Consider the following 115,343-nt stretch of genomic DNA (forward strand, 5'->3'; position numbering starts at 1 on the left):
GCTCTTACTCCTTCACAGAGCCAATCAGCAGGCCTTTAATAAAATACCGCTGCAGGAACGGATAGAACAGCACCACCGGGCCAATCGTCAGAATGGCGGTGGCCATCTTCACCGATTCCTGAGGGAGCGTCTGGCTGCCGAGGATGGCTCCGCTGCTCTGCATCTGCTGGATCATGCTGATCTCGGAGTTCAGCTTAAACAGCAGGTATTGCAGGGGATACAGCTTCTCGTTGTCCACCAGCATGATGGCGTTAAACCAGTTGTTCCAGTAGGCGATGCCGTAGAACAGCGTGATGGTGGCAAGGACGGGCATGCACAGCGGGAAGAAGATCCGAAACGCGATATAGAAATCGCTGGCTCCATCGATTTTGGCTGCCTCCGTGAGGGACGGCGGAATCTGGGACATGTAGTTGCGCACGAGGAACAGATTGAACGGGTTGAATACCAAGGACGGAATGATCAGGGCCCAGATCGTGTTGTTCATACCGAGATTGAGGTTGATCAGATACCAGGGCACCAAACCCGTATTAAACACCATTGTAATGAAAAAGAACAGTCCAAGTCCGTTGCGGTAACGGATATGCTTGGCGGCCAGCGTATATCCGGCCATGGACGTAATCGTGACGGCAAGGATTGTGCCAATCACCGTCACGAAGATCGAGATCATGTAACTCTGGTACAGCGGCGTGCTGCCGAACAGGAGCAGCTTGTACGCATCCAGTGACAGCTCACTCGGAAACAGCTGGTACCCGAATTGTTTAATGCTGGCTTCATCCGTGAAGGAGACCATAAGCACGAGCAGCATGGGCAGGATGCAGAGGATGGAGATGATACCGATCAGGGCGGCGTTTACGGCGTCGAAAAATTTAGGTCTGGACGTCATCTAAGTTTTGCTCCTTTCCGAATGGTTCCGGCACATCTAGAACAAAGCATGATCCGGATTTACCTTCTTCACGATTTTGTTGCTGCCCCATACGAGAATAAAGCCGACCACGGATTGATACAGTCCGACGGCCATCGCTTGAGCCGGATTTCCGATGGTGCGGAGAGAACGGAACACATACGTGTCAATGACGTCGACGGTGGGATACAGCAGCCCGTTGTCCTTCACGATGGCATAGATCATGTCGAAGCTGCCGTACATGATTTTGCCCAAGGCCAGCAGGGTCAGGATGGTTATGGTCGGCAGCATGAGCGGTATGGTGATATGACGGATAAGCTGCCAGCGGCTCGCCCCGTCGATCCGGCCAGCCTCGTAATAACTGTCGTCAATTCCCGTAATGGCTGCCAGATAGATGACGAGGTTCATTCCGATGTCCTTCCACACCGCCGCGGTCGTAAGAATCCACGTCCAGTATTGCGGAGAGGCGTACCAGTTGACGGGATCGACATGGAAGAACGCCAAGATGCGGTTCAGGATGCCGTAGTCGGTAGACAGCAAGCTGTAGACAATGTAGCTGACGATGACCCAGGACAAAAAATGCGGAAACAATATCGTGGATTGGGTCACCCTTGAGAACCAGCGGCTGCGGAGCTCATTGAACAGAATGGCCAGTGCCATGGCTGCGAGCGTGCCAACCATGATGAATAAAAAATTGAGCTTCAGGGTGTTGAACGTAACCTCAAGCGCCCTGGGAGACGAGAAGAAAAACTTGAAATTGTCAAAGCCGACCCAGGCGGAATTAAAGAGACCTGTCTTGAAGTTGAATTTTTGGAACGCAATGAGCATGTACGGAAGCGTGAAATAACCGAAGACCAGTGTATAGATGGCAGCCGGTACGACGAGCAGGTAGGCGGATCCATTCGAGCGGATTTCGCGCAGGAAGCCGGAGCGGTTTTTTTTCACAGGTAGCACGTCCTTTCGTTTGTGATGGGGGCTGCAAGCTTCAGCGTTTCTGATTCGAGTGTAAAGAGAGTTGCCGTGTGCAGTAAACTATGAAAATGGAGTTTGGGCGGATTGAAGGGAGATAAGGCTGCTTTAAAAAACGGCAAAAACTTCAAATTTGAGTGTTCAGCACAGCGTTGTCCGGATTGAATAATCCCGAAAACCCCTTATACTGTAAGGGTTCTGGCTAATGATGCTCCTAAAGAATAGCCTGGGGATCAAAATAAAGAATGCGTTTTCATATTGATGAATGTCCTAAGCAAATGTAAGATGAGAGTAAACCAATAATCCGGTCCAAGTATTCGAATTGCTAGAAAACATGATTAAATTAACATATAGACTACATATAATGTTAGTAATGTTCATGGATGGTGGGAAATTTTGTAACTCCGAGAATTTCATTTTAACTTATAACAACCAGATGGCAAGGAGGGAGAAAATGATCCGGCAGCGATTATTCCGTTATGCGGTCTACCGAAATATGTTTCTCAGCTTTATTTTGCTTACGGCAGCCATGATTGCCCTCGTAACCGTTGTCCTGTTCATGATGTTCTCCTGGAGCACCGCGAAGGAGGTAGGAAAAATTTCCGAGTCGATGCTGAAGCAGAACAGCGCCGTATCGAGCGTAATCCGTGATCAGGTTTATAACGTAGGCAATCTTCTGCTCAGCGACAAGGAGATCGTGGGCGTCCTGTTGGACAAAGAGGCCGATCCGGTGAAGCAGTACGGGGTGTTTGGCACCCTTAACCGAATTCAGTCCACGTATCCGTTCATCCATTCAATCGGAATTTATAATGGCTCGAATAACACATATCTGAATACAAAAGGGATTACCAAGGATCAGGAGAAGGCATTGCTGGAGGAGATCAACCGCAAGAACACATCCTATTTCCACCTGTTCCCGCGCAGGATCTCTTCCGCTACTTCGGCGAACCGGAGCGAAGATGTCCTTACCTTCGTCCTCCTGCCGAGCTATTATTCGCCGCTAAGCTCCAAAGGCGCAATCGTGATCAACATGAGTACCGACACTATTCAGGATCTTATAGGGGGTTATCGCAACGAAGCGGTGGATTCACTGCACGTCATCGATGACAAGGGGACCATCATTACCCATTCGGATCGATCCCGGTTCATGGAGGATATTTCGCAGGAATCCTACGTCCAGTCGATTCTGGCATCGGACAAGGAGAGCGGTTATTTCACCCGCTCCATTGACGGACGCAAGAGTCTCGTCACTTACGTCAAGTCCAAGGATATGAACTGGACGTTTATCAGCGTAAGCCAGTATCAAAATCTGCTGTTCAACATGCAGGCCCTGCGGACGTCAGCGCTGGTTCTTGCTCTGGCATGCTTCGCCGTCAGCATGTTCCTCTCGATTTGGCTTACGCATCATGCTTACAACCCGATCCGCCACCTGCTGGAGAAGATGAGCGCCATTCCGAAAGTGAAGGATCGGCGGCAGATCAACGAATTCGCCATATTGGACATGACTTACGCCGAGATGACCGAGAAAATGCGATCGATGGAGTCCGAGGCTTCGGTCGCGCGTCAGGCCCATGTGCTGCAGCTGCTAAAGGGCGGCGACGAGACGGCATTCCGCCGTCTGGCCGGAGAAGGCAAGGGGCCTTACTTTCTGGCAGTAGCTCTTCTACTCGATAGCGAGGACGGATCGCCCGGCGGTGAGGACGAGGAGCTGCAATCGTATGCATGCGCAGCTGTAGCCCGGGCAGCCCAGCACATGCTGGAGCCGGAGGGAGCCAGCGTGGCGGCCGTGGGGGATGGGACGGTAGCGATCCTTCTCCCTATGAAGCAGAGCCGTCCCCCGCTTCATGTATTAGGCATGTTGGAGGAGCTCCAGGGTGAGATTCTCCGCACGCTCCGCGTGTCCGTTACCGTCGGTATCGGAACCGCTGCGCAGACGTACGAGGAGCTGCGTGAATCGTTCGATTGTGCGCAGTCCTGCTTCCGGCAGCGCTTCTTCGAAGGCAAGGGCAGGCTGTTCCAGGCCGATCCGGTCATTATCGCCGTGACCGAGCCTTCCGAAGCGCAGTATCCGGACAAGCGTGAGAAGCGTATCATTGATGCTATCAAACTGCAGCAGAGCGATAAACTGGAGAAGGAAATCGATCAGTGGATCAAGGAGATTCGCGATTACAACTACCATGAAGTTATGTTTTTCATCAATCAATTCATTGGGGGCCTGTACAAGCAGCTCAATGTACACACGGTGAAAAATAGGGAAAGCGCAGACCTCTTCCTCGGTTTCACGCGTCGGATTACGCGCTTCCAGACGCTTCAGGAAACCGCGGATGCCTTGAAGGAACTCGCTCTGCAGCTCTGCAGCCTCTCCGAGGAATCGGGTGCGGTTCGGCATGCGGAGGTGGTGGATTTTATCCAGATGTACGTACGCAAGCATTACGCGAGGCCTGATATGTCGCTCGAGCAGGTTGCGGGCGAGGTGAAGCTGTCCCGGAGCTATGTCGGCAAGCTGTTCAAGGCGCATTGCGAGCTGTCGTTCAACGATTACCTGAATGCCGTCCGACTGGAGAAGGCGAGGGAACTGCTCGCCAGCACCGAGGATTCGGTTCAATCGATCAGCGAACAGGTAGGCATTTTGAATACAACCTACTTCTATACGCTGTTTAAGAAGCACTATCAGATCTCGCCGGCACAGTTCCGAAGCCAGCATGCAATCGAGACGAAAAAGGCGCAGTGAGGGGCAGCTAAGATGCGGGTTCAACAATTCGGATCTTGTTCGACGCCGAGATTACTTCCTGATCTGATTCGTGATCAAAGAAGGCTTCCTGACAGCCGTTAAAGCGTTTTAAAATGGCGAAAACCATGATTTTGAAGTATACGCCATCCCTGATGTCTCCTTAAGATAGGAATCGTACAGCATGATAGGAATTACAGCATGACAAACCAAATGAAGTCAGGGGGAGACACGCATGAAAAAAAGGAAAGCGCTAGCACTATGGTTGGCCGCAATATTTATGGTTTCTGTGATCGCGGGCTGTTCCGGTGGAGGCGATTCCGGCGGCGAGAGCGGATCGGCGAGCGGAGAGAACGGCGGCGGGGATAAGCTCCCGGTCCGGTATTTGCTTCCGGGCTCCGCCCCGCAGGGCTTGGAAGCAGCGGTCCAAGCGATTAACGAGAAGCTTGAGGCCGATGGCCTGAACCTTACGTACGAACCGACATACATCGCGTGGGACGTATGGGATCAGAAGACCAATCTTATGATGTCGACGGGCGAGGAATTTGAGCTGATCGCGATCATGCATGATACAAAAGGACCGACGGTTCTTGCCGGCAGCGGCGGGATCATTCCGATCGACGATCTGCTGGATCAATACGGCAGCGAGCTGAAAGCTTCCATGCCGGACTGGATCTGGGAATCGTCCAAAATAAACGGCAAGATTACTTACGTGCCGAACTTCTGGGCGGATACCGCTTATAATGACGGCATGTTCACGATTCGGACCGATCTGCTCGAAGCGAATGGTTTGAAGGCTCCAACATCCCCGGAGGAGCTGCTGGATGCGGCGGAGACGCTGCAGAAGAACTGGCCGCAGGACAACAAGAACGTGTATATCAAAATGCTGGAGGAGCCTGCCTACTTCCTGCATACAACGTACGACACGTATCCTTTTACGGTGGCGGACAACATGATCTACATCGATCAGCAGGGGAATGTGAAGTCCTGGTTTGAGACCGAGGAATTCAAAAAAGACGTGCAGTTCATGAATGAGGCGTACCAGCGTGGACTGATCATGAGCGATCTGCTCACGACACCATCGGAGGTTATTAACCAGGAGGAGCTGGTCGGACGTTATCTGTATCGTCCGGGAGACGTTGGCGTGAGCGACACGATCCGTCAGTCGTTTCCGGAAGCCAAGCTGGATATTTATTATTTGGCTGAACAGCCGAAATTCAGATCCTACGCGATCCGCAATTCCAACGGAATCTCGGCTACGTCTCCGCACCCGGAGGCCGGTGTTCAATTCTTGAATTGGGTGTACAGCAGCCAGGAGAACATGGACCTTGTCCAAAGCGGTGTGAAGGATGTGCATTGGAAGGATACCGGAAAGAATACGAAGGATTATCTTGCGAAGAACGAGAACGGTTCCCCAGCTTATGAGCTTCCGTACTGGCTGCTCGGTCATGTGGAGATGAATCGTTATCCAACAAATACGGATCCTGCACGACTGGAGCGGCGGACATCGATTTCCGACGATGCCGTAAATAGCATCACGATCGGTTTCACCTTCGACCCGACAAACGTCGCTTCCCAGTACGCGAATTGTATTGCCGAGTTGAAGACCAGCGTCTATCCTGTGATGCACGGGGTCGTGAAATACGAGGATGCCTACGATAAAATGCTGGCTGCGATGAAGTCTGCCGGTCTCAATGAGGTCGTGGCGGAATATAAACGGCAATTCGATGAGTGGAGAGCCGGTCAATCGTAAATACAGTCGCAATAGGCGCAGTGTAACATCATATAACCGGCAATCCCTGCCCCGGCCTTAGTGCCGGAGAGGGATTGCTTTTTTTGTGCATAAACCAATCATAAAGCAGGCTGCGAGGGGAGGCTTGGCGGGAGCAGGTGTTCAGACGTTACCCGCAGCCCCGCCCCATAGCTTCAATTTTCCGATATTGGCCAATTTCAAAGTTTTCTCTCAAAAGTAAAGTGTTCAAGACAGGAATTCCCGAGCTAGAGTAAAGGTCAGACGAAGCCTGGAGGCTTCTCGCAGGACAAATAGACGACAATTACGATCGGGGCTGTCCGCATAACAAGAGCTGGGGCAGCATAAGGAGGACGTTGTTCATGACCAAGCAAGCACAAGCCATCCGGAAGGGCTGGCAATGGTTTACGGAAAGCCGGTACGGCATGTTTATTCATTTCGGACCTTATGCCCAATATGGGCGAGGAGAGCAGGTTCTGTTCCGGGAGCATTTGGACCAGGCGGAATACGCAAGGGAAGCCTGCGAGTGGAATCCGGAATTTTTTGACGCCGAGCTGTGGGCGTACACGGCACGCAAGGCGGGTATGAAATATGCCTGCTTGACGACTCGTCACCATGACGGATACTGCTTGTGGGACACGGAGACGACGGATTATTCGAGCGCGAAGCAGGCGCCGGGCAGGGATCTGGTCCGCGAATTCACCGATGCATTCCGTGCCCAGGGACTTCGGGTCGGCTTGTATTATTCCTGGATCGATTGGCGCATCCCGGCTTACTTCGACGGACCTGAGAAGGATCCGGAGGGCTGGGAAACGATGAAGCGGTATTTGCATGCCCAGGTAGAGGAGCTGGTCACGAAATACGGGCGCATCGATCATTTCTTTTTTGACGGGGTCTGGCCGCGAACGGCGGAGGACCTTGAGAGCATCAAGCTGGTCGAGCGGATGAAGTCGATTCAGCCGGATATTCTGGTCAACAACCGCCTCGGTCTGTCCGAGGAGGAGAAGCTGCATGCGGACGGTGGCGGCGGATCGGGTGATTCGGAGGTGCTAGGCGACTTCGGCTCCCCGGAGCATGTCATCGTCCCGGATCAGAAGCGTCTGTGGGAATCCAACCAGGTGACAACGTGGCGGCTGTGGGGTTACACGAACGGCGAACGATGGCGTCCTGCCGATGTCCTGCTCGACATGCTGTGCGAATGCGCGGAGAAAGGCGGAGCTGCTGGAGGGAATTTGCTGCTTAATGTTGGGCCGCAGCCTGACGGGCAGCTTCCTCCGGCATTCGTGGAGCGGGCGCTGAAGATCGGCGAATGGCTGGATGTTCACGGGGAGGCCATCTACGGCTCCGACGGCGGGAACCTTACAGAGTTCATTTCCTACGGGCGGCAGACGCTGAAAGGCAACCAGCTGTTTCTCATTATTCGTTTCTGGGACGGCCGTCCGATGCTGAGGCTGGCGGATTTGGTGACACCGGTATCCCGGGTTACGCTGCTGACGACGGGACAGGAGTTGTCGTTCCGGCAGGAGGACGATGTGCTGTATATCGAAGGGCTGCCGCGGGAACGTCCGACCGAGTTGTTCCCGGTTATCCGTATCGAATGCGAGAGCCGGCCGCAGACCAATCAATGGGGCTTGGAGCGCCTCTGGACCGGCGATCCTTCCCGAATCGCCGACTGGGCCAGGACGCGAGGGACATCCGTTTATGTCGATGGTCAGCCTAGAGCGAGAAAGGAGTAGTCCATGAGAACGCTGGTATTTTACGATGAACATTTTCCTTATGAAGGCGAGCGCCCGTCCGAGAAGGCGCTGGAACCATTGCGAGGATGGGGGGAGGTTGCTGATGCTGCGGCTGTAGGAGAGCGGCTGGCGGAAGGCGGCTGGGACGTGCTCCTGCATCTGCATGGACCGTACTTTCCGAAAGCGGCATGGACGACCATCGAGGCATATCTGAAGACCGGTGGAGGTTTAGTGCATGCGGGTGGTGTGCCTTTCCGCAGACCTGTTCGAGAGCTGGACGGAGCCTGGCATATCGAACGCGAACAGTTGGCTTATCATCAGCGAATGGATATCCACGATGTGCTGAAGGTCGATGTGTCGCGCGTCCAGGGGCTGAAGACCTCCGCCGAGTATCCAATCCTGCAGGGGCGCGGGGATCTGTTCGGCATCGAGCCGACCTGGGGCTTGACGCTGCATCCGACCAAAGCAAGTGATATTCCGTCCGAGATGGGGGCAGGCGGTCCGATGGACGCCGTTATCTCACCGCTGCTGACAGGTGTGGATCGAGATCAGCGCGAGCGGTCTGCTCCGATTGTCATGTTAGAGCAGCATAAAGGTGATTTCGCAGGCGGGCGCTGGATTCTGATCAACCAGCAGCTGCGGGCTTCGTTCTGGGAGACGGAAGGGCTTGACGTTCTGAAAGATTTGGCCGAATACGCTGGAATGGGCGTTACGGAGCTGTGGCTGAAGCCGAATTATGCTTCCTACGAGCCGGGCGAGGAGATGCGATTGACGGTTCAGCTTCAGGCTCTGTCCAGAACGTCCGTCCCGGCATCACGCTGGCATTTTGCGGTTTGCGTCATGAAGAAAGACAACGGAGAGATTGTCTGGACCGGGCACGCGAGGTCGGAAGCCGGTATGGAGCAGCGGGATCTGCAGCAGCTTCACTTGTCTGTGCCGGTAAGGCTGGAAGCGGGCCTGTACCGGATCGTGTGCGAAGCCGAGTCCGAGTCCGGGGAGCGTCGCTGCCTGACCCAAGCGGTCTGGGGTGTTGACCGTCCTCTGCTGCAAGCTGGGGAAAGGCTGGAATGCGGGCGCGATTACTTCCGCCGCGGAGGCCGATCTGTTCCGATCGTTGGGATGACATATATGACCTCCGACGTCGCGCGGAAATTTCTCCATCTGCCAAACGTTCAGCGGTGGGATGCGGATATGGCGGAGATGAAGAGGGCAGGGATCAATCTGATCCGGACAGGCATTTGGACAGGATACCGAATGATCATGTTTGCCGACGGCCATGCGACTGAGGACGTGATGCGGGCGATCGATGCCTTTATTCTGACCGCCAAGCGACATGAGCTGGAAGTGACATTTACCTTCTTCTCCTTCGCTCCAGAGGCTTGGGAAGGCGTGAATCCGTATCTGGATCCGCGATCGGTGGAAGCACAGAAACGCTTCATTGCTTCTATCGTAGGGCGTCACAGGGGAACGACCAACGTGCATTGGGACTTGATCAATGAGCCTTCGCTGTTCGATCCGAAGCGGATCTTCGAGGGGCCGGTATCGATAGGGGACCGGTTCGAACGACAAGCCTGGTCCGAGTGGCTGCGGCAGCGCCATGGGAATGATCTCTCGCTGCTTCAGGAGCGCTGGAACATGACGCCGGGTGAACTACCGTCATTCGACTCCGCACCGACGCCGAGTCCTGACGATAAGCTGTTCAACAGCGTGCTGCAGCCGAAGAAGTGGGGGCCGTGGCTTGACTTCACGCTGTTTACCATGGATATGCACAACCGGTGGGCATCTGAGCTCATCGGCACTATTCGCCGCTCCGATCCCCGTCAGCTGGTGACGGTCGGGCAGGATGAAGGCATCTGCTCCCAGCGCCCGTCGCCGTCGTTCTACGGCCCTGTCGTTGATTACACTACGGTCCACTCCTGGTGGCAGAACGATCACCTGGCGTGGGACGGCATCTTTACCAAGACGCCGGACAAGCCAAATCTGGTCCAGGAGACCGGCATCATGCACGTGCAGCGTCCGGACGGCGTCGCCAAGCGGACGGAGGAGGAGCTGCACAGCATCCTGGAACGCAAGTATGCCTATGCGTTTTCGACCGGAGGCGCGGGGGCCGTGCAGTGGATATGGAATATTAATTACTTCATGGATAACGCCAATGAATCCAATATCGGGGCGCTTCGGGCGGATGGAACGCAGAAGCCCGAGGCCGATGTGTCCTATGACTTCGGCAGCTTCATGAAGGAAGCATCCGTCCTGTTTGACGATGAGCGGCAGCTTGAAGATATCGTCGTCGTTTACCCGTACTCGAATGATTTTTCCAGCAGGAAGCTGGCATACGAAGCGACAACGAGGGCCATGCGCACGCTAACGTTCGGGATGAATGTCCATCCACGCGGTATCGGCGAATACCAGTTGGAAGACCTGAAGCGCTATTCGGCCAAGCTCATCATCGTGCCAAGCGCGCACAACTTCGACGATGAAGCGTTTGCCATGCTCCTTGAGCTGGCAAGGGAGGGCAGTACCGTCCTGTGGACCGGACCGCTGCGCACCGATGCTTATTGGGGGGAGGCACTGCATCGCCTGCAGGCAGAGATCGGCGAGACCGTCCAGGCCAACGTACTTCGGGAAGAAATGCTGGAGCTGGCGGGCGAGCGGTTTGCCGTTTCATATGGTGAGCGGAAGATCAATGTACTGGCAGTGGATCGTCCGCTGGGTCGGTTGGATGGAGCGCTGGAGCTCTTCACGGTAACCTTGGGCAAGGGACGATTAATCTGGTGTCCGCTCCCGGTTGAAATGAATGAGCGCTGGGAACCGATCCAGGCTCTGTATGCGGAAGCCCTTCGCTCCGCGGCCATTTTGCCCGAGCTGGAATGGCTGAAGGGGGGCGAACTCCCGGGGATATATGGCCGCAAGCTGGCATTCGGACAAGGAAGCCTCTATGTCTTTGTCTCCGAGCACGCGGCAAGCGCAGAAATCGAAGTAAGAGACCCGGTTTCCGGGACGGGTTACGCCTTCGTGTTGGAACGGGAGCGAACGGTCATGTTCATGACCGATGCGGAGGGACAGGTGCGAACGGTATACCGGCCGGAGGAGGTTCATATTTGGCAGAGCCCATCGTCCAGACCTTGAGTCGTACGCCCTTCCTCAACAGGCAGGAAGAGGGCTCGATGGAATTCGACTTAGGTACTGCGCGGTGATGCAGCTTTACTGAAGGACACGTTGAGGGAGGTTTTCTCGGCTGATGAATCAGATCGAGAAGCCTCTTTTTTCGTATCGGGGAACATATCATAGGGCAACCCCCACTGTGGTTTTAAGGTGTCGGTGGAAGGGAAATCGGTCAGCTGAAGTGCTGAACGATCACAAAAAGGATTTCCGGAACCCATGGAGAATACGCTTATACGGGCGGTTCCATGCTCATATCGAAGGAAAATTCGGGTTTATTAGACGGAATCGAGTGTTGTTATCTGCATCGTAAATTGCTGAGCGGTCGATATCAAGAATAAGCGAGGAGTGATATGAATGAACGAACAATTCCTTCAATTATACGACTATAACGTTTGGGCGAATGATAGAGTATTGGAACATCTTCAATCATTGCCGGACGACGTGTTCTTTCAAGAAGTGAATGTAGGCTTCAAATCCATTGCGGAAGTTGTCGGCCATCTTGCAGCCGCGGATGAAGTTTGGTTTGCCCGGATCAAGGAAGAAGTTTCTCCTGCCCTAGTCTCGAAATCATTTGCTAGCATTGAGGCAGCTCGTCATTATATGAGCCAGACCCAGACACAGAACCGCGAATACTTGGCATCGGTTCACGATATGGGAAAGCACGTGACGTATAACAAGCATCAGAATTCGATTTCGGAGATTGTTCAACAGGTCGTAAACCATGGAACCTACCATAGAGGCAATATCACCACGATTCTTCGGCATTTGGGACACAAGGGGATATTAACGGATTACATTGCCTTTTTATGGGCGAGGGCGTAATTCCATTATTGCAGTCTAAATAAAGGGACTCCCTGTTACATGACAGACTTTTATGTGGCTGGCGTTCAAGCAGGACCTGAATGTTATGTTAATATAGTTGAAGTATGATGGAATTGAAAGGATGGTTAACATGATTCAATCGATTGTCCATATCGCATTGGTCGTGAAGGATTATGATGAGGCCATAGCCTTTTACACCGGAAAGCTGAACTTTACCTTGGTTGAAGATACCTATCAGCCTGAACAAGACAAACGCTGGGTGGTCGTAGCTCCTCCTGGGTCAGTTGGCACTACGATATTGCTTGCCAAAGCGTCCAAGCCTGAACAAGAGTCTTTTATCGGAAATCAGTCTGGAGGCAGAGTATTCCTGTTCTTGAATACGGATGATTTTTGGAGAGATTATCATGAAATGGTATCGAGAGGTATCGAGTTTGTGAGAGAACCCAAAGAGCAGGATTACGGCATGGTGGCTGTGTTCAAGGATTTATACGGGAATATGTGGGATTTGCTGGAGCTGAGAGAGAATCATCCATTGATGAAACGGATGAAGTAAGCCAAAATACATAGATTGTATGTCTAAGAAACGTACAGGAGGGGACTCACAGCATGTCCAACATTCTGAATGTGATTGTCATTGCAGCTCACCCGGATGAGCCTGAAATTTACGCGGGGGCCATTTCGGCTTTATATGCAGAAATGGGCCACAGGGTGAAGTTTGTTACGTTAACGGATGGATGCTGCGGTCATCATGAGATGTGCGGAGAAGAACTAATCGCTCGCCGCAAACAAGAAGCGGATGAAGCGGCGAAGCATCTTGGCGTCTTGGAATATGTCGTACTGCCCATTCCGGATGGGGAGTTGATGCCGACACCGGAAGTACGCAAGGAAGTGATTCGTCAAATGCGGGGCTGGGAGGCGGATATCGTCATTACCTTCCATCCGGATGGGCCGGGTCATGTGGACAACCGAAACGCAGGGAAAATCGTACGGGATGCGGCAGATTTTGTGGCAAAGGTGCCCAATGCGGTACCGGAAGTGCCGTCCTTGAAGAAATCCCCGATATTCTTGCTGATGCCGGACTATGCGGCAAGGGCAGCCTATTCACCGGATATCGTCATTGATGCGGGAAGCGTGATCGAGAAGAAATTGCGGGCCTGTGACGCGCATGCTTCCCAATTCTATGAATTTGCGCCATGGCAAGGCGATTTCTTGCATGAAGTACCGGATACCTGGGAAGAGAAGCGGGCGTTTATTCTGAAGTATTGGGATCGTTTCCTGCGTGTGTCTGATGAACTGCTGCCAACGCTTGCGAAGCAATACGGTCAAGATTACGCTGCAACCGTTCAATATGCAGAGCCGTTCGAAATTGCGGATTATGGCAGAAGACCGGATGAAGATGAAATGAAGACCTTGTTTCCTACATTAACAACGAGTGCACGCATGTGATCTAATTCAAGATAGGCAGGAATACAAAAAGCGGATTCCTCTCAATGGAAATCCGCTTTCTTTTATGATCGAGCAATCCAACATATGCATTTGGCCATCTCTACTAGACTTTTTCTATAGGTGTTTCTACAGCAGGACAAAACCCGGGGTTCGTCGAACATAAGAGCTCGGCAAATTGCGGTTGGAGTTTGGTTAGTTCAGCAAAATAACTTCCAATTACATGATTGGCGCTAACCGAACCATTCTGGAAGTTGAGCGGGTTGTGGGTGTGGACATGACTGTAATAATATTTTTTTTCCCGTTTTGGCACCTTGTAGATATGCGGCGGTGCATGTGTCACAACGTCGAACAGGTTGGCGATGCGGAAGCTGCTCCGAACGTACTTCGCATAGGCCATAGCAAAATCGGGATCGCCTACACGGGGTGACCCATATGTAAACACATAGGGGGTAGTGTGGTCCGTGTTGGCGGCAATATCTACAGCACACAGCGTCGCAAGTGCTCCGCCAAGACTGTGGCCTGTGATATACAAGGTCTTGTCATGAGGCAGCCTGTTAAGCGCGGACATAATCTGGCCTCGGGTGGAGGCGTAGATGTTGGTGAAGCCGCGATGCGTGAGAGAGGGCTCTTTAATATATTTGAAGTTTTTTTGGGAAGCGATGGCATCTGAGATCCAATCTGTTGTGGAGAGAGTCCCCCGAAAGGCAATAATAATCTCATCCGGAGATTCAAGGATAAACCCGAAGCGTTCCGCCACGCCGATTAAGGAGTTCGCTTCAATGGTGTCGTGGAGCGAGTAACGCAGCGGCAGGACAAATGAGCCATCCGTATTGGTGAATTGTGTATAGGTCTGTCCACAGATGGCTGCCAGGAAAATGGCCCACTGTTCTTGTTCCATGCTTGTACCCATGCATATCCCGCCCTTCTGTTCTCCTACACTATATTAGGGAGCGGAGGGAATGGTGCCTAGATGCTCCAAAATGGCGAGTTACACCTCGATCCAAAGGGAATTTGCCGGATTTATTACTCAGAAGGTTTTGGAACAGGCAACTTATATGGTACGATTCAAGAGACATTCATAGGACGACCGATGTATAAGCATATGTGCGCCTTCAGATTGTACTTAATGATCACTAGAGAGAGCAGGGTTATATAGAATGACAGACAATACTCAACAACGCTTCCGTTTCAGCGAAGCGCCCATCTGGGATTTACAGCGGACTTATTATGAAGAGCTGGGGATGAAAGCCTGGAATAATGACCAGGTCCCGCAATATATTACGAGCAACCCCATGATTGCAACGGCTTACGCCGAAGTTATATTCGGATTCCTTCGGGACCGGGCCAGTCAAGGGGATATGACCGAGCCCGTTACCATTTTGGAGCTAGGGGCCGGAGCGGGGCGGCTCGGATACCATATCCTGCATAAGCTGTGCGAGCTGAGAGATTATGCAGGAATTGCGCTGCCCCCTTTTCGCTATGTCATGACCGATCTGCCGCAGAAAAATGTCTCCGCTTGGAACCAACATCCTGCGATGCAGACTTATATCGAGCAGGGACTGCTGGATTTCGCAAGGTTTGATGCCGTGCATGACAAGGAATTGAATTTGGTGGTATCGAAGACAACGATCCGACCCGGGGACCTGAAGCAGCCGCTGCTGATTATTGCTAACTATTTCTTTGACGGCATTCCGCAAGAGCTGATTTACGTGGGGGAAGGGAAGATTTTTGAGAGCGATGTTGTCATCGACTTTCCGGAGCAGTATGAGAAGCTTAAGCCGTCTGAAGCGCTGGAGCGAATGAAGCTGGCTTTCGAGCACCGGCGGGCACCCAAATATGAAGAGGAAACCTATCCGTATCGCGATGTGATTGCCCATTACCAGCAAGAGCTGGAGGATTCCCATATCCTGTTTCCGGAGGTGGGGTTGAACTGCCTGGAGCGACTGAATCAGTTGTCAACGTCAGGGTTTCTGCTCCTTACGGCAGATAAGGGAGATCATCGCCTCGAGAACTGGAAATTTGCAGAACCGCCGCAATTGATTTACCATGGCAGCTTCTCGTTAACAACGAACTATCATGCCTTGCAGCATGTGTTCGAGCAAAGAGGCGCGGAGGCGATATTCCCCACCCAGCATTATAAAAATATTAACATCGGCTGCATACTCATGCTGGAAGAGCCAACGACATATGCTAATACTCGGCTGACTTACCGCCAGTTTATCGAACGCTTCGGACCTGATGAGTTCTTCCTCTTGAAGGAATGGATCGATCGGAATATTGAAAGCATGGGGATTCAGCAGATTTTGTCCTTTTGGCGTTTGGGTGGTTATGATGCAGAGTTCTTCATCCAGAGCGCCAAGCGCATCTCGAATCTGCTGCCGGAAGCCAATGATGAAGAAATGCTGGATATCCGTAAGGGCATATACATCATGTGGTCATCGTACTACGTGATGGAGCAGCGTTATGACCTGGCTCTGGATGCGGGGCTGGTGCTCTTTGAGATGGATATGTACGAGGATGCGATGTTCTTCCTGAAAGAATCCGTTGAAACGGATGAAGATGAACCTGTGCCCACGGTTTTATATTGTCTCGCAATCTGCTGTTACGAGCTTGAGCTCGACGAAGAGGCACTGGAATACACGCGCCAGGCGCTCGTTCTGGAGCCGGATCATGAAGAGGCATTAGCTTTGTTGAATTGCTTTGAGTAAATTCAGGAAAAGAATAGAAATAGCACACTCGACCCGGCCCAGAGAATTTCGCAGCCGGGTTGTGCTGCGTAAACCAGTTGCGCTGGGAGATCAATTAGTACAGATAGCATCTGCGAAGATAGAAGTAGTGGAGTATAATGAATAAGGCATGGATAACAAAATGATGCTGACAGAAATAATACTCACAGAAATAATACAATGATAGGTGAAAACAATGAGAATAGCTTTTTTTGATTCAGGGTTAGGCGGATTAACCGTGTTGTCAGCGGCGATGAGGGAGCTGCCGCAGGAGGACTTTTTATTTTTTGCCGATACCCTGCACGTTCCTTACGGTACCAAAGCCAAGGAGGACGTCAAATCCTACATACATGATGCCATAAAAACCATTATGCAGGAAGAAGTCAAGGCCATTGTGATTGCGTGCAACACGGCTACAAGCATGGCGATATCCGAGCTTAGGAGGACTTATCCTATTCCGATTATTGGTATGGAGCCTGCCGTAAAACCAGCTGTAGAAATCAATCGGTCCAGCGGCAAGCGAATCCTGGTGTTTGCCACCCCATTAACACTAAGGGAATCGAAGTATCGGGATCTTGTCAGACGAGTTGATAGCATGCATATCGTGGATTCCTTGCCTCTGCCAGAGCTGGTGGAATACTGCGAAGCTTTGAATTTTGACCAAAAAATCATGAATGCTTACTTTACCGAGAAGCTTGACGGCTTCGATCTGAATGAGTATGGGACCGTAGTGCTGGGCTGCACCCACTACCCTTTTTACAAGAAGATCTTATCGGATCTGTTGCCTGAACACATCCAAATTATAGACGGCAGTACAGGAACCGTGAACAGGCTGATCCAAGTCTTGCGTGCGAATGATCTGCTCAGCTCCAGCGGTACGCAGGATGTCAGGCAATTAAATTCGAGCCAATCGATGGAGTACGCAGAGAAGATGGGGAAAGCACTGAGCATATACAGGGAAATAGAGAATAGGCAACAGGGATATCCAGAGAGGAATTGAACCCGCTCGGAGCGTCCTCAGTGGCTATTGATCAAAACAACGAATAAAATATGACTGACTACCCATGACCCGACCTAGGATAAGCTTTATTCTTAAGGCCGGGTTGTGTCGTATGGAGGGAGTTATGCAGGTATTCGCTATTGATCATATGAAGGAGGTTTCATCCAAAGCGATATGAGTCCTATTCTCCATCGCGAGGAGCTTGGGAGCAATCTGTCCCCGTAAACAAGTACATCGACCATGGGAAAAATATTGTCTGACAACAGGCAGGATTAGTTCACTCTAGCATGGAAAGGATGCAGTTACACATGATCGAATTCATCGTTATTATCCTGATTGTGGGTTTGGCCGGGATAATCAGCAATCAATATTCTGCACTGAGAAGAATGGATCGTATGCAGCGTTCACTGGATGAGCTAAACGTCCGATTCCAAGAAATGAAGGATAATGAGCCCAGACGATGACCTGAGCAACCGGATATTCGTTTTCATGAGGTGACTGTTTGCATAGGAAGTTGAGGCGTTTAATTCAGATAGAAGCGGGAGTATGACGATCATGACCCCTTTTAAGAATGGCAAAAAAGAAATCAGAACGCAGTTTGAGATCAATCTGCTGCAGCAAGCACAGGCCAAAGTACCAGGGAAACCTCATCTCCCTTGGACATATGAAGTTATTAGGCGTGACTATACAAATGTAGGGTGAGAGGTCAGCATGTCCAAACGAAGTCTCAGAGATTTGATCTATGTGAATGGGAAGGAGTATCGTAATAAATGCTTTTAATTCCTATGGTATTGAGTTCTATGAATTTATGTCCTGTGTCCGTCATCGACCGGAGCATCTGATTCTCCTTAAACACAAGTTCGATGATGCGCGGCGGAATATTCATTCCGGATTTGATTATGTGACACCTCAAGAAATTTCAAGATTATTGGAAGATGACGTATACGGTTATGGAGATTTTTGCTGGGTTGATGTGCAGAAGGAAGAAGCTCTTGATCAATTAACCAAAATGAAGATTGGGGAATTATTAACCTTTGCTCATCTTGCCGAACCCTTGCAGGTAATACCTAAAGTAAGATTTGCTTACTACGCCCATGATGATGGGTGGTTTAATAAGCTGTATGTGTCTGATCTTGAAGATTATAAGATACTGTTGTCTAAAGTAATCGTATCCAAATTACATAGATTAACGCGGCGAAAAATTGGGGATATCCCAGATGATGTTGCCTACGTTCTAATGGAGTCTACGAAAGAAGGATTGTTTATGGATTTTTCCAAGATAGTGAGGAGCAGAGTCAGCCTCAGATTGCCTATTACTGCAGTAGGACATTATCAGGATATGGACAAGGTGTATGAATATAGAGATGAGATAACCGAGCACAAGCTGTGGTTGTCTTACACGAACAGAAAATGGAGTCTAGTATATCATCTGGGATGAAGACGAACAGAAGCCGAGCGAGAGAAGAACAGAAGTTTAAGATGCATTTGCAGCATATTAGAACGGGAGACAGCAATCAATGATAAAATATAATATTTGTTTTGTTCGACGTGGTCCTGAGATTTTACTATTAAATCGGGATTACGCGCCATGGATGGGGTGCTGGAATGGAGTAGGGGGCAAGCTGGAGGGCAATGAAACGCCCAGGGAATCGATGATTCGTGAGCTGTATGAGGAGACTCAGATTCAGGAATGCAGATTAACATTCAAAGGTCTTATCACTTGGACAGCAGATGGCAAAAATCCGGGTGGGATGTACCTTTATGTCGCGGACATACCTGAGGATTACAGCTATGTTACTCCGATTAAAACGGACGAGGGGATATTGGATTGGAAGTCCACGGAATGGATTTTGTCCAAAGGGAATGTTGGAATCGCTGCCAATATTCCGGCATCACTTGAGACGATCTTGCATGATCCGAATTGTTACGAACATCATTGCATATATAAAGATGGTAAATTGTGTAAACAAACATCGACTGTGATTAGTGAATTGGTGGAAACGAATGAGAAACAGCGAGCCTCGTTATTTGAGAAGTACCTACATACATCACACGATCCGATTTATCGGTAAGAGGACCATTTAGCTGAAGCTGAACAAATCATGAGTTGAATAATTAGTTGGTGATGTGACAAGGCCGATTAAATTGAATCTGGATGAAAAATAAATTCACGGAGATATAAACATGAGGTATACATTACTGAAAAATGGTTTCGTCCCCGTATCACTCGGATTGCTGTTTGCGGCGATCTGGGTGCCGATCGGGATCATTACGTACATGAACACGTTGGCTGGAAGCATGACTCTAAAATACATCGTGCATTTTTTACTTGGGCTTCCCCTGATTGCGGTCATATTTGGGCTTATCCTAATTAGAAGAAAATCCGCGTATCACATATTTTCGATTTCATATTTGATCTTAACCTTCTTGATCACGGTGCTTATTCCCATAATTGCAGAGTCTTAAGTTTGAATGAGGGAGGGAATGCAGATGGACACATTGCTTTTCAAGTCTTATATTCAGGAGATTTTTGGATCGTTGTTGGATGATTTTGAAGAAGATGACGAGTATGGCTTTCATCAATTTTCATCGGATTCCTATAAAAGAATCGGCTATGCAACAAACATAACGCCAGAGATCGTCCAACAAGCCGCTGTACATAAGGTCGATCTGATCATCACGCATCATGATGCGTGGAGCTTTGTGTATGGAATGAAAGAACGCTGCCTGGAGTTACTGAGGGAACATGGCATCGCCCATTTTTATGTTCACCTCCCCCTGGACTATGCTGAGTTTGGAACCTGCAATTCGTTACTGCTTGAGCTTGGGGTAGAGCGTATTGTTCAACCATCCCGTCATGTGGAGGGTGACAGTTCGGTAGGCATTGGGGAGCTAAAGTCCCCGATCACGATGGAAAAGCTCGTAGAAACCATGTCCTCTGTGCTAGGTGAGAACGTGTTCTATCAGAAGAACAGCGAAAAAGCGATTCAGAGAATCGGCATGGTAACGGGGGCAGGCAACGGCACCAATCAATTGAGAGAGGCTTTGAACCATAACTGTGACGTTTACATTACCGGTGAAAAAACGCTCTATACCGTTCAATACGCCAGGTTTATCGGATTGAATATCATCGTGGGCAGTCATACCTTCACCGAAATTTTCGGTGTGCGTTCACTGGCGCAGAAACTTCAGGAAAGGTTCCGGGACATCGAAGTTATACAGCTTACCGAGGAGCATATTGAGGTTGTGCATACTTAAAATGATGTCTATTAAACAAGTTCCATCCAGTGGCTGAATGGGAAATAGGAGATGATGATCGTTGAACAAAGTAATCGATTATTATAATACGTTTGATGAATGGGGACGGTTGGATAGGGAGCCTGTTGAATTTATCGTTAATCTGCACCATATTTTGGCTATGTTACCTAAGAAAGGCCATGTGCTGGATAATGGAGCTGGTCCTGGGAAATATTCGATGGAGCTGGCGAAGAATGGTTTCGATGTTACCTTAACGGATCTTACGCCAAGACTGGTAGACATTTCGGTTGCAAAGGCAAAGGAATTGAATTTAGAAAAACAGTTTAAAGGCTTTCACAGTGCAGATGCCAAGGATTTGAGTATATTTCATGACGAATTATTCGATGCCTCGTTAATGATGGGACCGTTGTATCATTTGCAGTCGAGGGAAGATAGGGATACGGCAGTACAGGAATTGTACAGGGTTACTCGATCCGGCGGTTACGTATTCGTGGCTTTCATGACGAGAATCCGGCATTTAATGACTTCGTTAATGTACCCTGAACATTGGAAGCCTCATGATCATGTAAGCAGCATTAAGGAGTTTATGAAGACGGGAGTCTTTAATCATAGCGATGAAGGAAGATTTACCGGAGCGTATTATTACAATATCGAGGATATCAAGCCGTTCATGGAATCGCATGGATTCGAAAGCATCAAGTTGATTGCGTCATCAAGCATAGCGGGGGCGCTCAAGCCGGAGCAGTTTGATTATTGGCGTTCTCGTGGGGAAGAAGAATTCCATGAGGTTATGAAGATGATATATCAAGAAGCTGAGAATCCAAGCATCCTGGGGGTTTCATCTCATTTGTTGTATATTGGGCGGAAAAGTACGGAGCATCCGAGCATATAGAGGTTCTTGAATGAGAGAACTTTAGGAGGGCTATGAAGATACGGATCCGAAGACTTTTTTTAAGTACTAGGAGATATTAGGGATCACTTGCTGTTGATCGAGTGCGGAAATAAGTGGATTTCAATGTACCGGTTTCGTGGGATACCTACATGATCATACATTGAGAAGGGGAGAACCATGAAAACATGACAAACCTAATCGTACACGAAGTGGCTGACCTGAATGCAGCAGACCTTACCGAGATTTTGAGGGAAAGTACGGAGGAAGGACATAGACACATCAATCGTTTACTCCGAGAATACATAACAGGAACGAACAGGTTTGATCAAGAGTCTGAGGCGTTGTTCGAATGTCGAATGGATCATAGATTGATCGGGATATGCGGATTGAACAGAGATCCTTATGCTGAGGCGAACATTGGCAGGGTTCGAAGGCTCTATGTGTTGAAGGAATTCCGTGGACATGGCGTAGGGCGAAGACTGCTTGAAGCTGTCATTCATATGGCAAGCAGCCATTATAGTAAACTTGTATTAAAAACAGATAATCCCCAAGCTGGTGAATTCTATAAGCATTTAGGTTTTCGAGAGATTAGCAATAATGGCTTGGTCACACATGAACTCCAGTTTTGATCTAGTCTGTGAGATAAACCGCCCAGCATTAGAAAGCTGGAATTGTTGGTATCCCAACAGAAGCGTAACGGTTGGTGATTCTTTAGGAACGAAAAAAGAAGGTACTGACATCTTAAGTCGCCATAATGGCGACTTTTTCATCATCTGGGATGAAGACAGGGGATTTGCCAATACTCGCGGCGAAGAAGTAGAAGAATATATTCTGAAGCAATCATTTTAGGATCATGGAGGTTCACATGAGCGGAAGTCAGTTCATCATCACAGGGACATCGAAAGGAATAGGCGAGCAACTGGCCTGTATGCTTGTCGAGAACGGGAATGTCGTGTATGGCATAGCGAGGGGAACATCGGATCGGCTAAGCAGCTCTGCCAATTATAGACACATTGCGTACGATCTGAATGATACTTTGGGTCTTGAGAATGTAATGGACAGGCTATTTGAGTTGATTGACCCAGCCCATGCGGATATGATATGTCTCATTAATAATGCGTCGATGCTGGAACCGTTGAAGAGCATTGACTTGTGCGAACCGAAGGATATTCAGATGAACCTGCAGATCAGTCTGATCGCGCCAATGATCTTAACTTCCTCGTTTATCAAGAAAACGGAGGGGCTTTCCATTAGGAAGAAAATCATCAATATCTCGTCAGGATCAGGTGTTTATCCAGCACCCACCATGAGTGTGTATTGTACGGCGAAAGCCGGTATGAATATGTTTACGCAGAGTGTTGGAGCCGAGCAACGGAACCGACAGCACCCGGTAGAGATTATTGCGGTTAATCCCGGAATGGTGGAAACCGATATGCAGAGATTGGCCAGAGGCAAAAATGAGTCCGAATTTGACATGGCCCATGTCTTCGCGCAAGCGCACGAGTCTGGACAGCTGTTGTCTACGGAGGATATCGGGGTGCATCTGCTGCATATCATCGATAAAGAATTTGAACCTGGCCAGATTGTGAATTATAACGAGGTTTAAGGCGAAGGTGAAACAGTATATATAGGGTTTATCGAATAGAGAAACTAGTCATTCATAGGAGGGACATACTCGTGATCTATCATTTTAGCGAGGATTCGGATATTCAGAGATTTGAGCCCATGTGTGGAGGCTGGTGAGAAGACGAGTGAATCGGATATAGAGATGTTCTTCGGGATGTCAGGAACCCGCAGGATGATTGCGATCGAAGCGGGGTGGTACGAAAGGGTTAGAAGAGGGTACATTTGCCGTTATAGCTTTGATCCCGCTGATTTTGAATTATTTGATGCCAATGCAGGATATTATGTTGCCACGAACATAGTTGCCCCCATACATGTTGAACGGATGGATGATCTGGTGGCAAAGTGTGTACTGAATATATTGAAGAATTTAACTCGTAATGCAAGGCCGTATGCCTTGATTGAGAATGTGGTCACACATAAGGATTATAGAAGGCGAAGGCTTGGACGGAAGCTTCTGAATAAAGCCATTGAGATCTCACAGCAAAGAAATTGCTACAAAATGATTCCAGGACAAAATGATTCCAAAAATAATTCATGGTTACAATTGTAATGAAACGGCTGCCCGCTTGTTGAAATATGATGCCGGATACGTTACCATCATTGAACTAACAATTGTCGTAATCGGCCAGGTAAAGGAGTCGTGAATGCGATGACCAAGGTACTTGTAGTAGATGATGAAGTCAGTATATCAAGCGCTGTGGCTTATGCGCTGCGAAGAGAAGGATACACGGTTGAGACGGCAGGGGATGGGCAAGAAGCGCTTGAACGAGTGGAATCGTTCCATCCCGACGTGATGGTGCTGGATGTGATGATGCCAAGGCTTAGCGGATATGATGTTTGCCGGAAGCTTGAGAACCGGCAGCGTCCGGCCATCCTGTTATTGACCGTAAAGGACGATATTGTTGATAAAGTGCTGGGATTGGAGCTCGGCGCGGACGATTATATGACCAAACCCTTTGATATGCGGGAGATCATTGCCCGAGTGAAGGCGTTGTCACGAAGAAGCCGAACAGTTGAGAATGTTCAGCAGCCAGCCTCGCCACAGAATGAAATCCGAATTTCGGGGCTTGTCATTAACCTGTTAAACCGTACCGTGCATGCCGAAGGCAAGCTGCTGGAGCTGACTCCGAAGGAGTTTGATCTTATAGCTCTCCTGGCACGGAACCCGGAGCGGGTATACTCCAGGGAGGCTTTGCTGGAGCAGGTATGGGATATGGACTTTGCAGGCGGGACACGTACGGTAGATATCCACGTTCAGAGACTGCGTAAGAAACTCGGAGATCTGCATGACGTGATTCAGACCGTGTATGGCATCGGATACAAAAGCACGGAGAGTCCAGCATGAGTCTAAGAAAGGTGCGTTTCGGCTTGAAGTGGAAGGTCGCACTTCTTCTTGCCTTGCTGCTGATCTCAGTGCTCGTTGTTCTGAGCACATTGGTTCTTGCGGGCATACGAGAGGACCAGCGCGTCCGCCTGGAGCAATCCTTCGCTCATGAAGCAGAAGCGGCCAATCTTCGGGTTCATCAGGAGTTTCTGACGAATACGAATAATGAAATGCAGCCGGATGCCTTTATGGAAAGCGTGGGTCAACGGCTTGCAGTGGATCTTGGATCGCAGAGCGGCATGGCTGTCACCTTGTATAAGCTGGATGGTACATTCACGGGGACCTCGCTTCCATTTCAGCCCAAAATGGATGTGAAGGATGCGCTTGCCCACACGGAAGAAGGACGTTCGGCTTATATTACCGAGGGTGATCAACTGCTCTACCTTGCTCCGCTTCGCAATATGGACGAGCAGATCGGAACCATTCAATTCCATGCTTCGCTTGCGGAGCAGCATGCTTTCTATGAGCGAATCCGCAAGCTGTTTCTCGTAACCGGCATGTCAGTACTGGCTGCCGGCTTCCTGATCGGTTATCTGTATGTCTGGCGCCAGGTTCATGTCATCAGCAGATTGAATTTGGCTGCACAGCAAATCGGCGAGGGAGCCTATCTTAGCGAGCCGACGGTCAAGCGAAAGGATGAGCTTGGTGAGCTGGCGCAAGGTATTTTTGAGATGAGCGGGAGAATATCCTCCTCTGTGAGCCAGCTCACAGAGGAGAAGTTGAAGCTGCTTGATGCGATTGAACGGCTGCAAGAGCTGGAACAACAGCAGAAGCAGTTTATCGGGAATATCAGCCATGAGTTGAAGACGCCGCTCACTTCGATCCTTGCTTATGCAGATTTGCTTGATTTATATCGTGACGATCCTGAGCTTCTGGAAGAAGCGAGAACTCGGATTCGCAAGGAGGCCCAGCGTTTATACGGCCTGGTGGAGAAGGCGCTTCAGCTATCGTCCATGGATATTTATGAATTCGAAACCCATGCGGAATCCATAGAGCTGAAGCCGATCCTGGAGGAGGCGACAGCTCGTCTTCAGGCTAAGGCAGAGCAGAATAACATTACGATTCAATCCAATCTAACGGATGGCAAGGTATGGGCGGATCCGGATAATCTGATGCACATGATGCTGAATCTGCTGGATAACGGAATTAAATATAACAAGCCCGGTGGAACCGTTACGTTGACAAACGAGGTGCAGGGTCAACAAGGCGTTGATCGTATGGTGATTCGTGTCAGCGATACAGGAATCGGAATTCCGGATCATGCCAAAGAACGGATCTTCGATCCGTTTTATACAGTGAGCAGTGACCGATCTAGAGTTTATGGGGGGACTGGCCTGGGGTTATCGCTGGTACGCAGCCTGGCCGAGAAACAGCACGGCTCTGTACATTTAACGGAGACGGGACCGGGCGGCTCTACCTTTATAATTACCTTGCCGATGGATCGGCCGCGTCCAGAGGAGATTAGATCAGCAGAAGAAAGTCCAGACTTGGAATAAGGGTCTGGGCCTTTTTTGTATAGCAGCACATATGTTTACAAGTTCGTTACAAGCCCGATATGTTATCGATATATTCGCACTCTATACTGAGATCAACAGGGAAACATGAGGCATGCTAAGACATGGTGCTGCTGCCGAAGCTCCCTTTAGGGACCATTTGTAGGAGGAACCTGTTATGAAAAATGTAGTAGGAAAGCATTGTGCCCGATTATTGCCGGTTGTTGTTCTCGCCGCTGCGCTGTCTGCCTGCCAGTCCCAGGATCGGTTAACGATTGTGGAACCGGGCGGCAGCCATAACATTCAACCACCTGTCTCAAACGCAGGCAGCAATGCTTCGGAGGAGCGCAAGCTCACGGTAGTGGAAGGATCAACAGGGGGGACGAGTCGGGAATTGGTTGTGAATCAGACCCATCGAATCCCATCATCGAACATTGAGGCGTGGCTGTCCGAGAATGAAGTACGGGTTACCACCACCAAAATGGTGAAGGAAGCAACCGAAACGGAAGAACCGAAGTATGCTTATACCACGGAAGCCGTGAATGTAAGCACAGGCGAGCGCCGCGAGATCAAGAATCATGAAGAACAGCATCCAGGTGAACATTACGTCAAGGAAGATGCATCACCGGACGGTAAATACAGTTTCATTCAGAAGTGGAGGGATAAGTACACGGCGGACAATTATATGAAGGATTTGAGCACAGGCAAAAGTGTACTGGTGAAGGGTGACAATTATATGGAGGTGGGGGGTTGGCTCAATTCCGATACCTATGTCCTTGCAGCAGGCTCCATGAGCGGCAAAGGGGAGATTCGTCTTATTTCCACGGACGGTTCATATGAGACCATTTCAATCGAAGATGAGGATGTTGAATCGTATAACCAATTTGGGGCTAGTAAAGGCCGGATATATTATACGGATGTGAACCAAGTGCTTAAGGTTGTTGAACCGGGACAGTCGAAGCCTGTGAGACTCATTGAAAACGTATGGAGCTTTGAAATATCGCCGGACAGCGAATACATCGCCGTCTCTACCGCCACGAAAACGGACGGAGAACAAGGCAGCGAGCTGTTAATTTATGACGCGGCTGGTCGTCTGCAAGGCACGCTTATCGGAAAAGGCGATATGATCTCTTATTTATCCTGGTCGCCGGATTCCTCCAAATTAGCCTTCGACGTCTATTCTGAGAATGAGAGCGGAATGAACGGTGTGTATGTTTTTGATACGGCTTCCGGGAAGGTAAGCTGGATGGCGCCCTATTATTCCTCGGTTCATCCTGCCGCCCATCCTCAATATCCTCTGAATTGGAGTCCGACAGGAAAAAGACTGGGAATTACGATTGAGGATAAGGAAGCTTTAATTGCGACTCACGTCATCGATTTTAAATAAAAATATCGCATATAACCATTTTATGGATGAACGATCAACCATTTACTTATCGGCTTGAAATGTCGGTGAGACTACGAGAGGAATGAAGAGAATGAAACAGCTGAGAAAATCAATGGTGGCAGTTGCCGTATTAGGTATGACATTAACGGGAGCAGTCGGCGTATATGCAGGAGCGAACCTGGAGAAAATCTCGGCTTACCTGAATCATAGCATTGGCATCAAAGTCGAAGGTACAGCCTATAACACAGGTGGGAAGCTGACCCCTATCACCTATAAAAACACTACGTATCTCCCTGTTCGCGCGATTGCGGACGTGCTGAATGTTCCTGTTCAGTACGATGCGAAGAATAACCAAGTGCTGATCGGAAGCCATTCAGGAAACGGACAGACGTCCGAGCTCACCACAGTGAAATACAGCGACGCCCAGTTAAAAGAAATCAAAAGCGCATTCGCTAAATTCGATGGTTTCACAACACCCTATACTCCTAATCAGATGATCCAAGGGGATGTGTACCAAAAGACAGGGGCATCGGAAGATGGAGTCAATATGGTATTTAAACATATGACGGTCTATATCTCCCCAAGAGACTACTCTCACGGGTATGACAGCACACCCGTAACACTGTCCAACGGAACCAAAGCTAAATGGTATACGCCGGATGATACGGCTATGCTGGGATTCCAATTCCATGATCGCTTCGTAACGATCAGCTCACCGGATCATTCCTTAAGCAAAGCACAGCTGGAAAAGGTGGCTGTAAGTGTCGCTCAAGTGAAGTAATATATAGAGACTATAGAAGAGATATGAATGAGAGATTGAAAAAGGTTGAACAGCGGTTCATACAAAGAAGCAAGCAGGATCCTGCTTGCTTTTTCATTGTACTAGAATAAGTCCTCAGAGATATTTCCTGGGCAATCTATTCTGGTAAACGATGGGATTTCATGGAGCGAATAGTTCAAATAGAGTTTTCAAACACGTTGCAATAACAGGTATCCGCTAATGTTGGATGTTCTTTTGCGGAATACGATTTTGAATCCTACATCATTATCCAGCAAGCAGGCCAAGGCTGTGCTTAATAACGCATTCGGTGTCAAATCTGCTCTGCAAGGTGAAGAGCTGCCGATTACGCGCGCAGCAAGAATTCTGCGAGGAGAGCCAACAACGAGAGGGTTTCTTGACCAGTTGATTAATACAAGATCCGGCTGGGGAACAGCATTGACAGAAGCCATATGAATCACCTCTTCACTATAGTAGAATCACTATAGTAAATGATAAAGTGATCCGATATGTGCTAAATAAAAGGCGGAGCGGTTTATATAACCTGCCATTTGGGACGGGAAGACTTTATCTAAATCCGTTTAATCCCACATAAACTCGGGATCTGTATGGTATTATTTGGATGGGTGTGTTATAGAAGGAATTTGTGGGTGAGTGAGGGAGTATGACATGATTAGACTGCAACCTGTTAACCAGGAGAATTGGACGGAATGCATTAAACTGAAAGCGAAACCGGAGCAGGAAAGCTTTATTGCTTCCAATCTGTATTCGATTGCCCAGTTCCAATTCCTTAAGAATTTTGAGGCGATGGCTATTTACAATGATCAGACGATGGTCGGTTTTGCAATGTACGGCTTGGATTCGGATGACGGAAACTACTGGATTTATCGATACATGATAGATGGGCATCATCAAGGGAAGGGGTACGGCAAAGAGGCTTTGCGGTTCATAATTGAAGAAATCCGCAACAAACCTGATCGGACGAATGTCCTCATGCTGAGTTTTGACCCGAAGAACGAACAGGCAAGACAGCTGTACGTGAAAGCAGGTTTTGAGGAGATCGGGGTTATGCCGTGGTCTGCAGGAGAATCTGTAGCCAAACTTAATTTATAATTCGAGAGGTAACCTGAGGGAGACTGATGTACCAGGATGCAAACAACGAATCGCTGCAGCTGTTTTCTAATAGGAAAGGGAGTGTTAGCTGTATACAACAGCTGCACTCCCTTTGTATTGAGCTAATGATAGATTGGGCTCTTATTCCAATAATTTGGTGAAGTCCTGTAAGGTATCGGCATAATAATACTGAACTTCAATGCTATTATTATCGTTGGTGGCTTTTTGACCCTTGCTCCGAATGATTGGAAAGAATTCTGCATAGTGTGCGCCATTCAGGGATATTCGAACAGGCTGTTTAGGATTGCTCAATTGTTCGTAAGTGTAATAGGAAGGCTCCCCGTTTATGTTGATCTGCAAGTCGAGTTTCTCTGAAGCGTTCATGGCGAGATAGAACTCCGAGGCGCCATCGGGATTCATCAGAGCAAAATCAGAAACCGGACTTACTCCGTGTCCCGATCGCGATCCTGCATACATGTAGACTTTTGTTCCGTTCGGAATGAGATCGTCCTGCGACGGTGCCTTAATATAGCTGGCGCCTTCATAGTAGTTGTATATGCGATGCAGAATGACCGAGGTTTCGGCTAAGGTCACCTTTTGATTTGGACGAAAATATCCTTTTGCGTCGGGCTTCATGATGCCAGCCTCGGCAAAACCGAGCAGGGCATAGGCTTTGACGTAATCAAGGTCCGAAGCTAGCGAAGGCCCCCATTTTTTGTCTTGCAGCAACCCAATTTCAGGCGCTAACGGCTGATAAGCATACTTCCATTTTTCATATTGGTTGTAGGAATTGAAATATCTCTTGGGGATATCCTTAAACGAACGAAGTCTGGCAATATCTTCACCCTCCGGTAGTACCAGTGCGTAACCGATATCTTTAAAGAGCGCATTCAGCGTAATCAACAGGTCCCAGCGTGTTAACACTTTCTCCGGCTGGTAAGTGAATGTTTCATTGTGATAATTTATTTTGTCGGCTGCTTCAATTAGCCCGCTAGACATGCTGCCGTAAACATCCTTGAAAATGGGATAGGACGAGTGTCCATTGGGCACGCCCGGAATGTTGACTTTCTTGTCGCTGGGAACCCGGAACTCGGGAAACAGCCGATGAACCATAAGTGTAAGATCGGTCTTGGTCACCATCTTGCCTAATGTTTGGGTTCGATACTCCATATTCTCAAATACCCCTTGAGACCTAAGAAAATCAACGGATTTCTCGGCCCAGGCATATTTGGATGTGCTGGATTCCGCTGCACTTGCCATAGACGTCATGCATAGTGATAGAATAAGAGTTAAAGCGAATAATCGGCGCCACCTTTTTAACAACATGATTGCCTCCTGTATGTCTCTATGTATTGGTTTTATATTCCACTATTGTAGACGACAAATTATGACAATATCAATTGTTTTTTATTACGAAAGACCTATTCAGGGATTTTTAATAGAAGAGTGGCCGTTGACTTTATCATTCAAAATGGTAATATTTTAAGTCATTAGATCAAGTGAGTATTTCTGCTTATTCATATAACAACAGGATTCTGCTATCTTTAAATAGGATTGCATCTGATGACGGAGGAGGGAACGCATGGGAATAGATTGGTACGACATGATCGCACGCCGGAACGGTGGATACCAAGGAAGAGCGAAATACACGGTGGTCGGAAGGTCGGCTGAGGACGTGTACGAGGAGCGATTGGTAGAGATGCTGCCAACATTTCGTTCGGTGCTGGATGCAGGCTGCGGACATGGTGAATTCACGCTCAAGATGTCCAGACATGCAGAGCAAATCACAGGTTTTGACAACTCCGCGGAGATGATTCGAATATCCCAATCCCTACTGGAATCCAGCGGAATCGGTAATGTTGAATTTGTGTATGCCACCACGAAGGCGGAGCTGCCTTTTCATGATGGCCAGTTTGATTTCATCTATGATCGGCGGGGTCCAACCTCCATCCTGGAGCATCCGCGAATTCTGTGTTCTGGCGGAACCATCTTCGGCATACATACTGATGTGACTGACGTGAGAAGACGATTGTCCGAGAATGGCTACGTTGATGTAACGATCGAAGAATTTAATGAAGCGGTAACTTACTTCCCGAGTGGGGTTGAATTTGCATTAAATTTGTCGGATACGCCTGGTAATCCCGATTTCACCTTGCCGGAACGAAAGGGTGAGCTTGAAGCCAAGATACGGGAGAATCAGATCGATGGGCGGCTGGGGATCCGTGAGCTCAAATATATATGGAAGGCAACGAAGGCATGAAACAAAGATCTTTTATCATACCTGATAAGGAGTGATTGGATATGGATCATGATTTCAACCGACAATGGCTGATTACGAAGTTCGACAACATCCGCAGCCGTACGCTCAAAGTGCTGGTGCAGTTGAACGATGAGCAAGTCAATTGGAGGCCAAGACCTTCAAGTTTAAGCATATCTACGCTGATCAGGCATATCGATGGCAATATGAAGGAGCGAGTAACGAAGGGGATTCTGCATCAAGACGTTATGCGGAACCGGGAGGAAGAATTGACCCAGACGTTTGTAAGCCGGGATGATTTGATCCAAATCGTGAAGAACCGGTTCCAGTTCCTTATAGACACAGTAAGCTCCATGTCGAATGACGATTTTGAACAGGTTCAATCGGTAAGGGGGACGGAGAGAACGAATCTGGATATTCTGCATCAATGCGCCACGCATTACTCGGAGCATATGGGTCAAATTTTTTATATCGCCAAACAGTGTTTAGAGGTCCAATATAAATCCACATCGATTTAGTATGAAAGCCCCCCTTAGCTGGTGTGTATGTCCAGCTGTTTAGGGGGACTTTTGAATTGAGAAATATTCAACTAAGAAAAAATGAGATCAATCCAGCGCAGGGGTTACGCTGGCCTTCAGCTCATTCCCGCTGGTGGTCCAGTTCACATGGGCTCCAAATAGAACGGGAATACTCCGGATCGGAATCAGGGTGACGCCGTCCTTCATCATTGCGGCATCGCTGTTGTAGACCGCCTTGCCATCCATTTCAAAGATAGCCTGCCCGATCGGGATCGTCACAGTCTTGCCGTCGGCTGAAGCAAGGGCGGCATATTTCTTAGGGTCCCACTTCACTTCATATCCCAAACCCTCAGCCACCGAGCGAAGGGGAACGTAGAACTCGTCATTAATGATGGAGGAAGGCAGGGTGGAACCATGGATGGCGATGGAGAGCTTGAGATTGTTGATGAAATGCCTCTTATGGATGAGGGCGTGTATTCCCTTCGTTTTGTCCACGACCTGAGAGACCTCGTAGTCCGTGGCGGCACTCATGTAAGCATAGGCGGTTGCGCGATCCATTCCAAGCTTCTCATTCAGGAAACCAAGCGCTTCACGTACCGCTTCCTTCATGGCCTCATCCAGATCTGCGTCAAGACCGACGGGAATCCAGTAATCCTCGGTTTCGGCAAAAGGCTGCTTGAGCTCGGTTCGCGGAAGGGAGGGGTCTCCCGGCTTCAGCACAGTCAATCGGAAGGTACCGCGAAGGGAGGCCTCCATCGCAGTCAATGCGACTTCGCCGTCTCCTTGTGCAAAGTGAGGGTCTCCGGTATAGAAGAGTCCGCCTTTAACCTGGATCGGCAGATACAGGGTCGAGCCGACACCGAGCTCGTTGATATCGATATTCCCTCCCGTTTCGATCGGCGGGACACTGCTTACTTTTTCGCTGGTATCTGGCGCCACGCCCATAAGGCCCATGAAAGGTTTAAGGGGAAAGCGCACCTGGCCGCCCTTTTCAATGGGAAGCACGCCATAGAGCTTGCCGTTGATTTCTTCTACCGGTGTAAATTTGGATATATTTTGATATAACTCGGGATTCGCCGCGTTTGCTCCTTCCTTGCGCCCCTCATTCTCTGGATATTCACCGGGAAGTGCGCCCTTGTAATGCCGATTGGAAATGACGCCATAGGGAACTCGTGGAGTAAGAGACAGCACTTCAACCTTCAATACGTCACCAGGCTCAGCCCCCTGAATGTCGATGGGCCCCGTTACCACATGCGGACCATCTGCATCGAAATCATGCGGAAGGTCAGATGCGGCAATCGCTTTAGCATCATTAAGCACCTGATCCGGCCGGATACCGAATGAAGCAAAATACTTCTCCGGATCCCGTCCTTGGTCTTCGAGAATTCCCTCATGGGATAATGTATCAAAAGTGATGGTACTGCCGGAGGAGACAGTCAGGATGGATTGGCTGTCCCGATTCGGAAGAAACCCCCAGCTGATGTTCTCCAGGGAACTGGGAACGTAATAATCCGCTTTGATCTGATCTTTGCTAACGGATTGCAGGATAGGAAACGACGTATTCCCTGCGGCATGTGCAGGTACAGCTGTCAACAAAGTGAGGCTGCATAAAGCAACAGTTAGTGATCTACGCGTTGTTGTTCTCATTAATGGCATATTATCTCCCCTAACTCGTATGTATAATATCAATCTAGCAGCATTATACATCGGAATTATGAGAATTAACAATATATATGTAATATATTATAACATTAATAGGATGAATTAATTACATAGAACTAAATGGTATAAATTGAATTACCTAAGAAAACCTTCCATACCCCTTGTGATACGGAAGGTTCATGGAAGGTTTGAGTGATCTTCATAATCATTTTAAGGCTGACCAGGCGAAGGGGCTTGGTGAGTCTCCTTTTTCTGCATGATGCTGGTAAGCGGCAGAGGCTCCAGGTAGGTGATCGATTCGTTGACGCCGGCATCCAGCTGCCCGTTATTGAATTGCACTCCGACGAGATGCGTACCCGAAGGGGATGAAATACCTAACGAGCGTCCACTGGTGGAGGTGCCGTTCAATCCCTGATTGTTGCCCGGCGTGAAGACGGCAAGCAGCTGAGAAGGCGAGAGGTCGTTCTCATTCGCGTTATACTTGGCAAGGAACTGCTCCCTGCTCAGGTCATAACAGCAAGGCTGCTTCTTGATCCAGATGACCTTGGTTTCGTTGGGACGAATGATGGTGTCCGTGCTGTATCGGTCCTTTGCAATCGTCCAGCGGTTGGACTTCGATTTGTCGAATGGAAGAGCAGGGTCGTAATAATAGTAGATTTGGTACCCTTCCAGATCGATCTCCCGGTCATGGGGATTGTAAATCTCCACATAATTATAATTGCCTTGATCGCTGGAGTTAGCCACGACTTCCGTGATGTGCAGGGCGGTGGTCAAAGGGAGCTTGGGTACTGTTTCCTCCGTGGTTTTGTTGGTCTTCTGCAGCGTGCCCGTGATCATGATCGGATAATGGTCGCTTGGGTATTGCCCCTCCTCATTGTAATTAATAATCTCGCTGTGCAGGACATTCCATCCCGTGCTATGCAGAATCCAGTCAATCCGGTTACCGCTGCCGCCACCCGTAGGGTCCTTGTAATTATGGAAGGTCCCCAGGTCATCGTTAGTATGCTTCTTGGCGGTGATGTGTCCATCCGACAGCCCATTGCTTGTAAAAATAGAATACGTATCGCTTCCCGGAACGGTATTGAAATCGCCCGTCATAACCACGGGGATATCTGGTGCAAAGCCCTTCATTTTATCGATAATGAGCGCTGCGCTCTTCTGCCGGCAAACCTCGGATTGATGATCCAGATGCGTGTTTACCATATAAAAGGTTTTGCCGTTCCTCAGGTCCTGGAAGCGGACCCAGGTTACCATGCGCGGGATCTGATTTCCCCAGCTTGCAGAGCTGATGATCTGCGGGGTGTCCGACAGCCAAAAGTGCGACTGCTCCAAAGGCTTAAGCCGATCCATTTTATAAAAAACAGCCATATATTCTCCGAACTCCCCGCCTTCGCGGCCAACTCCGATTCGGCCATATCCCGGGAGGTCGTTCTCCAAATCAACGATTTGGCGGTGAAGGCCTTCCTGAGTTCCGATGACATCCGGTTGATTCTCTAATATCAAGTTCCTCATGACCGGTCGCCGGTTCTCCCATGGCTGATGATCATTCGCAGCATAGCGCAGGTTAAAACTCATGATCCGCAGTGGACCTGATGAAGTTTCAGCAGTGCCTGCCGGCTCACTGGCAGCGGAGAGAGACGTTGTTGTCAGAAATGTAAGCATCATGAACAGGCTGGTGATTTTGGGAATTCTCATAAGGGTTCCTCCTTTGTCATGTGCGAGACTTGTAAATCTTCTAAAAATTAGATGTATCCTGCTGTCCTCCCTTCCTGATTTGCCCATATCATAACCTATTTCTGGCAGGCAGCGTATTTACAATATTTTAGGTTTTTGCTTTGGTTTTGGATGTTCGTGGAGGAAATGGGTGAGCGTATACGGAATATATGGAGGAATCGAGGTGATAAGATTTGAAGTCATTGAATTACAGCACATTGATCAGTTCTTTGATTATCGGAATATCCATCGTTGCCGCCAGTTTCATCCTTCAGGGTGCTGAGGATTTAAAGTATGTGCCTGCCGTTACAGAAGGAGCTGATTCTGTGCAAACCGATCCTCCGTTAATGACTCTTGAACAAACAGCGGAGTTCTTGAACCTTACCGAGTATCAGGTGAAGAGCATCATTTCATCCGACAATGCGCTAAGAGAGCAGGGAGCATCAGAAGGTATGCCTTTTCCTTATATAGTAGTACAAAACGAAATGTACGTTAGCAAGCTGGGACTTATCTCATGGCTTGATGAGGCAACGCGGAACAGACGAAGATTTGAATAGAATCTTGCAAGTGCCTGAGGTCAATAAACTAAAGTTAAGCCGAGAGTAATAATCGACTCAACCGGAGGTTGAATATCAGGAACCGGCGTTCTACTGCTGCGTTATACTTTTTGGTTAAAGATTGGTTTATATTAGATGCATCTCATGGAGAACGAGGTGATCTTGGATTCATGAATCAGGCAAACAACGTGATGGGCAACAATATCGTCAGGCTGCGAAAACAGCTTGGTATGACACAGGAGCAATTGGCTAATGGGCTGGGTGTCAGTTATCAAGCGGTAAGTAAATGGGAGAATGGGCAAACTTGCCCGGACATCATCCATATACCACTGCTGGCAGATGTATTTGGAACCACGATTGACGAGATATTTGGCAGATCCGTACATCCTATCGATTTACGAAGCGGCCTTGTTCTGGAATATTTGTTCGACGGTGATGTGCGGGATACCAGCGGGGAGGGGCGTCATGGACGGCTGGAGGGCGGGGAGTATGGTCCCGACCGCTTCGGCAGGAAGGGTGGAGCTTTAACGCTGAACGGCAGAAGTGACTATGTTCAAATGGATAAACCGCCAATGCTATCGAAGGATGCTTTCTCTATATCAGTATGGTGTTATTATGACGCACATCAGGTGCTGCGGGGGTGGCATAGCGCGATTGTCTCTCAAGACGGTCACCATCAGAACCGGGCGTTACAGCTCAGCACGAAGGATGAATACATTACGTTCCATGGTTTCCTGCGGGAGCCGGACCTGATGATGAATGCCAGGATTGTGAAGGAACACTGGTATCATGTGGTCCTGATCTATGAGGACTCCCGTTACCAAATGTATGTGAATGGCCAACACACAGCCGAACGATCAGGCAGCTTCACACCTTATCCTGACGAACCCATGTATGTGGGCAGAAAATCTACCGATGAACCTTACTTCTTTTTTCAGGGGCGCTTGGACGATCTGCGGATCTATAATCGTGCCATCGGGGAGCGTGAGGTTGAAGCACTCTATGTTGAGAATGGTTATAAACCTGTTCCTTTACATCATAATGAAACGTCGACCGACCCAATTCCTGTGCTGGATCGTCTGGATGACATCCGTATGATCTTCACGAAGGATACCATCGGGCTGGCGGCGGATTGGTATACTCGGTATTTAGGCTTCAAGATATTAATGCAGGATGAGGGCTTCTATATGTTGACGCTCTACAACAGTCCCAATCTGTTATTAGAGAGCGTGGACGAAACAAGAGAATTGGAATTAACGACGGCGGCTTCATTTATATTCAGAACCAATCGGGATATCGAAGAGCTGCATTCCTATCTGTCCACGGCCGGAGCAAGAATGGAACAGATTCGGGACGAGGGTTTTGCGTGGTTTTTGGATTTTAGGGACCCCTTTGGACGCGAATGGATGATTATGAGGGAGAAGAGTGGATAACGTCAGGGTGGGGCTTTATTTTAGAACATGTGTAAAGGGAGGGGACTATGACGAAGAAGGGTATCGTACTTGTGGTAAGCATTACTCTTTTTCAAGAAGATCAGGTGTTGATCATCCAGGAGAACAAACCCGTGGTACAGGATAAATGGAGCTTTCCGGGAGGGCGGATCGAGCCAGGGGAAGATATTGTTGAGGCAGCTATAAGAGAAGCGAAGGAAGAGACAGGTTATGATGTCAAATTGACAAGTACGACAGGCGTGTATCATTTTCTCAGCAGTTTGAATCATTATGTGGTTATGTTTCATTTTACAGGAGAAGTGGCGTGCGTCACTCGCTTGCCCTGTTTAACCCGCCTTTGATTCTAACTTCCGGGTAAGTGCATATTCATATGTCTTAACTTGTTGCGTTGGTCAATGTTGTTCAGAAAACGTTGGGAGGATGTATAAAAGTGGATGCCATCCGTTATCCGATTGGTCCGTTTACACCTCAGGAAGAACCCACCAAGGAAGAAAGGCAGCAGTTCATTGGGCAGATTCCTGCTATCGTACCGACCCTTCGGCAAATCATTATGAACCTGACTCCGTCCGAACTGGATGCTTCTTATCGGGAGGGCGGGTGGAGCATTCGGCAGATTATTCACCATTTGGCGGATAATGATATGAACGCTTATTTGCGTTTTAAACGCGCACTGACCGAGGATGAACCCATGGCGAGTTCATACCGGGAGGATTTATGGGCGGAGCTGAGTGATTACAGCGAGGTTCCCATTGAGAACTCGCTTACGCTGCTGGAAACACTTCATTTCCGTTTTTTAATTTTGCTCAAGGAATTAAAGCCTGAGGATTTCCAAAGAACCATGAGAACCCAAGTGCTTGGTAGCATTACCCTTGATATCGCGCTGCAGCGATTCGTATGGCATAACCGCCATCACATCGCCCAGATTACATCTATATCGAAGCGTGAAATGCGTAGTTTGTTAGAGGAGCGACGGCCATGACTGGAGGTCGGAATATGCATATGGTGGAATTGTGTTTGATCTGGATAATAAAGTCCGTAAGAATTGGGGTTAATACATAGCTTGGAGGTGCACAACGTATCGCAGATCATAGAAAGTACGTCTGGAATTCGCATGCCGCCGTTCTAGGGTTGGTCGTAGGAATATATGTTGTGATTTACGCCGCAGTTGTTATCCGGTTAATCTATCATTATCATATTGCGTTATCTTTTGTATCGGTATCGTGGGTGTCCTTACCCGTACTGCTGCTGTTGTTCATTCTGTATCGGATATCCAGAACAACATGGAGCATGTTACTGAAGCAGCATTATGCGTCTACCGTCATAATCGGTGTGCTGCTCCTATTTTTCTCAATCTACGCCTTAAGTTACAACCTGTCGTCGCAGCGTTTTGATTACAATCGATGGGTGGGTTATCCTGAGCAGCGTGCGCTGATGGTGAACGATTTTCTACAGGAGCATAACCTCGTGGGCTTAACCCCGGCGGAAGTGATGGATCTCCTCGGTGCCAGCGATAGTGCCAATCGGGCTGACGATGATGATGATACAGTGGTGTATGATCTTGGCGCATTGCGTAGGATGGATTACAAGAGTGAGAAGCTCTTCATCTATTTGAATGAACGTGGTTATGTAAAGAGTTACGAGATCGTAACGAGGTAGGGGGAAAGCGGGGTGTCTATGACAATAAAAGCGATAGGGAGCACGGAGCGGCTTGCAAGCCATATGGTGTTCAAGAGATAGGGAACCATGGGATGACACTCTTGAAGCCAAGCCATATAAGACGATACATAAGCTGGAGGAATTGATCAGCATCTACACCCATCACCATGAACAACAAGAATAGCGATAAATCGTTAGTTAAGTTCAATTTCATGGAGGTGGACAGGGATTGCGACCGCGTTATAAAACCGAGAATGGACAACGGCTCATCTATGAATCCTATGATCGATTATTGGCAGGCTTGTCGGTTCCCCTAGAACAACAGAACATTCCTACGACATACGGCATCACTCACATTATAACGGCAGGCTCATCGGAGAATCCTCCCCTGCTGCTCTTGCATGGGACGGGAGATAACGCAGCCATGATGTGGGTCTATAACATGGAAGAGCTGTCCCAAACCTTCTATGTCATTGCAATTGACAACATCGGCGGTTCAGGGAAAAGCGAACCGAATGACAATTACAGTCAGCCATTTGATCAGGCGAAATGGCTGGACGAAATCCTTGAGGCATTGCGGATCAACTCCGTATATATTGCAGGAGTATCCTATGGAGCTTATCTCGCTTATCATTATGCCCTTATGCGACCGGATCGTGTTGAAAAAATCGTATGCATGGCCGGCAGCATTGCCGGGAGCCAGCTAGAGGTTATGAGCAAAATGATGAAAGCTTTTCTACCGGAGGCCAGAACGAAATGCGCGGAAATTGCTGCGAAAGCTGTGCGGACCGCAGGTCGCTCCATTCGAGGAACATCCCGAGCTTATGCAGCACTGGATCTATCTGCTCAAGTTCTTCAACAATGCATCCATGAGGCATCATAAGATTACGATTTTCCCTGCGGAAGACTTTCGTGTGATCCGGCATAAGGCCCTATTTCTCATTGGCGACCAAGACATGCTGAGCAACTACCCCAAGGCCATCCACCGATTGATTGATTATGGCATGATTTATCGGATCGTGAAGGATGCGGGACATGCCATCAATCATGAGCAGCCGGAGATTATTCATCGGGCAATCCAACAATTTCTGTCTGGGCAACAACGATACACAAAACACCATGTAGGAGAGAGAAGAGGGACAATAATTTAACAGGACTAACACTATTCTGACAGGAGTTGAGCACGTTATGGCGATTGATGATATATACAACAAACAGGCTGAGGCCTATGAGATCATGGTTAGCAGACAGCCCGATTTATCTGGTGTGATCCATGGAATCAGATCATACGAGGGATTGGACGTGCTGGATCTGGGAGCAGGATCAGGACGATTGTCCATACCGCTTGTTTCTGACGTCAGCTCCTTGATTTGTACTGACATCTCGCAGCCGATGCTGGATATTTTGGATGACAAGTTTATTCACCTTCACCATACGCGCAATTGGACTACGGTGGTTGCCGATCATCGCAGCTTGCCGCTTGCTTCATCGAGCGTGGACCTGGTGGTGTCGGGCTGGAGCATCAGTTATCTGGCTCATTCAAACCAAGAGAACTGCAGTCAGAATCTGGAGCAGGTGATGGCTGAGCTGCAGCGTGTCTTGAGGCCGGGCGGGACGATAATCATTCTGGAGACGATGGGAACCGGCACAGATACGCCGAACCCTCCTGACTTCCTAGTGGATTATTATGCACAATTAGAGCGTACATATGGATTTAACCATCGTTGGATCCGGATGGACTATGTGTTTGATACGGTGGAAGAGGCGCAGCAGTGCACAGGGTTCTTTTTCGGAGAGGAGTTATCAGATAAAATTCAGGCAAACCAATGGTCAACCGTGCCGGAGTGTGCGGGGGTATGGTGGAAGCATGTTTAAGGTTTGGAGGACATGAGCTTGCATTCTTTAACTTCATCGTGAGAATTGGAAGCAGCCCCCGAGGGGGGGGCTTGTTCCTTATTTAAGAAGGATGTGGATCACTCACATGATATCGTCCTTTGGGTACTACCAGAGGCGATCCCGAGACGGGGTCCGAGATCACCGTGCAATTAAGCCCGAAAATGTCTTTGACCAGCGTGCTAGTAATAACCTCGGTTGGCGTACCTTCAGCGACAAGCTTTCCTGTATCCAGCGCAAAAATATGGTCTGCATAACGCGCGGACAAGTTGATATCATGAAGCACCATGACAATTGTTGTTCCGTGTTTTCGGTTTAGATCGGTGAGCAGGTCCAGAATCTCGACTTGATACGTGATATCCAAAAAGGTTGTCGGTTCATCGAGAAACAAGATATCGGTTTGCTGCGCCAGAGCCATGGCAATCCAGACGCGCTGTCGTTGACCGCCTGAAAGCTCGTCAATATTATGGTTGGCAAACTCGGTTATATTCATAATGGTCATCGCTTCGGCAACAGCCTCGTGATCCTTCTTGGTCCATCCGCTCAGCAGCGATTGGTGCGGAAACCTTCCTCGTCCAACCAAATCCGCTACAGAGATCCCTTCCGGAACGATGGGGGACTGCGGCAGCAATCCTACCACTCGGGCCAATTGTTTGGCCGGGATTTTGCTGATGGGCTTGCCGTCCAGAGTAACGCTCCCCGATATGGGCTTGATAAGCCTGGCCAATGTTTTAAGCAGCGTAGACTTCCCGCAGCCATTGGATCCAATAATAACGCTTATTTTGTTGCTCGGGATAAGCAGGTCTACACCGTGAATAACTGCTTTATTATCATAGCCCGCTACGATTTGCTCGCCTTGAAAAATAGGTGTCGGTTTCATTATAATTCCCCCTTTCGATTCATTCGGATTAACAGGAAGATCAGATAAGGCGCTCCGAGTAATCCGGTAATGATGCCTACGGGGAATCTGTACTCAAAAGCAAACTGTCCGATTAGATCTGCCGCCAGGACTAGATTAACGCCAACAAGGCCTGCCGGAAGGGCGTTCGAGGAGCCGGCGCCCACGAGTCTTTTGGCGATTGGTCCCGCCAGGAAGGAGACAAAGGCGATCGGACCCGTGGTAGCGGTAGCAATGGCAACCATGCAGACGGAACTCACAATAAGCACAATTCGGGTCTTGTCCGTGTCTACCCCGAGAGAGGAAGCCGTTTGTTCTCCAAGCTCCAATATGCTTAGATGTTTGCTCAGCATTATGACGATTGGCGAACAGATGATCACCGTAATAACCAGAGGCGGCAGCTCTTGCAATTGGGAGCCGTTGAGGCTGCCCGTGAGCCATCGGAGCGCTGAGGGAACATCTTTCTCGGAACTAACCAATAGAAGGTAAGAGATGACAGCGTCAAGCATAGCCTGGATGCCGATTCCGATCAGAATTAACCGTCCGATGGAGAATACCTTGCCTCTGGAGAGTACATAAATGAATAATACTGTGGCCAGGCCCGCAATGACCGCAGCCAGGGAAACGACAGCTCCGTTTGCATGAAGGATTACGATGCAAAAAACAGCTGCAGCGCTTGAGCCTGACGTAATCCCGATGACATTGGGGTTCGCCAGGGGATTCCGCAGCATGGTCTGGAACGTGAACCCGGCAACGCCGAAGGCAAACCCGGCAAAAAGCCCCGCCAGCATTCTCGGTAGACGTATGGTACTCACGGCAAAAGAAACACCTTTGATTTGTTCTCCCGAAAGCGCTCGGATTACATCTTGAATCGGATAGATGGTGTTCCCGAGTAATAGCATGGCACTGCACAGCAAACATGCAAGCACAGCAAGGAGACTGGTAACAAGTATCCAGCGGCGGCGTCTTTGACGTCGGCCCGCCATAATAAATTCCATAGAATGATTTGTCATAATGAACGCACTTTCGATCGCATCGCTAGCATGATTAAGATGGGAGCTCCTATAAACGCTGTAACTACACCCACTTCAAGTTCTCCCGGGTTGCCGATGAGCCGGCCGCCGACGTCGGATACCGTTAGAATGATCGCTCCGGCGATGGCTGACATCGGTATAACAAAACGTAAATCAGGCCCAAGAATAAGGCGTACGACGTGAGTGGATAACAAGCCGATAAAACCGATAGGTCCAGCCAGAGCGGTAGCCGCACCGCACAACAGAACGCCAGCAAGCGCTGCAATAAAACGCAGGGTTCCTGTTCGTACGCCGAGTCCTGTCGCAACATCGTCTCCCAGCGCCAGCGCGTTTAATGCCGGGGCGGTCATAAATGCGATAATTACACCCACAATCAGAAACGGGATGAAGGTGCCAATCGCACTCCAGGTTGCCGAGCCAACGCTTCCCACTTGCCAGAACCTGAATTGGTCCATGACGTAAGAGCGTGGAATCATGATGGCTGTAACCAGGGAAGATAGAGCAGCGCTTACGGCGGCACCGGCCAGCACAAGCTTAATGGGCGTGGCTCCGCCACGCCCCATCGAGCCGATTCCGAATACAAACACTGCAGTAATCGCAGCCCCGGCTAAAGCCAGCCATATATATTGACTCGCGCTGGTGATGTTCAAGAACGCGATGCCGCACACCACAAACAGGGATGCGCCTGTATTTACGCCCAATATACTGGGGTCGGCAAGCGGGTTGCGGGTGACTGCCTGCATAAGGGCTCCGGAAACGCCCAGAGCCGCCCCGCAAAACAAACTGAAAACGGTTCGGGAAACCCGTTTGCGGACAATGTTTGCCCCGAAGGAATCCACGTCCGGGCGAAATAAGCCGTCAATCAGCTCATCAAATCTCACGGGCCGAGAGCCAAACGCCAGTGAAGCTACCACGCTTGCACCCAGCAGGATAACACACATGACCAGAACCCATGTAAAATGCTTCGGGGTATTTGAGCGCAGCGTATTGTTGTTCGGAATCGATGAACTATTCATTTATCTTGTCAATAGCTCCGCCGATTAATTTCAGGTAATCATCGATGGTATAAGAGATCGACAGCGGATTTGGCGTTCCGGCAGCTACCAATGGTGTGTCGCTCTCAATAAACGCAACAGAACCTCTCTTGATTGCAGGGATTTTACCAAGCAGCGGATCGGCCTGAATGGCTTTCAACAGCTCGTCATTGCCATATCCAACGATTAGATCTGCATCTTTAAGGGCCTCAGCATTCTCTCCGCTTAAATTCAAGGAGTAGCTGTTCGGGTCCGTAATCTGTTTCGTGATGCTCTCAGGATAAACCATCCCGAGCTCATGCAGGAAAGATACGCGAGAATCCACGGGTGTGTATATATGTAGTTTAGACATATCTTCAGCGGAGAAGTTAACCCATACGACTTTTTTGTCTTTAATCTGAGGATAGGCGCTTAATTTTTCTTTAATCATGTCCTCGGTGTCCTTAATGAGCTGTTCGCCTTCGGCTTCCATACCCATACCCATTGCGTTATAAGTGACTTGCTCACGCCACGTGGTTGCCCAAGGAGCGGTTGGATAAGCTACAACCGGAGCGATTTTGCTAAGAAGATCGTATTCTTCCTGGGTTATGCCGGAGTAAGCGGCAAGAATAACATCGGGGTTGGAGTCCGAAATAGCTTCAAAATCAAGACCGTCCGTATCCTGGAATACATTCGGGTCCTTGACGCCGAGCTCTTCGAGCTTCTTCGCAGTCCAAGGCAGAAGTCCGCTGTCATCCTGAACGCCGAAGTTCGCTGCCGAGAAACCTACAGGAACAACGCCAAGAGCGAGAACGACGTCGTGATTGGCCCATTGAACGGTAGTGATGCGTTCAGGCTTGCTCTCAATAACCGTTTCTCCAAGAGCATGTTTGATGGTAAGTGGATATTGAGTCTCTGTATCTGAGGAAGCGGGTGTTTCCGTACTTGGTGTTTCGGTGCTTGCTGAATTCGTCGCGGCCGAATCAGTTGCAGGTGTTGAGCTGGATTCCGGGCTGGAACAGCCCACTAATGCTACTGTAAGCACGAGCAGAAGTATTAGTGCTTGTAGTAAAAATTTACGGTTTGCCATCATTGAAATAACCCTTCCTTATTATGATCTGAGTTTGTAAATCGTCTATCTTGGAAAAGATGTATTCGCTTTCTGCTCCGGAGATCAAAATCGTAACTTTCGGGCCCTTGACAGTCATGATAATGATTATCATTTTCATCTTAATATATAGTCTCTTTTAGAGGTTGTCAATGAAAAAATTTGTCGTTTTATCACAAATCATAGGGGCTGTGATGGGATAAAAGATGGTTATGACGTTAGTGTTTTCACCATGATCTCCTGTACATATGAAATAAATATCATTTAGCGCATCTGCGCACATTCCTTAGATGGAGTGTGCGCTTTTTTGCATTTGGAGGAGGAACTTCAATGATGGGTAACCAAACCACAGGTCGGCTGGGTTGGGTGGACTTAAAGACCCCCAGTGACACGACCAGAACGTTTTACGGATTCCTTAGCGGAAAGGGCCATATTGCATTTCAACAACGGCATCGTTCAAGAAACGTCACATCCCGATATGGATCGGAGGATCGTTGTATAGTAAGCGCTTTACCCACGCTTCTATAATGGTAGCAAGCTGCGAAAGGCGTGTTCAACCAAACGGCTTCAATGCAGCACAGATGCAAGTGTAAAAAGGAGGCAATCTACAAGTGGTAACGAATCGCGATATGGCCGTGAAGGTGGGGGTGAATGCCGATACTCTCGTCCGGGTAACAAACGGCTTGATGGCCCTTGAAGTGGATTTGGAAAAAGGCGAGTACGCTTATGCAGGCAGCAAGGGATTTACTCTGCAAGCCGTGCGCAGCGGCTTTCGGTGGCATGGCCGGGAATACCATGCGGGGAATTATGACCGCCATGTTATGGTAGGTCAGCCCGAGAAGATTGAGGATGCATTTGGATCAGGCGTGCATGCCGTAATTCAGCATGAATCCGACCTGCTTCCTGGACTGGAGCAGCATTTTTATGTTTACGAGGGAGCTTCGTTCTTCATCTCTCGGGTCGTCGTTGTAGGGCAGGAGGAAATCAAGGTCAACCGCATCGCGGTAGTGAGCACCCAAGCGGTATCGAGCGGGAATGAGACGGTTCCGGATGAGGCGCTGCATGTGCTTCGCGTTCCATATGATAATGACAAATGGGTGCGTTATCTGACAGAGACGGCTCCGCTGGAAACCGAGAGTTATGAAGTGACGGCCTTGTTCCAGCCGGATAGCCGGAGCGGGCTGATTCTCGGCTCGATCAGTCATGATGTGTGGAAGACCGGGATTCGCGTGAAGGGAGAGACGCCGAAAAGACTGGATGAACTCGAAGTGTACGCAGGCGCAGCGGACATCATGACCCGCGATTCGCAGCCCCATGGTCATGTGAGAGGAACGCGCATCGAATCTCCGCTGGTTTTTGTAGGGGATTATGACGATTACCGGGCAGGGCTCGAAGCGTATGGGGAAGCAAACACAAAGGTTGCGCCAGCGCTGACATGGGAAGGCGGCGTCCCGATGGGCTGGAACAGCTGGTCAGCGGCGATGAGCACGCTGGATTACGAGCTGTATACGGCAACCAGCGATTTTCTGAAGCGGGAGGTTCAGCCGCAGGGTTTTCACAATGAGAACACGCTGTACATTAATTTCGATGCCTTCTGGGATCGGCTTACACCAGCCGAGATGGAGGATGCGTTGCGAAGGGTCCGCGAGAATGGGCATCGGCCCGGTACATACTGGACGCCGTTTGCATTTTGGGGAAGTCCGGCTGGGTTCGGCAGCCCCGTTGAGGGCACCGATGGGAAGTATACCTATGGCGATATCCTGCTTCGTGATCAGGATGGCGAGATTTTGCCGGATATTGCAGGCGGACTTGCGATTGATCCTACGCATCCCGGGAATCTGGCCCGAATCGATTGGTACATGGATAAATTCGTAGCCGAGGGCTTTGAGTACATCAAGCTGGACTTCATGGCGCACGGGGCTCTGGAAGGCAAGCATTATAACCCGGATATTACGACGGGGATCGCTGCATACAATTACGGTCTATCATATCTGACGGATAAACTCTCCCCGGAGCGAATCGGCAGACCGTTCTTCATCAACCTGTCGATCGCGCCGCTGTTCCCTTATTCCTATGCGCATAGCCGCAGAATCTCCTGCGATGTGTTCGGGACGATCCAGGACTCGGAATATTTGCTGAACTCGCTGACGCACGGGTGGTGGATGAACGATACGCTGTACCGTTTTAACGATCCGGATCATGCCGTGATCTATAAAAGCTTCAATCAGGACTCGACGACCCGTCACGAAGGGCGAAGCCGCCTGACCGCGTCCGTGATCTCGGGCACGGTGCTGCTGCTGGGCGATGATTTCCGTCATGAGGAAGCCGCATGGCGCGCCAAGAACTGGCTGGGGAATGAGGGGATCATCGAGATTGCCAGACTGGGGAGAACCTTTGTCCCTGTCGAGGGGAATCTGGGCAAACATGCTGCGGATACGTTTGTGCTGACACATCCAAGCGAAGCGGGAACGGCTTATATTGCGGTATTCAACTTCGATGCGGCCCAGTCCGCGCAGAAGACCGTCTCCTTGGCGCGCTGCGGGCTGGATGCTCACGCTTCTTACAAGGTGCTGGACGTGTGGGAAGACACGGTCGCTGAGGCCAATGAAACACTCGTGATCGAGCTGGCGCCTGCCGAGTCGAAAATCCTGAAGCTAAGTCCCAATTAAGAAGATGAGGAGGAGAGGTTCAGTGAATATCCAAACATACAGGTTCTTCCGAAGGTCATTCATGCTGTTCTTATCGATTCTGCTTGCGGGTGCTGCGCTTGGAGGCTCACTGGCTGCGGCGGAGCAGCAGGAGACGGCGAGTACGATGGCGGGAAGCGTCCTATCTTACGAGGCGGAGTCCACTATGAACACATTGACCGGGAATGCGGGCGTTGTCGATTGCGGCTTTTGTTCAGGCGGGCAAAAGGTCGGCAATCTGTATGGCGGCTCCTCGCTGAAATTTAATCAAATTCAGGTCGATAAGGCCGGTGTCTACGATATGAATATGTTCTACATCTCCGGGGATTCCCGCGCGGCTTCGATCTCGGTGAACGGGGCGGAGAAGGAGAACTTCAGTTTTCCGAAAACAGCGGATTGGAACACGATGGGCACCTATAAGATTCAAATTGCCTTGCATCAGGGCAGCAACACGATTCTGTTCGATGACGCAGGCGGTTACTCTCCGGATCTCGACAAGATTGAGCTGAGTTATCATTCTGCGGGCGATGACGGATCAGGCAGCGATGGGGACATCGGCGATCTGGGCCGGCAAAAACAAGTCACTCCCTACGGCTCCATCACCCTGACCGAGTATGCCAAGGGCTTCAAGGTATCCAATCAGACGTATGAGCTGATGTACAACACTTCAACCGGGTTGTCGCAGTTCAATTGGAACGGCCAAGTGGTTGCCAAGGGGTTATACAGCGAGATTGAACTCGACCAGATGGTGGCGAGCACCGATTACAAACATCACAAGTTTAACAAAAATCAAATCATCCCGTTTCAGGATGCAACCGGCAAGGGCATCAAGGTGACGGTCGTGAATGAGCATGGCGGATTGCCATCGCTTAGTCAAATCTATTACATCTATAATGACGGACCGTATTTGCTTACGGAAACGGTAGCCTCACACAAAACGGAGCTATCTACGGCGAATATAGCACCCATTGCGATGGAAGCGAGGGGCGGCATCGATATCGGCAGCTATGATGATAACCGGGTTCTCGTCGTCCCGTTCGATAATGATGCGTGGTCCAGATATCAGGCGAAGACGATGAATACAGGTCTAAACAACGGTCTGTACATCAGTTCGGAGCTTACGGCCATCTATGACAATACGAGCCGGAACGGCCTGGTCATCGGTTCGGTAACGCATGACACGTGGAAGACCGGCATCTATTGGAGCGGCACGAATGATAAATTGAATACATTGCGTGTATATGGCGGATTTACGTCATCTACCTCCACGTGGGACACGATCCCGCATGGAAAAGTAACGGGCAAGCAAGTTGCTTCGCCTAAGATCATGGTCGGTTTTTTCGAGGATTATCGGACCGGTCTTGAGGCGTTTGGTCATGTGAATGCAGCCATCGAGCCTCCGTTAGCCTTTGGCGAGGGTATTCCTCAAGGCGTTCCGGTCGGCTGGAACAGTTGGGGAGCGTATGACAGTGGTCTGAGTTACGACAAGGCGGTTTCCGTCTCGAATTATTTCAGAGATCATATTCAGGATGAGTCTTTTAACAATGAAGGTCATATCTATATCAATCTCGATTCCTACTGGGATAATATGACCGATCAGCAGCTGAGCGATCTGGTTCAGGTGATTCACGGCAATGGACAGAAGGCGGGCATCTATTATTCGCCATTTGTGTATTGGGGCAACAACATGGAGCAGGTAGTGGAAGGGACGAATGGTCAGTACAAGTACGGTGACATTGTGCTTCGTGATCCGGAAGGCAATGTGCTGCCAACGCTGGACGGTGCATACGCCGTCGATCCGACGCATCCCGGCGTGAAGCAGCGGATCTATTATTATATGAATAATTTTAAGAGCAAGGGCTTCGAATATATCAAAATCGATTTTCTAAGCCACGGGGCAATGGAAGGCAAGCATTATGATCCGAAGGTTCAAACCGGCATACAGGCCTATAACCAAGGGATGGCTTATCTGAATGAGGTGCTGAATGGCTCGATGTTCATCAGTGATTCCATCGCGCCGCTCTTTCCCAGCCAATATGCGCACAGCCGCCGCATCTCCTGCGATATCGACGGCAGCATCGGCAGTACGGAATACCAATTGAACAATCTGACGTACGGCTGGTGGCAGAACGGAACGATCTATCATTATACCGATCCGGACTACATGCACTTGACCAAGGGCGGATCGATAGAGGGAGCACGTTCGCGCGTGAATGCGGCTGCCATCTCCGGCACGGTCTTCCTGAATTCGGATGATGTAACCGATGCAACGGCCCGGCAGTACATGGAAACGCTGCTGACGAATCCGGAAGTGAATAAGCTTGCGATGAAGGGCAAGGCGTTCCGGCCGGTAGAAGGCAACACGGGCACGCAGGCCGCGAACGTATTCGTGCTGGACGATCAGGGAACCCGCTATGTAGCTGTGTTTAACTATACACAAAATGCGGCACAGCGCACCGTGGATTTGGTGCGGGCGGGTATCGCTTCGGAAGGGGCAGCGTCCTATACGGTGACGGACCTGTGGAGCGGTCAATCCCGGACGGTAACGGGCACTTCGCTGGATGTGGTGCTGCAAGCGGCTGAATCCAAGCTTTTGAAAATTGTCCCTAATCCATAACAAGTTGTCATCGATTCATTATGTACATCTACAAGTTCATCGCGGTTCTCGGCTCCATCCGGGGATCGCGATTTCTTGCTTTTGCTGTAAGGATAGTGCTTGTCTCCATACTGGAAAATCAAATGAAGAGGAGAAAACAACATGACAGATATGAAACTATGGTACACGAAACCGGCTCAGAGCTGGACGCAAGGACTGCCGATCGGCAACGGCCGAATGGGGAATGTGGTTCTGTCCGCCCCGCATCGGGAAGTCTGGAATATTACCGAAACCACCTACTGGTCCGGGCAGCCCGAGCCGGTCCAGGGCCGCAGCAATAGCCAAGCGGATTTGGAGCGGATGCGGCAGCATTTTTTCCAGGGTGATTATCGCGGAGGTGATCGACTGGCCAAGGAGTATCTGCAGCCGGAGAAGCTGAATTTTGGCACGAATCTGGGACTATGTCAGGTTATTCTGGATTTTGAGCAGAACACGAAGCCAGAGCCAGCCTTGGATTCTAGTGGAGAGGCGGAACCGCTGTTCCACCGGGAGCTGGATCTGGATGAGGCGGTTGTGCGTTCGGCTTGCGAGGTGGAAGGGATGGAGATGGCGCGGGAGGTATTTGCTACCCATGCGGATCAGGTGATGGTATCCCGGATACGGAGCCATGGTTCGTTAGGCGTGACATGCAGCATCTCGATTCAGGGGGACAACGATCCTTTTCAAACCACGGTTACAGGGAAGGACACAATCGAATTCCAGGGGAAGGCATGGGAAAACATTCACAGCAACGGCGAGTGCGGCGTGTCCTGCCAAGGCTTGCTGCGCGTAGTGGCAGAAGGTGGGCAGTTGAGCGGCTCCGCTGGCACCATTACGGTCGCGGGCGCGGATGAGATGTCGATTTATTTTGCGGTGAATACGGATTACCGTCAGGAAGGTGAGAGCTGGCGAGAGAAAAGCGCGTTGCAGCTGGAGCAGGCCATGCGGAAGGGATACGAGGCGCTGCGGACAGATCATCTTGCGGATTATCAGCCGTTGTATGCACGCGTAAGTATGGATCTGGGAAGCTCGGTGCACTCGGGTCTGCCAACGGATGAGCGGATCGCCAGGTTCAAGGGGGGGCAGTTGGATGACCCGGCGTTGTTTGCACTGTTTTTTCAATATGGGCGGTATTTGACGATCAGCGGTTCCCGCGAAGATTCTGTCCTGCCGATGCATCTGCAGGGGATATGGAATGACGGTGAGGCCAACAAGATGGCCTGGAGCTGCGATTATCACCTGGACATGAACACCCAGATGAACTATTTTCCGACGGAGGCGGTGAACTTAAGCGAGAGCCATCGGCCGCTCATGCAGTATATCCAGGAATTATCCGAGGCTGGTCGCTCGGCAGCCCGACATTATTACGATGCCGACGGCTGGGTGGCGCATGTATTCTCCAACGCGTGGGGATTCGCGTCACCGGGGTGGGAGACGTCCTGGGGCCTGAACGTGACGGGCGGGCTGTGGATCGCCACGCATATGATGGAGCATTATGCTTACAGCCGCGACGAGATGTTCTTGGAGGAGCTGGCTTATCCCGTTCTGAAGGAGGCAGCGGCCTTTTTCATGGATTACATGACGGTACATCCGAAGTATGGCTGGCTGGTGACCGGACCGTCGAATTCGCCGGAGAACAGTTTCTATACGGACAATCGGGAAGAAGGGCACCAGCAGTTATCCATGGGTCCGACCATGGATCAGGTATTGGTCCGGGATTTGCTGGAGTTCTGTGTGAAAGCAGCGCAGACACTGGGCAGGGACGAGGAGCTTCAGCAGAAGTGGCAGGCTGCGCTGATTCAGCTTCCGCCGCTGATGATCGGCAAGCAGGGGCAGCTGCAGGAATGGCTGGAGGATTACGAGGAGGCGCAGCCGGAGCACCGCCATTTGGCGCATCTATTTGCCCTTTACCCCGGCAGCCAGATCACGCCGCACCATACCCCGGAACTAGCTGCGGCCGCCCGAGTGACCTTGGAGAACCGGAACAGCCGGGCCGACCTGGAGGATATCGAGTTTACCGCCGCCCTATTCGGTCTCTTCTACGCCCGACTGCATGACGGTAACCAGGCCGTCCAGCATATTGCTCACCTGATCGGGGAGCTCTCCTTCGACAACCTGCTCACCTACTCCAAACCCGGCGTAGCCGGAGCCGAGGCCAACATCTTTGTCATCGACGGCAACTTTGGCGGCACCGCCGCCATCGCGGAGATGCTGCTGCTGAGCCACGAAGGGGAGATTTATCTCCTGCCGGCACTCCCGGCGATATGGCCTATGGGAAGTGTGAAAGGGCTGAAGGCGAAAGGGAATATTGAGGTGGATATGAGCTGGGAAGATGGGAAGTTGGTTGAGGCGAAGGTGAGGGGGAATGAGGATAAGAGTGTGCGGGTGTTTTATGGGGGGAGGGAGATGGGGGTGGGTGTTGATACAAGAGTGGTGGCTATAGTGCAGCCACAGAACTGGTAATAAGATGTTTAGGTAGCATGAGGTGGGTCATTCAGTTTTTTAGGGAGATGTAAAGCGCTGGATGAAAGATGGAGCCAAAGACATAATTCGAGTTTGTTGAATACGGTAATTACACAAAAAATGAGTGTTTGTTTGGGAAAATGAATTCGCTAGGTTTCAAAATGTTATTCGGGTACTTCTTAAATATAAGCTGAAAAATTGAGCAATAAATCGTGGATATTGACATGTGAATTTACGGATTTAAGGCATTCTTTTCTATGTATGATTATCGATATTTTATTTGTTTGAAGGTAGAGCGGTCGACTTTGCCTACAAATTCATTGCTACCTGAAACAAGCTGATATCCCTTTATACGAGGAAATCAGCTTGTTTTTTAATTTAATTTTGATAACTTTCCATCTCATCTTCAACTAGTCCTACCAACTCAGCAGCCTTCATATCCAGCGCAGCGGCAATGGCAAGTAATGAATTTAATGTGGGTTGGTGAATACCTCGTTCAAGCATGGATATGTATGTTCGATCAAGATTACTGCGGAATGCCAGTTCTTCTTGGCTTACCTTCTGCTCCTTGCGAATGTTCTTTAATACTTGTCCAAAAATTGCTTCTGAGTTCAAGGCAATACCTCTTTTTGTACTCATTATCATTGTGTTTGTAATTGCACTTCCACGGAGTATACTCTACAAAAAGATGTAAATCTCTATTTTTTTATGATATGATCGTAGCAAAATATACCAATTGAAGAGGAGAACGAATGAAATGAAGAATTGTCAGAATTGTGGTGAGTAAAAACAACAGCTCGATTTCTTGTTTGCGGGAAAATGATGTAAGAGGCTTAAGTGTGTTGATAGGATCGACTCAATAAAAATCCTTTTTATGGGGGTTGAAGCTATGGCAAATAGGAATAGGGTTACAGGCATAATCAGCCAGGGGAGTAATCAGGTTAGACTGGAAGGTGAACAAACAATGCCAGAACAGCCTCAAAGTGAAAATGAGCAGATAAGTATTGATGATCACGTAGAAGTTCAGGTTTATGAAGAGACAGGGCAAGAACAAAATCAACAAGAAGAGAGGCTACTTGCCATTGAAGATATTATAAAGCCAGGAAAATTCGGAGTAACGAACAGCCAAATAGTTTCGGCCATTAAGCAAGTGATTGCGGATGGCTCAATCGAAAAGCTGAGGATGCTTCGTTCCATGTACCTGTATTCTTTTGAGAATTCCCTAAGGTATCTGAAAAAGTCGGAGCGAGAGTTCATTCAAAATAACCTGAAATTGAACAGGCCGGAGCGTGGATAGGTCATGCGCTCCGACTTGTTTTTATTTTGTGGGATTTCAGCTTGTCTTGCGTAGAATGATGTGCTTTGGGGAGAGGTAGATCTATTTCTTTAATGGGGTAAGATTCCAAAAAAATTATATTTGTCATATTCGATGATTTGTCATCAAAAGTGCTCGAATTTAACAAGTTTGGAGTAGAGAAGAATCTGGCGTTGAAGAAGCTGGTGGGCTCGGGAAGGGAATCGGGTGGAATTGACGGTTGTTATAGAAGATATTGATTGATTAAATCAAAATGCTCGACTAGAAAAAGTCGGGATTTTTTGTCGATGCTTCATGTTTTATGCAGAATTATAGAAGGTAAATCTAGTATAATGTGGAATACATCTTATAGTTTCGCATTTAGTCAAAAGGGATGTGGGGGATATGCAAGTTCTAAATAAGCAATATATGAAAGAAAGTTCTTTAGATAGTGGATTTTGGAGAGAAATTGGTGTTAAGCACGATGCAATACATGAACTTGAGTCAATTTTGGTGCATTCAAGATTAAAAAGTATATTAGCACAAATGAAAATGCCAGCACTGAATGAACTTAGAAAACTTTATCAATTAGGTGAATTTGAAGATGATGAGAGTCTGAGGGAAGCGCTGTTCAAACTAGATTTAGAAGAAAGAAAGCTGTTATTAAAGCTACATGACTTTTCAAATCGAAAGAAAAAAAGTCTGGATAAATATTATGAAAGTGTGAAGTTGGAAGATGAAAGATATGATAAATCATCTTTAGCTAAACTTCTTCATCTTTTTCATTTGTCCCCTGTACATCTAATTGAATTATTTACTTGGTATTTATGGGATAACAAGGCTTCCGGAAAATTATTCGTGTTTGATAAGGAAAATATCCCATACAGCGAAGCTAAAAAGATTGCAGAAGAGTATACTTATAACATTAAATTAAGGGACATTCTGTACAAAGCATCAGGTTCAAAAAATCAGTATCGAGTATATTCCTATTCAATAATTTTAAAGAAAGTTTTAGTTCTTCTATATAGACAAATAAGTGATGCCCCAAGAGCTGACTTCGTTTCGGCACCGAGGAATAGAGAGGTTTCTCCCACTCTTTTCCTGATTGATATTGATAAAAAAACAGTTGAAATAAAATCTTTGATTACTGAAGAGGGAGCAATTAAAAATTACTTACAATCAACACTAGGTAGTAACCTTGGAGAAATACAATCAAAGGTGTTCGTTGACTATAACAAAGAGGTATTTGTAAATTCTATTTTAAAAGGATCTTCAGTTACAGCTTCTGGTGATATTGTTACAGATTTTACGGTATTTAAAATAAAGTTTAGAGGGACTCCTCTAAAAAACTCACCACAAGTAACATTAGAATTAGACTCTCTTGATATTTGGCCTTCTGTAGAAGAGGCTCATACTAATGGAACGATTAATTTAGAAAGCATTAAGGACCTGGAGAGCATACAATTTAAATCTTCATTAGGTAATAGGTTAATTAGATCGACAGTTTTAGATAACGGAAATGTGATTTTTACAATGGACGATAGTAATTTGGATAGTGTTAATAAAAAACGAATTGAGGAGAAGTTTCTGGATAAATTCGGGGTTCCTCTTTATCGAGAAATATCAAATGAACTGTTTGATGAGGGTAAGGCAGATAAAGTTGATTATCTAATGACAATAAGCACAGTTGAGAAACCAAGTGAATTTATCAATTCAATCCTTACTCAATTGATAAAACAGTCTATTCTTATGGAACTGCAAAATAGTTTCTATTATTGCCCCCATTGTCGAATTGAATATGTTTATGAGGAACCAGAAGAGGTTCCTCATACTTGTAAAGACTGTGATGGTGATAGAATATCGAAACGCTCATCTAAAGTCATTACCGTTAACTTGGATGCAGTATATGGCTTAATAAAAAAAAGATGCAATGAGAAATTAACTCGATGGGAGTTAGTAAGGGAAAACGTTTTGAAAGTTGGAAGTGTTGAACTAAAATGCTTGCATCTTTCACATCAACAAATAGAAATGGGTTTGCAAATTGTAATAACAGATAAATCTCTTCAAAAAAGTGCTTTAAAACAATTAAACCGATTAATGAAACCCACAATCTTAGTTCTAGTAGGTCAATCCGAAAGACTTATTAATTACTCTAATTATAGTTGCGTTGAGCCAGTGAATTTTGGTAAGATATACATAGAAGGGGAACAAACGTTCTCTAAACTTATGGAAGAATGGTCAAATAAATTACAAACAAGAACTAAAACTTTCTTGTCTGCAGCAGCAAACGAAGCTTATAACTCGATTGGGGAAATGACGGAATATGATCTTAAAAATAAAGTGTACACTGATAAGTTTTTTGAGGATGATGTGTTCGCTTTATTGAAAGATATCTTTTCAAACGCTGAAAAATGGGGCAAGGAACTTTCTGGAAAAGAAGTTCCGGAAGGAATCTTCGCTCTAGCTTTTAAACAGGACGGGAAGATTCGTCAACGAGTGTTTTCTTATGACTGTAAGCTGAATACCAATGGAAAAGGATATGATCTTAATAAAAGTGAGCAAAGAAAAGCAGTTGAATATGTAAACACTTTGAATTCAAATGACTATATACAGACATTTAGTGATAAGAATCAACTAAGTGGACATATTTTCATAAGCAATCAATTTAGAAGTAATAATTTTAAAACAATGACTGCTCACTTTTATGAACATTTAAATGAAAGTTTCGATTCTAAAGCTATATTTCTTGATGTTAGTGTTCTATGCTATTTACATGAAAATTTCTCAAAAAACCATCAAAAGATAATGAATAATAGGGATAAGTTCTATAGGGACTTATTTGATGTGTTAATGTCAGGAATAGTTAATACAGAATCAGTTGATAAAGTATTTAAAAAGGCATTAGATAATGATTTAGCTGAATACAAGACGTTGCCAACGCATAAGGTTACCAAGGAATTACAAGAGAAGTATTAATTTATGAAGGGAGGCCACTTCAAATCTTATACCATGTAGATGATTCGGCTCTCCTTTCCTATTGTCAGTTATTTAGTAAGGATATTGAAAGGAGCATACAACAGTTATGTTTCTCAAATTACACTTTAAAATTGGGAAATTATGATGTCGTTTATCAATTTTTTGATGAATTTATAATAAAGTTAATGGTTCAAGATAATATAGTTTTAAAAATTAAATCACTTACTTATGATGAATTTGCTCCAAAAGAGTTAATCCAACAATTCAAGTTTTTATCTGATCCCCCACATAGACTTGAACGTTATCTGAAACTAGGCGATGAGCGATTCCGTTTTGAAATTAAGGAAGCACTTCAAAGTAATCAATTCGTTCCCCTAATAACTAATTCTCAAGTATGGATTTGGTCTGAATACGATATTAGGTTAGCAATTAATAGCGATGGATTTACTCATTTATTGCTTGATAATCTGTAGTTGTATTTTGAATGTCTTGTCAGAAGGTTCATCTTTTTTATGGCTGCCAATTTTTAAACAAAAGTAGAGATTTTTTATTCCAGTAAATTTCGTGACGATGCCTTATGACAACTCATAAAGCACCCAATAGATTAGCCAAGGAAAAGTCACGGTATATTCAGTATCCGGTGAACTGGTTCCCTTGGTAAAAAGAGCTTTTGAAGCCTTTAAGTGCTACAACAAACTTGCTTCTTATCCATTGCGTATAGCTATTTATTGACCCACGCGTCTAAAAACTGAAGATTATCTGAGATTTGATTACAAAACAAGAAGAGATAAAATTCCGAAGCAAAAGTTAAAGAAGATTCTTATAAACAATACTTACTTAGCTTTAGAAATTAAAATCAAGCCCTTACCCCTCCCGGGTAAGGGCTTCTCTTCTTTCCCAACAAAATTCTAACTCTTGATAGCCCCCATCATAATTCCCTTCACAAAATACCTTTGCACAAAAGGATACACCATAATGATCGGCAGCGTGGCGACCATGGTCACCGCCATGCGGATGCTTTCGCTGGACACCGGGATCCGCTTGGAGCCCTGGGCCAACTGCTGGGCATCGGATATCATGCCGGCGGTTTGGAACTGGTTGAGGATTTTGACCAGCACGGCCTGCAAGGTCTTGAGCTCCGGCTTGTAGGTATAGACATAGGAGTCATACCAGGAGTTCCAGTGGCCGATGGCCAGGAACAGGCCGATTGTGGCGAGCACCGGCACGCACAGCGGCATGATGATGCGGAAGAACGTCTGCAGGTCGTTCGCGCCGTCGATTTTGGAGGATTCCTCGATCTCGCCGGGGATCTGCTCCATGAAGGTACGCACGAGAATCATCAGGAAGACGCCGATCAGGCCGGGGAAGATGTAGACCCAGAAGGAGTCGATCAGTCCCAGGGATTTGATAATCATATAGGTTGGAATGAGGCCGCCGCCAAAATACATCGTGAACACAAAGAAGAAGGAGAAGTATTTCCAGCCGAGCAGGCTGCGCTTGCTGAGCGGATAGGCGAGCAGCGTGATGAAGAAGATGGAGGCCGCCGTTCCGACAACCGTCCGGAGTACGGTCACCTGAATGGCGTTCCATATCTCCGGATTCCGGAAGATGGTCACGTAACTCTCGATGGTAGGCACTCTAGGCCAGAAGTACAGATTACCCCGCATCGTATCGGTGGCATCGTTCAGGGAGATGACCAGGATATTCCAGAAGGGATAGAAGGTCACGAGAAAGATGCCGGCCAGGAATACATATAAAGAGGCGTCGAAGATACGTTCGGGCATGGTTTTTTTGCTTAACATGGATGTACCTCCTTATGGTTTAGAATAGGGACTGGCCGTTGAGCTTCTTCGCCGTATAGTTGACGATGACCACAATGATGAAGGCCACAACGGAGCTGAACATGCCAACGGCTGCCGCATAGGAGAACATGCCGTTCTGGATACCGTAGCGGAACGAATAGGTGGACAGCACGTCCGAGTAATCCCGCGTCAGGTCGTTGCCCAGCAGGAAATGCTGGTCGAAGCCCGCATTCAGAATGCCGCCGAGTGCCAAGATCAACAGAATGACAATGGTCGGTTTCAGATGAGGCAGGGTGATGAACATAATCTGCTTGAATCGGTTCGCGCCATCCACCTTGGCAGCCTCGTACAGCTCCGGGTTAATGGACGATATCGCTGCCAGATACATAATCGAGCTGTAGCCCATATCCTTCCACGTATTGCCGAGCGCGACGATCCACCAGAAGTATTTTCCGTTCTGCAAGAATAAAACGCTTTCATTGGTGATATGGAAGAACTTCAATATGCCGTTTATTGCACCATCTGAAGACAGCAGGGTGACGATGATATTTGCCGCAATTACCCAGGAAATGAAATACGGAAGATAAGAGGCGGTTTGCACCGTCTTTTTGAATTTCACGTTCTTGATTTCGTTAATCGCGATGGCGATCAGAATCGGCATCGGGAAGGAGAACAGAAGCGTGATCAGCGTGGAAGCCAGCGTATTGCGCATAACGATCCAGAAGTCGCCGTTGTTGAAGAAGTAGCGGAACCATTCGAAGCCGACGAACTCGCTTGTGAACAGGGTCGACCAGAAGCCGCCCAGGGTAGGCTGGTAATTGACAAACGACATGTATAAACCAACCATGGGCGTGTAGGCAAATACAATGGCCCAGATCAGACCTGGCAGCATCATCAGGAATAGATATTTCTGCTGCTTCAGAATGGCCCATCGTCTTTTTCCGGGAGGACTTATGTTGATGTCACTCCGCGTCTGTAGTGTTGTAGCAGGTTTCATATGGGGCACCTCGCATCTCAAGTTATCTAAAATTATAAGACTCCCAAAAAAAGAGTGTCGATATGACAATGTAACGAATGATGCTTGAAAATAACTTACATTGTTTGTTCCCATAGTTAAAATGGCGAAATCGCTATAATATTAAGGGATAAGCTGACACAGGGGGTATGAACATGTATAGCATTTTTCTCGTGGATGACGAAGAACTAGAGCTTGAGATGATCCGAGATTATATTCGTTGGGAAGAGATGGGGATATATGTCGCCGGAACAGCCCTGAATGGCAGGGATGCTGCTGAGAAGATTGAAGTGATCCAGCCTGATATCGTGCTGACGGACGTCCAGATGCCTGTGATGAACGGACTTGATTTGGCTAAGCAGGTGAGTGAGCAGTTCGACTGGATTCAGTTCGTATTCCTGACCGGACATGATGAATTCAATTATGTGAAGTCAGCTTTGAATGTGGGAGCGGTCGGCTATTTATTGAAGCCGCTGGATTTAAGTGAAATTGTAAGCGTTATCGATAAAGTGAAACAGCGCTGCGAGGAAGTACGGATGAAGAACCGTTCGATTCGCGTGACCAAATCCAATATTGTTAGAGAAATGATTTTTGAGAAGAACGAGGAACGCTTATTGAACCTGGCTGGCAGCTACCATAAGCTGTCCCGTGATTCGGAGCCGAAGACGTATACCCTTGCTCTGCTGAGTATCGATAGTCAAAGCGTCACACCATGGGGACTGTCCATGGAGGATGGCCTGGCACGCCTTCAGACTTATATGGAGGAATGGCTCGCGGACAAAAAGCTGCAGGCTGACTTTGTTGTCTGCCGGGAAGGGGAGCTTGGCATCCTGATGGATGCTGCTTACCATCTGAGCCGGTATACTTGGGAAGATGTGCTGAAGGAGTTGCAGGGTACGCTCGGCTTTACGATGACGGCGGCTGTCAATGAAGAACCGGAGGAGCTGTCCCGCGTCCAGGATTTATACCGGGAGACGCGTTTCATGCTGGAGGAGATGTTCTACGTGGGGAACGGGAGAGTCATCTATGCCAAGGATGTGCAGCGGCAGCTGGGGAGCCGCCAAATTCCTCCCTTTCAAGAGGCCGCTTATTTTGAGGATATTCATCAGCTGGCATCGGAACAGGCCGCGCAGAAGCTGCGGGAGTTCTTCAGTCGGTTAGTTAAACTTCGGATTACGAAATCGGAGGTGTGCGACTTTGCGATTGGCGTGGTGGAGCGCCTGCTGGAGCAGATCCATGAACCGATGACAGAGAGCCACAAGCGGGCAGAGCTCTACCAATCCATCTATCAATGTCGGACGATTATGGAAATCGAAGCGATTGTCTTGGAGTTTGCCCGGCATGCAATCGATACGCTGGAACACCGATTCATGGACAAAAATGCGAGACTGGTGCATCAGGTGAGAACGACCATCGATCAGACCTTTCATCAGGCCATTACCATCAACAGTTTGTCCGATCAGGTATATCTGTCTCCCAACTACTTGCGTTCCATCTTCAAAGAGAAAACCGGGATGACGATCCATGATTATTTAACGAGAATTCGCTTGAGCAAAGCCAAGGAGCTGCTGGCTGACGATTCCCTGAAAGTCCAGGATGTCGCTCAAAGGGTCGGTTACGAGAGCACGTCCTACTTCATTTCCTTATTCCTCAAGAGCCAAGGAGTCACGCCTAATGAATACCGAAAAAGCATATAGCCCACTCGGAAGGCTGGGCCGTATCGCGAGGTCCTTCCCACTCGGCCAGAAGCGCGCGTATTCCAATTGGCGGCTTCGGCACAAGTTCTTTTTTATCTTCCTGATCGTGATCATCCTGCCGTTCTCGCTATTGATCTATTACTCGTATTCCTCGACCCGCAGCACCATTACGGAGCATACCTATACCGCGCTCAACGGATCGCTGGCACAGATTAACACGAATGTGGAGAAGCGGCTGGAGTATTACAATCAACTGTCGAACATTCTCTACATGGATGCCCAGCTCCGTAATTACCTGTCTACCGATTATGAGCAGGCTTATTATTATCTGGATGCGTTCCAATATATCAACCGCACACTGCCGTCCCTGATGACGCTGAATGCCAACATTCTGGGCATTACGATTTATACGGGCAACCATACCCTCTATTCCGACGGTCAATATGTCAAATATACGGAGGAGCTAGCCCCATCGTTAGAGGAACAGGTGCTGGAGGCCGCGGGAAACACGGTGTATTTCCATTCCGAGGACTTCCGGGCCGAAGATGCGTCAATCACCATTGCGCGTTCATTGAGTTATTTCAGCCTGCAGCATCCGTACGGCATTCTGACCATCGACATTAACGATAATGAATTTTACTCCCTGATCAAGATGGAGAACTATAACAAGAGCGTCTATATCATTGACCAAAATGGCAGCGTGATCAGCACGGGAGATCAGGAGCTGAAGTCGAACCAGCTGTTTGACGTATTTCCCATTCAGGAGAAGCTGACGGAGGACGACGGTTATTTCGATATTCGAATACACGGGCAGGAACGCTTTTTTACATATAAAAAGCTGAGTAACGGCTGGGCCACGGTCATTACCGTGCCATATGACGAGCTGCTGGCCAATACAAACAAGGCGACCAGGAATATCATCTGGTATTCTGCCGTAGCGATTGGCATCGCGATCCTGCTGCTCTATTTTACGACCAAGTTCATGACCAAGCGCATCGAGGTGCTGCTGCAGCAGATTCGGAAGGTGGAGCGTGGGGATTTCCGGCTGTCGATCAAACCGATGGGGCATGACGAGATCGGCCAGGTGTCCTTTGCATTCAATAAGATGGCCTCCACCATTCAGACCTTGATCCATGACGGGTACGTGAAGGAGATAGCAAGGAAAGAGTCGGAACTGAACACCCTGCAGGCGCAGATCAATCCCCATTTCCTGTACAACACCCTGTCCTCGATATCTTCCCTGGCGTTGAAGGAAGGGGCGATGCAGGTGTATCAGATGGTTAATTACTTGGCTAAGTATTACAGGGTATCGCTGAATAAGGGGAAGCGCATCATTCTGCTGGAACAGGAAATCAATCTGGTGAAGAACTATGTGGCGATTCAGAAAATACGGTTTCGGGACAAGCTGCATATGCATTATGACCTGGATAAGCAGCTGTTCGGGACCACGACCATCAAGCTCATTCTGCAGCCGTTCATTGAGAACTGCATCAATCATGCCATATGGGATGAGTCGGGGATCAACATCATTGTGAAGGTGAGGCGTGAGGGTGACGGCATTGTACTTCAGGTTATTGATGATGGCATCGGGATGACGCCGGAGCAGCTGGATCAAGCCCTGAATAAATCCGGCAATCTGTCCGGGTATGGCGTGAAAAATGTGGATGACCGGATCAAGCTCACCTATGGGGAGGAATATGGCGTCAGCATCTTCAGCCGACTCGGCATCGGAACGGCGGTCACCATTCGGATACCTGTAATCTCCGATAGGCATCCCGAATATCAACTGGACAGGCAGCAGGCCTTGTTGGAATGACAGACGTTTTGCATTATGAATTGTAAGATTGCGTTATAGAACAATGAACTCCCTGTTTTTACAATGATAGATATATTCGATCACATGAATATGACGACCTTAGAAAGGGGTTCAGGGTATGAAGAAACTAAAATTGATTCTGGCAGCAGCCCTTGTTATGACAACGCTTTCGGCATGCGGCGGCAACCAGAAGGCGGCATCGGGCGGAGACAGCGGTACGGAAGGGGACAGCAGCGCACCCATTACGTTAACCTGGTTTGACCAAAACACGGGGGATGCCTTCACCAATCCGGTTGCGCAAGTGATTACGGAAAAGACGGGGGTCACGGTTGAAATCCAGCAGCCTACGGGCAATCCGGTAGAGAAGCTGAACCTGATGCTGGCCAGCGGCGATCTTCCCGATGTTATTTTGATGAGTCGTGGAAGCGATATCATGAACAAATATATTACCTCCGGTGCGGTCATTCCGCTGAATGATCTGATCGAAGAACATGGACCTAATATTCAGAAAATGTACGGCGATACGCTGACCAAAACGAGAAGCGAGGACGGCAACAATTATTATTTCTCCAATTGGTACGGCCTGGAGCAGTACCCGGTGTTCGGATTCATGATGCGCAAGGACATCATGAAGGAGCTCGGCGTCGGCGATAAGATGGACAATGGGGAGCCGTTCACGGCGGAAGAATTCGAGGCATTGCTGGTAAAATTCAAAGAGAAATATCCGACCATCGACGGCAAAGAGAGCATTCCGATGTCACTTAATGGCGAGAATATCGGGAGCGTCAGCGGCAGCTTCAAAGGGATGTACGGCATCATGCCGTATTACGAAACGAACGGTGAGCTGAAGAAGGACATTCGCGATCCCCGCTACCTTGAAATGGTTAAATTCCTGAATTCCCTGTATCGCAAGGGGCTGCTCGATAAGGAATGGGCCACGATGAAGACCAAGCAGTACGAGCAGAAGCTGGGCAACGGCAACGTATTTGCCACGGCGGAAGCGCTGTGGAATGTGGGCAATGCGAATGCGCTGCTCAAAACCGAAGCCGCCGATAAGGCCACCGAGGACGAGCGCCAATTCTATCAATATAAAGTGCTGGCCCCGGGCGTGAAGCCCGAAGAGACAACCTACGGACCGAAGAGCTCTCTGGGCTGGGACGGGGTCACGATCAGCCGCTCCAACAAGGATCCGGTCAGAACGATGAAGCTGCTGGATTTCCTCGCCAGCGAGGAAGGCCAGTACCTGCTGATGTGGGGGGTTGAGGGCGAGCATTGGGATATGAAGGACGGCAAGCATGTGCCAAGACAGGAAGTGCTGGATGCTTTCAAGAAGAACTGGGACGAGGCCTCTCGTACGACCGGTATCCGCAAGTGGACCTGGATGATCAAGAACGGTCCCGGCGAGGACGGTACCCCGTATGACCTGATGGGCCGTTACCAAACCGATCCGGTCACGGATCTGGCGATTAAGAATCTGGCGGACACGTCCTTTGATACGGCACCTTATGACAATTTGGGACCTGCAGGCGGAACGCCGGAGGCCATCATGGAGACGAAGGTGAATGATACGATCAATAAATATTTTCTGAAGATGGCCCTGTCGCCTTCCGAGGATCAGGTGGTGGAGTCCTATAACCAGATGATGGCAGAGGTTGAGGCAGCAGGACTCGCCAAGCTGGAAAAGATCTATACGGACAACTACAACCAACGTCAACAATTATGGGATAAATAATCGTGCTGAGGGGAGTCAGAAGATGCTTCGTCTTTTGGCTCCCCTTTGCTCTATGATCCAACATCAATGCGCAGCGGAAGGATGATATTCAGTGACCATTCAATATCAAGAGTTGCATCGGGTCTTTGCCATTCAGACCCATCACAGCACTTATCTATTCGGGATTAACGACCAAGGCAGCTTGCAGCATCTGTATTGGGGACAGCCTGTCGGGGTGGAAGATGCGGCACGGCTGCTTCAGCCGAGATCACATAGCTCGTTCGACGCGGAAGTGCATTCGGAGGTAGAGGAATACAGCTTCTGGGGCGGAGTCAAATACAGCGAGCCCAGCCTGAAGGTCCGCATGTCTGACGGCGTGCGCGACCTGTCGGTTCGTTATGCCGGGCATGAAACGGTGGAGCGGGATGGCAGGCAAGCCCTGGTCATCACGACGAAGGACGACGTGTATCCGTTTGAGGTCCAGCTGGAATACCGGGTAATCCCTGAACATGACCTCATCGAGCGGACAGCCCGGATCATGAACCGCGGCGAGACGGATATCGTTCTGGAAAACGTGCAGTCTGCCGCTTGGGTTATGCCGTATCTGGCGGATTACCGACTCACGCATGTGACGGGAAAATGGTCCGGGGAGTTCCAGCTTCGGAACACCTTCCTCAGTGAAGGGAAGAAGGTGCTGGAATCCCGCAGAGGCTTTACGGATAGCCATGCCAACCCGTGGTTTGCGATGGATAACGGACAGGCGACGGAATCGGAGGGGCAGGTCTGGTTCGGCGCGTTGGCCTGGAGCGGGAACTGGAGAATCACGGCGGAGCGGACGGTGTTCGATCATGTTCGTGTGACCGGAGGCATTCATGATTTTGACAGCGAGTGGGTACTCGGAGCAGGTGAAACCTTTGATACCCCTTGCTTCGTTGGGGGGTACAGCAGCGGCGGCTTCGGCGGGATGAGCCGACAGCTGCACCGGTACCAGTATTCGGACGTGCTGCCGAGTGGTGAAACCAGGCCTGTGCTGTATAACTCCTGGGAAGCGACGTATTTCGATGTGAACGCCACCGATCAGATGGCCCTCGCCGAGCGAGCGGCACACATGGGCGTTGAACTGTTTGTTGTGGATGACGGCTGGTTCGGGCAGAGGAATCACGACCGAGCGGGGCTGGGCGATTGGTACGTGAACCGGGAGAAATTCCCGAACGGCCTGAGCGAGCTGATCGACAAGGTACATGAGCTCGGAATGGAATTCGGGATTTGGGTGGAGCCCGAGGCTGTCAATCCGGACAGCGATCTGTACCGTGAGCACCCGGATTGGGTGTACCATTTCGCGACACGGGAGCGGTCCGAGCTTCGCAATCAGCTGCTGCTGAACATGTCCAAGCCGGAGGTTAAGGCGTACATTCTGCAGTTTATGACCGACCTGCTGGAGAAGCATGACATCAAGTTCATTAAATGGGATATGAACCGGACGGTGACGGAGCCCGGAATGAAGGATCATCCGCTGCACCGCCAGAAGGAGATTTGGATTCGCCACGTACAGAGTCTGTACGAGATCTGGGCGGAGCTGCGGCGCAAATTCCCGCATGTGGCATTCGAAACCTGCGCCGGAGGCGGGGCACGTATCGACCTCGGCATCTTCCGTTATGCCGACCAATCTTGGCCGAGCGATAATACGGATGCCTTTGACCGCCACAGCATTCAGGAGGGCTTCTCGTATACGTATGCGCCGCGGATGATGACCTGCTGGGTAACCGAGTCGCCGACCGGCATGAACAAGAGAGAAGTATCTCTTAAGTACCGCTTCCACAGCGCCATGATGGGGACACTCGGTATCGGCGCAAACCTGAATGAATGGAGCGATGAGCTGATGGAGCAGTCGGCCGCGTATGTCTCGCAGTATAAATCGATTCGTCATTTGGTCCAATTCGGCAGCCAGTATCGGTTGTCATCGCTTCAGCATAAAGGGGTAACGGCCGTACAATATGGCAGTGAGGATGGAAGCGACAATGTGCTGTTTGCGTTCCTGCACAGCCAGAAGCTGGGCGAACCGCTGCCAAGATTGCGGCTTACAGGGCTGCAAGCCGATCAGTCGTATGCTATTGAGGGAGTGGAGGGCGAGTGGAGTGGCAGGGCTCTGATGAACATCGGAATTGAGCTGCCCTTGCGCGGGGATTTTGACAGCTTGGTTTATCGGATACAGATTCAAGAATAGATGCTGTCTACCGGAACGGAAACGCCGTGTGTCTTATAGACGATACGGCGTTTTTTTGCCGTTGACTTCTACGCTAACGGCAATGTTATCGTCGCTAGCCCTCTACTGTATATTCCATATCCTTCACTACATCGGATTGGCCGTCAAGCATGACAACGGTCCAAACATTCTTCGCCTCGGAATAATGAATCGATTTAACAAACGGCAATCCGATCGTGTTAAAGTGATCCAATGTCCTGATAATTACTTCTTGCTGAGTGAGTCGGGATGCTTCAGGCTGTTCGGTTTTGATGATATCTATGTTCTTAGCTGAAGCTTGGGCAGGATAGGAGGTTTCGATGCCGCCATCGAGTTCAATGGAAACTTTTTGACCTAACGCTATATTTTTCTTGGTTCTTATCCAAATCGCGTCATTTAATTCGGATTGTTCATCGTAATGGGTTACCAAGATCCTGTTCTCTTCTTGTTGAACGACATACCCGATATACTCAGGCTCAGGTTGATCCGCGCTATCACTGTTATTACTGCAACCACAGATAAGGATAGCCAATATCATGAAGACAAGCAGAGATTTGTTCATCGCTTTTTCCTCCTGAAAATAGTAAGGGCTAGTAGACGTGGTAAAGATCGAATTGGGTGGCGACGAGACTACCCCTTCCGGGTATCCCGATAATCGGAAGGGGACTTTCCCATGATTTTTTTGAACAGCCGCGAGAAGTAGTACGGGTCCTGGAACCCGAGCCGGTGGCTGATCTCCTTGATGCTCTGGCCGGTCAGGTCCAGATGCTGGCAAGCAAGCTGGATCTTGAGGCGCAGGTAGTAATCAATCGGGGAATAACCCGTCGCTTCCTTGAATCGGAAGGTGAAGTGAGGGACGGACAGATTGGCGTAAGCCGCAAGCTCCTTCAGGCTCACATTGCGCTCCAGATGCTCTGTCATGAAGCGCAGCGTCTCGTCCAGATCGTGCTTGTGCGGCAGTTGAAGGCCATGCTGGGGCTGAAGCCGGGCAAGCCGGATGATGGCCGCCAGGTGGCCCGCCAATTGCGAGACATGGATGATATGGTTCAGCGTATATCCCTTTTGCAGCAGATCATAACTCTCCTGGAAAAGCTCCACCATTCGCCGCGATTGATCGACCGGAATGACCGCCGGTTCCGCGGCGTCGCTGAAGCCTTCGTAATAATCGCCCGCAGATTGCCCTTTCATATGCCACCAGTAAATACTCCAGGGATGCTGCTCCGACGAAGCATACGCATGCGGAGTACCCGGCGGAATGACAACCACCTGGCCCTTAAGAAGCCGGACTACTTTATGGCCGTTCATCCGGCACCAGCCTTCTCCTTCCACGCAATACATAACGATGTAAGCCCCGCTGCCTTCCGGACGCTCCCGATAGTGATGAAGCGCACGCGGGAAATATCCGATGTCCGTCACATGCAGAGGCTGAACAAGCGGATGCCGGGCAGCTTCTTGCATAATACGATCCGGCAGGACGATAATTTTCTGGGATTGAAATCCGTCTGGTTTTCGTAAGGTATCCATAGTTCTACTATGATTCGGGGTCTGGTGTTTGTCAACCGTGTGGAATATGAAAAATCAGAATATAATCCATCATGAACATGAGATCGTCAATGGCTCTTGTGAACTCTGACTACTAAGATAGAAACAGAAGCAGCGGAGTTTACGAAATCGAAAGGGATGATGATCATGACACAGCCATCGCAAGTAAGGGTATGGGAGCAGACGGTGGAAATCCCCACGTATGAGGTGGGCAAGCCGGACCGCAACCCCATGTTTCTGGAGAAACGGGTATATCAGGGGAGCTCGGGGAGAGTATATCCGCTGCCTGTCATTGATAAAATTCACGATGAGAAGGTGCCCAAGCCTTACCGAATCATTTTCCTGGAGAATGATTATGTCCAGATCCAAATCATGCCCGAGATTGGCGGGCGGATTTACCGGGCCATCGACAAAACCAACAACTATGATTTTGTGTACTACAATCAAGTGATCAAACCGGCTTTAGTTGGACTTGCCGGCCCCTGGATTTCCGGGGGGATTGAATTCAACTGGCCTCAGCATCACCGTCCGAACACCTATGGGGAAGTGAATTGGAGGCTGGAAGGGAATCCAGACGGCAGCCAAACGGTATGGGTCGGCGAGATCGATCGAATGTACGGAACGAAGGTGTCCACCGGGTTCACGCTCTATCCGGGGAAGGCTTATCTGGAAATTCATGCGCAGATGTATAATCGCACCTCGGAGCCGCAGACCTTTCTCTGGTGGGCGAATCCGGCCGTGGCCGTCAACGATCACACCCAGTCCGTATTCCCGCCGGATGTTCATGCGGTGTTCGACCATGGGAAACGGGATGTGTCGAAGTTCCCGATTGCGACGGGCACCTACTATAAGCAGGACTATTCCGCAGGCGTGGACATTTCCAAGTACCGCAACATCCCGGTACCTACTTCCTATATGGCCTATCATTCGGATTACAATTTCGTGGGCGGGTATGATCATAGCTTGGATGCGGGAATTCTGCATGTCGCCAATAAACATATCTCCCCCGGCAAAAAACAGTGGACGTGGGGTCACGGCGAGTTCGGCCAAGCCTGGGACCGCAATCTGACCGACGAAGACGGTCCGTACATCGAGCTTATGACCGGCGTATACACCGACAACCAGCCGGATTTCACCTGGCTCGCGCCTTACGAGGAGAAGAGCTTCAAGCAGTACTTCATGCCGTATAAAAACATCGGCATGGTGAAGAATGCTTCCATCGATGCGGCTGTTAACCTGGAAGTCCAGGGCAAGCAGGCGGTTGTACATGCCTATGCCACCTCGGTCAGGGAAGAGGCTCGCATTCTATTGACGGGAGGGGGACGGACGTATTTGGACCGTAAGGTCAAGCTGTCCCCTGCCGATACCTTCAAGAGCGTGATCGAGCTGGATCACGATGTGAATGAAGAGAATTTGAGGCTTGCGGTTATTGCTGCGGACGGCAGCGAATTGGTGTCCTACCGACCGAAGCCGCGCGGATTGGAGCGAACTCCGGACCCGGCCCAAGCGATTAGTGCACCGGAGGAATTGAAGAATACCGAGGCCCTTTACTTGGCAGGGCAGCATCTGGAACAGTACCGGCACGCCACTTATGAACCGGAAGCCTACTATACGGACGGACTTCGGCGCGATGCGGGGGATGTGAGGCTGAACAACGCCTACGGATTGCTGCTGCTGCGCAGGGGCTGCCTGGAGCAGAGTGAAGCCTATTTCAAAAAAGCCATCGAGACCTTGACTCGCCATAACGCACGTCCGTATGACAGCGAGCCGTTCTACCATTTGGGCAAAGCCCTGAAATGGCAGGGGCGTCTTGATGAAGCATACGCTTATTTTTACAAGTCTGTCTGGTCGGGAGCCTGGCAGGGTGCGGGTTATCTGGCATTGGCGCAGATTGCCTGCGAGAAGCAGGAGTATGAGGAGGCGTTCGAGCTAATCGAACGATCCCTGGCTGCCCAGTACCGGAATTACAAAGCGCGCCATCTCAAGAGCATCATCCTAAGAAGGCTGGGACGCTTGAGCGAAGCGGAACTGTGGCTTCAGGAAACCATCAAGCTGGATCCGATGGATGCGGGTGCGAGAAATGAGCTGGTAAATGTATATCGAGAACAGAAGCAAGAGGATACCAGTCAGCGTACTTTGGAGTCGCTCTTCCAGCTTATGCGTGACGATCCGCACCACTATATCGCCCTTGCCCAGGATTATGCGGATGCGGGGCAGTATGGCGATGCCTTGGACATTCTCAAATTTATCGAACGCCGTACCAGTCCTGCGGTATATCCGATGGTTCATTATTATCAGGGCAGCTACCACATGAAAATGAACCAAGAGGAAGAGGCATCCGCCTCTTATCGAATGGCCTCTGCGGCCGATTCGTCCTACTGCTTCCCGAATTCCCTATATGACTATGTAACATTGAAGCAAGCGCTCAAGGTTCATTCTGATGATGCCAAGGCGTTGTATTACCTAGGGAATCTGCTGTATGACAAGAAGCGCTATGAGGAAGCCGTAAGCAGTTGGGAAGCGTCAGTCGCTCTGGATGACAGCTTCCCTACGCCGCAGCGGAATCTGGCGCTGGCTTACTATAACAAAAGGCAGGACCACGCCCAGGCGCTGGCATCCTTGCAAACCGCGTTCTCGCTGAACCCGGCGGATGCCAGAGTCTTCTACGAGCTGGACCAGTTGTATAAGAAGTTAGGGCATGCCCCGGCTGATCGCTTGAAGGCGATGGAGGAGCACATGGAGCTGGTAGAGCTGCGCGACGATTTATATCTGGAGTATATTACGCTGCACAACACGTTGAATCGTTACGAGGAGGCATTGGCATTGATTCTGAAACGTCACTTCCATCCATGGGAGGGCGGTGAGGGTAAGGTGCCGACGCAATACGTACTGGCTCGGGTAGAGCTCGCGAAGGGCCTGTTGATGGAGCATCGATATGAGGAAGCCGTGACGCATTTGCTTGCAGCCAAGCAGTATCCGCTCAACATCAATGAAGGCAAACTCACGGGCGCGCAAGAGAATAACATCGACTATTATTTAGGCTGTGCGTACGAAGGTATTGGTCGACTGGAAGAGGCGAAGATATACTTCCAGCGAGCATCCGAAGGGCTGGATGAACCGACAAGTGCGTTGTATTATAACGATCAGCCGCCGCACATGATTTTTTATCAAGGGGCCGGGCTAAGACAGCTGGGCAGAGAGCTTGAGGCGCGGAGTCGCTTCAACAAGCTGATTGATTACGGGGAGAAGCATATATTCGAGCCGCAGAGCATCGATTATTTTGCGGTATCGCTGCCGGATTTCCTCGTGTTTGACGAGGATCTGAACAGAAGAAACGAGATTCACTGCCATTATATGATGGGCCTTGGCTATCTCGGCCTAAATAAACGGCAGGATGCTGAGAAGCACTTGGGGCAGGCGCTCAAGCTGGAGCCTCATCATCAAGGAGCGGCGCAACACTTGGCGCTGTGCTCGGCTTCCATCTAATTGTGTTCGGACGCCCTCCAGGTGTGCCCGTGCTACTCGCCATGTGTGCGAAGGGACAATACGCAAAGATGTACAAAATCAAGGACCGTATGGTATACGGTCCTTGAGCATTTGTGTTGTGTTTTTCAAAGGTTATATGGAAGGAACGAAGAAGGATGACCATGTTGATCTGGAGCCAAGGGAAGCTGGATGGATATGAGGTATGGACAGGAAGCACTGGGGTTATGGAACTGGTTATGGTGCCTGAACTGGGAAGCAGGGTAATCTCGCTCCGCAATTGCAGAACCGGACGGGAGTGGTTGACGCAGCCAGCCGGAAAGCTGGAAGCGAACGAATATGCAAGCTCCTTCGGAGATCGGGACGGCAGCGGCTGGGATGAGATGTTTCCGACGATCAATACATGCCGGTACCCTGCATTCCCATGGAAGGGAACTGAGCTCCCGGATCACGGCGAGGTATGGTCCATCCCGTGGGCGGTTCACTGCGAGCAAGAGCAGCTTCATTGCAGCGTACAGGGGATCCGAATGCCTTACCAACTGCGCAAAAGATATTCCTTCGCCAGCGAGGACTGCCTGCGGATCGATTATGAAGTCTGCAATCCGAGCCAATTTCCGTTCTCTTTCTTATGGGCGGCCCATCCGCTATTTCAGATTGAAGAGGGGATGGAGATGATGGTTCCCGAAGAGCTGACCGAGATGATTGTATCGTATTCCGCCCAAGGCCGATTGGGCATAACCGGCGATGTCCTGAAATGGCCGCAGCCACTGGAGGAGAGAGTGGATATCCGCTTGGATCGAACCTGCAGCCGGCATGAGCAATCAGCAGAGAAATATTATTTTGCGGGAGAGCTGCCCGAGGGCAAGGTTTCACTCTATGATCCCCGGACTGAAGAAGGCATCCGCTTGATGTTCCCTCCAGAGAAGGTGCCGTACTTATCGGTGTGGGCGAACTATGGCGGTTACCAAGGGCAGTATCATCTGGCGATTGAGCCTGCTACGGGGCTGCTTGACGACCTTTCGTATGCGATGGGTCATCAGGCGGCAGCGGAGGTACCGGCGGGCGGCACGTATACGTGGTATCTTGAGATTTGCTGGATATGATGGCTGAAGAAATAGGATATCTTGCTCTTGAGTGAGGATGCTTTCACGATTTCATTCGTAAGATAATTCACGGATTCGTTGATTGGGGTTATCGGTATATAAGCCGCCATGATAACAGATCACGTTATGAATATCATAGTGAGTGAGCTTCTGTAAGGAAAGCTTGGCTAACGCCAAGTCAGAACTGGCTGCCGGGTCCGGTCCCAGCAGCTGACCGTCTCTAACGTTCATTGCGTCTGCGGCAATCAAGGTTTTGCTCGGTCGGTGATACAAGCTGGTATGACCTGGGGTGTGACCCGGAGTGTGAATAACTATGATGCCGCCACCTAGCGGAAGTTCCTCGCCATCGTGCAGGATACTGTTCACTTCCGCTTGGGGAGGGTTCTCAAGAGTATGCCTAAAAGCGTTCTTCCACTCCGGCGGAACGGCGGCAGGAAGCGAAGCCAGCGCTTGTGTTATGGACTCAGGAGATAATTTGACAAGTCTCTTGTCCCCTTCGATGTAAGGCTTCTCTATTTCGCTGGCGAACACTTCAGGTGTGCGGTTGCTGTTACGAATTACATCCGGCAAACTGCCGATATGATCCAGATCCTGGTGTGATATAATGATTTTGGTTATATCCTGAACGGATACTCCGCAGCTCGATAGCTGCTCCTGAATAAGCGCGAACTGTCCGGGATAGCCGGTATCGATGAGAACCAGATTCTGATGATCCCATATCAATGTCGGATGGATCGTTTCGATTCTTCCCATCATCGCGGCGGAAATTTCCAGCATTTTGATGCCTTGATTGATTAGCATATCTACATACCTCCACTATTAAGGGATATCACCTATCCCTATTTCATCTTCCAGAGAAGTTTAAGCAGAAGTAGAATATCAAATCAATATAATTGTGTAAATAGTAAATATTTTATCATAACATATATAAATTAATTTGTCAATATTTATTTCGTGATTGCTTTCAGAATGGGGAGTTTGTTGGATGCTTGTTTCCATATTTAAATTACTAGTAATAACTTCGCCTATTTTAATATCGGGGATAATAGAATACGCGATGTCCAAAGAAAGTGAGAAACGAATGTTAAGTTTTATCATAAAGGCGTACGTGGATGGCTTGAAAATACTTGGTAAACCGCTAGTGTACGTTTTACAAAAAACAGAACTGCTGCTCAATCGGAAGGAAATGATCCGTTTTTCTCTTGTTGTGCTTGCAATCTTATTCTTTATCGGCGTGTTCAGAGTTGTAGAGGGGTTAAACTCAGGAATTGACCTTACCATATTAGCTGAAGGTCTGACGATTTGTTCGGCCGCGATCAGCTTTATGCTCGTTTTGGATAGCGCTAAACGAAATAAGGAAACGAAGAAACAAAATGAAGACTTGATGCTTCGAAATACGGAGCTTCTGGAGGAAATCCAACAAATGCTAAAGGATCGTAACCATGCTGGGTAGCGCAATAAGGCTGTATCAGTCATTTATCACCCCATTGCGTCACTTAACCTAACATCATTTAACTATTGAGGAATATGTAATTGCTGGTATAATCCTTGAAAAGAGAAACGCGGCGACCAAGCGAATAAAAAGGGGAGGAACAGCAATGAACACGACGATTGAACTGAATAATGTAACCTGGAGACGGGAACAGAAGACCGTTCTTACAGGCGTGGATTGGACGGTACAGCAAGGAGAGCATTGGGCGGTTCTTGGGCTGAATGGCTCCGGCAAGACAACGATTTTGAATATGATTAACGGGTACATCTGGCCGACTAGCGGGACTGTTTCGGTGCTCGGGAATCTTTTTGGCAGAGTGGATTTAAGAGAATTGCGTAAATCGATAGGCTGGGTTAGCTCCTCTCTGCAAGAAAGAATCCGGCCCAGCGAGTCTACGCTCGATGTCGTGATTAGCGGTAAACATGCATCGATCGGTTTATACCAGAAGGTTGATGAAGCGGACCGGGAACAAGCGGAGCAGCTGATGAAGGATTTTCATTGCATCCATTTGCTGGGCCGTACCTATGAAACCTGTTCGCAAGGGGAGAAGCAGAAGCTGCTGATCGCCCGTGCGCTTATGGCATCCCCAAGACTGCTGATTCTGGACGAGGCCTGCAACGGACTTGATTTTCTGTCGAGGGAAGCGCTGCTGTCGAGTATCACTGCACTGGCATCAAAACCCGATGCACCGACTTTGCTGTTCGTTACGCATCATATTGAAGAGATTCTGCCGATTTTCTCGCACTCCTTGCTCATTCGCCGGGGCAGTGTATTTGGCAAGGGGCCTTCCAAGGATATGCTGACAAGCGACAATCTGACTTCGTTCTTCGAGACACCGGTAGAGGTGAGCTGGCAGAATGATCGTGCCTGGATGTCCATTCCGGATTTAAAATAAAGAGGTGTTGAGCACGCTGCGATATTCATGACCAGGGGGAGTGGATGGGGTGCCAAGTCAAATCATATCGGATCCAAGGCTGTTCAATCAGCGGATAACAGGCACGAAGTATGAGAGTCCGGAGGCAGCAGTCAGAGGACTCGGGGCTGTGCAGGCACAGGATTATCATCAGGCAGTGTGGGGGATCGGGCTGCGTACGCAATCTGCGAGGCTGTATGATGTGGAGCAGGCGGTGCTGGATCGCAAGATTGTGCTGACCTGGCCGATGCGCGGGACGATATTCTTCGTACCGGCTGAGGATGCTAAATGGATGGTGAAGCTGACAGAATCGCGCCTGTATTCCAACGACCAGAAAAAACAAACGGAGCTTGATCTGGATGCAGCCACCATGAACAAATGTAAAAATGTTCTGTATGAAGCCATGAAGGACTGTACGCCCGTCTCCCGTCCCAGATTGATGGAGCTGCTGGAGGAAGCGGGAATCAGCACAAAGAATGGCCGCGGCTATTATATTCTTGGGTATTTGGGGCGAAGCGGCATGATCTGCTTCGGCCCGCTTGAAGGCAAACAGCAAACCTTCGTGCTGCTGGACGAATGGGTACGCAATTCCAGAGAGCTTACATACGAAGAATCATTGACGGAGCTTGCGCTTCGATATTTTACTGGTCATGGGCCTGCAACGATTCAGGATTTTGCATGGTGGAGCGGTCTGACGCTGACAGAAGCTAGACGGGGCCTGGATATGATTAAACCCGAGCTTCGATCTGTCCATGTGCATGGTACGGAATACTGGGTTTCAGCCTCTGGTCCGCCGGTGTCTGGGGATACCCATTCGGTTGTTCTGCTTCCGGGATTCGATGAATATTACTTGGGTTACAAAGACCGCAGCGCAATCATAGAGACCGAGCACGATCCCAAGATCGCCCCCCATCGCAACGGGGTTTTTCAACCGTTGATGGTCATAGGCGGGGAAATCGTCGGCGTGTGGAAGCGGGAGATCAAACGCAGCGGCATCGAAATCACATTAAACCCGTTCGCACCGATAGGCGATCTGGAAGGGAAGTTCATGGAAGCCGCCAAGGATTATAGCGATTTTATGGGACTGCCGCTTACAAGAACAGAACTGAATCAATCTCTCTAAGCTTGTTGGCCGAGAGGAGTTTTTAAGGAGGAAGAGAAAACATGGAATCGATATTGAAGCTGGACGAATTAATTGCTGACATGACGGAGATTGTAACCGCCACGAGCGAGATGGAATTTAATTTGAAGCTTTCGCCTGATAAATGGTCCAAAAAGGAGATCCTGGGCCATTTATGCGACTCGGCGGTTCATAACCATGTTCGGTTCGTGAAAATTTTGCTGTCCGAGTATCCCATTGCCATTCAGGGGTACGCACAGAACGACTGGGTTCAGGTGCACGATTACCAGAATCAGTATGATCCATCGGAAGTTTTGTCGCTGTGGCAGCACCTTAACCGGATGATTCTGCGAGTGATGCGAGCAGCCGAGACCTCCGATTTTCAAAAAAAGTGCGTGCTCCCGGACAAAACGGAGGTTACGCTGGAGTGGTTGTTTAACGATTATGTGGATCATCTGATTCATCATCTGGAACAAATCGAGGCATAACCGCAGCCGCGGGGTTAGCGTGCACATGATAAATGGAAGGTATCTTGTAAGTTCAGGCGCTGAATGTGCAGCCTTAGGATCTGTTGTTGTTAACGTTTTGGATTTAGGCATGGAGCGATTGCCCGTTGTTCAATTGCACGAAGCATTTATTGCTCGACCTAAGAAGGCTGTCAACGTCTGTAATCGGACGGGGGCAGTCTGTTTCTATTGGATGCAAGCCTGGATTAAAAGACGAATTAAAGTTGCGTCCATTAGACAACAGGGGTGATATGATGGAGTGAATGCCTAGGCATATGCTCCAGCGCTGCTGGATCTCGTCCCGTAACACGGGCAATGGCAAGGCTTGCGCATCATATTCAACCTGAAGGTGAGGGAGATAAACTCATGACAGTAAAGATCGGTATGATTGGTTTGGATACATCGCATGTCTCCATTTTCTCGAAAATGCTGTTTGACACAGACCATCCATATTACGTTCCCGGCGCACGGATAACGGCAGCTTTTCCCGGTGGGTCGCCGGACTTTGAGCTTAGCATGAGCCGGGTGGAGGGATATACGAAGGAACTCGCTGCATGGGGAACCGAGATATTGGATCGTCCGGAAGACGTGGCAAAACAAGTCGATGCCGTGATGCTGGTAGCGGTTGACGGAAGGACGCATTTATCCTTGTTTCGTGCGATTGCTCCGTATTGCCGACGGGTATTTATTGACAAACCGTTTGCGGTGACAAGTAAGGATGCCAAGGAAATGATCGAACTGGCCGAGCGGTTTCAGGTGACGGTGATGAGCAGCTCGTCCCTTCGGTATGCCCAAGGGCTTCAGGATGAACTGGCCCGTTGCGGGGAAGGGGATATCATCGGGGTAGATTGCGCGGGACCGCTTCCCCTTCAGCCCACACAGCCGGGATTGTTCTGGTATGGCATTCACGAGGCTGAGATGCTGTACAGAGTTCTCGGTACAGGGTGCGAAAGTGTACATACTGCTGCAACGGAGTTCCATGACGTATTAACAGCAGTTTGGAAAGATGGGAGAATCGGGACGATTCGTGGCAATCGTGCAGGCAATGATCGCTTCGGGATCACCATTCATCGTACAGAGGTCAGCAGTTTTGTGGACATCATGGAGCATTCCAAACCGTACTACGCGAGTCTGTTGGACCAGATCATGCAGATGTTCACGACAGGTGTATCGGGTGTTCCCTTATCTGAAACTCTGGAGATCATTCGTTTTCTGGAGGCGGCGAATGTCTCCCGCGAAACCGGAGAAACGGTGAGGCTGGATGGTTATAACATGGCGTAACATAGGCATGACATATGTCGATGTCCGTTAGTGTACTTTCCAGTAGAACCTATTCCTATTCGGTACCGCTAATTGTATGATGGACAGACCAAGGGCGTTTGCCCCAAGTTTTTAGCAGAGAGAGGTGGATACGTGACATATCATATCCGGGTGAGACCGACGGCCCTGGTCTTTCAGGACGAGCAGATTCTATTGGTTGAATATGATGACGAGAACGGAGTCCATTATAATTTGCCCGGGGGAGGAGCCGAGCCGGGAGAGTCGATTGTGGAAGGCGCCTTGAGAGAATTGTACGAGGAAACCATGTTGGAAGCTGAGGCAGGACCTGTCGCGTTTGTGTATGAAAATGCCCCGCATAAGCAAGTACGCCATAACATATCGGATATTCATACGTTGTATATCATTTTTGAATGTTATCCGCTAGAGGGGGCGTTCCCTAAACTTCCACCTACGCCGGATCCGAATCAATCCGATGTGAAATGGATACCGCTTAGCCAGCTTGACGGCATTATTTTATATCCTAATATCAGGAATCACATCAAGCAGTACGCTCAGGAGCGTAGAAATATCGAGATCATTGAGGATTATATGTTGGATAAATATGTATGAGCCAGACGAACCGGGAGAACGTAAATGAAATCACCTTATAAAATGATCGCCTTGATCCTTCTAATCGGATACACCATTTTGCTGGGTTATTGGATGCTCTGGGGCTTCGGCCGGACCGTACGTCATGAATACAGCTATAATCTGGTTCCGTTCTCGACGATGGTCACCTATTTTCCTGTTCGCTCGACGAGCTCGATCATTAATATTATGGGGAATATCGCTGTGTTTGTGCCTTTTGGCGTGCTGCTCCCGCTCCTGTTTCGGCTTCGTTATCTGAAGATGCTGGGTGTCTTTGTAATCGGGTTGTTCCTGCTCGAAATGGCACAGCTGATCACACGGAGAGGGAGCTTCGATGTCGATGATTTTATCTTGAATTCGCTAGGGGCTACGATTGGTTACGGGCTGCTGCGTATCAGTATGAAATGGAGAGCCAGGTAGCGGCATATTTTAGATAGAAAACCCGATCGTTTATGATAAGGAGCAGAACGGCTTCACTACGGTGATTGTTCGATGAGAAGCTGGAGTTTACAATGATATCAGGGATTGGGGAAATATGTGCGGGAAGGTAAGGCATCCGTGAGAGATTCTGTGTTCAGCAAGCTGACTGAGGCATAAAGTGTACATAGGACTAAAGGATGGTGTAGAGAGCTTTTTTATCAAGCATGGAGAGCAGGCCAGTTATCATAAGGAAGGACTGAACACCTATGAATCATAAAACGATGGGCATGATATTTATCTGCATATCCGCCTTTTTGTATGGAACCCGGTATATCGCAGCTGCCATATTCGGATCGAATGTCTCGTCATGGAACAAAGAGATGTATGAGGCGATGTTAAGTTATGTAGGAAGAGGACCGTTGATATTAAGTATAATTAGCCTGACCATCGGTATTTTGTGTTTCATGGGGCCTACGATTCGTCGATGGCACGAGCAGGATCTCAGAAAAATCAAGAGCAACTGGAGAGAATTTGATCAGCCTAATGATAAACGAAGGGTTCAAAAAATAAAGCGTTGAGTTGTTTGAGGTTCTTAACGTTGAGGGGGGAATGGGATGAACGACAACCAAGTGGCTGGCTTTTGGATCCGACTTGGCGCAAATATTCTGGATGGATTGATTATTGGACTTCCTTTATCCATCATTGCAGGCATAATCACAGGGGATTATGAGAATGAGCCGATCAGTAATTTGATTTATGCTCTATACGGCCTTCTAGTGCCGGTGTATTGGAATGGTTATACCATTGGGAAGCGCATATGCCGCATTCGCATTCGAAAGTTCGATTTTCTTGAGCCGCCGGGCATTGGAACGATGCTGCTCCGAAACCTCGTAGCAGGAATCGTGTATGCGTTAACGCTTGGCATCGGAATCATTGTGAGCATTTTTATGGTGGCATTGCGTGAGGATAAGCGTTCCCTTCATGATTTTATTGCGGGTACGGAAGTTGTACACGACTAGGGAAACAGGGAGATTATGAACCATGCGAGTAGGGATTAACCGCAGGTTGATGTTTGCGCTGCTTGTAGCCATGACGTTGTCTTCGGGATGTTATGATCATCAGAGGTCGGGCGAGTCATTTTATACAGAAAGCGTGAGCGAAGAAGAACGTCCGGGACAAGAAGCCGATTATCGGGAAGTTCCGTACTCTCAGCTCTTATACTCCAAAACCGCCCCAGACTTTACGTGGGAGTATCGCACAGAAGAGCACCTTGATCCGGAAATTGAGAAGCTTTACGAGGATGGAATTCATCTGGCTCCCGGAGGATGGGTACTCAAGGAAACGAATGAGGAATTCTATATGTTGATTAGCGGGGGATTCCTTCCGACGTCCAAAGGGTTTCGGATTACGTCGATTCAGATGGCTGGCGAACAGAAAGGGAACGATAAGAATCACCTTTATATCACTTTGGAACCTCATCAGGGCGATGGCACGAAGAATTACCCCGGCGATGCCAGCATTACGTCTCTGATCAGCATCCCCAAATCAGGACTGCCCGCAGGGGCTGCGATTGATGGAGTTTCCATGAATGGGGTTGAGTAGATATCGAAATGATGATCAAAGGCATTGTGTTTGATATGGATAATACGCTGCTGCATTCAAGCATTGATTTTGGAGCCATGAAACGTGAGATCTATACATTTTTATGCGACCACCGATTGTTGCCCGCAGGTCTTAGCTTGGACCTTCACACAACCTCTACCGTCATTGCAGAAGCCATGAACACGGGTTTGCTGTCGGAAGAGCTGAGTAGCGAGATGTGGGATATTGCGAAAAAACATGAAATCCAAGGGATGATCGGAGCCCATCTTGAGGAAGGGTCCATGGAACTCATCCAGCAGCTGCACGGGCAGCTGCATCTGGCCATTGTGACCAATAACGCTTTAGAAGCGGCGATGGCGGCACTGAACGAGAACAGGATCGCTCATTATTTCGATCTTATTATCGGCAGAGAAGCCATGGGCTCATTGAAGCCTGCACCGGACGGTTATCTGCAGGTACTAAAGCATTTTTCGCATACGTCGCCTAAGGAATGGCTGTCTGTGGGAGATGCATGGGTTGACGGCAAGGCCTCCGAGAGTGCTGGAATGCCGTTCATTGCTTATCGTGGAGACGGAGCGAAAATGAACAGCATGGATGTTGCTCCGTTTGCGCAAATTCAGGATATACGGGAAGTTCTCGGTTTTCTTCAGCCGCTAGGAAAGGATTGAGGTCATTCGCAGGGCAGGCATTCTGTCAGGTATGTTGACCGAGGTTACGTGATGAGAAGATATGTATCCCACTTGTCTCTTGTTTTATTTGTCTGCATTACGCTGTTCACGTTGTACAGCTTCCTGTTTCCGTTTGTGGCGGGCAGTCCGTTTCAGGGACTATGGTTCGCTGCGATTCTTCTGTTGTCGCCCGTAGGTATCCTGCTGGCGCTTGTAAGCAAATATCGCGGCAGTCTCTCGCGAATCGGTATCACAGCCATTGCTGGACATTCGATGTTATTGTTATTTCTGGTTCTTTATATGACACTGGGTTATCTGATCCTTGGGGTCTAAATCATATTAATATGAAGCAATTTATCTGTACCCAACAGTACGGGGAAGGAGGCAGGGCTTCTACATGAAGAACAAAGTTTATATTACCGATCTGGACGGAACGCTGCTGCGATCGGATCAGAGACTCTCGTCCTACACAACGGAGGTTATCTCCAGTGCGCTGGAGCAGGATATGGTCGTTACGTTTGCGACAGCTCGCGGATATATTAGCGCTTTAAGCGTTGTCTCGGACATCACTTGGAGATACCCCTCGATTCTGTATAACGGTGCATTGATATACGACGGCTTGACCCGTTCCGTTATAGATGGATACTGGCTGGAGCGGGATATCTCGAATGAGATTATCGACGTTGGGAGGAAGTATGGCATTACTCCTTACTATTTTTCATTGGATGTGGACCATCAGGAGGGCTTCTGCATGAGTCGCTGCAAAGAGAGGGAGAGAAGGCTTTTTTCCATAGTCGTCCCCATGATCCGAGGTTCATGGAAGTGAAGTTCTTGATTTGCCCCTCGGATTACCGCACATTAGCTCTTACATACATCGGATTACATGAGGAATTGGAGCCGATCAGGCACGAGGTCACGGAATTATTCGGGGATGTGATTCACGCGCATATGATGCCCGATTACTATATCCCGAACCATTATTTTCTGGAATTCAGCCATGCCAAAGCGAACAAAAGAGACGGGCTTCAATTATGGTCCTCCCATATGGGCATCGATCTGGAGAACACGGTGGTGTTCGGCGACCACATCAATGATGTAGGGCTGTTCGAAGCCGGAGGCACCCGGATTGCGGTGCGGAATGCGCATGAGAGCATTCAGCGGCTGGCCGACCATATCATCGACTCGAATGAGCTTGATGGCGTGGCGCGTTATATCCAGCAGCAGATGGAGATGTCGATTACAGAGACCATTCTCTAAAGAACACATGCAACCATCGGATAATGGGTCAGATACAGATGGCCGAAGTATTCAGAACAGGGTTAGAATATGAACTTTCTGGGGGCGAATAATGAGAATGAATCTAGCAGAAGAAATCTATTGATCTGGAGGTGGGCTTATGAAAAAGATTGAAGATGTTTTTGATCCATTCCCTATTCTGGAGACGGCAAGAACCTTGTTAAGACCCATCACCCAAAGGGACCTGATGGATATTTACAGATACTGCTCCGTGCCTGAGGTATCCAGACATACCTTATGGAATACGCATCAATCGACAGATGACACTCAGCGGTTCTTGGAGTTTGTGCAGCAGCGATATACCTTGCAGAAGGTCGGGCCGTGGGGGATTGAGCACAAGGGGACCGGCGTTATCATCGGAACCTGCAGTTTCATTGAATGGGATAATGATCATCGCAAGGCGGAGCTCGGTTATGTATTGTCCAATCAATTCTGGAACCAGGGAATCATGACGGAAGTGATCGAGCGGGTCATTACATTCGGGTTTGACCAATTGCAGCTGGTTCGTATTGAGGCCAAATGCCACCCGGATAATACAGGTTCCTATAGGGTGATGGAGAAGACCGGGATGAAGCTGGAAGGGAGGCTCCGCCATTATCTCAAGGTGAAGGGGCGCTATGAGGATATTCTGGTTTACTCCATTATTCGGTTATAAATGCTCCTTTATTTCAAAATTGACCTTGACCAGCTCGGCAAAAGCGGAAAAAGCCTTGTTCCTGAACCGGTCGTTCCGCCGAATCAGGCTTGTTGTGCTATGACGATAGGCCTCCGGTATGGAATAGCTGCCCATATTCGCACATTCTCCGCTCAGTACGGAGCTTGGCAGCAATGTAGCGGCAAGACCTGAACGCACGATACCGAGCTGAGTTTCGAGCGACGACACTTCGATCATCCTGGTAAGCGGAATGCCTTCACTTAACAGCCATTTTTCAAGGGTGCTTCGAAACGGACATCCGGGCGGGGCGACGGCCCATTTTGTTGTGGCAAGATCGGGAAATGGCTGCTCCTTCGATTTCGTTAACAGCTTGACCTCGTCCTGATCCACATATTCGGCAACGACTTTCGGCGGCAGACTTCCTGTTACAAAGGCCCCGTCCAGCTGGTAGTTCAGCACTTGAGAGATTAGCTCGGCTGAGCTTCCCGTCAATAACGAAAGCGAGACGTCCGGGTACATATTTTGATAGTCCGACAAGGATTGTATGAAGTACCCGCAATGAACCGTATCCACAACGCCAATGGTTAAGCAGCCGCTGGGATACGGTGTTTCCTGTACCGATCGAATGGCTTCCTCCGACAAATTGAGAATGGAGCACGCATAATCCCTGAGCGTGGCCCCCTTCTCGGTCAACGTCACGCCGTTGGAGTGCCGGTTGAACAAGGGGACACCCAGTTCATTCTCAAGCTTTTTGATCCGGGCCGTCACATTGGACTGCACATATCCGAGCTGCTCAGCAGCACGGGTGATGTTCCCCTCCTCGGCAATCCTTAGAAAAACCTTCAAATCCGTAAGCTCCATACAGCTGCCGCCTCTCCATCCTTCGGACATCACTAATAATGATGACAACATTATTAATTATCATTATACGGTATGTCGATTTTAGATTACAATCACAACTGCGAATCAATAAGGTTCACGATTATAAGAGCAGAAAGGAAGTGGTTGCAGGATGAAGAAGGAATGGTGGCTTTTATTGTTGGCGGGGGCGCTGGAAGTGGTATGGGTATCCGGCTTGAAGCATTCCGATGTCTGGTGGCAGTGGCTCATTACCATTGTCTCGATTTTATTCAGCTTTAAAGTTTTTTTGGATTCTGCGGCGAAGCTGCCCATTGGCACGGTGTACGTTATATTCACGGGTCTTGGGACAGCCGGAACGGTACTGGTGGAGATTCTGGTTTTTGGAGAGCAGGCAAACCCGGTCAAACTTCTGCTGATTGGCATGTTGGCTGCGGGTGTGCTCGGGCTTAAACTCGTTACGAAGGAAACGGATAGTCAGGCGAAGGAGAGTGGTTTGTGATGGAATGGATCGCTCTGATCGCCGCCGGGTTGTGCGAAGTGCTGGGTGTCATTGCATTGAGACGTGTGGCCTTGTTTCGCAGCTTCGGCTCCTATTTGTTTCTGACCTGTTCGCTTGGATCGAGTTTCTTGCTGCTGACGTATGCGATGAATTTTATTTCCATGGGAACCGCCTACGCCATCTGGACAGGAATGGGAACGGCGGGAAGCACACTGCTGGGGATGTTCGCGTTTGGAGAACCGAAGGAATGGCGGCGCGTATTCTTCATTAGTTTAATTCTGGCTTCAGTCATCGGTCTTAAGATGATAACGTGACGTTGCAATCGAACAGAAATTCGAAAGCTTGTGAAGGATATTGAGATTCGCATATAGAATTTACATAGAGTTTGGTGTTATGAAATCATTCCATCTGACGCCACGATGCATTTTTTATCATTGAAAGGACAGGTGTATCCTATGAAATTCAGCGAATATCGCTATGAACGTCCCGATGTAAAAGCTTTTGAGCAAAAGTTTAAAGAACAACTCAACGCCTTTACTTCAGCAAGCACGTATGAAGAGCAGGATCAGGCGATGACCCGCATCAATAAACTCCGCAGTGAGATGGATACACTCGGTCAGCTTGTGAGTATTCGTCACTCGATTGATACAAACGATGAGTTCTATAAGGCTGAACAGGATTTCTTTGACGAGAACGGACCGGTGATTCAGGAATACATAACGGATTATTACCGGGCCCTCGTGGATTCGAAATTCAGAACCGAGCTTGAGGATAAATGGGGCCGGCAGCTGTTCCAGCTTGCAGAGCTATCACTCAAAACCTTCAGTCCCGAGATTATTGAGGATTTGCAGCAGGAGAATAAACTGACCACCGAATACTCGAAGCTGATCGCTTCTGCCAAAATCCAATTTGAAGGCGAGGAGCGTACGCTACCGCAATTGACGCCTTTCCAGCAATCCAAGGACCGCGATATGCGCAAACGCGCCATGGAGGCTTCCAGCGGCTTTATGGCCGAGAATGAAGCAACTTTCGACCGCATTTATGATGATCTGGTAAAAGTGAGAACCAAGATGGCCAAGAAGCTGGGTTTCAACAATTATGTTGAGCTTGGTTATGCGCGCATGGCACGCACGGATTACAACGCAGAGATGGTTGCTAATTTCCGCAGCCAGGTGCTGGAGCATATCGTTCCGGTTGCATCCAAGCTGAAGGAACGTCAGCAGAATCGTATCGATGTGGACCAGTTGCTGTATTATGATGAGAACTTTGCATTCAAATCGGGGAACGCAACACCGAAGGGTGATCCAGACTGGATCGTGAGCAACGGAGCGAAGATGTATGAGGAGTTGTCACCGGAAACCCATGAGTTCTTCACCTTCATGCAGGAGAACGGCCTGATGGATCTGGTAGCCAAAAAAGGCAAGCAGGGCGGCGGTTACTGTACCTATATCAGCGAGTACGGCGCACCTTTTATTTTCTCCAACTTCAACGGTACGTCCGGTGATATTGATGTGTTGACACACGAAGCTGGTCATGCCTTCCAAGTATACGAGAGCAGAGGTTTCGAGGTTCCGGAGTATGGATTCCCAACGTATGAAGCATGCGAAATTCATTCCATGAGCATGGAGTTCTTCACATGGCCTTGGATGGACCGTTTCTTCGAAGATGAAGCGGACAAATACCGTTTCGACCATCTCGCAAGTGGGCTGATCTTCATTCCTTACGGAGTAACGGTTGATGAATTCCAGCATTTCGTTTATGAGAATCCGGATGCAACGCCGGCTGAGCGGAAACAGGCATGGCGTGAGATTGAGCGGAAGTATTTGCCGCACCGGAACTACGATGACAACACGTACCTGGAGCAAGGCGGTTTCTGGCATAAACAGGGTCATATTTTTAGTTCGCCGTTTTATTATATCGATTACACGCTGGCTCAAATCTGCGCTTTCCAATTCTGGAAGAAGATGCACGAAGATCGATCGGCCGCATGGGCAGATTATCTGCACCTCTGCCGTCAAGGCGGAAGCAAGTCCTTCGTCGAATTGGTGAAGGTAGCCGGCTTGATCTCGCCGTTCGAGGATGGCTGCGTCACTTCCGTCATTGGCAGCATTAATGCGTGGCTTGACAGCGTAGACGATGCAGCTCTTTAAATCGTAAATAAGCAGTGACAACGCATGCAGAGGGACACTATTGAGTTACAGCTCAGGTGCTCTTCCTGCATGTTTTTAAATGGAATGAAATTTTTGCGTCTGAACCGTTTCGCATTATCCATGCCTATGGAGCAGGAGGAAATAAACCATGATTACCTATAAACCCCTTAGCGAGCTTCCGATTCGGGATGCCTCGGAGCTGTGGAACCAATCGTTTGAAGGATACATCGTGAATGCCTCGATGCCGCTGGAGCGTTTCATTGCTCGAATCGGAAATGATGGCTTAAGTTTGGAGGAATCTCTCGCTTGTTATGTGAATGGGGCTGCGGCAGGCATCGTCATGAACAGCTTCCGGGAGTATGATGGCGTTAAGCTTGCACGTAACAGCGGTACCGCCATCGCTCCGGATTTTCGGGGCAAAGGGCTCGGCAAATCCATGATGGAGAAAAACTCGGAGCTTTACGAGAAGCAAGGCGTACATCGTGCCTATCTAGAGGCTATCAGCACGAATACAGCAGCAATCCGACTCTATCAAAGTGTCGGATATGTAATCATTGACCGGCTGCTTATCATGTCGAATGAGCAGTCGCTTGAGGAGCTTAATGTTCAGAATGCAGCTTCAACATATACTTTGGTCAGAGGCCAGGCCGCTGAGGTCGCCTCCGCCGCCTTCTATCTGCCCGGCGAAGTCTGGCAGACAGACGCCTCCAATATTAGGGATGGTGAGTGTGTTTTTGTATATAAGGAAGAAAAGCTCGCGGGTTACGGATTGTTTAAGCGAGTGTTTGACGCTGCCGGAAGTTTGACTGCAATCACACTATTTCGCTGTGAGGCAGCTCCCGGACATCCTGACGCAAAAGGGGTCCTTAAGAGGGCAGTGCTTGAGATCATGCAGCCTGGACATGCCTGCAAGCGATCTGCGTTCAATATCCGGGCCTCCCATAAGGAACTGGTGGAAGTTCTGACGGAGCTTGGATTTAACGCTGGAATGGAGCAAGTGCTCATGGTTCGCGAGTATAACGTGGAGTAAAGCAAGCATGAATTTTAGCATAGAGCGAAAGGGAACAGCGCATGAGAATAAATACGGATTTAAGCTCCTATCGGGCGTTATCGAATGATATCCATTGGGGTGTTGTGAAGGCCAGGTTTGATTTAGACGAAGATATTGATGAGTCGAAGGTGAGCAATGTCACGATTCTTCCGTTTACCGGAAATCGCTGCGTTGTCTTTCAAGTGGCGGATGGAAGCTGGGAGCTTCCAGGAGGTACGCTGGAGCCCGGGGAGCGATATTTGGACGCGCTGCGACGGGAGGTGAGGGAGGAGCTTGGTGCAGAACTGGAGTCGTACCGAGTCTTCGGCCAGTTTCGTTGTGAATCCAGTTGCAAGACCCCGTACCGTCCGCATATCCCTCACCCGCGCTTTGTCAGATTGGTTGGCTACGGGGATGTATGCATCGTCGGGGAACCGCTGAATCCTGAAGACGGCGAGCAGGTGATCGCTGTGGAGGCGGTCGAATTGGATGTGGCGGTTCAAAGATTTGAAGAAACGGGCAGGCAGGATATTGCGGACCTGTATAAGCTGGCTTATGCCATAAGACAACAAGACCTCTCGGGTAGATAAACCTATAATATCTTGAGCATGGGAATGGGAGGAACGAAGTAAGGCCATGTGTCGGATAACAATCAGGCATACCAGGATTATTGCAGAGTGAAGCCATGAATGAAGACGGGGTTTATGAGATTGATCCTAAAGGCCATGTTCTGGACAATAAAGAGGGGTAGACAATGGAGCACTTATTTCAAGAGCTGCTGCAGCATTATTTTAATGAGCCTGTGCATTCTATGGGCAATGTGCCATTTGGCATGACGAATGACTCCAGAATTGTTGTACTGAACCAAAGCAAATATGTTGCAAGAATATATAATCGTCATACTAAAAATGAAGAAAGATTACAGTTTGAGGTGGAATTAACAGCTTATTTGGAACATTGCTCTTTATCGTTTGGTGTTCCAGGGTTCCTCTCGAGCAAGGATGGCTCGAAGTATGTTATTCTGTCGGATGGTTCTTTAGGCTCCATAACCCGGTTTATTGAGGGTGAGGTTCCAGATTTATTAAGAAATTCGGATGTGCTTAGTTATGGACAGACGGTTGGAGAAATTTCGTATGCCCTTCAGCAATTCTCATCGGTACCCGTTGATTCGGTTCGTCCTACTATCGCATTTCATGACCCTTACAGCCTTCATCCGCTGTCGTATCAGAAGAGCATCCATGAATTTCTGTCCAGTCCTCCCTTTGCAATTGATGCCGATCAGATTGCTATTATCCAGGCGTATTACCAGAATATTTACAGGCACGCGCCTGAACTCAATCTTCTGCCTAAACAAATTGTCCACCATGATATTCTCATCTTTAATCTCTTGATCGAGCCTCAATTTAGGAAGATCAGCGGGGTATTGGATTTTGATTTTGCCGCTAACGATATTCGTATTTGGGAACTAACGATCTGTTTAAGTCATCTCCTTCAATTTGAAGACCAAACTTTTGAGAAGATAGAGCTGTTTTTGGATGAATATCGAAAATATATGACATTAACCCCTGCAGAGATTCAGTGGATTCCGTATGTTATGCAGATATATTACGTATCACTATTAAGCATCTATATTGGACAGCATTATGCCGGCCGGAGCATCGCCCCTTATTTTCGGTTGATGTTGAAGCAGCTTTTGAAGAGAAGAGAGTGGCTGGAATATAACCAGCATGCCTTTTCCGATTTGTTGCACTCGAAATTCTAATGTCCCAATCAACTTCTAGGATGTGAATGCTGTGAGATTACCTTATAAAATAGGATATGCCGTCACGATGGTATGGCTGGTTTGGATTGTGTACGGTTATATGAATTACGATAGTATAACTGACCGCGATCTGCTTCCCATAGTATTATGGAGTGCTGTGTTAGGCATCATCATCCTACCGATTTATTTTATCTCGGTGCTGCTGTACTATGTTTACAAGCGAGCACAGAAAAAGGAATAGAGAGGGGTGTTATGATGAGAGAACGATATGTATATCTGCTCGGAGGGAACTCCTTCCAAGCAGAGGCGAACAGACAGTTCATAGAGCAAGCGGGAGGTTCCGACGCCACGATTGCCTTATGTATCATGAACAGACCGGGCTGGGAGGAATATGTTCCACTGTTTCAACAGATGTGGAGGGAGTCGGGTGCTCACGATGTACAGGTGATCGTTCCTGATGCGGAAGGGCATTTGGATATGGAGCACGCGGAGCAGGTCCTTTCTCGCGCCACGGGAATTTTTATCGGTGGGGGAAATACGGAAAAATACCATCACTACTATGCGACAGGTGCCTTCAAAGACCTGTTGATCGACCGTTATGAAAACGGGGTTCCGATTGCAGGGAATTCGGCAGGCGCCTTAATTCTTCCCGAGATTTGCCTCATTTCCCCACTTGATAATGAGCAGAGCGTAATGCTGTTTAAACAGGGCGTAGGCCTGCTCTCCGATGTATTGATCAGCGTTCATTATACGGAGTGGGGCGATCAGACTAATCTGCTAGAGGGTATGAAGGCGAAAAAAGTACAGCGTGGTCTCGGCATTGATGAGCAAGCATGCGCGGTGTTCATTAACGAGCGGCTGGCATCCTCATTAGGCGAATCCGTCCATATGGTAACCATCCAGGATGTTGAGCAGGATGAATATATAGCGAAGGAAACATCGTGAATGATGATGTGTCAAGATATACGAAAATATGGACAGGGGGACTGGATGGAATGATCTATCATATTATTTCGATGGAAGCATGGACGGAAGCACAGCAGCAAGGAGTATACGAGCCGCACAGTTTACATACGGATCAATTTATTCATTGCTCAACAGAGGAGCAAGTCAGCGGAGTAGCCAACACGCTCTATAAGGGAACAGCGGATCTATTCGTTCTGGGCATTCAAGAAGATGATGTGGATGCTGAGATTGTATACGAGGACTTGTATGGATTGCATCAGTTGTTCCCGCATATCTATGGAAGGCTGAACCTGAACGCAGTTCATAAGATATATCGTTTGGAAGCTGACGAGAATGGGGTATTTGCGTTTCAAGCTTCTGCTGATTTCGAATATCAGGGATAAGGCAACTAGAAACCAGCTAACCCACTGTGACCAAGGAGGAATTCTATGATACTTGAAGTGGCGATACTGCAGGTGAGAACAGGGCTAACGGATGATTTTGAACGTAATTTCGAGTTGGCGTCAGGGATCATCTCTAAGATGAAGGGTTATCTCCATCATGACTTGAAACGGTGTTTGGAAGATGATCATAAGTATATTCTATTGGTAAAATGGGAGACGCTGGAGGACCATACGACAGGTTTCAGAGGATCAGCTGAATATCAGGAATGGAAAAATCTCCTGCATCACTTCTACGATCCGTTCCCTGTTGTTGAACATTATGTGGATCTTTAAAATCCTTATATAGTACATACCTGCTACATGATGAAGCGATCATTCATAAATTCCTTCACTTGTTTAGCTGTATTCGGTGCTTCTTGGAATATTCTCGGGACAAGTGATGCAGCGGCAGCGCTCTGTGTTTATATAGAGGGATAGTGAATGAGTTGGAGGAAATATAGATATGGTGAATTTTCAGGATATTGTACCTTTTATGGATCAGGTTCGGCAGATGCTGGAGAAGGAGCCTGCCCTGCCCTCGGAGCCATGGGATGAGAAGCTGACGGATGTAAGCGAAGTGCTGCAAAACAGCGGCATCATCGGCAAAAAGATAGAAGCGCCTAAAGCAGCCGTGCCTAGCGGTACATTGTCCTATGAAGAAGCGATGGATAAGCTGAATCAGGTCCGGGACACAACGAAGGAGATCATTGTGAGACTGGCCGAGCGGAATACCAATGACCTGCGTTACCCGCATCCCTTCGGTTTCGAGATGAACGCGAATCAGTGGGCCCATTTTATCGCAATCCATGAAACTCTTCACATCAGACAACTGGGACGGATTCGGGAAGCGAACAAGTAACCCATCGAGGCAGGTGTTTGAGATGAATTTGGAAGAGCTTATGGCGAAGCTTTATGGCCGCCGACCGTTAAGAATGAAACTCATGTCATTCGGTCACACCAACCAGGTGTACAGCGTGACTTTTCCACACGAACAAATTATGCTTAGAACCAATCACAAGCCCGGAATTCTGGAGTTTACAGCGAAGAATATGGAGATTCTCTCCTCTTTGGGCTTACCGGTACCGAAAGTCATTCATCATGATGTCTCTCTTGAGAAGGTGCCCTACGCCTATATGATACTGGAACGCTTTCCCGGTCAGGATCTGCGCTATGAGCTGGAGGGAATGACACATGAACAATTGGCCGTTCTCGCAGGCCAAATCATTTCATATGAGCGCAAGGTAGCCGAGCTTCCCAAGGGCAAGGGATTTGGATGGGTTCCCATCGGTGAGCAGGGTCCATTTTCATCATGGGCACAGATCATTGAGCGCAATCTTGAGAGTCATTTGGGGAATATAACCGATGAGGTGTCAGCAGAGGCCGTTAACCAACTCCAGGTAATAAAACAGCATTACGAGCCTTATCTCAACCAGGTGGAGCCGGTCTGTTTTCTGGATGATCTCACGATTAAGAACGTGATCGTACATGAGGGCAAGCTGCAGGGCATCGTGGATTTCGATTGGGTATGTTACGGAGATCCGCTGTACATGATTGCTCTCACGCAAACAGCGGTTGTCTCTGACATTGGAGATCAGGGTATGCCTTATGTGGAGGAGCTGTGCAGGCAGTGGGGAGCGGATCAGGAGTTGCGGGAGCTGATTGATTTCTATTCCGTCATACATGCCCTGCAATTTATCGGTTTCCATAAGAGGGAGAAGAATGATGTCTGTATGCAGCGAGTGTTGTCATTCATAATTGATAAAATAAACAGCCATACGAACAGAACCGCATGAGCGTGAAGAAGCCCATGCGGTTCTTGTATTCCCATCAGGAAGATGGAGTAAATCCAACTCGTGGTTTGTCTCTTTCCTTGGTATTCACCGATACGTAGCGGATGGCAGTTAACGGTACATACAGCATGTCATATTCATCCTTATATCGGATGAACTGTTCTCCCACCTCTTCAAGCGTGCCGCTCCGCACATAACTTCCATCCGTAAAATAAAGGGTCACTTGTTGATTCAGCAAACTTTTCAGCATACCTGATTTCACTCCTTGTGAATAGAATATATAACGGGTGCTTCGCAGAACCTGTTCATGCCTTTCGTTCCATCGTCACAGGTTGGTGACGATATCATCGATGATCCCGTAATCCTTCGCTTCTTGTGCGGACATAAAGTAATCCCGCTCCATATCCATTTCGACACGCTCCACGGACTGACCTGTTCGCTCCGATATAATATGTGCCAGCTTCTCGCGGGTTTTTATGATGCGTTTGGCTGTAATGGCAATATCGGTTGCCTGCCCTTGCACGCCACCATGCGGCTGATGGATCATAATCTCGCTGTTAGGCAGTGCGAGTCGCTTGCCTGTGGCTCCAGCCAGCAGAAGGATTGCACCGTAAGAAGCGGCAAATCCCGTACAGATGGTGCTCACTTGAGGTTTAATAATCTGCATGGTATCGTAGATGCCAAAGCCCGCGGACACGGAGCCGCCTGGACTGTTGATATACATATGGATATCCTTCTCCGGATCTTCAGCTGCCAGGAACAGCAATTGTGCAATAATGCTGTTAGCGATTGCATCATCAATGGCTGCACCGACAAACACAATCCGATCCTTCAGCAATCTGGAATAAATATCGTAGGATCGTTCGCCCCGATTGGTCTGCTCAACAACATAAGGAACAATATTCATGGTTTCCATCCTCCATATTCGTTAGGTTTTCTTGATTCAGCAAGTAAACGAAGAGGCAGCTGCAAAAGATACGGAGGAAGCAAGAAATAAATGATGGATATGAGAGTAACGAAAGGCAGACCTCATTCGTTTACATATAAGATATCTTACCGAGAGAAGGAAGGGAGTTGGCTTCTGATGACGATCTATCGACCGAGTGTCACCTCGCCGGGGGATCAGGACTTGGCGGAGCTGAACGCGATGCTGCACAGGTACTGTCTGTCTCTCACAAACTCCTCATGGGATACGGATGATCTGGTGCAGGACACATGGATCAAAGCACTCGAGCATTTGAAGCAGCGGAACCATGTCAATCCTGAGGCCCTGCTGCTCCGGATTGCCAAGAATACATGGATTGACCGGATACGCCGGGATCTGACCTACAGACGAATTCTTGATGAGAAGCTGGAGCATATCTTACCGAGAGAAGAACCATCGAATGAGGACAGCAAACTGAACATCGAGTTCGCTTTTCAATGGCTGATGGAGCATTTGTCCCCACTGCAGCGAACGGTGGTGGTGCTTCGTGATGTGTATGAATATTCCGTTTCGGAAACGGCAAACATGCTGCAAACGACGGATGGGGCAGTGAAAGCGGCTCTTCATCGTGCACATAAAGTGCTGCAATCCTTGGACATAGAAGAAGAGGAACACGGATTAACCATGCCGGAAGAGGAAGAGACCAGCTTGAATCTACAGGCATTGGCCGAGGCATATCAATCAGGTGATATTGAAGCTGTTGTAAGACTGATCCAGTGGAATAACAGTGAAGTTTCGGCCATTGGCAGCATGGAGCCGTTGCAGGTTCAGGGGGGCCAATCATCGAGCGCGGGTTATATGCTGTATAGCGGATATCAGCCAGAGATGAGAATGGCCGCGTAAAGCGGAAGTTTTTTCTTGCGAGATCAGGAGGTAAGCCTCTAAAGTTTATACTTTCTTATCTCTTCAAAAAGACCAAAGCAGAAGATGCTATGGTCTTTTTCTATATTGTGAATGTTCTGGAAACCTTTTCTTTGGAAAAGAGAGCGAGAATCAAACACGCAGCGGTTGGTTGATACACGAAGTCGAAGGCTTTTGTAGCATAATAGAACAAGGTTTTTTAGATTAAAACTATTGACAGCGCTTTCAGTTTATTCTTATAATTAAACAAAACCATATTAAGGAATGATGTTCCGTATTAAGGAACGAGATAAAAAGGGGGCCATGAATTGATTCAGTCAGTAACTAGGGCGCTGGATATACTGGAGTTTCTGAAATTGAATCCCGGAGGTTTAGGTGTTACAGAAATCGCCCAAAAGCTGGACGTAGCAAAGAGTACGGCACATCGGTTGTTAGCTTCGCTTGAAGAGCAGGATTATGTTCAGAAGACGGGAAAGGATAGCATCTACAGCCTGGGATTGAAGTTTATTGAAATGGCTGAGGTCGTTACCGAGAATCTAAAGATTGTGGATATCGCCAGACCATTGATCGAAAAATTAAGTAGAGATACGGGCGAAATCGTGCACCTTGTCATGCTTGACGGGAATGAAGTGTTATACATCGATAAGGTTGAAAACGCTTCAACTATCCGGATTTACTCACAAATTGGTCGCAGAGGCCCATTGTATTGCACAGGGGTTGGTAAAGCGATTTTGGCTTATTTACCGGAGGATGAGGTGGACCAGCTTCTTGCAGGAGTTACGATGCAGCCATTTACCGAGTATACCTTGACCACACCGGAAGAGCTAAAGCAAGAGTTCCAAACCATTCGGGCTAACGCATTTGCGTACGATAATGAAGAGCATGAGAGAGGGATACGCTGTGTTGCGGCACCTATCTTCGACCACACGCAAAAATCTCGTTATGCCATCAGCATTACGGGTCCCATCACCAGAATGTCGGATGATATTCTACGTGAATACATTCCGTGGACTAAAGAAACAGCCCTGGCGATTTCGAGAAAAATGGGTTTCAATCCACCTAAATCATAAAAACAATAAAAGGGGAGTTCTTATGAAAAAGTACAAATTTAGTTTGATTTTACTGACGATGTTCGTTGTTTTAACCGCATGCGGCGGGAATGATTCAGCAAAGTCTGGCTCGAGTGATACCGGCAAGGGCAGTAACTTTCCGAGTAAACCTGTAGAACTCATTGTACCTTATGCCGCAGGAGGAGGAACGGATACCGTGGCTCGTTCCTTTGCAGATATGGCTAAGAATGACCTGGGTCAGTCCATTGCCGTTGTGAATATGGAAGGTGGCGGTGGAGCGGTTGGTATGCAGAACGGTGCCAAGGCAAAAGCAGATGGCTATAAGGTATCCATGGTAACCGTCGAATTGCTTACATTACCGCACTCCGGTTTGGCTCAATTTTCTCATACGGATTTCAAACCGATTGCGCTATTAAATGAAGATTCAGGCGCTATCACAGTAAAAGCAGATGCACCATGGAATACGTTAGAAGAATTTATCGCAGCTACAAAAGAAAAAAAATTAAAGGTCGGGAACTCGGGAACGGGTGCGATCTGGCATTTGGCCGCCGCTGCTTTTGAGAAAGAAACGGGTGCCCAATTTAATCACATCCCATTTGAAGGAGCTGCTCCTGCAGTAACGGCCCTGCTGGGAGGACATGTGGATGCAGTTTCTGTAAGCCCTGCAGAAGTTGTTACACAAGTACAAGCAGGTGAGCTTAAAGTATTGGGTGTGATGGCTGAAGAACGTGTCGAGTCTCTCCCAGATGTACCTACACTAAAAGAAAGCGGAATTGATCTTTCGATCGGCACATGGCGTGGACTGGCTGTTCCTAAGGATACGCCGGACGATGTTGTGAAAATTCTTGAGGAGTCATTCGGCAAGACAGCTCAAAGCGACGAATTTAAAGAGCAGATCAAAAAGATGAACCTGGGTTACCGTTACGACAATGGAGAAGGATTCACGAAACTGCTGGAAGAACAAGATCAGTTATTTGCAAATTTGATTCCGTCTTTGAAATTGAATTAACCTTCAACAAATGAATTGGATAGAAGAGGCTAGTGATGACTAGCCCCTTCTATCACAAGAGGAGGTGCAGCCATGACCATGGCCAACCGAGTGATTGGATTTGGATTATTGATCTTGTCTGTGTATGCATGGTTAATTGCAAATGCGTTTCCATCTTCCAACGGTCTGGGACCTGGACCCGACTATTTTCCCAAAATAGCTGCCAGCGCATTAGGTGTATTATCAATTCTGCTCATAGGCCGGAAAGAGAAACAAGACGGAGCGGTTTATGCTGTTTCAGGGAAGCCTGCGGTTTTATTGTTTGTAACCGGAATCATCGTCATGATGGTTTACGTCCTGTTCGTGCAGTGGTTGGGGTTCACGGTTTCATCAGCTTTAGTCACATTGGCTTGGATGATATTGATGGGCATCCGGAAGTGGACAACATTGATTGTGGCGTCCGTTCTGATCAGCGCCGGAATTAGCTACGTGTTTGAATTCTTGCTGAGCGTTCCGATTCCGCACGGTATTTTGTATTAAAGGAGGGCTTGGTGTATGGATTTACTGCTTCAAGGATTGGGGAATGTCTTTCAGCCGGAAGTGATTCTCCTATTAATCGGTGGAGTTATTATCGGAATCATCATCGGCGCCCTTCCAGGACTTACGGCCACAATGGGGGTTGCGTTGTTTCTTCCGGTCACATTTGGGATGGATGCTGTAACCGGGGTTCTACTGTTGATCGGAGTATACTTCGGCTCCATTTATGGGGGCTCCATTGCAGCTATTCTATTGAATACACCTGGCACGCCGGCGTCAGCCGCGACCGCGCTTGATGGACATGCCATGACGAAACAAGGTAAAGCAGGTAAGGCTCTGGGGTATGCAGCCATTGCTTCAGGTGTGGGTGGGTTAATTAGTGTTCTCATGCTGATTCTGATAGCTCCTCAACTTGCCGGCGTAGCATTAAATTTCAGTGCTCCTGAAATGTTTGGGCTTGCCTTGTTTGGACTCAGCATTATTTCCAGTGTATCGGGAGGCTCTGTTCTAAAAGGGTTGATCGCAGGGGTGTTTGGTATCCTGATTTCTACGATTGGGATGGATCCGATGACGAGTTATCCTCGTTTCACGTACGACCAGCTTTCTCTGTTAAACGGATTCTCCTTTATTCCCGTTATGATTGGACTTTTTGCCGTTTCCGAAGCTTTGGTCATTATGGAAGGTGAGATTGGCGGGGGAGACAAGATCAAGAAGATTATTGCCAATTATGTCCTTCCTAAATGGAATGAATTGAAAAGGCTTTGGTTCTCGATGATTCGATCCGGGTTTATTGGAACAATAATCGGGATTATACCTGGCGCAGGAGCCGATATCGCTGCATTTGTTTCTTATAATGAAGGAAAGCGTTTTTTGAAAAAAGAAGAGAAAGAAACTTATGGTAAGGGAAATCCTAAAGGGATTGTCTCAGCTGAGGCCGCTAACAATGGTGTTACGGGTGGTGCCATGATTCCTTTATTGACACTGGGAATTCCGGGGGATGCGGTTGCGGCAATTCTGCTTGGAGCACTTGTAGTTCAAGGTATCCAGCCAGGGCCACAGTTATTTGCCACCAGTGGTGAGTTGGTGTATACGTTATTTGCCGGAATGATTATTGCGAATATTCTTATGGTGATATTTGGGATTAGCGGTATCCGGTTATTTGTCAAAATTCTATTGGTTCCGAAGAAAATGCTTGCACCTTTAATTTTGATTCTTTCCACAATAGGCGCTTATGCGATCAGTAACAATATTTTTGACGTGTTTACGATGCTTGTTGCCGGTATTATCGGATATTTTATGAAAAAGTACGGCTTTCCTGCATCGCCAATCGTGTTGGCCTTGATTCTGGGGCCTATGGCGGAAAGCGAATTCAGACGTTCGCTTGTTATGTCAGAAGGCAGTTACAGTATCTTTCTTGAAAGACCCATTGCACTCGGATTTATTATTATTGCCGTCTTGTCGCTCATTCTGCCTCTCGTATGGGGCAAGCTGAAGAAAAATAAAAAGGTGAACGCAGCATAAGAAAACCTTTAACGAGGCCATTCAAGGATGAGCGACCGCGATTCAATGGTAGGTTTTCTTGCGATTATAGAATTGTTCAGTGTAGCAAGAAAGCTTATAAATTCTATAATCTAAAAAAAAAAAAATGATCACCTGGAGTGGAGGTCTATATTGTGTATCCTGAACTTGTAACCATTGGTGAAACCATGGTCGTATTTGAGGCAGCCGTCGATGGCCCTTTAAGATATGCTTCCCAGTTTAACAAGCGCCATGGAGGAGCTGAGTCCAACGTAGCGATTGGAGTAGCCAGATTAGGGAGATCTGCCGGATGGATAAGTCAGGTAGGGGATGACGAGCTTGGAAAATATCTGGTATCTTCGATACGCGGTGAAGGCGTGGATACCTCATGCGTTCGATATGATCCTCACTATCCAACCGGACTTTACATCAAAGAAAAGATTCGTGAAGGCTCCACGCAGGTCTATTATTATCGCAGCGGATCTGCTGCCAGCCGCATGAAGAAAGAGGATATCGATTGGAATTACGTAAGGCAGGCAAAAATGATCCACCTGACGGGGATCACTCCATTTCTGAGCGAAAGCTGTCTGGATATCGTTTTTGAAGCGATTCGTATGGCTAAAGAGAACGGAATCCAACTCTCATTCGATCCGAATCTTCGCTTTAAATTAATGAAGCATGTACCGAATGCGAAGGAAATCGTGCTGGATATTGCCAGACAGGCTGATATTTTCATGCCGGGTGTAGATGAAGCGGAGTTTTTAATTGGAACAAGTGATTATAAGCAAATCGCCGACTATTTTTTACAAGCAGGAGTGTCCAAGATGGTCATCAAGAATGGAAGCTCCGGCACTTATTACGAATCAGTGGATGAGGGAGCGGGATTCTGCCCGAGCCACAAGGTAGAACGGGTGACGGACCCGGTCGGTGCAGGTGACGGTTTTGCTGCGGGCTTGTTGGTCGGCCTGCTTGAGCAGAAGCCTCTTAAGGAAGCGGTTGAGCTTGGGGCCATTATTGGCGCCATGGTAGTAACGGTAAAAGGTGATGTGGAAGGGCTTCCGGACCGTGCCTCTATTGAAAGCTTCAGCATGAATCAGCGTGATATTTTGAGATAGGGAGTGACAGGATGGGACAGGATCAACTCAAGAAGCTTTTACATTCCGGCATAATTGCGGTTGTACGGCGTGTGGACGAGGATAAAGTAATGCATGTTATTTCCTCGCTTGTAGAAGGCGGGGTTACCGGAATTGAAATGACGATGGACTCTCCAAATGTTTTGCAAGTTATACGAGATGCCAAGAAGAAATATGGGGATCAGGCTGTAATAGGAGCCGGAACCGTATTGGACGCAGAAGCAGCGGGATCGGCGATTCAGGCCGGAGCCGAATTCATTTTTGCTCCAACCTTAAACGAAGGGACCATCAAGGCAGCCAAGCGCTACGGTAAAATTGCGATTCCGGGCGTCTTTACTCCAACGGAGATGCTGCAAGCACAAGAGTGGGGTGCAGATGTTGTCAAAATATTCCCTGCTTCCGTACTAGGTCCTAAATTTATTAAAGATGTTAGCGGACCGTTAGGCCATATTAAAATGATGCCGACAGGCGGGGTCGATCTGGATAATATTGAGGATTACATCCGGGCCGGCGCCGTTGCAGCCGGTATCGGCGGATCACTGATGAAACCGGCACTCATCGAAAATGAGTCTTGGGATGAATTAACTGCGCTTGCACGGCAATTCACATCCAGTGTGACAAGAGCGAGAATGCAAATGATTAGGTAGTGGCTATCATGAAATCATATGAACGAGCAGATGTGCGAAGCTGCTCGTTTTTTTTGGTGCTTGATTTCCCATTTCGTGTGGATTCTTGCTGGAAGATATAGAATGAAGAATTTCAATGAACAGCTTCCGGTTGTATACTATAACCACGTAGAACCGTAGGAATGAGGAATGAGGGATGAGGTTGCAGACCGAAGTGAAGTTGTACACCATGTGCATGATACAAGACGGAAGCAGAATCCTGCTGATGAATAGACCAGATGCCAAGGGATTTCCCGGTTATATTGCGCCCGGCGGCAAAGTGGATTTTCCGGAAAGCATTGTGAACGGAGCGATTCGGGAGGTTCGGGAAGAAACCGGTTTGATTGTGAAGGACATCATCTATAAGGGCCTCGAGGAATCGTGTGAACCCAATACAGGTCTGCGGTACATGGTGTTTAATTATTTAGCCACTTCCTTTGAAGGTTGCTGGAGAATCCTCCCGAAGGGGAGCTGGTATGGGTGGACCTCGAAGAGGCATTGAAATTGCCCATGCAGGATTGGTTTAAGCGTCGGTTTCCCTTGTTTTTTGAAGAAGGCACATTTGAATTAAGCGAGATATGGGATGAGAAGACGGGGATTGTTCTGGAAGAGACGGTTAAGCAGTATCCGGCCAGATTGCCTCAATTGGCAGGTTTCGCAGATTAGCGAAGGACAAACAAAGCCGGCCTTAGGCCGTATCATGCTTACTGGTTTAATCGGCATATTGAGACTGAGTACGAGAAGATACGTAACCGCTTCATCTACTGGATGGATATTATAGAATCTTCTATCTGAAATGGGGTCGCATAACCATGAACCTGCAAGTCATTAACCATCTGTGTTTCTCCGTATCCGATCTGGATCGCTCGATTGCTTTTTACAGGGATGTGTTTCAAGCCAAACTTCTGGTTAAGGGAAGGAAGCTTGCCTATTTCGATCTGAACGGACTGTGGATTGCTTTAAATGAAGAAGATGTCGACAGAAGCACCGCGAATAGAACGTATACCCATATTGCTTTTTCGATGGAAGAACATGATTATGAACCGACACTTCTCCGGCTTGAGGCGCTCCAGGTGGAGATTCTGCGGGGTAGGTCAAGGGATGAGAAGGACAAGAAGTCGATTTATTTTCTGGATCCGGATGGTCATATGTTTGAGTTCCATACAGGCGGTTTGCAAGACAGACTGGATTATTACAGGGCGGATAAGGATCACATGACCTTTTACGAAACCGAATAAACGCGAAGGAAGAATCCAATTGCGGATGAAGGAGATGAGCCGGTGAATCTTGCGAACAAAATAACGATAGCCAGGATATTGTTGATTCCGTTATTTATTCTTTTTTTTGCGGAGTACCCACTATGGTTGACAGAGAACCATCGTTTTTTCGGATTTATACAAGAGGATGGACGTTACATAGCATTAGCTGTATTTATTCTTGCTTCGGCTACAGACAAGCTGGATGGTTACATCGCCAGGAAATACAATCAAATCACGAATTTGGGGAAGCTGCTGGACCCGCTCGCAGATAAGCTGCTCATATCGGTTGCCTTAATCATGATGGTTCAATCCGGTATGGTTGCGACGTGGATAGCCGTTGTCATCATCGCGCGGGAATTTGTTATTACGGGGCTCAGGATGGTAGCTTCGGAGCAGGGCATTGCCTTATCGGCTGACAAGCTTGGTAAATTAAAAATGGTGCTTCAGGTTGTTGCCATCGCAGCTGTATTGCTCGATAACTATCCGTTCCAATTCGTAACCCTGATCCAGGTTGATGAATGGTTAATGCTTGCTGCTGCTGGCTTGACGATCTATTCCGGCATCCATTATTTGCTGAACAATTACAGACTCATCAAATTGAACTGAATCTTAGACACTGGTATATATCCTACTTTGTGCCCAATTTATTTCTGGAAGGTAACGATTTAAACCGGGACTGTCGATATAACAGATAGATTGGTAAAAATACCTGCGAGACAGAAGGTACAAAGGAGAGAAATAAATGAGCTTAAACAGAAAGACAACGAAGATCTTTCTAGTCGTTGTGATGATGTTGGCGATGGTTTTTCCAACCAGCGTATTCGCCGCCTCCGGGGACGTAACGTCGATTGAATTTGATACGAACGAGAGCAAGATTTACTTAACCGTTAATGAAACAACGGAGCAACTTCGAGTATTGGCCAACATTGAAGGTTCAACTACGAAGAAGGATGTAACCAATGAATCGACATGGACTTCGTCCAACACAAGGATCGTAAAGGTTGATGGTGGACTCATTCTTCCACTGGAGAAAGGTACGGCAAGAATTACGGCAAAATATAAAGGCGCTATCAAGACGATAGATGTTGACGTCAAATTTGCCATTGATGATCTGAAGCTGGATCAGCCGGACAAAGTAGAGCATAAGCTTGGAACGGAAGGTTTAACCGTTAAAGCGTTGGCTGACGGAACGAACGATGTAACCACGGAAGCAAAGTGGACGACATCCGATGATAGTGTAGTAAAAGTAAGCAAAGGCGAGCTGACGCTTGTAGGTCTGGGCAGCGTAACCATTACTGCGGAATACAAAGGGCTTAAAGCATCGTATTCGATCAAGGTTGTTGCACCTTACCAAAAGCTTGCTATCGTACCAGGTGAGGATCAGGAGCTGTTAGTTGGCGATGCACCTGTAGAACTTAAAGTTTTCGCTAAACAATCGGAGACCGATGCCGGTACGGATGTAACGGACAAGGTAGAACTGAAATCCTCCAACACTTCTGTAGCTACAATAGAAGATGGCAAGCTTAAACCCGTAGCGTTGGGTAAATCTACAATCAGTGTAGGCTACCTGGGCTCAACAGCTAAACTGGATGTGTATGTGCGCAATCCATACGAGGCTTTGATCCTAGATCAAACGGATTTTGTGAAGAACCCGGTCCTGTTTATGAATGATTCCATTACGGTTAAGGCAAAGGTTAGAAACGCTGCCTCGCAATCCGTTGATGTCACGGGTGAATGGACATCTTCGAATCCGCTTGCCGTATCCGTTAACGGAGGCGTAATTACAGCCAGATCTTCAGGAACCTCCACCATTAAGGTAAGTCATCTTGGAATCAGTAAAGAATTTACGGTGAAAGTGTATCCAACGGTTACGAAGTTTGAAGTAGCCGATTCGAAGGTAGAAGTGCTGAAAGACGAATCCAAATCCTTCCCTAAGGTGACAGGAACGCTTCTGGACGATGAGGAACAGGATTTCAGCAGCGCAGTAACCTGGACCTCCAGCGATGAGAAGGTCGTAACCACCGAAGATGGCAAAATCAAAGCCATCGAAGCCGGTACAGCAACAATCACCGGTAAGATTGGGTCCAGAGAAGTAGCATCAGTGCCTGTTACCGTTAATGAGAAAGTGCTGGTTCTGCTGTCTGATGTAGAAGAATATCAACTGGTTATGGGTAGAAGCAATACACTTCCGAAGGTCAATGCTGTGCTTGAGGATGGCGAAGAGAAGGATGTGACGTCCTTGGTTGAATGGTCACTGACTGGCTCCGCAGCTGTCATCAAGGATGGTACGCTTAAGGGACTTACCAAAGGTTCGACAACGCTGAAGGGAACGTATCTGAATAAAGAGGTAAAAATTCCAGTCATCGTTGAACAGGAAGTTGTAAAAATCGTGGTGGAGCCTGAGAATATCGAGCTTAATATCAAGAAATCCAAATCGATTAAAGTCACAGGTTACTACAGCAATGGTAAGGCGGTTTCCCTATCATCCAAGATGAATTGGAGTACTTCGGACACCGCTCTTGTGACGGTATCGAAAACTTCCGTTAAAGCCGTTGCCGAAGGCACAGCTACAATTACGGGCTCCTACCAGGGCAAAGAAGTTAAGGTGAAAGTCAACGTTGTGCCGAAGTTGACCAAATTGACCGCAAGTGACAAGAGGCTGGATCTGAAGCCGGGAGATGTCAAAACCGTTACGGTGACAGCAGAATTTGATACTGGAGCCAAGACAAGTGTGGGTGACAGCGCGGTTTGGACGACCAGTAAATCTAGCGTTGCCAAAGTGACAAACGGACGGATTGAAGCGGTCTCCAAAGGAACTGCGCGGATTAAAGGGCAGTACAATTCCAAATCCGTAACCATTACCGTGTCTGTTAAATAGAGAGATTGATAGCAGCAGCCCGGCTCTACCCAGAGCCGGGCTCTTGTTTGTCCAAAAGAGAATCAATTGTTTTTTGAGTTGATTGGAATCAGAGGTTTCACACAGTAAAGCGTTATTTGTTTACAAACCAGACGAGCAGATGTCCGTTGTATACTTCGAATGATTTCACTTGAAACGCTGTGTTCTCTGCTAGGACATACATTTCATCGATCGTATAATATTTAATCTCCGCATCTATGAATCCGTCACCAGGCTGATAGTACGGCATATCCAGAAGATCCGGATCGTACTGATTGGGAGCAAAGTGACGTTTCCACGGCGTAGAGATGAGCAGGCTTCCGCCGGGAGTGAGTCTGTCCTTTATTTTACGCAGGACTGGAAGGGGATTGTAATTCATATGTTCAAGAATCTCGGTGAACAGAATAACATCGAATTGTTCTTTTCCCGGGATCTCCTCAGCTTCAATATTGCATAGATTCCATCGTACACCATAATCCTGTTCCAACTCTTCGGACCAGTAATCCGGAATCATATCCAGACCGTATGCCTTGGCTCCCGACAGGACGCTGTACATCAAGAGTGTACCGTAAGCTGCGCCAATGTCCAGTACCTTGGTACCTCGTGCCACTAACAATGAATCCAGTATCGCAAGCAGAGGGAACCAGTAGGTGGATTCTTCTTCCTTGTAGGCGGATAGATAGTGGCTTTTCTCCCGTTTGGCATGATAGGAGGAGATAATGGTCTGAGCACGGGAAAGTTTATCCTCTGGCGATAATTGGGTTTCAGGCGAAGGGTGTAATGAAGACATGGCTTTACCTGGCACGGTTCCCACCACTCCAACGCTTACGAGGAGGTACCCCGGCACATTGCACTTTTCTTCCTTCGTCAAGCCATGATACCACTTCGTGAGCCAATGCTTAACGGTCTGAGAATCCTGGATGAAATCAAGAAAATCCAGACTGTTTAAAAAGCCGATGCTACTCTCTTCAATCAGCGCTATTCCGCTCCTCTCAAATGAATCCTTCAGTGAGAAGATAGGATACTCTGTTCCATACATCCAGGTGCCGAGCTGCTCTGCGGCTTCTTTACCGGCGCGGTAGGGCAAGCATTCTGCAAATGGAGTAATGACAAGAACGGTCCCTCCCGGCTTGGTGACCCGTATCATCTCCCGTAGAATCGTTACTTGCTCATCTTCATCAAAATGTTCAAGCACGCCAGCGTTCCAGGTCAGATCAAATTGGTGGTCGGGAAGCTGCATTTCTCTAATATCGGAGAGGATGAAGGTGCCCGGTACTTTGGCTCTATAGAAGGCGCTGTGGCTGTTATAAAGTGCATTCTTCGAATAATCGACCAGGGTAACCTCTGCTTCCTCAGCGGCCAGACGAAGCGAGATTTTCCCAGAGCCGGAGCCAGCCTCTACCATGCGTTTTCCTTGAACGCCTCCGGAAATGTCGATAATCTTGTCGTATATCGTTTGGCTTAATGAATCCCAGTGGTATGACACTTCACGAGACCATAACTGATCCCAAACCAGCTTCTGTGGCTCATCCCTTAACATGTTATTCACTCCCCCCTTTTACGGTTAGGTGTATATTTATGAAACAGTTGGAGGAAGCCTTGCGAGTCCCTGTGGATTTCAGCCAATTCCCGTAACCCATATGCTCCATACTGATGAAACAAGCCTTCTTCGTTGATGGAGAAATCAATATGTTTGTCCTGAAGTGACATGCGCTGTGCCATCGTTGCATGGTATACCCACGATTCCAAGCAGCATTTGGGCCTCCACTCCGAACGAATGCCCATATAATAGCGCATCCCCAGAAGCAGACTGTCATCCTCGTATCCCTGCTTTCCGGGTAGAAAACGGGTATCATAACCGCCGATTCGGCGCAGGATCTCCGCATTATGAACGACCGGATGCACGAATCCATATGCCGTCCCTTCTCTTGAGAGCTGCTGGAGCGCAGTCATCAGGTGTTCCGGTGTCTCTGGTAGTTGAATGAACTCCTTCAGCGGCTGCAGTTCTCCGCTTGATGTCACGATACCGGGAGAAACCATGGGCTCTCCCGTATATGCCAGGTAACGGAGAAGCGGTTCGTACCAGCCGGTAGGGAGAATCATATCAACATGAATCTCGGAGATGTACTCCGTTTCAGGAAAGTGCTCCCATATGAACTCAAAACATGCTTGTCTAGCGGCTGCGATCCCTATATTGACTCCCTCTCCCTGAATGACGCACGATATGCCTTGAGTTAGCAGCCAGTCCTGAAGCTCTTCGTTGGTAAGACACCCTTGGTTGAACAATACCGTATTATGGTCTTTGGAGTTTTGCAGACTGCTTAATGCCAAGCCAGCCATATGCAAATCTTCCTCCCGTGAATCTTCCCGAATGAATAATGGCAGTGTATGAATTATTCTCATTACCTTCGCTTCCTCACATTAGTTAGTTTTATTCCTCCCATTCAACCAGAGAAGGTGACTCATCCAGAATGGATTCGTACTGTTCCCTCCAGCCGAATTGCGCTTCAGGATCAAGCTGTGAGTAGCGCTTATATTTCTCTAGCCTGTGTTCCGGTTTGGCCCATCCATAATGCTTCAGTCGGATAGATGACAGGTGATGCGGGAGATCGAATACATTGACCGGGAACCTGCCACAATGCTGTGCGGATTCCTTCCAGAAGTAGATCATATCAGGCTGGTAACGAAGGAGAAAAGGACGATAATACTTATGCGAGCTCCAGTATTCATCATCCCTGTAATGGATCTCGCTCCAGAAGTCATATAGCCTGAAGCAATATAAGTCGACTTCCTTCTGTTGGAGCATGGAGGGAAGCTCATCGGCAAAGGAAGATTCAAACCACTCGTCTGCATCCAAATTAAGAATCCACTCGGGGTGGATATTCAGGGTTTCACGCCATTGCTGCTTTCGAAGTTCGATTTCATTATGAAACAGGGATTCCGTATTGCTGATCAGCCGTATCGGAACCCCTTTCAGTGCCTTCAAACATAAATCGATGGTATGGTCAGTACTGCCATCATCGATGATAACAGCTTGATCGATATAACTGCGATGTCTTTCCAGTGCTTGGCGTAAATAGCGATTGGCTTCATTTTTAAGCACCATCGTCAGGGTGAGGGACGGGCGTGCTGAGCGGTTTACTTGGGTAACCCGACCTAGACTCTCTTCATCATGTTTTTCTAATTGGCTTAGTGTAACCTCAGGGATGGAGGAATTGGCATCCGTTGCTTGCAGAAACAGCTGGGCATTATGAAGGTCACTGTCGCGGTATATATGATAGGCCGGGTAATGAGTGTCCACATACAGGGTAAAGCCAAGTGCGGCTGCACGAATGCTGAAATGCCGGTCTTCCCCCCAGAAGGATAAGTTGTAGATCGGCTTGAAGTTCGCACCGCGGATAAGAGCACGGCGGCTGATTAAGGTGCAGGCTCCGAGCCCGCCGACTTCATATATCCCCGGTTCAATCAATTGGCTGACAAATCGCTGATAACGCTCTTCTTTTTGAGCTTCATCCAGGATTTCACCTCTGGCCTGTTCCCACTGCGTATATTCATCTTTAAGCCACACTTGGGGATGAGGCCTTGATTCGGGCTGCCACCGTGTCCAGAAGATTTCCGAGATGATATCTTTATCGGCCGCAATGAGATGGTTTAATGTGTGAGGGTCCAGCAGCAGATCTGAATCAACGAGGAATAAATAGTCGTATTGTAAATCGATAGCGTATTGAATGATCTTGTTCTTATAGTCGGCTACTTTCCATATCAACTGCTCATTCCAATAATGGGTTGTCTCGTTGCGGATATAGTCGTCCTGTCTATGAATGTTGTGGATTATGACATGGTTAGCTTTTCGGATAAATTCGCTCAATAGGACGCTGGATTGCTCCTCCTGATTGTCATCGATAAAGAAGTAGGTTATCTCCATAGGGTCCTGCTCCAATCGGAGCAGCGAAGTTAGAAATCGGTCCAGTATTTCCGGTTTCTGCCGTATGGGACTGCCAATCAGAACACGAATGCGCTCCTTGGTCATCAGACACCCTGCCTTTCACCTTCATCCTGAAGTTCTTTTAACTTGGTGCGGAAGTATTCCTGATTTGCCAGCATCGTTTCATCACCGGGACGATAAGTAAGTGCGGTTTCATTATGCTGATTGGCCAGCACATGTTCCCCGATCCGGTCATAACAAACCGCCAATTGCAGATGAGGCAGCCACGTGGAGAAGGAAGGATTGTGAAACCCCATATAATCCGCGGGCAATTCAAGCTCAGTCGCTAGTTTATACCAGTAGATTGCTGTATTGTAGTTGTTTAATTCCAAGAAACGATAACCAATCCGGCAGCAGAATTCTGCCCGGGGTGCCGCAAACTGAAGGGATCTGATAGAGGATTCAAATGCGGCTTGCTCATTTCCTAACTCGTGATAGCAATCGGCCAGCCTGCTGCACGCCGTAAGAATATCTTCTATCCATCCTTTTCCGGTATGTAAAAACTGTTCATAGTAATTAATGGATTTCTCGAACTGGCGGTGATCCTTTAATTCATTGGCATAATAAAATAAATCCCGTGGCGGGAACGATTCACCGGCAGCTTCACGTTTCTCGTAAATTTTTAAATTCCGGCCGGTATCGGGATCATGATTCAGGCTTAAGTGTGTAACCGCAACGTCGCTGTTTATGACATTTCCATAGACCTCCAGATATTCATGGACAGGCCCGATCCACCGGAAGGACTTGCTTCGTTTGACCAAGCGGTTGCGACGCAGGCTGAAAGTGACATTACCATATTCATCGGAGCTTAAATGATAGAGCATGGTGACAGAGTCGGTGTCGGGGGAAAGTGTTTCCTTGAGAGCTCTTAGTTTTTGCTGGTCTTGTTCCAGCAGTACATCGTCTGCATCCAGCCACAGGATATAGTCTTTGGAAGCTTTGCTAAATGCATAATTTCGTGCCGCGGAGAAATCGTCGATCCATTCAAAATCATAGACAGACTCAGTGTAAGATTGAACGATGGCCTTTGTACGATCCGTAGAGCCAGTATCTACGATGATTATCTCATCCACAATGTCGGCAACACAGGACAGACAACGGTTAATGACAAGCTCTTCGTTTTTTACGATCATGCATAAACTGATTGAGATCAATGAGATTACCTCCACATAGAATGGATTCAAACTAAATATGATAGATATATATTCAAGTCAGCTTATGAAATGAACCGTGTTTTATTTACATAATTCAAGTTGTCTATACAGAAATGATGAATATCGATCCTTGAAGCTCAATATTCTAAGTAATATATGGGAATGAATGAGATCCTAGCATCCATTTCACTTCAGGCGCAGCAATCATTCCACAAGGAGGGCTTGGCATGAGTATGCCGCAGATTCCCGAAGAGAATTTTCGACCAACCAAAGATGAAGTAGTTATTGATCTGTTAAAGTCTATTGCGATGGAGGAAAATGCAATTGCACACTTGCTTCATGCAGAAGCAGAGAAAATTCAGGCTTTTGTAGGGCATCATCACAGCATCTCAGGCGAACCTTGCCATGCGGACATCATCAAATTGAGCAGTCAGGTATCTAGGCTGCTGGATGTAATTGTGATGAAGGAATGGCTGTTGCTGCGCAAATTGGAGAATGTCATGGAACTGAATGACTCGGGACATGACTGCGATTATTGTGATGGTGAGGAGTAGTAGCCAGATGAAGCATACCCTGGAGAATGAGATAAGTCGAACATTTGCGGAGACAATGATACCGTCGCTGTTGGAACTGAATCAGTCATTTCATCAATACATGGATTCACTGAATGACCTTCAATTTTTGATGTTAAAAAGGGGCTTAGCCAGCTCGGATTCAGCTACTGGTGTTCAATTTGTTTCACAATTCCTATATATCTATCACCAAAAAATTAATATAAGTTTGTCTTGGCTGAATAAAAAAGATCGGGTCACATGGATTCCAATCACAATACATATGGTGCGGCTCACCGAACAATTAAGAGACAAGATGGGGCACCAGGTTTTGCAATCCAGACTGTCATCGAGATCACCGGTTTTTTATGCTGAGGAAGTTAAGCGGACTACTTCGCCTTCGCCTCCTCTTTTGGCGAAAACCATGTACTCACCCGATAAATCAAAGGACGAAGCAATAAAGATGAAAGGGGTGAGAAGATGACCCAAGCACAATTCTTCTTCCAGTATGTCTTTTGATATGACGGAATTAAGTCAAAGTATAACGCTGCTGCTCTCTTCAATCGCTGTAGAGGAAATGGCGCTCGCTCATATCGTAAACGGAGAAGCCGAGAAGATTCAGTATGTGCTCGGTACTTTACAGCCATCGCTGTTCCAGCCGGAAGATGTTTCCGTTGATAATTTGCTTGCTATTAATGATTCTGTTCAAAGAATTATGGAGGATGTGCTGCTGAGGGAAGTTATGCTGCAGATGAAGCTTAGTAATATCATCATTGCGCTGGAGAAAAACAGTACGCGTACGCATCGTACCTAATAGAAACTCATGCATGCATACGAGTGACGGAGGTGCGGAATGCCCAATGATAATCTATCTAAAGTCACTCCAGATCTTTTGCTGACAAGAGACCAAGCGATAAATCTTCTACTCACTTCCATTGCGATGGAGGAATTGGGACTAAGTCATATCATTAATGCGGAAGGGGAAAAGCTGCAGTATGTACTGGGTACAATCCCCGGATTAACGGGTCCTCCTGCTACGGTTAATGATGTATTAAATGTGAATGAAAGCGTAAGACAGACGATACAGGAGTTAACAAAAAAGCAGTGGCTCCTGCTCAATAAGTTAGACAGTGTACTATTCTCCTTGGTCGTTCCTACAGGTTCCCATGGTGGGGCGACCGGTACAACAGGTCCGACTGGAGCACCTGGGGCAACAGGCGCTGTGGGACCAACCGGTGCTACAGGTCCGACAGGGCAGTCTGGGGGAACGGGCTCTATTGGAGCCATGGGTGGGACAGGTCCGACGGGTTCTACAGGACCAACCGGTGCAACAGGGCTCACGGGGGATCCGGGGGTAACGGGTCCGGCAGGAGCAACGGGAATCACGGGTGCGACTGGACCTGCCGGAGCTACCGGAGTAACAGGAGTGACGGGACCTACTGGGCCCGCGGGACCAACGGGAGCCCAAGGAGGAGGTGCTACCGGAGTTACTGGGCCGACCGGATTAACGGGCGATCCGGGTGTGACGGGAGTAACAGGCCCGACAGGAGCAACAGGAGTAACAGGTGCAGCAGGTTTGATGGGACTTACAGGAGCGACGGGGGCTACAGGCGTAACGGGAGTAACAGGTGCAGCTGGAGTGACGGGAGTAACAGGAGTAACGGGAGTAACAGGTGCAACTGGAGTGACAGGAGCGACTGGAGTGACAGGTGCAGCAGGTTTGATGGGACTTACAGGAGCGACGGGGGCTACAGGCGTAACGGGAGTAACAGGTGCGACAGGAGCAACGGGAGCTACTGGTGTGACGGGTGTAACCGGGGCACCCGGTGTAACGGGAGTGACAGGATCAACCGGAGTAACCGGAGCAACTGGTGTAACGGGAGTTACTGGAGTGACAGGAGCGACAGGAGTTACTGGACCAACCGGAGTAATGGGTCCAACCGGTGCTACTGGAGTAACCGGCGCTACTGGAGTAACAGGCCCAACGGGGGTAACGGGAGCAACCGGTGTCACGGGAGAAACAGGTCCGACAGGGTTGACAGGAGCAACAGGAGCCGCGGGGTTAACAGGAGCTACTGGAGTTACTGGATTAACGGGAGTTACTGGACCAACCGGAGCAACAGGTACAACAGGGATAACTGGAGCAACGGGGGTCACAGGAGCAACCGGGGCCACTGGAGTAACGGGCCCAACCGGTGTTACTGGTGTAACCGGGGCCACTGGAGTAACAGGCCCAACGGGGGTAACGGGAGCAACGGGTGTTACAGGAGTGACAGGATCAACCGGAGTGACGGGCTCAACGGGGGTAACGGGAGCAACAGGGTCCACGGGAATTACTGGACCAACCGGAGCAACAGGTCCAACAGGGATAACTGGAGCAACTGGGGCCACAGGAGCATCCGGGGCCACTGGAGTAACAGGCCCAACGGGGGTAACGGGAGCAACGGGTGTTACAGGAGCAACCGGGTCCACAGGAGTTACTGGACCAACCGGAGCAACAGGTCCAACAGGGATAACTGGGGCAACTGGGGTCACAGGAGCATCCGGGTCCACTGGAGTAACGGGCCCAACCGGTGTTACTGGTGTAACCGGGGCCACTGGAGTATCAGGCCCAACAGGGCTAACGGGAGCAACCGGGGTCACAGGAGTTACTGGAGCAACAGGCCCTAACTTTGCAACGACAGGGTTCTCTGCTTTTCAAACAGCTTTAAGTGTAAGTACATCTGCTCAGTTAGTTAACTGGACTGTAACAGCACCTTATTACACGGATCCAAATTTCAACCCAACGACCGGGAATTTTACGATTCCGGCGACAGGAAGATATGCGATTAAGGCTACAATCAACTATTCTACTTCAGCTGCCGTGTCGATTTCTCTTGGGGCTGGAATTAATCCGGCATTTACCGTTCGAAGAACCTCACCGACAACAACGGATTTAATTAGCGGATTATTCCCGCTGTTAAATGTTAACGTGGCCTTGGTTTTGACCTTGAGAGCAGTGTTAGGCAACGGTGCAGTGACGTTGGCAGGCGACGTTCAACTGAATGCAGGTGATGTGGTGGGCTTGTTTTACGATGCCAACGGCCTTACCATTTCGCTCAATCTCGGAGGAGCGACCTCATCAGGGATTGTATGGTCAATATTCAGGCTGTCTTAACATGGAATCCGTAAACGCCGATCATCTTTTGAGTGGCAGTATATCCGCTGGTAACAGCGGATATACTTCTTCTTTTTTACTCAAAAGGACTATGCAAGCCTTGCTTGAATAATCCGATTTATTTTGAATGGACGATGAGGTATACTGGATTTGGGATTTTTCATAATCCTTGACATAGTATGTGAGCGAACATGAAGGAGCGAGTTTAACTTGCAGGAGAAAGCCGGATATAAATCGATTGCGCTTGATATTGCCCAGCGTATTGTGAGTGGGGAATTTCCCGTCGCCAGTAAAATTTCTGGACGTTCTTTATTAGCCGGTCAATACCAGGTATCACCAGAAACAATTCGCAAGGCGATTGGCTTGCTGAAGGAAGAGAATATTGTTTCTGTATCCCAGGGTAAGGAAATTATTATTATCTCGGATCGTAATGCATTAGAGTATACGACCCGGAACAATTATTTGAAATCGGCGTATTCCTTAAAACAGGATTTACAACAGCTTCTTCAGGAGAAGAAAGAGATGGACCGTAAATTTGCCGAGCTGTTCACTCAGATCATTGAGGCATCGGATCGGCTTCAAAATTTAAAGCCCTACCATCCCGTTGAGATCAAAATCAGCGATTTATCGCATGTTATCGGTCGTACGATTGGAAATCTGCTGTTTTGGCAAAATACAGGCGCCACCATCATTGCCCTTCGCAGAGGGACGGAAGTGACCATATCTCCGGGTCCCCATGTGATCTTAAGAGAAGGGGATATCATTGTTGCCGTCGGAGATGAACGCATGTATGAACGAACGGAGCAGTTTATCAACCGTCCGCTGGATGAGGAAATTCAAGCAACGGATCCATCATAATTTCATATCATGAACGGCAAATAAAAGCTGCACAGAACCCTGATTCTGGCGGCTTTTTTGCTATGAGAAATGGATCCTACCATATTTAAACAAACAATCTATTAGTTCATGATAAGTTGTCAGTAGGTCTAAGGTCTGGTATAGTATTAGTTGTACTTACAAATGAATGCTAAATGAGTTGGTTTGTTTGGAGAGCTTGGTCAGTGGGTAAAAGAATTAGCGAGTAAGCTAATTTTTGTTGCATCACAAAAAAAAGGGGGGTATATATG

At 48.5% G+C, this 115,343-nt stretch carries 112 protein-coding genes and 2 pseudogenes (1 of these 114 cut by a window edge); 91 read left to right on the forward strand and 23 right to left on the reverse strand.

The genetic code is table 11. The annotated features are described in order from the left end of the window. Window positions 1-4 precede the first annotated feature (4 nt). Window positions 5-883: a carbohydrate ABC transporter permease gene (locus PGL02S_RS04805; RefSeq protein ID WP_006211614.1), complete on the reverse strand. Its 879-nt coding sequence runs from the start codon at window positions 881-883 to the stop codon at window positions 5-7. Between the two features lie 36 nt (window positions 884-919). Then, window positions 920-1,846, reverse strand: coding sequence for an ABC transporter permease (locus PGL02S_RS04810; RefSeq protein ID WP_006211613.1), 927 nt, complete (start codon window positions 1,844-1,846; stop codon window positions 920-922). A 478-nt stretch (window positions 1,847-2,324) separates the two neighbouring features. On the opposite strand from PGL02S_RS04810, the gene PGL02S_RS04815 reads away from it, so the two are divergent. The 7 genes from PGL02S_RS04815 (at window position 2,325) to PGL02S_RS04845 (ending at window position 13,514) form a co-directional block, all read left to right on the forward strand. Next, complete coding sequence (locus tag PGL02S_RS04815; RefSeq protein ID WP_036641692.1) at window positions 2,325-4,601, forward strand: helix-turn-helix domain-containing protein; 2,277 nt, start codon at window positions 2,325-2,327, stop codon at window positions 4,599-4,601. A 232-nt stretch (window positions 4,602-4,833) separates the two neighbouring features. Further along, a complete protein-coding gene (locus PGL02S_RS04820; RefSeq protein ID WP_036641693.1) occupies window positions 4,834-6,351 on the forward strand; it encodes a DUF3502 domain-containing protein in 1,518 nt (505 codons plus the stop codon). 359 nt (window positions 6,352-6,710) lie between these two features. Then, on the forward strand, window positions 6,711-8,084 hold the full coding sequence (locus PGL02S_RS04825; protein ID WP_036641695.1) for an alpha-L-fucosidase: 1,374 nt from the start codon (window positions 6,711-6,713) through the stop codon (window positions 8,082-8,084). Window positions 8,085-8,087: 3 nt separating this feature from the next. Beyond that, complete coding sequence (locus PGL02S_RS04830; RefSeq protein WP_036641697.1) at window positions 8,088-11,210, forward strand: glycoside hydrolase 5 family protein; 3,123 nt, start codon at window positions 8,088-8,090, stop codon at window positions 11,208-11,210. A gap of 390 nt (window positions 11,211-11,600) precedes the next feature. Beyond that, window positions 11,601-12,068 (forward strand): DinB family protein, encoded by a 468-nt coding sequence (locus PGL02S_RS04835; RefSeq protein ID WP_036641700.1) that lies wholly within the window; start codon window positions 11,601-11,603, stop codon window positions 12,066-12,068. 130 nt (window positions 12,069-12,198) lie between these two features. Further along, window positions 12,199-12,621 (forward strand): VOC family protein, encoded by a 423-nt coding sequence (locus tag PGL02S_RS04840; protein ID WP_036641702.1) that lies wholly within the window; start codon window positions 12,199-12,201, stop codon window positions 12,619-12,621. 53 nt (window positions 12,622-12,674) lie between these two features. After that, on the forward strand, window positions 12,675-13,514 hold the full coding sequence (locus tag PGL02S_RS04845) for a PIG-L deacetylase family protein (protein WP_036641705.1): 840 nt from the start codon (window positions 12,675-12,677) through the stop codon (window positions 13,512-13,514). A 103-nt stretch (window positions 13,515-13,617) separates the two neighbouring features. On the opposite strand, the gene PGL02S_RS04850 is transcribed toward PGL02S_RS04845, so the two are convergent. Further along, window positions 13,618-14,424: a lipase family protein gene (locus PGL02S_RS04850; protein ID WP_036641708.1), complete on the reverse strand. Its 807-nt coding sequence runs from the start codon at window positions 14,422-14,424 to the stop codon at window positions 13,618-13,620. A gap of 247 nt (window positions 14,425-14,671) precedes the next feature. Between PGL02S_RS04850 and PGL02S_RS04855 the strand changes: the two genes are divergently transcribed. From PGL02S_RS04855 to PGL02S_RS04935, 18 genes are all read left to right on the forward strand, one after another. Beyond that, the gene (locus tag PGL02S_RS04855) at window positions 14,672-16,222 is read left to right on the forward strand and encodes an SAM-dependent methyltransferase (RefSeq protein ID WP_036641711.1); all 1,551 of its coding nucleotides are present in this window, start codon (window positions 14,672-14,674) and stop codon (window positions 16,220-16,222) included. 214 nt (window positions 16,223-16,436) lie between these two features. After that, entirely contained in the window at window positions 16,437-17,240 is an 804-nt protein-coding gene (gene murI / locus PGL02S_RS04860; RefSeq protein WP_036641714.1) for a glutamate racemase, read from the forward strand. Between the two features lie 308 nt (window positions 17,241-17,548). After that, window positions 17,549-17,704 carry a hypothetical protein gene (locus PGL02S_RS28070; RefSeq protein ID WP_164481460.1) on the forward strand — a complete coding sequence of 52 codons (156 nt, stop codon included), beginning with the start codon at window positions 17,549-17,551 and terminating at the stop codon, window positions 17,702-17,704. 464 nt (window positions 17,705-18,168) lie between these two features. Next, window positions 18,169-18,678 carry a hypothetical protein gene (locus tag PGL02S_RS04865; RefSeq protein WP_164762854.1) on the forward strand — a complete coding sequence of 170 codons (510 nt, stop codon included), beginning with the start codon at window positions 18,169-18,171 and terminating at the stop codon, window positions 18,676-18,678. Between the two features lie 79 nt (window positions 18,679-18,757). Further along, window positions 18,758-19,312 (forward strand): NUDIX hydrolase, encoded by a 555-nt coding sequence (locus PGL02S_RS04870; protein WP_036641715.1) that lies wholly within the window; start codon window positions 18,758-18,760, stop codon window positions 19,310-19,312. A gap of 112 nt (window positions 19,313-19,424) precedes the next feature. Beyond that, window positions 19,425-19,706, forward strand: a complete 282-nt coding sequence (locus PGL02S_RS04875; protein ID WP_036641717.1) for a hypothetical protein — start codon at window positions 19,425-19,427, stop codon at window positions 19,704-19,706. Between the two features lie 24 nt (window positions 19,707-19,730). Continuing rightward, window positions 19,731-20,498, forward strand: a complete 768-nt coding sequence (locus PGL02S_RS04880) for a Nif3-like dinuclear metal center hexameric protein (protein WP_036641719.1) — start codon at window positions 19,731-19,733, stop codon at window positions 20,496-20,498. Window positions 20,499-20,559: 61 nt separating this feature from the next. Next, window positions 20,560-21,390, forward strand: coding sequence for a class I SAM-dependent methyltransferase (locus PGL02S_RS04885; RefSeq protein WP_036641722.1), 831 nt, complete (start codon window positions 20,560-20,562; stop codon window positions 21,388-21,390). A gap of 185 nt (window positions 21,391-21,575) precedes the next feature. After that, window positions 21,576-22,019: a GNAT family N-acetyltransferase gene (locus tag PGL02S_RS04890; protein WP_036641723.1), complete on the forward strand. Its 444-nt coding sequence runs from the start codon at window positions 21,576-21,578 to the stop codon at window positions 22,017-22,019. Further along, on the forward strand, window positions 22,003-22,239 hold the full coding sequence (locus PGL02S_RS04895; protein WP_155984618.1) for a hypothetical protein: 237 nt from the start codon (window positions 22,003-22,005) through the stop codon (window positions 22,237-22,239). The genes PGL02S_RS04890 and PGL02S_RS04895 overlap by 17 nt, the downstream gene beginning before the upstream one ends. Before the next feature lie 16 nt (window positions 22,240-22,255). Further along, window positions 22,256-22,996 (forward strand): SDR family NAD(P)-dependent oxidoreductase, encoded by a 741-nt coding sequence (locus tag PGL02S_RS04900; RefSeq protein ID WP_051449261.1) that lies wholly within the window; start codon window positions 22,256-22,258, stop codon window positions 22,994-22,996. A gap of 123 nt (window positions 22,997-23,119) precedes the next feature. Continuing rightward, entirely contained in the window at window positions 23,120-23,566 is a 447-nt protein-coding gene (locus tag PGL02S_RS28675) for a DUF6886 family protein (RefSeq protein WP_244892296.1), read from the forward strand. A gap of 99 nt (window positions 23,567-23,665) precedes the next feature. Continuing rightward, window positions 23,666-24,361, forward strand: a complete 696-nt coding sequence (locus PGL02S_RS04910; protein WP_006211593.1) for a response regulator transcription factor — start codon at window positions 23,666-23,668, stop codon at window positions 24,359-24,361. Further along, the gene (locus tag PGL02S_RS04915; protein WP_036641725.1) at window positions 24,358-25,896 is read left to right on the forward strand and encodes a sensor histidine kinase; all 1,539 of its coding nucleotides are present in this window, start codon (window positions 24,358-24,360) and stop codon (window positions 25,894-25,896) included. The genes PGL02S_RS04910 and PGL02S_RS04915 overlap by 4 nt, the downstream gene beginning before the upstream one ends. Before the next feature lie 175 nt (window positions 25,897-26,071). Continuing rightward, window positions 26,072-27,280, forward strand: coding sequence for a WD40 repeat domain-containing protein (locus tag PGL02S_RS04920; protein ID WP_036641726.1), 1,209 nt, complete (start codon window positions 26,072-26,074; stop codon window positions 27,278-27,280). A 91-nt stretch (window positions 27,281-27,371) separates the two neighbouring features. Continuing rightward, window positions 27,372-28,061: a stalk domain-containing protein gene (locus PGL02S_RS04925; protein WP_036641729.1), complete on the forward strand. Its 690-nt coding sequence runs from the start codon at window positions 27,372-27,374 to the stop codon at window positions 28,059-28,061. A 219-nt stretch (window positions 28,062-28,280) separates the two neighbouring features. After that, a complete protein-coding gene (locus PGL02S_RS28075; protein WP_006211589.1) occupies window positions 28,281-28,514 on the forward strand; it encodes a hypothetical protein in 234 nt (77 codons plus the stop codon). A 213-nt stretch (window positions 28,515-28,727) separates the two neighbouring features. Next, window positions 28,728-29,171, forward strand: a complete 444-nt coding sequence (locus tag PGL02S_RS04935; protein WP_036641730.1) for a GNAT family N-acetyltransferase — start codon at window positions 28,728-28,730, stop codon at window positions 29,169-29,171. Window positions 29,172-29,312: 141 nt separating this feature from the next. Here PGL02S_RS04935 and PGL02S_RS04940 read toward each other — a convergent pair whose 3' ends face one another. Further along, complete coding sequence (locus tag PGL02S_RS04940) at window positions 29,313-30,497, reverse strand: S-layer homology domain-containing protein (protein WP_036641731.1); 1,185 nt, start codon at window positions 30,495-30,497, stop codon at window positions 29,313-29,315. Between the two features lie 256 nt (window positions 30,498-30,753). Here PGL02S_RS04940 and PGL02S_RS04945 point away from each other — a divergent pair, with 256 nt between their 5' ends. Together PGL02S_RS04945 and PGL02S_RS04950 are read left to right on the forward strand one after the other, a co-directional pair. After that, the gene (locus tag PGL02S_RS04945; RefSeq protein WP_036641732.1) at window positions 30,754-31,431 is read left to right on the forward strand and encodes a class I SAM-dependent methyltransferase; all 678 of its coding nucleotides are present in this window, start codon (window positions 30,754-30,756) and stop codon (window positions 31,429-31,431) included. A gap of 41 nt (window positions 31,432-31,472) precedes the next feature. Then, a complete protein-coding gene (locus tag PGL02S_RS04950; protein ID WP_006211583.1) occupies window positions 31,473-31,946 on the forward strand; it encodes a DinB family protein in 474 nt (157 codons plus the stop codon). A gap of 87 nt (window positions 31,947-32,033) precedes the next feature. Here the strand turns inward: PGL02S_RS04950 and PGL02S_RS04955 are convergent, their stop codons facing one another. Both PGL02S_RS04955 and PGL02S_RS04960 read right to left on the reverse strand, forming a co-directional pair. Then, window positions 32,034-33,593 carry an acetamidase/formamidase family protein gene (locus PGL02S_RS04955; RefSeq protein WP_086936501.1) on the reverse strand — a complete coding sequence of 520 codons (1,560 nt, stop codon included), beginning with the start codon at window positions 33,591-33,593 and terminating at the stop codon, window positions 32,034-32,036. 225 nt (window positions 33,594-33,818) lie between these two features. Beyond that, a complete protein-coding gene (locus PGL02S_RS04960; protein WP_036641735.1) occupies window positions 33,819-35,303 on the reverse strand; it encodes an endonuclease/exonuclease/phosphatase family protein in 1,485 nt (494 codons plus the stop codon). A gap of 212 nt (window positions 35,304-35,515) precedes the next feature. Here PGL02S_RS04960 and PGL02S_RS04965 point away from each other — a divergent pair, with 212 nt between their 5' ends. The 8 genes and pseudogenes from PGL02S_RS04965 to PGL02S_RS04995 all read left to right on the forward strand — a co-directional run bounded on the left by PGL02S_RS04965 (window position 35,516) and on the right by PGL02S_RS04995 (window position 40,860). Then, on the forward strand, window positions 35,516-35,878 hold the full coding sequence (locus PGL02S_RS04965; protein WP_036641736.1) for a hypothetical protein: 363 nt from the start codon (window positions 35,516-35,518) through the stop codon (window positions 35,876-35,878). 170 nt (window positions 35,879-36,048) lie between these two features. Continuing rightward, the gene (locus PGL02S_RS04970; RefSeq protein WP_036641738.1) at window positions 36,049-37,311 is read left to right on the forward strand and encodes a LamG-like jellyroll fold domain-containing protein; all 1,263 of its coding nucleotides are present in this window, start codon (window positions 36,049-36,051) and stop codon (window positions 37,309-37,311) included. Window positions 37,312-37,358: 47 nt separating this feature from the next. Next, window positions 37,359-37,631 (forward strand): annotated as a pseudogene (locus PGL02S_RS04975) (NUDIX hydrolase); the annotation flags it as partial. Between the two features lie 128 nt (window positions 37,632-37,759). Beyond that, on the forward strand, window positions 37,760-38,308 hold the full coding sequence (locus PGL02S_RS04980; protein ID WP_036641740.1) for a YfiT family bacillithiol transferase: 549 nt from the start codon (window positions 37,760-37,762) through the stop codon (window positions 38,306-38,308). Between the two features lie 170 nt (window positions 38,309-38,478). Next, window positions 38,479-38,985, forward strand: a complete 507-nt coding sequence (locus tag PGL02S_RS04985) for a hypothetical protein (RefSeq protein ID WP_036641742.1) — start codon at window positions 38,479-38,481, stop codon at window positions 38,983-38,985. Between the two features lie 229 nt (window positions 38,986-39,214). Continuing rightward, a complete protein-coding gene (locus tag PGL02S_RS04990) occupies window positions 39,215-39,868 on the forward strand; it encodes an alpha/beta fold hydrolase (protein WP_051449262.1) in 654 nt (217 codons plus the stop codon). Further along, window positions 39,855-40,136, forward strand: coding sequence for an alpha/beta fold hydrolase (locus PGL02S_RS28680; protein ID WP_051449263.1), 282 nt, complete (start codon window positions 39,855-39,857; stop codon window positions 40,134-40,136). The genes PGL02S_RS04990 and PGL02S_RS28680 overlap by 14 nt, the downstream gene beginning before the upstream one ends. 37 nt (window positions 40,137-40,173) lie before the next feature. Continuing rightward, entirely contained in the window at window positions 40,174-40,860 is a 687-nt protein-coding gene (locus tag PGL02S_RS04995; RefSeq protein WP_063455945.1) for a class I SAM-dependent methyltransferase, read from the forward strand. A gap of 82 nt (window positions 40,861-40,942) precedes the next feature. Here the strand turns inward: PGL02S_RS04995 and PGL02S_RS05000 are convergent, their stop codons facing one another. Genes PGL02S_RS05000 through PGL02S_RS05015 form a run of 4 tightly spaced genes read right to left on the reverse strand, consistent with a single transcriptional unit; the run spans window position 40,943 to window position 44,916 of the window. Then, a complete protein-coding gene (locus PGL02S_RS05000) occupies window positions 40,943-41,758 on the reverse strand; it encodes an ABC transporter ATP-binding protein (RefSeq protein WP_036641744.1) in 816 nt (271 codons plus the stop codon). Then, complete coding sequence (locus PGL02S_RS05005; RefSeq protein WP_036641745.1) at window positions 41,758-42,789, reverse strand: FecCD family ABC transporter permease; 1,032 nt, start codon at window positions 42,787-42,789, stop codon at window positions 41,758-41,760. The genes PGL02S_RS05000 and PGL02S_RS05005 overlap by 1 nt, the downstream gene beginning before the upstream one ends. After that, window positions 42,786-43,826, reverse strand: coding sequence for a FecCD family ABC transporter permease (locus PGL02S_RS05010; protein ID WP_036641746.1), 1,041 nt, complete (start codon window positions 43,824-43,826; stop codon window positions 42,786-42,788). Before PGL02S_RS05010 ends, PGL02S_RS05005 begins: the two co-directional genes overlap by 4 nt. Beyond that, window positions 43,819-44,916, reverse strand: coding sequence for an iron-siderophore ABC transporter substrate-binding protein (locus PGL02S_RS05015; protein WP_036641747.1), 1,098 nt, complete (start codon window positions 44,914-44,916; stop codon window positions 43,819-43,821). Before PGL02S_RS05015 ends, PGL02S_RS05010 begins: the two co-directional genes overlap by 8 nt. Window positions 44,917-45,560: 644 nt before the next feature. On the opposite strand from PGL02S_RS05015, the gene PGL02S_RS05020 reads away from it, so the two are divergent. The 3 genes from PGL02S_RS05020 to PGL02S_RS05030 all read left to right on the forward strand — a co-directional run bounded on the left by PGL02S_RS05020 (window position 45,561) and on the right by PGL02S_RS05030 (window position 52,716). After that, window positions 45,561-47,600, forward strand: a complete 2,040-nt coding sequence (locus tag PGL02S_RS05020) for an alpha-galactosidase (RefSeq protein ID WP_376165153.1) — start codon at window positions 45,561-45,563, stop codon at window positions 47,598-47,600. Window positions 47,601-47,622: 22 nt separating this feature from the next. Beyond that, window positions 47,623-50,235, forward strand: coding sequence for a carbohydrate-binding protein (locus PGL02S_RS05025; RefSeq protein WP_036641750.1), 2,613 nt, complete (start codon window positions 47,623-47,625; stop codon window positions 50,233-50,235). 141 nt (window positions 50,236-50,376) lie between these two features. Then, entirely contained in the window at window positions 50,377-52,716 is a 2,340-nt protein-coding gene (locus PGL02S_RS05030; RefSeq protein ID WP_036641752.1) for a glycoside hydrolase family 95 protein, read from the forward strand. Between the two features lie 378 nt (window positions 52,717-53,094). Here the strand turns inward: PGL02S_RS05030 and PGL02S_RS05035 are convergent, their stop codons facing one another. Then, entirely contained in the window at window positions 53,095-53,355 is a 261-nt protein-coding gene (locus PGL02S_RS05035; protein WP_255308610.1) for a helix-turn-helix domain-containing protein, read from the reverse strand. Between the two features lie 250 nt (window positions 53,356-53,605). On the opposite strand from PGL02S_RS05035, the gene PGL02S_RS05040 reads away from it, so the two are divergent. The 3 genes from PGL02S_RS05040 (at window position 53,606) to PGL02S_RS05050 (ending at window position 57,459) form a co-directional block, all read left to right on the forward strand. Continuing rightward, window positions 53,606-54,013, forward strand: coding sequence for a hypothetical protein (locus PGL02S_RS05040; RefSeq protein WP_006211561.1), 408 nt, complete (start codon window positions 53,606-53,608; stop codon window positions 54,011-54,013). A gap of 393 nt (window positions 54,014-54,406) precedes the next feature. Then, the gene (locus PGL02S_RS05045) at window positions 54,407-56,986 is read left to right on the forward strand and encodes a hypothetical protein (RefSeq protein WP_164762855.1); all 2,580 of its coding nucleotides are present in this window, start codon (window positions 54,407-54,409) and stop codon (window positions 56,984-56,986) included. A 131-nt stretch (window positions 56,987-57,117) separates the two neighbouring features. Next, entirely contained in the window at window positions 57,118-57,459 is a 342-nt protein-coding gene (locus PGL02S_RS05050) for a hypothetical protein (protein ID WP_006211558.1), read from the forward strand. Window positions 57,460-57,894: 435 nt separating this feature from the next. Here the strand turns inward: PGL02S_RS05050 and PGL02S_RS05055 are convergent, their stop codons facing one another. Together PGL02S_RS05055 and PGL02S_RS05060 are read right to left on the reverse strand one after the other, a co-directional pair. Beyond that, on the reverse strand, window positions 57,895-58,788 hold the full coding sequence (locus PGL02S_RS05055; RefSeq protein ID WP_006211557.1) for a carbohydrate ABC transporter permease: 894 nt from the start codon (window positions 58,786-58,788) through the stop codon (window positions 57,895-57,897). A gap of 19 nt (window positions 58,789-58,807) precedes the next feature. Continuing rightward, window positions 58,808-59,785 (reverse strand): ABC transporter permease, encoded by a 978-nt coding sequence (locus PGL02S_RS05060; protein ID WP_036641755.1) that lies wholly within the window; start codon window positions 59,783-59,785, stop codon window positions 58,808-58,810. Between the two features lie 173 nt (window positions 59,786-59,958). Here PGL02S_RS05060 and PGL02S_RS05065 point away from each other — a divergent pair, with 173 nt between their 5' ends. From PGL02S_RS05065 to PGL02S_RS05080, 4 genes are all read left to right on the forward strand, one after another. Further along, window positions 59,959-61,500 (forward strand): response regulator, encoded by a 1,542-nt coding sequence (locus PGL02S_RS05065; protein WP_036641757.1) that lies wholly within the window; start codon window positions 59,959-59,961, stop codon window positions 61,498-61,500. Then, window positions 61,478-63,316 carry a cache domain-containing sensor histidine kinase gene (locus tag PGL02S_RS05070; RefSeq protein ID WP_036641762.1) on the forward strand — a complete coding sequence of 613 codons (1,839 nt, stop codon included), beginning with the start codon at window positions 61,478-61,480 and terminating at the stop codon, window positions 63,314-63,316. The genes PGL02S_RS05065 and PGL02S_RS05070 overlap by 23 nt, the downstream gene beginning before the upstream one ends. A gap of 118 nt (window positions 63,317-63,434) precedes the next feature. Continuing rightward, window positions 63,435-65,048, forward strand: a complete 1,614-nt coding sequence (locus PGL02S_RS05075; protein ID WP_036641764.1) for an ABC transporter substrate-binding protein — start codon at window positions 63,435-63,437, stop codon at window positions 65,046-65,048. 91 nt (window positions 65,049-65,139) lie between these two features. Beyond that, window positions 65,140-67,251 (forward strand): alpha-galactosidase, encoded by a 2,112-nt coding sequence (locus PGL02S_RS05080; RefSeq protein WP_036641767.1) that lies wholly within the window; start codon window positions 65,140-65,142, stop codon window positions 67,249-67,251. Window positions 67,252-67,345: 94 nt separating this feature from the next. Here the strand turns inward: PGL02S_RS05080 and PGL02S_RS05085 are convergent, their stop codons facing one another. Continuing rightward, complete coding sequence (locus PGL02S_RS05085; protein ID WP_036641769.1) at window positions 67,346-67,831, reverse strand: DUF3221 domain-containing protein; 486 nt, start codon at window positions 67,829-67,831, stop codon at window positions 67,346-67,348. Between the two features lie 68 nt (window positions 67,832-67,899). Further along, entirely contained in the window at window positions 67,900-68,793 is an 894-nt protein-coding gene (locus tag PGL02S_RS05090) for an AraC family transcriptional regulator (protein WP_036641771.1), read from the reverse strand. Between the two features lie 165 nt (window positions 68,794-68,958). Here PGL02S_RS05090 and PGL02S_RS05095 point away from each other — a divergent pair, with 165 nt between their 5' ends. After that, complete coding sequence (locus tag PGL02S_RS05095; protein WP_036641774.1) at window positions 68,959-72,297, forward strand: DUF5107 domain-containing protein; 3,339 nt, start codon at window positions 68,959-68,961, stop codon at window positions 72,295-72,297. Window positions 72,298-72,452: 155 nt separating this feature from the next. After that, a complete protein-coding gene (locus PGL02S_RS05100) occupies window positions 72,453-73,397 on the forward strand; it encodes an aldose epimerase family protein (RefSeq protein WP_306765999.1) in 945 nt (314 codons plus the stop codon). A gap of 51 nt (window positions 73,398-73,448) precedes the next feature. Here the strand turns inward: PGL02S_RS05100 and PGL02S_RS05105 are convergent, their stop codons facing one another. Then, entirely contained in the window at window positions 73,449-74,198 is a 750-nt protein-coding gene (locus PGL02S_RS05105; protein WP_036641779.1) for an MBL fold metallo-hydrolase, read from the reverse strand. Window positions 74,199-74,505: 307 nt separating this feature from the next. Between PGL02S_RS05105 and PGL02S_RS05110 the strand changes: the two genes are divergently transcribed. The 15 genes from PGL02S_RS05110 (at window position 74,506) to PGL02S_RS05175 (ending at window position 83,977) form a co-directional block, all read left to right on the forward strand. Beyond that, entirely contained in the window at window positions 74,506-74,850 is a 345-nt protein-coding gene (locus tag PGL02S_RS05110; RefSeq protein ID WP_155984621.1) for a hypothetical protein, read from the forward strand. A 145-nt stretch (window positions 74,851-74,995) separates the two neighbouring features. Continuing rightward, window positions 74,996-75,784 (forward strand): ABC transporter ATP-binding protein, encoded by a 789-nt coding sequence (locus tag PGL02S_RS05115; protein WP_036641783.1) that lies wholly within the window; start codon window positions 74,996-74,998, stop codon window positions 75,782-75,784. A gap of 49 nt (window positions 75,785-75,833) precedes the next feature. Further along, window positions 75,834-76,925 (forward strand): winged helix DNA-binding domain-containing protein, encoded by a 1,092-nt coding sequence (locus tag PGL02S_RS05120; RefSeq protein WP_036641785.1) that lies wholly within the window; start codon window positions 75,834-75,836, stop codon window positions 76,923-76,925. A 41-nt stretch (window positions 76,926-76,966) separates the two neighbouring features. Further along, entirely contained in the window at window positions 76,967-77,410 is a 444-nt protein-coding gene (locus PGL02S_RS05125) for a DinB family protein (protein ID WP_006211544.1), read from the forward strand. Window positions 77,411-77,794: 384 nt separating this feature from the next. Next, window positions 77,795-78,709 (forward strand): Gfo/Idh/MocA family protein, encoded by a 915-nt coding sequence (locus tag PGL02S_RS05130; RefSeq protein WP_036641789.1) that lies wholly within the window; start codon window positions 77,795-77,797, stop codon window positions 78,707-78,709. Window positions 78,710-78,841: 132 nt separating this feature from the next. Continuing rightward, window positions 78,842-79,318, forward strand: coding sequence for an NUDIX domain-containing protein (locus PGL02S_RS05135; protein WP_036641791.1), 477 nt, complete (start codon window positions 78,842-78,844; stop codon window positions 79,316-79,318). A gap of 24 nt (window positions 79,319-79,342) precedes the next feature. After that, entirely contained in the window at window positions 79,343-79,756 is a 414-nt protein-coding gene (locus PGL02S_RS05140; protein ID WP_036641793.1) for a VanZ family protein, read from the forward strand. 266 nt (window positions 79,757-80,022) lie between these two features. Beyond that, window positions 80,023-80,334: a hypothetical protein gene (locus tag PGL02S_RS05145; protein ID WP_036641796.1), complete on the forward strand. Its 312-nt coding sequence runs from the start codon at window positions 80,023-80,025 to the stop codon at window positions 80,332-80,334. Window positions 80,335-80,370: 36 nt separating this feature from the next. Beyond that, window positions 80,371-80,775 (forward strand): RDD family protein, encoded by a 405-nt coding sequence (locus PGL02S_RS05150; RefSeq protein ID WP_006211537.1) that lies wholly within the window; start codon window positions 80,371-80,373, stop codon window positions 80,773-80,775. 22 nt (window positions 80,776-80,797) lie between these two features. Then, entirely contained in the window at window positions 80,798-81,358 is a 561-nt protein-coding gene (locus tag PGL02S_RS05155; protein ID WP_036641798.1) for a hypothetical protein, read from the forward strand. An 8-nt stretch (window positions 81,359-81,366) separates the two neighbouring features. After that, window positions 81,367-82,026, forward strand: a complete 660-nt coding sequence (locus tag PGL02S_RS05160; RefSeq protein WP_235187422.1) for an HAD family hydrolase — start codon at window positions 81,367-81,369, stop codon at window positions 82,024-82,026. A 51-nt stretch (window positions 82,027-82,077) separates the two neighbouring features. Beyond that, the gene (locus PGL02S_RS05165; protein ID WP_036641799.1) at window positions 82,078-82,359 is read left to right on the forward strand and encodes a hypothetical protein; all 282 of its coding nucleotides are present in this window, start codon (window positions 82,078-82,080) and stop codon (window positions 82,357-82,359) included. Between the two features lie 64 nt (window positions 82,360-82,423). Then, window positions 82,424-82,852, forward strand: coding sequence for an HAD family hydrolase (locus tag PGL02S_RS28685; protein ID WP_244892293.1), 429 nt, complete (start codon window positions 82,424-82,426; stop codon window positions 82,850-82,852). Next, window positions 82,849-83,283 (forward strand): HAD family hydrolase, encoded by a 435-nt coding sequence (locus PGL02S_RS28690; RefSeq protein ID WP_254055895.1) that lies wholly within the window; start codon window positions 82,849-82,851, stop codon window positions 83,281-83,283. Before PGL02S_RS28685 ends, PGL02S_RS28690 begins: the two co-directional genes overlap by 4 nt. A 139-nt stretch (window positions 83,284-83,422) precedes the next feature. Beyond that, complete coding sequence (locus PGL02S_RS05175; RefSeq protein ID WP_006211532.1) at window positions 83,423-83,977, forward strand: GNAT family N-acetyltransferase; 555 nt, start codon at window positions 83,423-83,425, stop codon at window positions 83,975-83,977. Here the strand turns inward: PGL02S_RS05175 and PGL02S_RS05180 are convergent. Further along, window positions 83,972-84,838: a LysR family transcriptional regulator gene (locus PGL02S_RS05180; RefSeq protein ID WP_036641801.1), complete on the reverse strand. Its 867-nt coding sequence runs from the start codon at window positions 84,836-84,838 to the stop codon at window positions 83,972-83,974. The two genes, PGL02S_RS05175 and PGL02S_RS05180, sit on opposite strands and share 6 nt — an antisense overlap. 151 nt (window positions 84,839-84,989) lie before the next feature. Here PGL02S_RS05180 and PGL02S_RS05185 point away from each other — a divergent pair, with 151 nt between their 5' ends. From PGL02S_RS05185 to PGL02S_RS05240, 12 genes are all read left to right on the forward strand, one after another. Then, window positions 84,990-85,337: a DMT family transporter gene (locus PGL02S_RS05185; protein WP_006211530.1), complete on the forward strand. Its 348-nt coding sequence runs from the start codon at window positions 84,990-84,992 to the stop codon at window positions 85,335-85,337. Further along, window positions 85,337-85,651 (forward strand): DMT family transporter, encoded by a 315-nt coding sequence (locus PGL02S_RS05190; protein ID WP_036641804.1) that lies wholly within the window; start codon window positions 85,337-85,339, stop codon window positions 85,649-85,651. The genes PGL02S_RS05185 and PGL02S_RS05190 overlap by 1 nt, the downstream gene beginning before the upstream one ends. A gap of 141 nt (window positions 85,652-85,792) precedes the next feature. Further along, a complete protein-coding gene (locus tag PGL02S_RS05195; protein ID WP_006211528.1) occupies window positions 85,793-87,487 on the forward strand; it encodes a M3 family oligoendopeptidase in 1,695 nt (564 codons plus the stop codon). A 148-nt stretch (window positions 87,488-87,635) separates the two neighbouring features. Then, window positions 87,636-88,517 (forward strand): GNAT family N-acetyltransferase, encoded by an 882-nt coding sequence (locus PGL02S_RS05200; RefSeq protein ID WP_036641806.1) that lies wholly within the window; start codon window positions 87,636-87,638, stop codon window positions 88,515-88,517. A gap of 41 nt (window positions 88,518-88,558) precedes the next feature. Further along, on the forward strand, window positions 88,559-89,107 hold the full coding sequence (locus tag PGL02S_RS05205) for an NUDIX hydrolase (protein ID WP_036641809.1): 549 nt from the start codon (window positions 88,559-88,561) through the stop codon (window positions 89,105-89,107). A 164-nt stretch (window positions 89,108-89,271) separates the two neighbouring features. After that, complete coding sequence (locus PGL02S_RS05210; RefSeq protein ID WP_036641810.1) at window positions 89,272-90,279, forward strand: phosphotransferase enzyme family protein; 1,008 nt, start codon at window positions 89,272-89,274, stop codon at window positions 90,277-90,279. A gap of 31 nt (window positions 90,280-90,310) precedes the next feature. After that, a complete protein-coding gene (locus PGL02S_RS05215) occupies window positions 90,311-90,520 on the forward strand; it encodes a hypothetical protein (RefSeq protein ID WP_234973042.1) in 210 nt (69 codons plus the stop codon). A 14-nt stretch (window positions 90,521-90,534) separates the two neighbouring features. Beyond that, window positions 90,535-91,224, forward strand: coding sequence for a cyanophycinase (locus tag PGL02S_RS05220; protein ID WP_036641815.1), 690 nt, complete (start codon window positions 90,535-90,537; stop codon window positions 91,222-91,224). A 50-nt stretch (window positions 91,225-91,274) separates the two neighbouring features. Further along, a complete protein-coding gene (locus tag PGL02S_RS05225; protein ID WP_036641816.1) occupies window positions 91,275-91,628 on the forward strand; it encodes a DUF952 domain-containing protein in 354 nt (117 codons plus the stop codon). Window positions 91,629-91,673: 45 nt separating this feature from the next. Further along, window positions 91,674-91,961, forward strand: a complete 288-nt coding sequence (locus PGL02S_RS05230) for an antibiotic biosynthesis monooxygenase family protein (RefSeq protein WP_036641820.1) — start codon at window positions 91,674-91,676, stop codon at window positions 91,959-91,961. Window positions 91,962-92,130: 169 nt separating this feature from the next. Next, window positions 92,131-92,526: a DinB family protein gene (locus PGL02S_RS05235; protein ID WP_036641821.1), complete on the forward strand. Its 396-nt coding sequence runs from the start codon at window positions 92,131-92,133 to the stop codon at window positions 92,524-92,526. Further along, a complete protein-coding gene (locus PGL02S_RS05240; protein WP_244892291.1) occupies window positions 92,474-93,460 on the forward strand; it encodes a phosphotransferase family protein in 987 nt (328 codons plus the stop codon). Before PGL02S_RS05235 ends, PGL02S_RS05240 begins: the two co-directional genes overlap by 53 nt. A gap of 34 nt (window positions 93,461-93,494) precedes the next feature. Here PGL02S_RS05240 and PGL02S_RS05245 read toward each other — a convergent pair whose 3' ends face one another. Continuing rightward, entirely contained in the window at window positions 93,495-93,707 is a 213-nt protein-coding gene (locus PGL02S_RS05245) for a hypothetical protein (RefSeq protein WP_006211519.1), read from the reverse strand. Between the two features lie 75 nt (window positions 93,708-93,782). Further along, window positions 93,783-94,364 (reverse strand): ATP-dependent Clp endopeptidase proteolytic subunit ClpP, encoded by a 582-nt coding sequence (clpP, locus tag PGL02S_RS05250; protein WP_006211518.1) that lies wholly within the window; start codon window positions 94,362-94,364, stop codon window positions 93,783-93,785. 177 nt (window positions 94,365-94,541) lie between these two features. On the opposite strand from clpP, the gene PGL02S_RS05255 reads away from it, so the two are divergent. The 11 genes and pseudogenes from PGL02S_RS05255 (at window position 94,542) to PGL02S_RS05305 (ending at window position 105,351) form a co-directional block, all read left to right on the forward strand. Further along, window positions 94,542-95,285 carry an RNA polymerase sigma factor gene (locus tag PGL02S_RS05255; protein ID WP_036641845.1) on the forward strand — a complete coding sequence of 248 codons (744 nt, stop codon included), beginning with the start codon at window positions 94,542-94,544 and terminating at the stop codon, window positions 95,283-95,285. Between the two features lie 326 nt (window positions 95,286-95,611). Next, window positions 95,612-96,373, forward strand: a complete 762-nt coding sequence (locus PGL02S_RS05260) for an IclR family transcriptional regulator (RefSeq protein WP_036641824.1) — start codon at window positions 95,612-95,614, stop codon at window positions 96,371-96,373. Window positions 96,374-96,395: 22 nt separating this feature from the next. After that, a complete protein-coding gene (locus PGL02S_RS05265) occupies window positions 96,396-97,382 on the forward strand; it encodes a tripartite tricarboxylate transporter substrate binding protein (RefSeq protein WP_036641827.1) in 987 nt (328 codons plus the stop codon). A 72-nt stretch (window positions 97,383-97,454) separates the two neighbouring features. Further along, a complete protein-coding gene (locus tag PGL02S_RS05270) occupies window positions 97,455-97,901 on the forward strand; it encodes a tripartite tricarboxylate transporter TctB family protein (protein ID WP_036641829.1) in 447 nt (148 codons plus the stop codon). 15 nt (window positions 97,902-97,916) lie between these two features. Next, on the forward strand, window positions 97,917-99,419 hold the full coding sequence (locus PGL02S_RS05275) for a tripartite tricarboxylate transporter permease (RefSeq protein WP_036641832.1): 1,503 nt from the start codon (window positions 97,917-97,919) through the stop codon (window positions 99,417-99,419). 152 nt (window positions 99,420-99,571) lie between these two features. Then, window positions 99,572-100,531, forward strand: a complete 960-nt coding sequence (locus PGL02S_RS05280) for a sugar kinase (RefSeq protein ID WP_244892290.1) — start codon at window positions 99,572-99,574, stop codon at window positions 100,529-100,531. Window positions 100,532-100,542: 11 nt separating this feature from the next. Further along, window positions 100,543-101,196, forward strand: a complete 654-nt coding sequence (locus PGL02S_RS05285) for a bifunctional 4-hydroxy-2-oxoglutarate aldolase/2-dehydro-3-deoxy-phosphogluconate aldolase (protein WP_036641853.1) — start codon at window positions 100,543-100,545, stop codon at window positions 101,194-101,196. A 175-nt stretch (window positions 101,197-101,371) separates the two neighbouring features. Beyond that, window positions 101,372-101,880, forward strand: a pseudogene (locus tag PGL02S_RS05290) (NUDIX domain-containing protein). 146 nt (window positions 101,881-102,026) lie between these two features. Further along, the gene (fosB, locus tag PGL02S_RS05295) at window positions 102,027-102,452 is read left to right on the forward strand and encodes a metallothiol transferase FosB (protein ID WP_036641854.1); all 426 of its coding nucleotides are present in this window, start codon (window positions 102,027-102,029) and stop codon (window positions 102,450-102,452) included. A 42-nt stretch (window positions 102,453-102,494) separates the two neighbouring features. Beyond that, window positions 102,495-103,079 (forward strand): CDP-diacylglycerol--glycerol-3-phosphate 3-phosphatidyltransferase, encoded by a 585-nt coding sequence (pgsA, locus tag PGL02S_RS05300; RefSeq protein WP_036641855.1) that lies wholly within the window; start codon window positions 102,495-102,497, stop codon window positions 103,077-103,079. A 136-nt stretch (window positions 103,080-103,215) separates the two neighbouring features. Next, window positions 103,216-105,351: a hypothetical protein gene (locus tag PGL02S_RS05305; RefSeq protein ID WP_036641857.1), complete on the forward strand. Its 2,136-nt coding sequence runs from the start codon at window positions 103,216-103,218 to the stop codon at window positions 105,349-105,351. A gap of 112 nt (window positions 105,352-105,463) precedes the next feature. On the opposite strand, the gene PGL02S_RS05310 is transcribed toward PGL02S_RS05305, so the two are convergent. From PGL02S_RS05310 to PGL02S_RS05325, 4 genes are read right to left on the reverse strand one after another with little or no spacing between them, the layout of a single operon-like run. Beyond that, the gene (locus tag PGL02S_RS05310; protein ID WP_036641860.1) at window positions 105,464-106,909 is read right to left on the reverse strand and encodes a methyltransferase domain-containing protein; all 1,446 of its coding nucleotides are present in this window, start codon (window positions 106,907-106,909) and stop codon (window positions 105,464-105,466) included. A gap of 5 nt (window positions 106,910-106,914) precedes the next feature. Further along, window positions 106,915-107,772 carry a hypothetical protein gene (locus tag PGL02S_RS05315; RefSeq protein ID WP_036641861.1) on the reverse strand — a complete coding sequence of 286 codons (858 nt, stop codon included), beginning with the start codon at window positions 107,770-107,772 and terminating at the stop codon, window positions 106,915-106,917. Between the two features lie 28 nt (window positions 107,773-107,800). Beyond that, window positions 107,801-109,399, reverse strand: a complete 1,599-nt coding sequence (locus PGL02S_RS05320; protein ID WP_036641862.1) for a glycosyltransferase family 2 protein — start codon at window positions 109,397-109,399, stop codon at window positions 107,801-107,803. After that, window positions 109,399-110,508: a glycosyltransferase gene (locus PGL02S_RS05325; RefSeq protein ID WP_036641863.1), complete on the reverse strand. Its 1,110-nt coding sequence runs from the start codon at window positions 110,506-110,508 to the stop codon at window positions 109,399-109,401. Before PGL02S_RS05325 ends, PGL02S_RS05320 begins: the two co-directional genes overlap by 1 nt. A 227-nt stretch (window positions 110,509-110,735) precedes the next feature. On the opposite strand from PGL02S_RS05325, the gene PGL02S_RS05330 reads away from it, so the two are divergent. From PGL02S_RS05330 to PGL02S_RS05355, 6 genes are all read left to right on the forward strand, one after another. Next, a complete protein-coding gene (locus PGL02S_RS05330) occupies window positions 110,736-111,062 on the forward strand; it encodes a hypothetical protein (protein WP_036641865.1) in 327 nt (108 codons plus the stop codon). A gap of 7 nt (window positions 111,063-111,069) precedes the next feature. Next, window positions 111,070-111,543: a hypothetical protein gene (locus PGL02S_RS05335; protein ID WP_036641868.1), complete on the forward strand. Its 474-nt coding sequence runs from the start codon at window positions 111,070-111,072 to the stop codon at window positions 111,541-111,543. Window positions 111,544-111,567: 24 nt separating this feature from the next. Further along, on the forward strand, window positions 111,568-111,873 hold the full coding sequence (locus tag PGL02S_RS05340) for a hypothetical protein (RefSeq protein ID WP_036641870.1): 306 nt from the start codon (window positions 111,568-111,570) through the stop codon (window positions 111,871-111,873). Window positions 111,874-111,912: 39 nt separating this feature from the next. Then, the gene (locus tag PGL02S_RS05345) at window positions 111,913-114,216 is read left to right on the forward strand and encodes a collagen-like domain-containing protein (RefSeq protein ID WP_127502842.1); all 2,304 of its coding nucleotides are present in this window, start codon (window positions 111,913-111,915) and stop codon (window positions 114,214-114,216) included. A 210-nt stretch (window positions 114,217-114,426) separates the two neighbouring features. Beyond that, complete coding sequence (locus PGL02S_RS05350) at window positions 114,427-115,074, forward strand: TrkA C-terminal domain-containing protein (protein WP_036641873.1); 648 nt, start codon at window positions 114,427-114,429, stop codon at window positions 115,072-115,074. A gap of 266 nt (window positions 115,075-115,340) precedes the next feature. After that, on the forward strand, window positions 115,341-115,343 hold the beginning of the coding sequence (locus tag PGL02S_RS05355) for a betaine/proline/choline family ABC transporter ATP-binding protein (RefSeq protein ID WP_036641876.1). 1,131 nt of this gene lie beyond the right edge of the window; 3 of the gene's 1,134 nt are visible here — the first part of the coding sequence; its start codon is at window positions 115,341-115,343; its stop codon lies off the right edge, out of view.

Origin of the sequence: Paenibacillus glucanolyticus NBRC 15330 (assembly GCF_004000885.1) — a bacterium.
GTDB lineage: Bacteria > Bacillota > Bacilli > Paenibacillales > Paenibacillaceae > Paenibacillus_AQ > Paenibacillus_AQ glucanolyticus.

Coding starts and splice junctions, on each gene's coding strand:
- PGL02S_RS05320 (WP_036641862.1), bottom strand. CDS start 109,399: ATGACCAAGGAGCGCATTCGTGTTCTGATTGGCAGTCCCATACGGCAG.
- PGL02S_RS05175 (WP_006211532.1), top strand. CDS start 83,423: ATGAAAAAGATTGAAGATGTTTTTGATCCATTCCCTATTCTGGAGACG.
- PGL02S_RS05305 (WP_036641857.1), top strand. CDS start 103,216: ATGAGCTTAAACAGAAAGACAACGAAGATCTTTCTAGTCGTTGTGATG.
- PGL02S_RS04900 (WP_051449261.1), top strand. CDS start 22,256: ATGAGCGGAAGTCAGTTCATCATCACAGGGACATCGAAAGGAATAGGC.
- PGL02S_RS05275 (WP_036641832.1), top strand. CDS start 97,917: ATGGATTTACTGCTTCAAGGATTGGGGAATGTCTTTCAGCCGGAAGTG.
- PGL02S_RS05345 (WP_127502842.1), top strand. CDS start 111,913: ATGCCCAATGATAATCTATCTAAAGTCACTCCAGATCTTTTGCTGACA.
- PGL02S_RS04970 (WP_036641738.1), top strand. CDS start 36,049: ATGAATCAGGCAAACAACGTGATGGGCAACAATATCGTCAGGCTGCGA.
- PGL02S_RS04880 (WP_036641719.1), top strand. CDS start 19,731: ATGGACACATTGCTTTTCAAGTCTTATATTCAGGAGATTTTTGGATCG.
- PGL02S_RS05285 (WP_036641853.1), top strand. CDS start 100,543: ATGGGACAGGATCAACTCAAGAAGCTTTTACATTCCGGCATAATTGCG.
- PGL02S_RS04840 (WP_036641702.1), top strand. CDS start 12,199: ATGATTCAATCGATTGTCCATATCGCATTGGTCGTGAAGGATTATGAT.
- PGL02S_RS04955 (WP_086936501.1), bottom strand. CDS start 33,593: ATGAGAACAACAACGCGTAGATCACTAACTGTTGCTTTATGCAGCCTC.
- PGL02S_RS05130 (WP_036641789.1), top strand. CDS start 77,795: ATGACAGTAAAGATCGGTATGATTGGTTTGGATACATCGCATGTCTCC.
- PGL02S_RS05015 (WP_036641747.1), bottom strand. CDS start 44,916: ATGATGGCAAACCGTAAATTTTTACTACAAGCACTAATACTTCTGCTC.
- PGL02S_RS04855 (WP_036641711.1), top strand. CDS start 14,672: ATGACAGACAATACTCAACAACGCTTCCGTTTCAGCGAAGCGCCCATC.
- PGL02S_RS05240 (WP_244892291.1), top strand. CDS start 92,474: ATGAAACTCTTCACATCAGACAACTGGGACGGATTCGGGAAGCGAACA.
- PGL02S_RS05055 (WP_006211557.1), bottom strand. CDS start 58,788: ATGTTAAGCAAAAAAACCATGCCCGAACGTATCTTCGACGCCTCTTTA.
- PGL02S_RS05150 (WP_006211537.1), top strand. CDS start 80,371: ATGAACGACAACCAAGTGGCTGGCTTTTGGATCCGACTTGGCGCAAAT.
- PGL02S_RS05095 (WP_036641774.1), top strand. CDS start 68,959: ATGACACAGCCATCGCAAGTAAGGGTATGGGAGCAGACGGTGGAAATC.
- PGL02S_RS04890 (WP_036641723.1), top strand. CDS start 21,576: ATGACAAACCTAATCGTACACGAAGTGGCTGACCTGAATGCAGCAGAC.
- PGL02S_RS28075 (WP_006211589.1), top strand. CDS start 28,281: ATGTTGGATGTTCTTTTGCGGAATACGATTTTGAATCCTACATCATTA.
- PGL02S_RS05200 (WP_036641806.1), top strand. CDS start 87,636: ATGATTACCTATAAACCCCTTAGCGAGCTTCCGATTCGGGATGCCTCG.
- PGL02S_RS05105 (WP_036641779.1), bottom strand. CDS start 74,198: ATGCTAATCAATCAAGGCATCAAAATGCTGGAAATTTCCGCCGCGATG.
- PGL02S_RS04875 (WP_036641717.1), top strand. CDS start 19,425: ATGAGGTATACATTACTGAAAAATGGTTTCGTCCCCGTATCACTCGGA.
- PGL02S_RS05060 (WP_036641755.1), bottom strand. CDS start 59,785: ATGAAACCTGCTACAACACTACAGACGCGGAGTGACATCAACATAAGT.
- PGL02S_RS04935 (WP_036641730.1), top strand. CDS start 28,728: ATGATTAGACTGCAACCTGTTAACCAGGAGAATTGGACGGAATGCATT.
- PGL02S_RS05255 (WP_036641845.1), top strand. CDS start 94,542: ATGACGATCTATCGACCGAGTGTCACCTCGCCGGGGGATCAGGACTTG.
- PGL02S_RS05270 (WP_036641829.1), top strand. CDS start 97,455: ATGACCATGGCCAACCGAGTGATTGGATTTGGATTATTGATCTTGTCT.
- PGL02S_RS05210 (WP_036641810.1), top strand. CDS start 89,272: ATGGAGCACTTATTTCAAGAGCTGCTGCAGCATTATTTTAATGAGCCT.
- PGL02S_RS04845 (WP_036641705.1), top strand. CDS start 12,675: ATGTCCAACATTCTGAATGTGATTGTCATTGCAGCTCACCCGGATGAG.
- PGL02S_RS05005 (WP_036641745.1), bottom strand. CDS start 42,789: ATGACAAATCATTCTATGGAATTTATTATGGCGGGCCGACGTCAAAGA.
- PGL02S_RS05230 (WP_036641820.1), top strand. CDS start 91,674: ATGATACTTGAAGTGGCGATACTGCAGGTGAGAACAGGGCTAACGGAT.
- PGL02S_RS05075 (WP_036641764.1), top strand. CDS start 63,435: ATGAAGAAACTAAAATTGATTCTGGCAGCAGCCCTTGTTATGACAACG.
- PGL02S_RS05335 (WP_036641868.1), top strand. CDS start 111,070: ATGAAGCATACCCTGGAGAATGAGATAAGTCGAACATTTGCGGAGACA.
- PGL02S_RS04870 (WP_036641715.1), top strand. CDS start 18,758: ATGATAAAATATAATATTTGTTTTGTTCGACGTGGTCCTGAGATTTTA.
- PGL02S_RS05340 (WP_036641870.1), top strand. CDS start 111,568: ATGTCTTTTGATATGACGGAATTAAGTCAAAGTATAACGCTGCTGCTC.
- PGL02S_RS05000 (WP_036641744.1), bottom strand. CDS start 41,758: ATGAAACCGACACCTATTTTTCAAGGCGAGCAAATCGTAGCGGGCTAT.
- murI (WP_036641714.1), top strand. CDS start 16,437: ATGAGAATAGCTTTTTTTGATTCAGGGTTAGGCGGATTAACCGTGTTG.
- PGL02S_RS05085 (WP_036641769.1), bottom strand. CDS start 67,831: ATGAACAAATCTCTGCTTGTCTTCATGATATTGGCTATCCTTATCTGT.
- PGL02S_RS05100 (WP_306765999.1), top strand. CDS start 72,453: ATGACCATGTTGATCTGGAGCCAAGGGAAGCTGGATGGATATGAGGTA.
- PGL02S_RS05330 (WP_036641865.1), top strand. CDS start 110,736: ATGAGTATGCCGCAGATTCCCGAAGAGAATTTTCGACCAACCAAAGAT.
- PGL02S_RS05030 (WP_036641752.1), top strand. CDS start 50,377: ATGACAGATATGAAACTATGGTACACGAAACCGGCTCAGAGCTGGACG.
- PGL02S_RS05145 (WP_036641796.1), top strand. CDS start 80,023: ATGAATCATAAAACGATGGGCATGATATTTATCTGCATATCCGCCTTT.
- PGL02S_RS28680 (WP_051449263.1), top strand. CDS start 39,855: ATGAGGCATCATAAGATTACGATTTTCCCTGCGGAAGACTTTCGTGTG.
- PGL02S_RS05065 (WP_036641757.1), top strand. CDS start 59,959: ATGTATAGCATTTTTCTCGTGGATGACGAAGAACTAGAGCTTGAGATG.
- PGL02S_RS05155 (WP_036641798.1), top strand. CDS start 80,798: ATGCGAGTAGGGATTAACCGCAGGTTGATGTTTGCGCTGCTTGTAGCC.
- PGL02S_RS04995 (WP_063455945.1), top strand. CDS start 40,174: ATGGCGATTGATGATATATACAACAAACAGGCTGAGGCCTATGAGATC.
- PGL02S_RS04940 (WP_036641731.1), bottom strand. CDS start 30,497: ATGTTGTTAAAAAGGTGGCGCCGATTATTCGCTTTAACTCTTATTCTA.
- PGL02S_RS05160 (WP_235187422.1), top strand. CDS start 81,367: ATGATGATCAAAGGCATTGTGTTTGATATGGATAATACGCTGCTGCAT.
- PGL02S_RS28070 (WP_164481460.1), top strand. CDS start 17,549: ATGATCGAATTCATCGTTATTATCCTGATTGTGGGTTTGGCCGGGATA.
- PGL02S_RS05180 (WP_036641801.1), bottom strand. CDS start 84,838: ATGGAGCTTACGGATTTGAAGGTTTTTCTAAGGATTGCCGAGGAGGGG.
- PGL02S_RS04830 (WP_036641697.1), top strand. CDS start 8,088: ATGAGAACGCTGGTATTTTACGATGAACATTTTCCTTATGAAGGCGAG.
- PGL02S_RS04945 (WP_036641732.1), top strand. CDS start 30,754: ATGGGAATAGATTGGTACGACATGATCGCACGCCGGAACGGTGGATAC.
- PGL02S_RS05165 (WP_036641799.1), top strand. CDS start 82,078: ATGAGAAGATATGTATCCCACTTGTCTCTTGTTTTATTTGTCTGCATT.
- PGL02S_RS05070 (WP_036641762.1), top strand. CDS start 61,478: ATGAATACCGAAAAAGCATATAGCCCACTCGGAAGGCTGGGCCGTATC.
- PGL02S_RS05225 (WP_036641816.1), top strand. CDS start 91,275: ATGATCTATCATATTATTTCGATGGAAGCATGGACGGAAGCACAGCAG.
- clpP (WP_006211518.1), bottom strand. CDS start 94,364: ATGAATATTGTTCCTTATGTTGTTGAGCAGACCAATCGGGGCGAACGA.
- PGL02S_RS04805 (WP_006211614.1), bottom strand. CDS start 883: ATGACGTCCAGACCTAAATTTTTCGACGCCGTAAACGCCGCCCTGATC.
- PGL02S_RS04895 (WP_155984618.1), top strand. CDS start 22,003: ATGAACTCCAGTTTTGATCTAGTCTGTGAGATAAACCGCCCAGCATTA.
- PGL02S_RS05235 (WP_036641821.1), top strand. CDS start 92,131: ATGGTGAATTTTCAGGATATTGTACCTTTTATGGATCAGGTTCGGCAG.
- PGL02S_RS05190 (WP_036641804.1), top strand. CDS start 85,337: ATGGAATGGATCGCTCTGATCGCCGCCGGGTTGTGCGAAGTGCTGGGT.
- PGL02S_RS04815 (WP_036641692.1), top strand. CDS start 2,325: ATGATCCGGCAGCGATTATTCCGTTATGCGGTCTACCGAAATATGTTT.
- PGL02S_RS05315 (WP_036641861.1), bottom strand. CDS start 107,772: ATGAGAATAATTCATACACTGCCATTATTCATTCGGGAAGATTCACGG.
- PGL02S_RS05310 (WP_036641860.1), bottom strand. CDS start 106,909: ATGTTAAGGGATGAGCCACAGAAGCTGGTTTGGGATCAGTTATGGTCT.
- fosB (WP_036641854.1), top strand. CDS start 102,027: ATGAACCTGCAAGTCATTAACCATCTGTGTTTCTCCGTATCCGATCTG.
- PGL02S_RS05090 (WP_036641771.1), bottom strand. CDS start 68,793: ATGGATACCTTACGAAAACCAGACGGATTTCAATCCCAGAAAATTATC.
- PGL02S_RS04910 (WP_006211593.1), top strand. CDS start 23,666: ATGACCAAGGTACTTGTAGTAGATGATGAAGTCAGTATATCAAGCGCT.
- PGL02S_RS05220 (WP_036641815.1), top strand. CDS start 90,535: ATGAGAGAACGATATGTATATCTGCTCGGAGGGAACTCCTTCCAAGCA.
- PGL02S_RS05040 (WP_006211561.1), top strand. CDS start 53,606: ATGGCAAATAGGAATAGGGTTACAGGCATAATCAGCCAGGGGAGTAAT.
- PGL02S_RS05185 (WP_006211530.1), top strand. CDS start 84,990: ATGAAGAAGGAATGGTGGCTTTTATTGTTGGCGGGGGCGCTGGAAGTG.
- PGL02S_RS05125 (WP_006211544.1), top strand. CDS start 76,967: ATGGAATCGATATTGAAGCTGGACGAATTAATTGCTGACATGACGGAG.
- PGL02S_RS05195 (WP_006211528.1), top strand. CDS start 85,793: ATGAAATTCAGCGAATATCGCTATGAACGTCCCGATGTAAAAGCTTTT.
- PGL02S_RS05115 (WP_036641783.1), top strand. CDS start 74,996: ATGAACACGACGATTGAACTGAATAATGTAACCTGGAGACGGGAACAG.
- PGL02S_RS28685 (WP_244892293.1), top strand. CDS start 82,424: ATGAAGAACAAAGTTTATATTACCGATCTGGACGGAACGCTGCTGCGA.
- PGL02S_RS05245 (WP_006211519.1), bottom strand. CDS start 93,707: ATGCTGAAAAGTTTGCTGAATCAACAAGTGACCCTTTATTTTACGGAT.
- PGL02S_RS05140 (WP_036641793.1), top strand. CDS start 79,343: ATGAAATCACCTTATAAAATGATCGCCTTGATCCTTCTAATCGGATAC.
- PGL02S_RS04915 (WP_036641725.1), top strand. CDS start 24,358: ATGAGTCTAAGAAAGGTGCGTTTCGGCTTGAAGTGGAAGGTCGCACTT.
- PGL02S_RS05020 (WP_376165153.1), top strand. CDS start 45,561: ATGGCCGTGAAGGTGGGGGTGAATGCCGATACTCTCGTCCGGGTAACA.
- PGL02S_RS05205 (WP_036641809.1), top strand. CDS start 88,559: ATGAGAATAAATACGGATTTAAGCTCCTATCGGGCGTTATCGAATGAT.
- PGL02S_RS04825 (WP_036641695.1), top strand. CDS start 6,711: ATGACCAAGCAAGCACAAGCCATCCGGAAGGGCTGGCAATGGTTTACG.
- PGL02S_RS04950 (WP_006211583.1), top strand. CDS start 31,473: ATGGATCATGATTTCAACCGACAATGGCTGATTACGAAGTTCGACAAC.
- PGL02S_RS04925 (WP_036641729.1), top strand. CDS start 27,372: ATGAAACAGCTGAGAAAATCAATGGTGGCAGTTGCCGTATTAGGTATG.
- PGL02S_RS05265 (WP_036641827.1), top strand. CDS start 96,396: ATGAAAAAGTACAAATTTAGTTTGATTTTACTGACGATGTTCGTTGTT.
- PGL02S_RS04820 (WP_036641693.1), top strand. CDS start 4,834: ATGAAAAAAAGGAAAGCGCTAGCACTATGGTTGGCCGCAATATTTATG.
- PGL02S_RS05010 (WP_036641746.1), bottom strand. CDS start 43,826: ATGAATAGTTCATCGATTCCGAACAACAATACGCTGCGCTCAAATACC.
- PGL02S_RS05035 (WP_255308610.1), bottom strand. CDS start 53,355: ATGAGTACAAAAAGAGGTATTGCCTTGAACTCAGAAGCAATTTTTGGA.
- PGL02S_RS04920 (WP_036641726.1), top strand. CDS start 26,072: ATGAAAAATGTAGTAGGAAAGCATTGTGCCCGATTATTGCCGGTTGTT.
- PGL02S_RS04960 (WP_036641735.1), bottom strand. CDS start 35,303: ATGAGAATTCCCAAAATCACCAGCCTGTTCATGATGCTTACATTTCTG.
- PGL02S_RS04850 (WP_036641708.1), bottom strand. CDS start 14,424: ATGGGTACAAGCATGGAACAAGAACAGTGGGCCATTTTCCTGGCAGCC.
- PGL02S_RS04835 (WP_036641700.1), top strand. CDS start 11,601: ATGAACGAACAATTCCTTCAATTATACGACTATAACGTTTGGGCGAAT.